Source organism: Tangfeifania sp., assembly GCF_055108615.1.
Window position 1 is genome coordinate 1 of sequence record NZ_JBSQIC010000005.1, and the last position, 94,824, is coordinate 94,824.

Annotated in this window: 85 protein-coding genes and 2 pseudogenes; 50 read left to right on the forward strand and 37 right to left on the reverse strand. The window is 40.1% G+C overall.

The genetic code is table 11. The annotated features are described in order from the left end of the window. Positions 1-1,061, forward strand: a 1,061-nt coding sequence (locus ACTCNA_RS01975; RefSeq protein ID WP_462946219.1) for a hypothetical protein, incomplete at its 5' end; no start/stop codon positions are given. 332 nt (positions 1,062-1,393) lie between these two features. Further along, entirely contained in the window at positions 1,394-2,344 is a 951-nt protein-coding gene (gene rsgA / locus ACTCNA_RS01980) for a ribosome small subunit-dependent GTPase A (protein ID WP_462946220.1), read from the forward strand. Here the strand turns inward: rsgA and mnmA are convergent, their stop codons facing one another. From mnmA to ACTCNA_RS02015, 7 genes are read right to left on the reverse strand one after another with little or no spacing between them, the layout of a single operon-like run. After that, entirely contained in the window at positions 2,345-3,397 is a 1,053-nt protein-coding gene (mnmA, locus tag ACTCNA_RS01985) for a tRNA 2-thiouridine(34) synthase MnmA (RefSeq protein ID WP_462946221.1), read from the reverse strand. Then, positions 3,394-5,220: an excinuclease ABC subunit UvrC gene (gene uvrC / locus ACTCNA_RS01990; protein ID WP_462946222.1), complete on the reverse strand. Its 1,827-nt coding sequence runs from the start codon at positions 5,218-5,220 to the stop codon at positions 3,394-3,396. The genes mnmA and uvrC overlap by 4 nt, the downstream gene beginning before the upstream one ends. Before the next feature lie 5 nt (positions 5,221-5,225). Beyond that, positions 5,226-5,744 carry an adenine phosphoribosyltransferase gene (locus ACTCNA_RS01995; protein WP_462946223.1) on the reverse strand — a complete coding sequence of 173 codons (519 nt, stop codon included), beginning with the start codon at positions 5,742-5,744 and terminating at the stop codon, positions 5,226-5,228. Positions 5,745-5,782: 38 nt separating this feature from the next. Then, complete coding sequence (mnmG, locus tag ACTCNA_RS02000) at positions 5,783-7,663, reverse strand: tRNA uridine-5-carboxymethylaminomethyl(34) synthesis enzyme MnmG (RefSeq protein WP_462946224.1); 1,881 nt, start codon at positions 7,661-7,663, stop codon at positions 5,783-5,785. Next, complete coding sequence (gene ybeY, locus ACTCNA_RS02005) at positions 7,660-8,097, reverse strand: rRNA maturation RNase YbeY (RefSeq protein WP_462946225.1); 438 nt, start codon at positions 8,095-8,097, stop codon at positions 7,660-7,662. Before ybeY ends, mnmG begins: the two co-directional genes overlap by 4 nt. Then, the gene (locus tag ACTCNA_RS02010) at positions 8,094-8,501 is read right to left on the reverse strand and encodes an ATP-binding protein (RefSeq protein ID WP_462946226.1); all 408 of its coding nucleotides are present in this window, start codon (positions 8,499-8,501) and stop codon (positions 8,094-8,096) included. The genes ybeY and ACTCNA_RS02010 overlap by 4 nt, the downstream gene beginning before the upstream one ends. A gap of 2 nt (positions 8,502-8,503) precedes the next feature. Then, positions 8,504-11,521, reverse strand: a complete 3,018-nt coding sequence (locus ACTCNA_RS02015) for a DUF4175 family protein (RefSeq protein WP_462946227.1) — start codon at positions 11,519-11,521, stop codon at positions 8,504-8,506. A gap of 693 nt (positions 11,522-12,214) precedes the next feature. On the opposite strand from ACTCNA_RS02015, the gene ACTCNA_RS02020 reads away from it, so the two are divergent. After that, positions 12,215-12,598 carry a response regulator gene (locus ACTCNA_RS02020; RefSeq protein ID WP_462946228.1) on the forward strand — a complete coding sequence of 128 codons (384 nt, stop codon included), beginning with the start codon at positions 12,215-12,217 and terminating at the stop codon, positions 12,596-12,598. Further along, positions 12,591-13,613, forward strand: coding sequence for a Holliday junction branch migration DNA helicase RuvB (gene ruvB, locus ACTCNA_RS02025; protein ID WP_462946229.1), 1,023 nt, complete (start codon positions 12,591-12,593; stop codon positions 13,611-13,613). The genes ACTCNA_RS02020 and ruvB overlap by 8 nt, the downstream gene beginning before the upstream one ends. Here ruvB and ACTCNA_RS02030 read toward each other — a convergent pair. Next, on the reverse strand, positions 13,605-14,678 hold the full coding sequence (locus ACTCNA_RS02030; RefSeq protein WP_462946230.1) for a glutaminyl-peptide cyclotransferase: 1,074 nt from the start codon (positions 14,676-14,678) through the stop codon (positions 13,605-13,607). The two genes, ruvB and ACTCNA_RS02030, sit on opposite strands and share 9 nt — an antisense overlap. Positions 14,679-14,747: 69 nt before the next feature. Between ACTCNA_RS02030 and ACTCNA_RS02035 the strand changes: the two genes are divergently transcribed. The 3 genes from ACTCNA_RS02035 to ACTCNA_RS02045 all read left to right on the forward strand — a co-directional run bounded on the left by ACTCNA_RS02035 (position 14,748) and on the right by ACTCNA_RS02045 (position 17,281). Next, positions 14,748-16,229, forward strand: a complete 1,482-nt coding sequence (locus tag ACTCNA_RS02035) for a lipopolysaccharide biosynthesis protein (protein ID WP_462946231.1) — start codon at positions 14,748-14,750, stop codon at positions 16,227-16,229. Positions 16,230-16,346: 117 nt separating this feature from the next. After that, on the forward strand, positions 16,347-16,796 hold the full coding sequence (locus tag ACTCNA_RS02040; protein WP_462946232.1) for an RpiB/LacA/LacB family sugar-phosphate isomerase: 450 nt from the start codon (positions 16,347-16,349) through the stop codon (positions 16,794-16,796). Between the two features lie 41 nt (positions 16,797-16,837). After that, complete coding sequence (locus ACTCNA_RS02045) at positions 16,838-17,281, forward strand: RrF2 family transcriptional regulator (RefSeq protein ID WP_073167805.1); 444 nt, start codon at positions 16,838-16,840, stop codon at positions 17,279-17,281. A gap of 21 nt (positions 17,282-17,302) precedes the next feature. Here ACTCNA_RS02045 and ACTCNA_RS02050 read toward each other — a convergent pair whose 3' ends face one another. After that, entirely contained in the window at positions 17,303-17,680 is a 378-nt protein-coding gene (locus ACTCNA_RS02050; RefSeq protein WP_462946233.1) for a VanZ family protein, read from the reverse strand. Positions 17,681-17,721: 41 nt separating this feature from the next. Here ACTCNA_RS02050 and hemW point away from each other — a divergent pair, with 41 nt between their 5' ends. The 4 genes from hemW to lolB1 all read left to right on the forward strand — a co-directional run bounded on the left by hemW (position 17,722) and on the right by lolB1 (position 21,973). Further along, positions 17,722-18,855 carry a radical SAM family heme chaperone HemW gene (gene hemW / locus ACTCNA_RS02055; protein ID WP_462946234.1) on the forward strand — a complete coding sequence of 378 codons (1,134 nt, stop codon included), beginning with the start codon at positions 17,722-17,724 and terminating at the stop codon, positions 18,853-18,855. Positions 18,856-18,964: 109 nt separating this feature from the next. After that, positions 18,965-19,399, forward strand: coding sequence for a dUTP diphosphatase (dut, locus tag ACTCNA_RS02060; RefSeq protein WP_462946235.1), 435 nt, complete (start codon positions 18,965-18,967; stop codon positions 19,397-19,399). Positions 19,400-19,402: 3 nt separating this feature from the next. Continuing rightward, the gene (locus ACTCNA_RS02065; protein ID WP_462946236.1) at positions 19,403-21,169 is read left to right on the forward strand and encodes a tetratricopeptide repeat protein; all 1,767 of its coding nucleotides are present in this window, start codon (positions 19,403-19,405) and stop codon (positions 21,167-21,169) included. Continuing rightward, positions 21,170-21,973, forward strand: coding sequence for a lipoprotein insertase outer membrane protein LolB1 (gene lolB1 / locus ACTCNA_RS02070; RefSeq protein ID WP_462946237.1), 804 nt, complete (start codon positions 21,170-21,172; stop codon positions 21,971-21,973). Between the two features lie 9 nt (positions 21,974-21,982). Here lolB1 and ACTCNA_RS02075 read toward each other — a convergent pair whose 3' ends face one another. Together ACTCNA_RS02075 and ACTCNA_RS02080 are read right to left on the reverse strand one after the other, a co-directional pair. Next, positions 21,983-22,765: a class I SAM-dependent methyltransferase gene (locus ACTCNA_RS02075; protein WP_462946238.1), complete on the reverse strand. Its 783-nt coding sequence runs from the start codon at positions 22,763-22,765 to the stop codon at positions 21,983-21,985. A 6-nt stretch (positions 22,766-22,771) separates the two neighbouring features. Further along, entirely contained in the window at positions 22,772-23,473 is a 702-nt protein-coding gene (locus tag ACTCNA_RS02080; protein ID WP_462946239.1) for a Crp/Fnr family transcriptional regulator, read from the reverse strand. Between the two features lie 155 nt (positions 23,474-23,628). On the opposite strand from ACTCNA_RS02080, the gene ACTCNA_RS02085 reads away from it, so the two are divergent. The 6 genes from ACTCNA_RS02085 (at position 23,629) to ACTCNA_RS02110 (ending at position 27,245) form a co-directional block, all read left to right on the forward strand. Next, on the forward strand, positions 23,629-23,802 hold the full coding sequence (locus tag ACTCNA_RS02085; RefSeq protein WP_462946302.1) for a hypothetical protein: 174 nt from the start codon (positions 23,629-23,631) through the stop codon (positions 23,800-23,802). Then, complete coding sequence (locus tag ACTCNA_RS02090; RefSeq protein WP_462946300.1) at positions 23,768-23,890, forward strand: OsmC family protein; 123 nt, start codon at positions 23,768-23,770, stop codon at positions 23,888-23,890. Before ACTCNA_RS02085 ends, ACTCNA_RS02090 begins: the two co-directional genes overlap by 35 nt. 19 nt (positions 23,891-23,909) lie before the next feature. Beyond that, positions 23,910-24,146 carry a hypothetical protein gene (locus ACTCNA_RS02095; protein ID WP_462946240.1) on the forward strand — a complete coding sequence of 79 codons (237 nt, stop codon included), beginning with the start codon at positions 23,910-23,912 and terminating at the stop codon, positions 24,144-24,146. Continuing rightward, positions 24,134-24,334 carry a hypothetical protein gene (locus tag ACTCNA_RS02100; protein ID WP_462946241.1) on the forward strand — a complete coding sequence of 67 codons (201 nt, stop codon included), beginning with the start codon at positions 24,134-24,136 and terminating at the stop codon, positions 24,332-24,334. The genes ACTCNA_RS02095 and ACTCNA_RS02100 overlap by 13 nt, the downstream gene beginning before the upstream one ends. An 81-nt stretch (positions 24,335-24,415) precedes the next feature. After that, positions 24,416-25,792 carry an NAD-dependent succinate-semialdehyde dehydrogenase gene (locus tag ACTCNA_RS02105; RefSeq protein WP_462946242.1) on the forward strand — a complete coding sequence of 459 codons (1,377 nt, stop codon included), beginning with the start codon at positions 24,416-24,418 and terminating at the stop codon, positions 25,790-25,792. A gap of 157 nt (positions 25,793-25,949) precedes the next feature. Next, complete coding sequence (locus ACTCNA_RS02110) at positions 25,950-27,245, forward strand: class II aldolase/adducin family protein (protein ID WP_462946243.1); 1,296 nt, start codon at positions 25,950-25,952, stop codon at positions 27,243-27,245. Positions 27,246-27,319: 74 nt separating this feature from the next. Here the strand turns inward: ACTCNA_RS02110 and ACTCNA_RS02115 are convergent, their stop codons facing one another. After that, positions 27,320-28,417 (reverse strand): glycoside hydrolase family 26 protein, encoded by a 1,098-nt coding sequence (locus ACTCNA_RS02115; protein ID WP_462946244.1) that lies wholly within the window; start codon positions 28,415-28,417, stop codon positions 27,320-27,322. 73 nt (positions 28,418-28,490) lie between these two features. After that, a complete protein-coding gene (locus ACTCNA_RS02120) occupies positions 28,491-31,256 on the reverse strand; it encodes a glycoside hydrolase family 2 protein (RefSeq protein ID WP_462946245.1) in 2,766 nt (921 codons plus the stop codon). Between the two features lie 159 nt (positions 31,257-31,415). On the opposite strand from ACTCNA_RS02120, the gene ACTCNA_RS02125 reads away from it, so the two are divergent. Further along, positions 31,416-33,557: a tetratricopeptide repeat protein gene (locus tag ACTCNA_RS02125; RefSeq protein WP_462946246.1), complete on the forward strand. Its 2,142-nt coding sequence runs from the start codon at positions 31,416-31,418 to the stop codon at positions 33,555-33,557. 2 nt (positions 33,558-33,559) lie between these two features. Here the strand turns inward: ACTCNA_RS02125 and ACTCNA_RS02130 are convergent, their stop codons facing one another. From ACTCNA_RS02130 to trpS, 11 genes and pseudogenes are all read right to left on the reverse strand, one after another. Then, positions 33,560-35,137, reverse strand: a complete 1,578-nt coding sequence (locus tag ACTCNA_RS02130; protein WP_462946247.1) for a sulfatase — start codon at positions 35,135-35,137, stop codon at positions 33,560-33,562. A gap of 20 nt (positions 35,138-35,157) precedes the next feature. After that, positions 35,158-35,532 (reverse strand): PIN domain-containing protein, encoded by a 375-nt coding sequence (locus ACTCNA_RS02135; RefSeq protein ID WP_462946248.1) that lies wholly within the window; start codon positions 35,530-35,532, stop codon positions 35,158-35,160. Next, complete coding sequence (locus ACTCNA_RS02140) at positions 35,532-35,738, reverse strand: type II toxin-antitoxin system VapB family antitoxin (protein ID WP_462946249.1); 207 nt, start codon at positions 35,736-35,738, stop codon at positions 35,532-35,534. Before ACTCNA_RS02140 ends, ACTCNA_RS02135 begins: the two co-directional genes overlap by 1 nt. A gap of 84 nt (positions 35,739-35,822) precedes the next feature. Then, the gene (locus ACTCNA_RS02145; RefSeq protein WP_462946250.1) at positions 35,823-37,274 is read right to left on the reverse strand and encodes an arylsulfatase; all 1,452 of its coding nucleotides are present in this window, start codon (positions 37,272-37,274) and stop codon (positions 35,823-35,825) included. A gap of 37 nt (positions 37,275-37,311) precedes the next feature. Then, positions 37,312-37,869 (reverse strand): DUF4411 family protein, encoded by a 558-nt coding sequence (locus ACTCNA_RS02150; RefSeq protein ID WP_462946251.1) that lies wholly within the window; start codon positions 37,867-37,869, stop codon positions 37,312-37,314. Next, on the reverse strand, positions 37,866-39,023 hold the full coding sequence (locus ACTCNA_RS02155; RefSeq protein ID WP_462946252.1) for an ImmA/IrrE family metallo-endopeptidase: 1,158 nt from the start codon (positions 39,021-39,023) through the stop codon (positions 37,866-37,868). The genes ACTCNA_RS02150 and ACTCNA_RS02155 overlap by 4 nt, the downstream gene beginning before the upstream one ends. Positions 39,024-39,093: 70 nt before the next feature. After that, a pseudogene (locus ACTCNA_RS02160) lies at positions 39,094-39,297 on the reverse strand (hypothetical protein); the annotation flags it as partial. Between the two features lie 46 nt (positions 39,298-39,343). Further along, on the reverse strand, positions 39,344-40,654 hold the full coding sequence (locus ACTCNA_RS02165; RefSeq protein ID WP_462946253.1) for a sugar-binding domain-containing protein: 1,311 nt from the start codon (positions 40,652-40,654) through the stop codon (positions 39,344-39,346). Positions 40,655-41,112: 458 nt separating this feature from the next. Next, complete coding sequence (locus ACTCNA_RS02170) at positions 41,113-41,466, reverse strand: hypothetical protein (protein ID WP_462946254.1); 354 nt, start codon at positions 41,464-41,466, stop codon at positions 41,113-41,115. Next, positions 41,457-41,648, reverse strand: a complete 192-nt coding sequence (locus ACTCNA_RS02175) for a hypothetical protein (protein ID WP_462946255.1) — start codon at positions 41,646-41,648, stop codon at positions 41,457-41,459. Before ACTCNA_RS02175 ends, ACTCNA_RS02170 begins: the two co-directional genes overlap by 10 nt. Positions 41,649-42,035: 387 nt before the next feature. Next, the gene (gene trpS / locus ACTCNA_RS02180; RefSeq protein ID WP_462946256.1) at positions 42,036-43,040 is read right to left on the reverse strand and encodes a tryptophan--tRNA ligase; all 1,005 of its coding nucleotides are present in this window, start codon (positions 43,038-43,040) and stop codon (positions 42,036-42,038) included. Positions 43,041-43,210: 170 nt separating this feature from the next. Between trpS and queD the strand changes: the two genes are divergently transcribed. From queD to ACTCNA_RS02195, 3 genes are read left to right on the forward strand one after another with little or no spacing between them, the layout of a single operon-like run. Continuing rightward, complete coding sequence (gene queD / locus ACTCNA_RS02185; protein ID WP_462946257.1) at positions 43,211-43,660, forward strand: 6-carboxytetrahydropterin synthase QueD; 450 nt, start codon at positions 43,211-43,213, stop codon at positions 43,658-43,660. Positions 43,661-43,671: 11 nt separating this feature from the next. Next, a complete protein-coding gene (gene polA / locus ACTCNA_RS02190; protein WP_462946258.1) occupies positions 43,672-46,443 on the forward strand; it encodes a DNA polymerase I in 2,772 nt (923 codons plus the stop codon). A gap of 2 nt (positions 46,444-46,445) precedes the next feature. Further along, the gene (locus tag ACTCNA_RS02195; RefSeq protein WP_462946259.1) at positions 46,446-46,613 is read left to right on the forward strand and encodes a hypothetical protein; all 168 of its coding nucleotides are present in this window, start codon (positions 46,446-46,448) and stop codon (positions 46,611-46,613) included. Positions 46,614-46,800: 187 nt separating this feature from the next. Here ACTCNA_RS02195 and ACTCNA_RS02200 read toward each other — a convergent pair whose 3' ends face one another. Continuing rightward, positions 46,801-48,480 (reverse strand): DEAD/DEAH box helicase, encoded by a 1,680-nt coding sequence (locus tag ACTCNA_RS02200; protein WP_462946260.1) that lies wholly within the window; start codon positions 48,478-48,480, stop codon positions 46,801-46,803. 219 nt (positions 48,481-48,699) lie between these two features. Here ACTCNA_RS02200 and ACTCNA_RS02205 point away from each other — a divergent pair, with 219 nt between their 5' ends. From ACTCNA_RS02205 to ACTCNA_RS02220, 4 genes are all read left to right on the forward strand, one after another. Beyond that, positions 48,700-49,533 carry an outer membrane beta-barrel protein gene (locus tag ACTCNA_RS02205; RefSeq protein ID WP_462946261.1) on the forward strand — a complete coding sequence of 278 codons (834 nt, stop codon included), beginning with the start codon at positions 48,700-48,702 and terminating at the stop codon, positions 49,531-49,533. Positions 49,534-49,536: 3 nt separating this feature from the next. Beyond that, complete coding sequence (locus tag ACTCNA_RS02210) at positions 49,537-50,301, forward strand: creatininase family protein (protein ID WP_462946262.1); 765 nt, start codon at positions 49,537-49,539, stop codon at positions 50,299-50,301. A gap of 80 nt (positions 50,302-50,381) precedes the next feature. After that, positions 50,382-51,104, forward strand: coding sequence for a dipeptidase PepE (gene pepE / locus ACTCNA_RS02215; RefSeq protein WP_462946263.1), 723 nt, complete (start codon positions 50,382-50,384; stop codon positions 51,102-51,104). Positions 51,105-51,241: 137 nt separating this feature from the next. Further along, positions 51,242-52,828: an aspartate:alanine exchanger family transporter gene (locus tag ACTCNA_RS02220; protein WP_462946264.1), complete on the forward strand. Its 1,587-nt coding sequence runs from the start codon at positions 51,242-51,244 to the stop codon at positions 52,826-52,828. Positions 52,829-52,839: 11 nt separating this feature from the next. Here ACTCNA_RS02220 and ACTCNA_RS02225 read toward each other — a convergent pair whose 3' ends face one another. The 3 genes from ACTCNA_RS02225 to ACTCNA_RS02235 form a co-directional block, all read right to left on the reverse strand. Beyond that, positions 52,840-54,291, reverse strand: coding sequence for a glycoside hydrolase family 32 protein (locus tag ACTCNA_RS02225; RefSeq protein WP_462946265.1), 1,452 nt, complete (start codon positions 54,289-54,291; stop codon positions 52,840-52,842). A gap of 62 nt (positions 54,292-54,353) precedes the next feature. Further along, entirely contained in the window at positions 54,354-55,001 is a 648-nt protein-coding gene (locus ACTCNA_RS02230; RefSeq protein WP_462946266.1) for a response regulator, read from the reverse strand. A gap of 5 nt (positions 55,002-55,006) precedes the next feature. Beyond that, positions 55,007-56,527 carry a response regulator gene (locus ACTCNA_RS02235; protein WP_462946267.1) on the reverse strand — a complete coding sequence of 507 codons (1,521 nt, stop codon included), beginning with the start codon at positions 56,525-56,527 and terminating at the stop codon, positions 55,007-55,009. Positions 56,528-56,851: 324 nt separating this feature from the next. Between ACTCNA_RS02235 and ACTCNA_RS02240 the strand changes: the two genes are divergently transcribed. The 5 genes from ACTCNA_RS02240 to ACTCNA_RS02260 all read left to right on the forward strand — a co-directional run bounded on the left by ACTCNA_RS02240 (position 56,852) and on the right by ACTCNA_RS02260 (position 64,479). Next, positions 56,852-59,305 (forward strand): T9SS type A sorting domain-containing protein, encoded by a 2,454-nt coding sequence (locus ACTCNA_RS02240; protein WP_462946268.1) that lies wholly within the window; start codon positions 56,852-56,854, stop codon positions 59,303-59,305. Positions 59,306-59,357: 52 nt separating this feature from the next. After that, positions 59,358-59,480, forward strand: coding sequence for a hypothetical protein (locus ACTCNA_RS02245; protein ID WP_462946269.1), 123 nt, complete (start codon positions 59,358-59,360; stop codon positions 59,478-59,480). Between the two features lie 266 nt (positions 59,481-59,746). After that, a complete protein-coding gene (locus tag ACTCNA_RS02250) occupies positions 59,747-62,221 on the forward strand; it encodes a T9SS type A sorting domain-containing protein (protein ID WP_462946270.1) in 2,475 nt (824 codons plus the stop codon). A gap of 267 nt (positions 62,222-62,488) precedes the next feature. Beyond that, positions 62,489-63,391, forward strand: coding sequence for a prephenate dehydrogenase (locus tag ACTCNA_RS02255; RefSeq protein WP_462946271.1), 903 nt, complete (start codon positions 62,489-62,491; stop codon positions 63,389-63,391). Beyond that, positions 63,388-64,479, forward strand: a complete 1,092-nt coding sequence (locus ACTCNA_RS02260; protein WP_462946272.1) for a chorismate mutase — start codon at positions 63,388-63,390, stop codon at positions 64,477-64,479. The genes ACTCNA_RS02255 and ACTCNA_RS02260 overlap by 4 nt, the downstream gene beginning before the upstream one ends. A gap of 53 nt (positions 64,480-64,532) precedes the next feature. On the opposite strand, the gene rnpA is transcribed toward ACTCNA_RS02260, so the two are convergent. From rnpA to ACTCNA_RS02290, 6 genes are all read right to left on the reverse strand, one after another. Further along, a complete protein-coding gene (gene rnpA / locus ACTCNA_RS02265; RefSeq protein ID WP_462946273.1) occupies positions 64,533-64,946 on the reverse strand; it encodes a ribonuclease P protein component in 414 nt (137 codons plus the stop codon). A 63-nt stretch (positions 64,947-65,009) separates the two neighbouring features. Then, a complete protein-coding gene (locus tag ACTCNA_RS02270) occupies positions 65,010-65,759 on the reverse strand; it encodes a uroporphyrinogen-III synthase (protein WP_462946274.1) in 750 nt (249 codons plus the stop codon). A gap of 31 nt (positions 65,760-65,790) precedes the next feature. Further along, on the reverse strand, positions 65,791-66,789 hold the full coding sequence (locus tag ACTCNA_RS02275; protein ID WP_462946275.1) for a DUF4271 domain-containing protein: 999 nt from the start codon (positions 66,787-66,789) through the stop codon (positions 65,791-65,793). 23 nt (positions 66,790-66,812) lie between these two features. Further along, the gene (locus tag ACTCNA_RS02280) at positions 66,813-67,151 is read right to left on the reverse strand and encodes a dihydrodipicolinate synthase family protein (protein WP_462946276.1); all 339 of its coding nucleotides are present in this window, start codon (positions 67,149-67,151) and stop codon (positions 66,813-66,815) included. A 100-nt stretch (positions 67,152-67,251) separates the two neighbouring features. Next, a complete protein-coding gene (locus ACTCNA_RS02285) occupies positions 67,252-67,878 on the reverse strand; it encodes a sialidase family protein (protein WP_462946301.1) in 627 nt (208 codons plus the stop codon). A 1,046-nt stretch (positions 67,879-68,924) separates the two neighbouring features. Continuing rightward, positions 68,925-70,067, reverse strand: coding sequence for a glycoside hydrolase family 130 protein (locus tag ACTCNA_RS02290; protein ID WP_462946277.1), 1,143 nt, complete (start codon positions 70,065-70,067; stop codon positions 68,925-68,927). Between the two features lie 706 nt (positions 70,068-70,773). Between ACTCNA_RS02290 and hypD the strand changes: the two genes are divergently transcribed. The 3 genes from hypD to ACTCNA_RS02305 all read left to right on the forward strand — a co-directional run bounded on the left by hypD (position 70,774) and on the right by ACTCNA_RS02305 (position 75,913). Next, positions 70,774-73,233, forward strand: coding sequence for a trans-4-hydroxy-L-proline dehydratase (gene hypD, locus ACTCNA_RS02295; protein ID WP_462946278.1), 2,460 nt, complete (start codon positions 70,774-70,776; stop codon positions 73,231-73,233). A gap of 211 nt (positions 73,234-73,444) precedes the next feature. Beyond that, positions 73,445-74,377: a glycyl-radical enzyme activating protein gene (locus tag ACTCNA_RS02300; protein WP_462946279.1), complete on the forward strand. Its 933-nt coding sequence runs from the start codon at positions 73,445-73,447 to the stop codon at positions 74,375-74,377. Between the two features lie 69 nt (positions 74,378-74,446). Further along, positions 74,447-75,913 (forward strand): M28 family peptidase, encoded by a 1,467-nt coding sequence (locus ACTCNA_RS02305; protein WP_462946280.1) that lies wholly within the window; start codon positions 74,447-74,449, stop codon positions 75,911-75,913. Here the strand turns inward: ACTCNA_RS02305 and ACTCNA_RS02310 are convergent. Continuing rightward, complete coding sequence (locus ACTCNA_RS02310) at positions 75,905-76,216, reverse strand: 5-methylcytosine restriction system specificity protein McrC (RefSeq protein ID WP_462946281.1); 312 nt, start codon at positions 76,214-76,216, stop codon at positions 75,905-75,907. The genes ACTCNA_RS02305 and ACTCNA_RS02310 overlap by 9 nt on opposite strands. Positions 76,217-76,407: 191 nt before the next feature. Here ACTCNA_RS02310 and ACTCNA_RS02315 point away from each other — a divergent pair, with 191 nt between their 5' ends. The 10 genes from ACTCNA_RS02315 (at position 76,408) to ACTCNA_RS02360 (ending at position 86,310) form a co-directional block, all read left to right on the forward strand. Further along, positions 76,408-77,355 carry a hypothetical protein gene (locus ACTCNA_RS02315; protein WP_462946282.1) on the forward strand — a complete coding sequence of 316 codons (948 nt, stop codon included), beginning with the start codon at positions 76,408-76,410 and terminating at the stop codon, positions 77,353-77,355. Next, positions 77,337-77,939 carry a DNA N-6-adenine-methyltransferase gene (locus ACTCNA_RS02320; RefSeq protein ID WP_462946283.1) on the forward strand — a complete coding sequence of 201 codons (603 nt, stop codon included), beginning with the start codon at positions 77,337-77,339 and terminating at the stop codon, positions 77,937-77,939. The genes ACTCNA_RS02315 and ACTCNA_RS02320 overlap by 19 nt, the downstream gene beginning before the upstream one ends. Before the next feature lie 405 nt (positions 77,940-78,344). Continuing rightward, positions 78,345-79,463, forward strand: coding sequence for an AAA family ATPase (locus ACTCNA_RS02325; protein WP_462946284.1), 1,119 nt, complete (start codon positions 78,345-78,347; stop codon positions 79,461-79,463). Between the two features lie 8 nt (positions 79,464-79,471). Beyond that, on the forward strand, positions 79,472-80,278 hold the full coding sequence (locus ACTCNA_RS02330; RefSeq protein WP_462946285.1) for a DUF2797 domain-containing protein: 807 nt from the start codon (positions 79,472-79,474) through the stop codon (positions 80,276-80,278). Between the two features lie 188 nt (positions 80,279-80,466). After that, positions 80,467-81,483 (forward strand): branched-chain amino acid aminotransferase, encoded by a 1,017-nt coding sequence (locus tag ACTCNA_RS02335; protein WP_462946286.1) that lies wholly within the window; start codon positions 80,467-80,469, stop codon positions 81,481-81,483. A 396-nt stretch (positions 81,484-81,879) separates the two neighbouring features. Then, on the forward strand, positions 81,880-82,365 hold the full coding sequence (locus ACTCNA_RS02340; RefSeq protein WP_462946287.1) for an RNA polymerase sigma factor: 486 nt from the start codon (positions 81,880-81,882) through the stop codon (positions 82,363-82,365). 68 nt (positions 82,366-82,433) lie between these two features. Next, entirely contained in the window at positions 82,434-83,501 is a 1,068-nt protein-coding gene (locus ACTCNA_RS02345; protein ID WP_462946288.1) for a hypothetical protein, read from the forward strand. Positions 83,502-83,770: 269 nt separating this feature from the next. After that, positions 83,771-84,700: an outer membrane beta-barrel protein gene (locus ACTCNA_RS02350; RefSeq protein WP_462946289.1), complete on the forward strand. Its 930-nt coding sequence runs from the start codon at positions 83,771-83,773 to the stop codon at positions 84,698-84,700. Positions 84,701-85,444: 744 nt separating this feature from the next. Further along, a complete protein-coding gene (gene dtd, locus ACTCNA_RS02355; protein WP_462946290.1) occupies positions 85,445-85,900 on the forward strand; it encodes a D-aminoacyl-tRNA deacylase in 456 nt (151 codons plus the stop codon). Between the two features lie 65 nt (positions 85,901-85,965). Then, positions 85,966-86,310 carry a nucleotide pyrophosphohydrolase gene (locus ACTCNA_RS02360; RefSeq protein WP_462946291.1) on the forward strand — a complete coding sequence of 115 codons (345 nt, stop codon included), beginning with the start codon at positions 85,966-85,968 and terminating at the stop codon, positions 86,308-86,310. Between the two features lie 197 nt (positions 86,311-86,507). On the opposite strand, the gene ACTCNA_RS02365 is transcribed toward ACTCNA_RS02360, so the two are convergent. Then, complete coding sequence (locus tag ACTCNA_RS02365) at positions 86,508-87,482, reverse strand: polyprenyl synthetase family protein (protein ID WP_462946292.1); 975 nt, start codon at positions 87,480-87,482, stop codon at positions 86,508-86,510. A gap of 179 nt (positions 87,483-87,661) precedes the next feature. Between ACTCNA_RS02365 and ACTCNA_RS02370 the strand changes: the two genes are divergently transcribed. Continuing rightward, the gene (locus ACTCNA_RS02370; RefSeq protein ID WP_462946293.1) at positions 87,662-87,964 is read left to right on the forward strand and encodes an ArsR/SmtB family transcription factor; all 303 of its coding nucleotides are present in this window, start codon (positions 87,662-87,664) and stop codon (positions 87,962-87,964) included. Positions 87,965-88,018: 54 nt separating this feature from the next. On the opposite strand, the pseudogene ACTCNA_RS02375 reads toward ACTCNA_RS02370, so the two are convergent. Continuing rightward, positions 88,019-88,189, reverse strand: a pseudogene (locus ACTCNA_RS02375) (DNA alkylation repair protein); the annotation flags it as partial. Positions 88,190-88,409: 220 nt separating this feature from the next. Here ACTCNA_RS02375 and ACTCNA_RS02380 point away from each other — a divergent pair. From ACTCNA_RS02380 to ACTCNA_RS02405, 6 genes are all read left to right on the forward strand, one after another. Continuing rightward, positions 88,410-88,607 (forward strand): hypothetical protein, encoded by a 198-nt coding sequence (locus ACTCNA_RS02380; RefSeq protein WP_462946294.1) that lies wholly within the window; start codon positions 88,410-88,412, stop codon positions 88,605-88,607. A 177-nt stretch (positions 88,608-88,784) separates the two neighbouring features. Beyond that, on the forward strand, positions 88,785-90,524 hold the full coding sequence (locus tag ACTCNA_RS02385) for a hypothetical protein (protein WP_462946295.1): 1,740 nt from the start codon (positions 88,785-88,787) through the stop codon (positions 90,522-90,524). Positions 90,525-90,526: 2 nt separating this feature from the next. After that, complete coding sequence (cas7i, locus tag ACTCNA_RS02390) at positions 90,527-91,444, forward strand: type I-B CRISPR-associated protein Cas7/Cst2/DevR (protein WP_462946296.1); 918 nt, start codon at positions 90,527-90,529, stop codon at positions 91,442-91,444. A gap of 3 nt (positions 91,445-91,447) precedes the next feature. Next, complete coding sequence (cas5, locus tag ACTCNA_RS02395) at positions 91,448-92,158, forward strand: CRISPR-associated protein Cas5 (RefSeq protein WP_462946297.1); 711 nt, start codon at positions 91,448-91,450, stop codon at positions 92,156-92,158. Between the two features lie 2 nt (positions 92,159-92,160). Next, positions 92,161-94,395, forward strand: coding sequence for a CRISPR-associated helicase Cas3' (gene cas3 / locus ACTCNA_RS02400; RefSeq protein WP_462946298.1), 2,235 nt, complete (start codon positions 92,161-92,163; stop codon positions 94,393-94,395). 120 nt (positions 94,396-94,515) lie between these two features. Next, entirely contained in the window at positions 94,516-94,812 is a 297-nt protein-coding gene (locus tag ACTCNA_RS02405; RefSeq protein WP_462946299.1) for a hypothetical protein, read from the forward strand. Positions 94,813-94,824: the final 12 nt, after the last annotated feature.

Below are 94,824 nucleotides of genomic sequence, written 5' to 3' on the forward strand. Positions count from 1 at the left end.
TTTCTAAAAATGGAACTATCTATGAACTTGCAAGATTAAAGGGAATTATTGAAAGTAATGAAAGTCATGAAGGAATTAAAGCAACTATTGTTCCATATGAAGTTATTGGGAATGATACTTTGAAACTTTTTTCTAATAGTTCTGATGAACAAGGAAGAAATGTAACTAATAATTATGGAGAATTTGAGATGGAATTTGATAAAAAAGTTTCAGATTTAGAAGATGTTCTTTTGATGGCCCGTCAAGGAACTCCAGAAAATTATGAGGGATGGGTTAGAGTTCAGAATATTCCAAAAGAAAATTTAAAAAATGTTTTAGTTAGGACAGTTCCTTATGAACCTTATGAAAATCGGAAAGATGAATTTAAGAGTTTTGTTTTAGAAACTACTCGTTTTTCAAATCCTTTTCCCTATCTTGGTGTAAGATTTGATTTTGATGGAAGTATTCTTGGAGGATTACCTGAATTTGAAAATTATAAAGGTCTTGAAAGAATAAGGATTTTGGATGAAGATCCATATACAGGCGGAACTTTTACTGAAGAAGAGCAAGAAGTGTTTAAGCAGAAATTATTGGATAAAGAAAATATTGGAGGAATTATTGGACATTATGAAATAAAACCTGAACAAATTGTATTTGGAAATGATACAACTTATGAAGATTATGTTTGGAATGAAATTTTTGAACCTGCCAAGATTCTGCCTTCTAAAGGGATTATTGTTGTTGTGCCTCGAAAAGATCATTATAACACAGGGGATGCAATGTATATTCTTGATAGTCCTCCAATACATTCAAGAGGGATCGTCTATCTTAAAGCAGGAAGATATGGGTGGGGAACATTCCCTCACGAGATGGGGCATTTGTTTATTAGTGCAAATCATCCTGAATCTTTGTATGGAGAGACAATTATGAGTTCTCCAAGACCAGAGATGACTGGACCAGGTCCTGCGGATAAAAAATTGGGAAGTATTGTTTATGAAAATAGTTATTTGGTAAAGCCTGAAAATTTATCATTCAAAAGGCCTGATTATATTAAAAATATTCTTAGAGATGATTTTAAGTGAGGTTTAGAATGAATTATTTTTGATTGATAATCTATACACTTTTTAAGAAGACTATCAAAATCACTTTCCTTTTTCCAGGATTTTTAATGAAATCTTCCGATCCTGCCAAATACAGGCTGGTTTCCCGCTGAACTTCACAAAAAATTATGGAAAATACGAGTCTGCGTAACCATCACAATATCAACAAACTAACGATGCAGCCAAGCAAACAAAAAAAAACGAAATTTTATGCCGGCCTGTTTGTTCCACGTGGAAAATCATATAAACCAACAAGTTAATCTGCGTTGTTTATTTTCAATACAATTAACTATTTTTGCTGAAAATTTATTGTTTTGAAAAAAGGGTTAGTTATAAAATCGACCGGTAGCTGGTTTGCAGTTGAGGATGAAAACGGAGAGGTTTTCGATTGCAAGGTTAAAGGCAATTTTCGGATTAAAGGAATAAAAAGCACCAATCCGGTTGCTGTTGGCGACAAGGTGGATTTTATCATTCAGGATGATCCGGAAAGCCATTTTGATAAAAAACGGGGCTGGATAACTGCAATTGAAGACCGTAAAAATTATATTGTCAGGCGATCACCCAATCTTTCAAAACAATCGCATGTTATTGCTGCAAATATCGACCAGGCAGTGCTGATTGTAACCATTGCCTGGCCGGTTACAACCACCACTTTTATCGACCGGTTTCTTGCCTCAGCCGAAGCTTACCGGATTCCTGTTCTGCTTGTTTTTAATAAAACGGACAGGTACGATGCAGAACAAACTGAAAAAATGAATGAACTGATAGCCATCTATTCCAAAATTGGTTACAAATGCCTGAAAACGTCTGCTGAAAATAGAACAGGATTGGATGATTTGAAAGAAAACCTGAAAAACAAAACGAATGTAATTAACGGACACAGCGGGGTAGGGAAGTCAACCCTTATAAATTTACTGCAGCCCGGCCTCAACCTGAAAACGGCTAAAATTTCGGATACGCACAAAACGGGGAAACATACCACTGCTTTTACGGCCCTTTATAAATTATCGTTTGGAGGATACGTAATCGACACGCCGGGAATTAAAGGTTTCGGGATGCTTCATATGGAAGCCTGGGAAATTTCCCACTATTTCCCTGAGATTTTCAGGATTTCTAAAAATTGCCAGTACAATAACTGCTCCCATACACACGAACCGGGCTGTGCCGTTAAAGAAACTGTAGGAAATGGAGAAGTAGCCCAAAGCCGGTTTATAAGTTATTTGGGGTTGCTCGAGGGAGATGACAAATACCGAAAACCTTATTAATCAAGCCGAACCAGAAATAAACCCGCCGCCAATTACTCGTTTATCTTCGTAAATTACAGCTGTTTGCCCATTGGCTACCATAGCAACAGGCTCTTGCAACTCAACGACAACTTCATCCTGTGGTAAAATGCGAATCCTGCAAGGTGTTTCCTGTAATCGATACCTGATTTTTACTGTATAAATTTTTTCAATATTCAATGCTTCAACATGAACAAAATGAGTGTTTTGCAGGTACAATACAGAACGATACAATTCATCAAAATCGGCTAAAACCACTTCATTGGTTTCGGGTAGAAGTTCCTGGACAAAAACAGGTTTATTCAGATGAATTCCCAATCCTCTTCGTTGTCCAATAGTGTAGTGAAAAATACCTTTGTGTTTTCCCAATACTTCTCCTTTTCTGTTAATGAAATTACCGGGTTCAGATTTTAATCCCAATTCAGTGAGGTATGTTCTATAATCATTCCCTTCAATAAAACAGATGCCCATACTCTCATTTTGACCAGAAAGTAATTTAAAACCTTTATTTTCAGCATATTTGCGAACATCATCTTTAAACATATTCCCCAAAGGAAAAATCAGGCGCTGAATCAAATTTTGTGATAATCCCCACAGGAAAAATGATTGATCCTTCTCATTATCCTTACCGACTGAAATATATTTTCCGCCATTATTCACCACAATATTTACATAATGTCCGGTGGAAATATAATCACACAAGAATTTATCAGCATACTTTTTCAGGTTATGAAACTTTACTTGCGGATTGCAGACTGCACAGGGAAAAGGAGTATTTCCGTACTTATAGCTATTGACAAAATAACTGATAATCAATTCTTTAAACTCATTTCTTAAATCAATTGTATGATGATTGATTTCTAATTTTTGAGCTAAACGCTTCGCTTTTAAGGCACTGGGATGATGGTCAATATCGCTGTTCCCTGAAAATAGAAATGTTATACCAATAACTTCAAATCCTTTCTCCTGAAGGATTATTGCTGCAACAGAACTGTCGATTCCACCGCTCATTCCAAGTAAAACTTTCCTGCTCATTTCTGTTTCTCCGGATGAAAATATTGAAATAAAATAGTTGCTTTTTGATTTCCAACTGACTTAATAAGAGATTCTTGTGTCGCTTCTTTAATATTCTTTACCGATTTAAAATCGCGCAATAATTTCTGTGCTGTCTTTTCTCCAATCCCGGGAATATGCAACAATTCAGAATCAGTCATACTTTTGGATCGCTTTTGCCGGTGAAAAGTAATACCAAATCTGTGCGCTTCGTCCCTAAGTTGTTGAATTACTTTTAATGTTTCGGAGTTTTTATTGATATATAACGGAACAGAATCACCGGGAAAATAAATTTCTTCTAACCGTTTTGCGATTCCAATAATTGAAATAACTCCTTTCAAATTAAGCTTTTCCAACGCTTTAACAGCAGACGACAACTGTCCTTTTCCGCCATCAATAACAATAAGCTGAGGAATCGGCTTGTTTTCATTTATTAAACGTTTGTAACGCCTGTACACAACCTCTTCCATCGATGCATAGTCATTTGGTCCGGAAACAGTTTTAATATTGTAATGGCGATACTCCTTTTTAAGTGGTTTTCCATTTTTAAAAACCACACAAGCAGCTACAGGATTAGATCCTTGTAAGTTACTGTTATCAAAACATTCGATTCTGTGGGGCAATTCTGTTAATTTTAAATCAGATTTTATCGTGTTTAAAACACGTTCTTCCCTTATTTTTGGGTTCTTTTGTACCAGCTGTTTATCCTTTTCAAGCCTGAAATACCTGGCATTCCGGTAGGATAGGTCCAGTAATTTCTTTTTATCACCCCGCTGGGGTACTTTAAACACGACATCTTTCAATTGTTGATGGGGCAAAAACGGTACTAAAATTTCTTTGGCATTACTGAATATTTTCTGCCGGATATCTACAATTCCGGCAAGCAGTAGCTCTTCGGACGCTTCATCCAGGATCTTCTTAATTTCGAGTGTATAGGTTTGAATAATAGCCCCCTTTATAACCTTCAAATAATTAATATACGCAAACATGTCATCCTGATCGATTGTAAAAACGTCAACATCTGAAATAGTTGGAGAAACAACAGTTGATTTACTTTGATAACGTTTAAGGGATTCATATTTTTCTTTAATCTCTTGTGCATCTTCAAAATTCATTTCAGAAGCCATTTCATCCATACGTTGTTCCAAATGCTTAATAACCCCTGAAATATTTCCTTTTAAAATATTGGTAATATCCTCAATTCCCTGGTTATACTTTTCAGCCGAAACAAGCCCTTCACATGGCCCTTCGCAATTACCAATGTGATATTCAAGGCAAATTTTATATTTGCCGGATTGGATATTCTCTTTGGTTAATTGATAATTGCAGGTTCGCAATTTATACTCTGATTTAAACAGATCCAGCAGTGTGCGCACAGTATAAATGGAGGTGTAGGGACCAAAATATTTGGAACCGTCTTTAATCAAATTTCGGGTTTTAAAAACCCGCGGGAATGGTTCATTTTTAATACAAATCCATGGATAACTTTTGTCGTCTTTTAGCCGGATATTATAACGTGGCTGGTATTTTTTTATAAGGTTATTTTCAAGCAGCAGCGCATCCTGTTCGGTTTCAACTACCAGATGTTTTATATCGGCAATATTACGTACCAATAAAGCAGTTTTATGGTTGTCATGCTGTTTTGAAAAATAGCTGGAAACACGTTTTTTGAGGTTTTTAGCTTTCCCTATGTAAATAATTTTACCTGTATTGTCAAAAAACTGGTAGATGCCCGGTTTCCCGGGAAGCACGGAAATCAGGTTCTTTAAATAATCAATATCTCCATTTTTTGACTGGTATTTCACAAAACCTAATATTTAACCAAAATATGTGGATTGAATTTTTGGATTACTTTTTTTTGCGGGGTCTTAATAAATTCAAGATCGCAAACAAAACTGAAATAAACATTCTTCACACCAACTCTTTTCAATATATTATATACCGCGTTGGCTGTGCCACCTGTGGCCAGTAAATCGTCGTGAATTAAAACAACATCTTCTTTTGAAATCGCGTCGCTATGCATTTCAATAGTATCCGTTCCATACTCAAGTTCGTAGGTTTCTGAAATTTTATCGGCGGGTAATTTTCCCTTTTTTCTAACTGGTACAAAACCTGCATCTAATTCGCGGGCCAATGCACCACCAAAAATGAATCCACGTGATTCAATTCCCAAAACTTTTGATATGTGTTTTTCCTTAAATTCTGTTACTATCTCATCAGTAACAAACCGAAAAGCTTGCTTGTCTTTTAAAAGCGTAGTAATATCTTTAAAACTTATTCCTTTGGTTGGAAAATCAGGAATCTCCCTGATTTTACTTTTTAAATCCATGATTGATTTGGTTTTTTGTTCCACGTGAAACATTAAATTTATCTGCCAAGCAAAATTAATAAAACATTTATATCGGATGGAGAAACGCCTGAAATTCGTTTGGCTTGCCCAATGGTTTTGGGGTTAATTTTTTCTAATTTTTGGCGGGCTTCTGTTGACAAAGATTTTAATTCATCATAATTAAACTTATTCTCAATATTAATATTTTCGAATTTATCTAACTTTTCGGCCAGTAATTTTTCACGGTTAATGTACCCTTCGTATTTTATTGAAATTTCAGCTCCCCCAATAATTTCCTTTTTTCGCTCACCCGGAACCCTTTCAATAAACTCCTGAAAAGGGGAGAGGGTTTCTGCCAAGTCAAATATCGAAACCTGAGGGCGTAAAATTATGTCGTGAAGTTTAACGCCTTGCTTTAATTCGGATGTTCCTTTTTCTGTAAGTAACTGATTTACAAACTTTGGCTTAACACTAAACTTTTTAGTAAAGTCAATAATCTGTGCAATAAGTTCAGTTTTTTGCTTCAATAATTTCATGCGTTCTGGAGAAGCAAGACCCAAATTATAGGATTTTTCGGTTAAACGTACATCGGCATTGTCCTGGCGAAGTAGAATTCTAAATTCGGCCCGGCTGGTAAACATACGATAAGGTTCATCAACACCTTTTGTAACCAGATCGTCAATTAAAACCCCAATGTAAGCTTCATCGCGTTTCAGGATAAAATCATTGCCGGAATCATGACACCTCAGGTGCGCATTTATTCCCGCAACGATTCCCTGGGCACCTGCCTCTTCATAACCGGTTGTACCATTAATTTGCCCGGCTAAATATAAATTGCTGATAAGTTTTGTCTCAAGCGTGTGATGAAGCTGAGTGGGTTCAAAATAATCGTACTCGATAGCATAACCCGGCCGGAAAATTTTTGCATTTTCAAGTCCGGGAACTTTTTGCATTGCTTTATACTGCACATCCCAGGGCAGGGAAGAGGAAAACCCATTTAGATAATACTCCACCGTGTTTTCTCCCTCAGGTTCCAGAAATAGCTGGTGCTTCTCTTTTTCAGCAAAAGTTACCAATTTGGATTCTATGCTTGGACAATATCTGGGTCCTGTACTCTGAATAGTTCCATCAAACATAGGTGAAACCTCAAATCCGGTTTCCAGCTCTTTATGAACAATTGGGTTGGTATATGTAATCCAGCAAGAACGTTGTTTTAATTTCGACTGCGTACCAGGCAGATATGAAAATTTAAAATTGTCCTCATCACCTTTCTGTTCAATCAATTCTGAAAAATCAATTGTTCGTCCATCGATACGTACCGGGGTTCCGGTTTTTAACCTGCCGGTTTTAAACCCTACTCCCAATAATTGTTCAGAAATATCATACGAAGCAGCCTCGCCAATTCGTCCACCTTTCATTTGCGATGAACCCACATGTATCAGCCCATTCAGAAATGTACCATTCGTGAGAATTACTGTATTGGCCTGAAATTCAACGCCAATTTTAGTACGAACTCCTGTTACCTTCTTGTCATTTAACAACAATGATGTGACCGCATCCTGCCACAAATCAAGATTCGGAATATTTTCGAGGGTATTTCTCCAAAATTCAGTAAACCTGAAACGGTCGTTTTGTGAGCGCGGGCTCCACATTGCCGGCCCTTTGGATAAATTTAACATGCGAAACTGAATAGTACTTTTATCGGCAATAATACCTGAGTACCCACCAAGTGCATCAATTTCGCGAACAATCTGACCTTTGGCAATGCCACCCATTGCAGGATTACAGGACATTTGAGCGTACTTTGTCATGTCCATGGTAATCAGTAATGTTTTCGACCCCAGGTTGGCGGCTGCCGCTGCTGCTTCGCATCCGGAATGACCTCCCCCAACTACTATAACATCATATTTTAAATTCATTCTTTCAATCTCCTAAAATCTACCTTCGCCAGGTAATAATTTTCTTTTTGGCGCATCACCTTTTGTTCTGCTTCGGTTTTATCATTGTATCCTATCAAATGTAAAACCCCATGAAAAATTACCCGGTACAACTCCTCTAAAAATGCGACTTCAAATTTAGCGGCATTATCTTTAATTCTGTCTGCACTAATAAATAAATCGCCCGATATTAATAAATCCTCAACATAGTTAAAGGTAATTATATCTGTATAATAATCATGTTGAAGGTGTTTTTTGTTCATTTCCAGTAAATAATCATCAGAACAAAAAATTACGGAAATATCTCCCGGCTCTTTCCCTTCTTCAATAATTAACTGTTGTAACTGGTTTTTAATGAAATCCTGATTGGTTTCAAACGATGCAATATCTTCAAAAAAAAACGCTATATCACTCACTTACATTTAATTTTAAACTGAACACAATTTCCACTATCTTTAAACTCGATTTCGTTGCTCAACGATTTAATGATGTGAATTCCTCTTCCTGATTCCTTTTTAATATTATGCCTTTGAGTTGGGTTTTCAAGGTTATTGTAATCAAATCCATCCCCTTCATCACTAATTTGTATGGTAATAAATTCTTTTTTACAATCAGCCTGAATGGAAACCTGTTTATTACAGTCGTTTCCGTTACCGTGCTGAATGGAATTAACCACAGCCTCTGATAAACACAAAAATACACGCTTAAAATATTCATCTGACAAATTATTTTTTCTGAAAAATGAAAGTAAAAAATCCTCTGTCTTTTTTAACTCACTTAAATCAGATTTAATAACCAGTATTTCAGGAGCTTCAGTCAATTTTATTTACTATCAATGTTATTTAAATATTGTTTGTATTTATTATTATAAAAGTTGGTCAGCTTGTGCGAATTCCTGTTTAAATACTCAATTGAAAAGTTTTCATCTTCATTATACTCGAAAAATTCGGCAGGGTTACTGTAAAAATCTTCGGCAGTGCGGCTTTCGCGTTTGTCTTCAAATTCACGTTCGAGTTCAGCTTTTTCAGCTTCAAGTAAACGGGTTGTAATCTTGTTTTGACGGGCAATCATTTCCGCATTCACATTCTTGTTCATCAATTGTTTGCGGTTTTGTTCAAGTATGTCATCAATTTGCTGAAGCGCTTTTCGCGCGCCGCTGCCAACTTCTCCGTTATTCATAATCTCACGCAACATTTGCTGCATCATTTCGTGTTGCATCAGCGACTGGCCCATTTGCTGGTTCATTGGCTGTCCCTGGCCGTTTTTCATCTGATCAATCATTTGCTGCAACTGTTGTTTAATATTTTCCGATTGTTGTTTAAGGAGGTTCATTCCGGGTTTGCCCTGCCCGGGATTTTCACATTGCTGATTGCCCGGTTGCGCATTGGCCATTTGCTCCTCGAGGTTTTGCAACGCCTCGTTTAACATGAGCGCCAGGTTATTGGTAGCTGTAATTACATATTGCTGGCTGGCACGTGCATTCGGGAACTGGGCTTCATCCATCTGTTCCCGTGCTTTATCGAGGTTCATTTCCATTGAAAGCAGCTCGTTATTAACCATGCTGCCGAGAGCAGGAGTTCGTTTGGCCAACGCATACAACGAGTCTTTCACAATCTGACTTTGATCTCTTATTTTCCGTTGTTTCTGGTTCAATTCATTCAACACCGGATCATTTGGACTTATGCTTGTCAGTCCTTCCAAAACCTCTTCCTGAGTAAACGAGAGATAAATCAAATTGCTTAAAATTTGTCGCAGATTTTGAATATTTTCCATGTTTTGCTGCATGGTGTTTGAATTGAGCATTTGCTGCATGGCAAATGCCGTATTTTTCATTTTTTCTGAAGTGTTTTTAATACTTGAACCTGATTTTTTCTTGTTCTTTTTACCAAGCTCTTCCTGGCTTTCCTGCATGTTATTTTTTATGTCATCGAGTTCTTCATGGAAATCATCGAAATTCATTGGTTTTTCGAGTTCCTCGTTCATCTGCAGGGCATCGTTTATTTCCTGCTCAAGGTTATTCAAATCCTCTTCGTGATCACTCACTTTTTCACTAACCTCTTCAAAATTAGAATTTTCAGAAACTTCATCAGCAAGATTTTCTTCCTCACCGGCCATTTGGTTGATATCATCAATTACACTCTGAAGTTTCTGTTCCACTTTCATTTTGCGCAACATCTCAAGGTTGCGGTCAAGTTGTTTTTGCAAATCTTCGTAGCTCAAATCCATTTGATCCGACAACTGGTTGAGCTTTTTACTGTTGAACTCCTCGGCCAGCTTGTTGAATTCTTCCAGTAATTCCTTCAGTTCATCCGTAAAAACATCTTCCAGTAATTCTTCAATCTGCTGTTGTTTTTCCCTAATTTCATCATTTTGCTTATTGAAAGAATTCATGTAATTGTTCAGCTCCTCATTATTTTTTTTAATCTGATCATATAACTGCTCCAGCTTGTTTTGTTTTGATATTACATCGTTTACCATCTGCGATTTTTCCCATTCCGAAATGTTGGAATCCATGTTTTTAACACGCAGGTTTTGTAAATCGTTCTGAATTTCTTTGGCCAACTCCTGGCTTTGCAGCAGTTTATTTTCAATGTCTTCAAACTTCTCTTTTTCGCTGGCTAATAATTCTTCCTTCTCCGGAATTTTAAATACAAAATTATCAGAAGTTGTTGTTTTGTAATTATTTATAACATCGTTGTCGGTAACCGAAAAATAGTAGAAAACAGTGCCTGATTCATCGGAAAGGTTGGCAAAATTATAACTAAAATAAAAATCCTGGTCGTTTAAATTTTTGACAATAGGAATAGAAACGGCCGAATCAGTATTATTAATATTGTAATGAAATTTCAGATCAGAAAACCCGTAATCATCGCCGATAACCCCTTTAAAAAAGAAACGGGTCATTTGCAGCGAATCCTGAATTCGCACAATTTGAATCTCCGGGAACAGGTCCGGCACAACATCAATTCCATAAGAAAGTGCCAGTTCGGGCTCTGTTACATCATTTTTTATATACACATTGTACTTTGATGAATTGAAAAACTGCCTTTCAACCGTGAAACCATTGTCAGTTTTTTGGGCACCAATAGTTGTTGAATCGTTGAGCGCCAAATAAACCGTATCGATGTCAATTCCCTTAAAGTTCCATTCTAATTTTGTTCCGTTAGGCACTTGTAAATCGCCTGTGTTTTGGTGCTCCTGGTTTGGCAGTCCGGTATATTTAGGTGGAAAAACTGAAACATTAAAATTTGTAATTCCCGGTTTTGGCAACAACTCTAACTGGTGCACATCTGATTGATATTTCAAATCGGTAAAATAAAACTGAACCGGGTTAATAACCGACGCTATTTCATATTCGAACACTCCGGCTGAAGTGTTTTTCATCAGGTAATTATTCCCTTCAATATTAATGTAAACTAATTGTGGTAGTTCATTTCCACTGCATTCAACCTTAATTTTATGGGAATTGCCTTTTTGCACTTTCAAATCGGTTGTTAGCAGGTTGAATGAAAAAGGCGCGGGTTTTACAAATTCAGTATTAAAATGTACAAGCCGGTTGGTAGCGGTGGTAAAAATTGACCTGTCAACAATAAAAATGGTTGAAGTTACCAGCAGGCTAAATAAAAAATAGTAAAGGACCAGCCGCAGATTTTTAAACTGAACAGCGTCGTTAAAATTGAAAATACTTAACTCATTAATTTTCTGGTCGATACTGGCCAGCACAATTTCGTTGGAATAATTTGAATCTGAAATACTTGACAACTCAATAATATTCAGCAATTTATCTTTAATATCACCAAAATGTTTCTGGACCAGCTCCGAACTCTTTTTAATGTTCATGGGTTTTAAAACATGCAGTAGCTTTAAAACCGGTACCATTATAAACTGCAATGTGAGTAAACCGCCAAAAATCACAAAACCGTAAAACAGTATTTTTCGTATTTCGGAAGACAGATAAACAAAATATTCAACAAGTGAAAAGGCAGTGTATAAAACCAATAGCAGAAATAAAGTGAGCAAAACACCCTTCACAAGTTTATACAAATAGTATTTAACCCGAAAGGAATTTAGTTTATTAACAAGTATGTTGAAATTTTCAGTCATTTATTCTAATTTATTTACCAACAGCATTTTAAAAAACAGCAACTATTAACAATTGTTTTAACACATGGTGAAAAAACAAAATTAATCTTTTATAATAAAATTTGCATTCGTAAACTTTTTTAACCGATAAAATTATTTTACAATATCAATTCAAAATCTTTTAATTTTTTCGGCCAATTTCTTCACAAATAATAAACCATTAATAACTTAATTTGAATTTGTATGATTAGTATTAACAGGTTGTGGAAAAAATAATTAATTATTTATGGAACAACAAATTATTAGTAAAAAGTATGTTTATAATTTGTTAGATATTACGTGTAATGTATATTTAAAAGTTATTAAAAATAGTAATCAACAGTTATGAACAGACTATAATTATTAGTATTAATCTATTACTTTTGTTTTAATTAATATAATATAGAAACCTTGAAAATACTTTTAGTAGAAGACAACTTATTAAATCAAAAAGTAGTTGGTTTTCATTTAAAGAAAAAAAATTATGAGGTTTTAAATGTAACCAACTGGCGCGATGCCCTGGAAAAAGTAAAAAGTAATTCGTTCGATTTAATTTTAATGGACATTATGCTCCCCGAAAAAAATGGTTTCGAAATTACAGATGAAATCAGGAAATGGGAGGCAGAAAAAGGGATTAATGACGGGGTGCCGATAGTGGCGCTGACTGCCAATACTCTTGATAACGACAAAGAGAAATGTTTGAATGCAGGAATGAACGATTATTTGCCAAAACCATTTTCTCCAGAAGAATTATACACTGTAATTGAACAACTTACAGGTGAAGGGAATGAGTGAAGAAATTGACATCAGAGGTGAAAATTATCCGGAAAGCGACAGGGAACTCGACCGGAAACTCAGGCCGCTGCAGTTTGACGATTTCAGCGGACAATACCAGATTGTTGAAAACCTTAAAATTTTTGTAAAAGCAGCTTCGTTGCGTAATGAAGCTCTCGACCATGTATTACTGCACGGCCCGCCCGGGCTGGGAAAAACCACCTTGTCGCATATTATTGCCAACGAAATGAATGTGGGCATTAAAATTACTTCCGGCCCTGTATTGGATAAACCCGGCGACCTGGCCGGTTTGCTTACCAACCTTGAAGAAAGGGACGTCCTTTTTATCGACGAAATTCACCGGTTGTCGCCCATTGTGGAAGAATATCTTTATTCGGCCATGGAAGATTTCCGGATCGATATAATGATTGACAAGGGGCCCAGTGCACGTTCCGTACAACTGGAACTGCAACCGTTTACCCTGATTGGTGCCACCACCCGTTCGGGCTTATTAACATCGCCGCTGCGGGCTCGCTTTGGCATTAATTCGCACCTCGAATATTACGACAATACCGTTTTAAAAGAAATTGTAAAACGTTCGGCACAAATTCTTGAAGTAGAAATTGATGAAGATGCCGCTGAAGAAATTGCCGGTCGGAGCCGCGGAACACCGCGAATTGTGAACTCGTTGCTGCGCCGTGTGCGCGATTTTGCGCAGGTAAAAGGAACCGGGAAAATTGATATCGATATTACAAAAATGGCATTGAAAGCCATGAATATCGATAAATACGGGCTGGATGAAATGGACAACCGGATTCTGCTTTGCATTATCGATAAATTTAAAGGCGGACCGGTGGGAATTACAACCATTTCAACAGCAGTGGGAGAGGACAGCGGAACCATTGAAGAGGTGTACGAACCATTTCTGATAAAAGAAGGATTTATTAAACGAACACCTCGCGGAAGAGAAGCTACCGAACTGGCATATAAACATTTGGGAAGAGTGAAATATGGCGATAATCCCACACTATTCTGAAGGAACCAACTCAATCTCAAATACGCGCGGCCACCATTTACCGGTTACAAAGAGACGGTCATTTTCAGCATCCCAGGCAATTCCGTTCATGTAATCGATTTTTTCACCCGGTTTCTGATACATGTTCAGAATGCCGTTCATATTTATTTCAGAAAGTACTTTTCCTGTTTCCGGGTCAATTTCAATAATCATTTCGGTGGTATATATATTGGCAAAAAGTTTACCGTCAATATATTCCAGCTCATTTATATTGTTGATTATCCCTTTGTTATTGGCCACCTGAATGCGTTTTATTTCAGAATAATTTTCAGGGTCGAGCCAAATAATTTCGTGCGAACCGTTGCTCATAATCAGGTTTTGTCCGTCGTTAGTCAATCCCCAGCCTTGTTGTGATTTATACTTAAAAGAGTCGATTAATGCAAAATCGCTTAAATTGTAAACGAAACCTTTTTGGGCGCGGTAAGTGAGCTGGTAAATTTTATCGTTCAAGATGGTAATTCCTTCCCCAAAATATTTATCGTCTAAAAGGTATTCATGCAAAATATTTCCCGTTTTCAGGTCAGTTTTAAATAAGCCCGAAGATCCGTTTTCGCCTGTGCCTTCGTATAAAAATCCGTTGTGTATTTCCAGTCCCTGTGTATAAAAATTGGTGTTATGCGGATAGTTGTTCACGGTTTTGTAGGTGAATTGTTGCGGTTCAATATCAGAAACCACATTTACCGAAATAACCCGCGTGTTGCTCACACTGTCGGTTTTCATGGCCACTACCCTGAAGATATTCCGTCCAACATTTTTGAGTACCACATTTTGGGCCCTGAATTCGAGGTCGCTGCTCTCTTTTATCAGTTCGTCTTCATAATAGAGTTTAATGTTGTCAATTTCGCCGTTGCGCAGTTTGGTTTTTACATCAACTGCAACTGAATTTCCGTAAATATAATTTCGGGCACGCGGTTCAATTGTAATGCTGCTTACCGGTTTTCGCGAACGTTTTGGTTTGTTCGAACAGGAAATAAAAGTTACGAACAAAAAAATAATCAGTACTGCCGGGAAAAAAGTTTTATTCATTTTCAACAAAATTTCTTTTCAAAGATAAAATTTATATAAATACTATCTTTGCTTCAAAATACAGCAACTTTGAATCCATTAAAAAAATTAGCAGGAGAAACAGTTATTTACGGCATGAGCAGTATAGTCGGCCGGTTTTTAAACTGGTGGCTGATGCCGCTCTATGTCAACTTGTTTGTGCCCAGTGAATATGGAATAGTAACCAATTTATACGCCTACGTTGCTTTTTTAATGGTGTTTTTAACCTACGGAATGGAAACGGGTTTTTTCAGGTTTGCCTCCAAAAATTCCGAATCCGAAAAAGTTTATTCCACCGCATTGATTTCGCTGTTTTTTTCTTCGTCTCTGTTTTTGGTTTTAATCCTGCTTTTTAAAAACGAGCTGGCGGCGCTCATTCAATATCCTGAACACCCTGAGTATATTTTATGGTTCGGGTTTATACTGGCTATTGATGCTTTTACCGCTATTCCGTTTGCCCGGCTGCGGCTAAACAACCGGCCTGTGAAATTTGCGGTGATTAAATTGATTAACATTGGTTTTAACATTGCGTTTAACCTCTTTTTCCTGCTGCTTTGTCCAAGGTTGATGGAGAACAACCCCGATTCGGTTGTGCAGTTGGTGTATTCCTCCGACATTGGCGTGGGCTATGTTTTTATTTCAAATCTGCTGGCATCCATTGTAACTCTTTTGCTGTTACTGCCCGAAATATTCAAATTTTCATTCTATTTTGACAGGGCACTGCTTCAAAAAATGCTGAGTTATTCTTTTCCCATCCTGGTGGTAGGAATGGCTGGTATTTTAATTCAGCAAATCGATAAAATTCTGATTCCTTTTCTGATTCCGGAAGATCAAAATCCGATGGAACAGTTGGGAATTTACGGGGCGGGAGTAAAAATTGCCGTTTTGATGAACATGTTTATCCAGGCCTTCCGCTATGCTTTTGAACCCTTCTTTTTTTCGCGGGCCGAAAGCAAATACGATAAAAAAATCAATGCCGATATCATGAAGTATTTTGTGGTTTTCGGGTTGCTGATTTTTCTGGGAATGATGCTTTATATCGATATCATAAAACTTATTATTCCGATAGAATATGAAGAGGGTTTTTCAATTGTTCCGGTTATTATGCTGGCCAACCTGTTTTTTGGTATTTATTTCACGCTTTCGTTGTGGTATAAACTCACCGATATGACGCGCTACGGGGCCTATATTTCAATAACCGGGGCAGTAATTACCATCACCCTCAATTTTATTTTGATTCCGTTATATGGCTACAAAGGCTCGGCAGCAACCCTGTTAATCAGTTTTTTTATCATGATGGTGATTTCCTATTTCCTGGGGCAGAAATATTACCCCGTTCCTTACAATTTAAAACGGATAGGAACTTATTTTTTGGTTGCCCTCGTGCTTTTTGGTTGTTCTCACTTTACCAACCATTTGCAACCGGCAGTAAAATATCCGTTTCACACTTTATTTCTGGCCATTTTTGTTTTTACTGTTTATAAAATTGAAAAAAGAGACCTCAAAAATTTATTAAGACGAAATAAGAATTAAAGGTACTTGTATTTTTAATAATCTGAATATCATATATTTAAATTTTTAATTTTTCCAGTTTTAAATTAACAAAAAGAAAAAATGAAATAAATATCAAAAAGTATTAATTTTGCACGAATGAAGAAGTTAGAAGATACTGTAATAGCACTTGCGAGCGACCATGCGGGGTTTGAAAAAAAACAAGTCATTATAAAATATTTTCAGGAGAAAGGAATTCCGTATAAAGATTTTGGGTGCTATTCCCCTGAGAGTTGCGATTATCCTGATTTTGCCCATGCAATAGCCGAGGCCATTGAAAAAGGTGAGTATGAAAAAGGAATAACGTTTTGCGGAAGTGGTCAGGGAATTAGCATAACGGCCAATAAGCATCAGAATATCCGGTCGGCCATTTGTTGGAATGCCGAAATTGGAGCTTTGGCAAAACAACACAACGATGCCAACATTTGTGCTATTCCTGCCAGGTTTGTTACAAACCAGGAAGCTATTGATATTGCAGAGGCTTATTTAAATGCCGAGTTTGAAGGCGGACGCCATGCCCGGAGAATTGCAAAAATTCCACTAAAATAGAATATAAGAAATAAAAGAAGTTAAATTAAAACACAGGAATTATGCTGTCTAATACATGTAAATACGCTTTAAGGGCACTGATTTATCTCGCGAAATTTTCGAAGGAAGATCAAATGATTGGGATTAAAAAAATATCCGAAGATTTGGGTTTGTCTTCTCCTTTTTTGGGTAAAATTTTGCAAAACCTGGTAAAACAAAAACTGCTTGTTTCAACAAAAGGGCCCAACGGAGGATTTGCTTTGGCCAAAAAAACACAGGATATTTCTCTTTGGGATATTGTTACCAAAGTTGATGGCGAAGAGTTTTTTACCAACTGCTTAATCAGGTTAGAACCCTGCCGTACACACGATCCTTCAAAACCATTGTGCCCGGTTCATTCACAATACGATAAACTGCGTTCCGAAATTGCCAAATTTTACAAGGAAACCTCGCTGGAAATAATTGGGAAGGATATCGAAAAATACGATGATCTTATAAAGCTTTGAAACTATAAGTTCAGCATTCTGCTAAAATATTGGTTCCCATTTTTTTCCTGAAACAAAAAAATAGAAAAAGAAGATGGAAGCAACTATTCCGGCGGTATTTGCCATAAAGTCGTATAAATTGCTGCTTCGTGTTGAAGACAGTATGTGTTGTGTAATTTCGAGCAAAGCACCTAAAATAATTGAAACAGCCGGTGCAAAAATGTAAGGGTTAACATTTAATCTGCGAAAAGGCCTGAAGAGCAGGAGGCAAAAAACAAAAAACAATCCAAAATGTACTATTTTGTCGAAATGCGGAATGGTTAAAAATGGTTTGGTGGGCAGATCGCTGGCCGGAATAAACAGTCCATAACAAATGAGAGCCAGCCAGGCTAAAGGCTTTATAAAAAGTTTTATTTTCATTAATTTTCTGAATTAGTAACCAAAGCAAAGTAACAAAAAGTATGGCAGGAATTTATATTCATATCCCCTTTTGCCGCCAAAAATGTTACTATTGCGATTTTTATAAAACTGTAAATCAAAATCTCACATCCGTATTTCTCAATGCTTTGGCCAACGAAATTGTTTCCAGAAAATTTTTTTTACAGAACGAACCTGTTGAAACAATTTATTTTGGTGGAGGTACTCCTTCGGTTTTAACAGAAAATGAGCTGGCAGAAATTCTGAATCTGTTGCACAAAGAGTTTACAGTTACACCAGATGCCGAAATCACTTTCGAAGCCAACCCCGATGATTTAAACCAGGCTTATCTTACTTCACTTTTTCATGCCGGGATAAACCGGCTTAGCATTGGAATTCAGTCGTTTCATGACGAACACCTGAAAAAAATGAACCGCCGGCATACCGCAAAACAGGCGGTAAATTCCGTTGAAAACGCAGTGAAATCAGGTTTCAACAACATTAGTATTGATCTGATTTATGGCTTGCCCGGATTGACTTCCCAACAATGGAAACATAGCCTGAATAGTGCTTTTCAACTTCCGGCAGAACATCTTTCGGCCTACCATTTAACGTACCACGAAGGAACCCCTTTTTATACCTGGCTGAAGAAAGGTACGCTGACTGAACTTTCGGAAAATGAAAGTGTTGAACAGTTTAATATTTTGTTGGACAGTTGTTTAGATGCAGGATTTGAGCAATACGAAATCTCCAATTTTGCGCGGAAGCGGAATAAAAAATACTCGAAACACAACACGGCCTACTGGACGGGCGGAAAATACCTCGGGCTGGGTCCGTCGGCCCATTCGTTTGATGGCGAAACACGCCGCTGGAATGTGGCTCATGTTGAAGCTTACTGCAATGCCATCGAAAATAAATCATCGTATTTTCAGGAAGAACAGTTATCGGAAAAAGACAAGTTCAACGAGTATATTTTAACAAATATTCGCACCAAATGGGGCCTTTCACCGGGAACTATCAGCGAGCGGTTTGGTAAAAACAAGGCGGATTATTTTGCCCGCGAAATTGAAAAATACATTCAGAATAAGAAGGTAACAGAGCACAACGGGATTTTTACACTAACACGTGAAGGTTTATTTGTTTCAGATGACATTATGGCGAACCTGATGATTATTTGATTGTTAACCAAATGGTTGAATCAACAGCCGAATTAATAAATAATGTTAATCGCATGTGCCGTCTCTGTGAAAAACTTTATCTTAGCGGTCTTTTAAAAAACAGGAATATATGCAGGTTAGAATAGTTAATCAATCCAATCATCCGATGCCGGAATACAGCACAGAAATGTCGGCAGGAGTAGATTTGCGCGCTTATTTGAATGAACCGGTTGTGTTGAAACCACTGGAACGGAAATTGATACCCACCGGATTGTTTATTGAATTACCCAAAGGTTATGAGGCGCAGATAAGGCCACGCAGCGGACTGGCAATAAAAAAAGGAATTACGGTTTTAAACACGCCCGGAACCATCGATGCCGATTACAGGGGGGAAATAAGGGTCATTCTTGTTAATCTTTCCAACGAGGAATTTGTGATTGAGAACGGCGAGCGCATTTGCCAGATGGTGATTGCCTCGCACGAACAAGTGGAATGGAATTTGGTGGAAGAACTCAACGAAACACAACGCGGTGCAGGAGGTTTTGGACATACCGGAAATAATTGAAAAATGAAGAATATTACTATAAAATGGCTGACCTTTTTGCTTCTGATCGGAATAATTTTTTCGTGTTCAGGAGTTAAAAAAGTTGCAGAACAGGAAGAAAATCAATCAAATAATGCCGCTCAGGATACAGTTGATTTAGCCGAGGATGATCAGAAAAAGTTTGAATATTTGTTTGTGGAGGCCCTGAAGGAAAAAGCACTGGGCAATCCGCAAAAAGCCATTCAACTCTTTTCGGGTTGTTTGAATATTGATCCCAATTCTTCGGCAGCCATGTACGAGCTGGCCAGTATTCATGCCGCCAATAACGATTTTACCAGTGCATCGCTTTTACTCGAAAAAGCTATTAGACTGAACGCTGGAAACAAGTGGTATAAAATATTGCTGGCACAGATTTACCAGCAAACCCGCCAGTATGGCAAAGCTGCAGAAGTTTATAATGAATTAATCGAAGCTGAACCCGAAAATTTGGATTTTCTCTATCGGAAGGCTCTTTTGTTGTCTAATGCCGGAGAATTTGAACAAGCCATTGAAACGTACAATAAACTGGAAAAACAAGCCGGGATAAACGAACAAATTTCGGTGGCCAAACAACAGTTGTACGAAGAAACAGGGCAGATAGAAAAGGCATTTAACGAAATTGAAAAACTGATTGAGAGCAATCCCGACGAACCCAAATATTACGGGTTGATGGCCGATTTATTCCAGAGCCAGGGCGATTCGGTGAGTGCCATGAAATACTATCAGAAAATTAAAGAAATTGACCCTGAAAACGGATTTGTACATTTTTCGCTCGCCAACTATTACCTGCAAAACGGGCAGCCGGAAAAATCGTTCGAAGAAACAAAAAAAGGATTCAGAAGCGAAGAGGTTGATATTCAGACCAAATTGCAACTTTATATGATGCTTACTTCCAATCCTGAACAATCGAACTTAACACCCGAACAGGAAGATGAGCTCACTGAAATACTGGCCGAAACGCATCCTGACGAACATCTTGTTTACACCATCCGGGCTGAAAAAATGCTTAGAAATAACAAGATTGAAGAAGCCCGTGAAGAGTTACTGAAAGCGCTTGAAATTGAAAAAAACGATTACATGCTTTGGGAGCGGCTGCTTTTTATCGACAACGATTTGCAAGACTGGCCAGCCTTGTATGAACACAGCCGCGAAGCAATAGATTTATTTCCCAATCAGCCGCAAACCTATTTTTTAAATGCCGTGGCATGTGTTCAGCTCGAAAAATTTGAAGAAGCAGTCTCCGTTTCCGAGGAAGGATTAATGTACGTGGTTGAAAATAAACAAATGGAAGGCCGGTTTTTGATGCTGAAAGGCGAAGCGTTATATAAATTGGGCAACCAGCAGGAAGCGTTCGAAATATTTGATGAATCGGTAGAACTGGACCCGGATAACCACATTGCATTGAATAATTATGCCTACTACCTTTCACTGGCCGGAAAGAACCTCGACAAGGCCGAGCGTATGAGCGGAAAAGTTATCGAACGTTTTCCGGATAATCCCACTTACCTCGACACACACGCCTGGGTGCTGTTTAAGAAAGGCGACTATTCGCTGGCCAAATTCTACATGAAATCGGCCCTTGATAACGGAGGAGAAGAAAATCCAACCCTGCTGGAGCATTACGGCGATATTTTGATTAAAATGGAAGAAACCGACGAAGCGCTTAAATACTGGCAAAAAGCAATTGAGTTTGGCGGCGAATCCGAACTGCTGCAGCGAAAAATTGACGAAAAGCAATACCTGGAAGAATAGATGAAAGAAGATGTTTTGAGATGGAGAAGGTTAGTTATTTTTTTGGTACTGATTGCGGCTTTGGGATTATCGTCGTGCCGGACAACCCGCAATTTGACTGATGACTCCATAAAACCACTGAGCACACGAAAACTGGTAAGAAGGGTGGAACAAAATGCCTTCGATTATGATTTTCTTACTATCAGACGGATTAACTGCCGGTTTTCGAGTAATCAGAACAACACCAATTTCCGTGTCAACCTTAAAGCAATAAAGGATGAAAAAATATTGGTTTCCATCAGTAAAATCAATATTCCGGTTGGACGCGTTCTGCTCACTCCCGACAGTGTGAAATACGTGAATTACATCGACCGCAACTATTTTGTTGACGACTATTCCTATTTGAGCCGCTTTTTAAACACGAAACTCAATTTTGAAATCGTTCAGTCCATCATTTCAAATAACGCTTTTTCCTATCATAATTACGAGAAGAGAAGCAATTTAGTGAACTTCAATTCATCGGTTGAAGAGGGACTGTTTCTGCTCGAGTCAGGCGAAAAGCAAAAAATGTATTTCAGTCCCCGCAATTACGCACTTACAAAATTGGTTGTAAACGATGAAATGAATGCCCGGGAACTCGAAATGGTTTTTGATGATTTTGAAAAAGTGAAGAAGAAAGATTACCCCGGAACCATTGAAATGACCATGATTTCACCCGGAGAACGCATTAATTTGAAACTTAGAATGAATGGTTTTTCAACCGATAAAATTGATGGACTCACGCTTCGTATCCCCGATAAATACGAAAAGATCAGGGTGAATTAAAAATGTATTTTACTTTGAAATGACATAGTAAACCGCTGTGGTGAAGAAATTTCGCAACCACGGGATACCTGCAATTATTTTGGATTGCCTGCGGGGTTTCATTCCGAATTTGGTTTCGTAGTTCGGATTAATAAAAAAGAAGGTTCGCTTGTCAGTGCTGTAAAATTCCTTTTTCAGAATCCGTTCAAACCGTTCAATGGAAATGCCGGTTTCTTTAATAAAAAGCAGTTCGTCAACCCTTTTTTTGTTGCTTTCACCAATATTCAGAATTAACCGGTAAAGAAAACGGGGCAGCAGGTGAAAGTAAGGCAATTTCGACAGAATTTTATTTTGGCAAACCTGCTGGTGCCCGCCAAACGGGTTTTGCCAGGGCGGAAAAGCCAGGAAAAATTTCCCTTCCGGGTTCAGGAATTTTTTCACGTAACGCATAAATTTTTCCTGGTTGGGAATGTGTTCAATCACATCGCGCATGATGATAATATCGAAGGTTTTTCCCTTTAAATCAACTTTGTAAATGTCTTCGCAAATCAAGGTTAAGTTGTTCTTTTTGGGATGATGGACATAAAATTCACGTGCCAGCTCAATGCGTCCGCACGAAATATCGATCCCTGTTGCTTTACAGCCCAAATCCAGAAATGGTTTCAGATTGCCGGCCTCGGCACACCCGATTTCCAAAACTTTGGTTTGTGGCCCAATTGTAATCTGGTCTGAAATATAGGGGATTACATATTTCCGGGTAGTGTTTGCCTGTTCAGAAAAGTATCGTTTTTTGTTTTTATGGCGTTCCTGCATCGGGTTTTAAATATTGGCCACACGCCTTAAACTGGGTATATCCAAAAACTTAATCTTTCTTCCCTGCAATTCGATTAACTCATCCTGTTTAAATTCCGAAAGCAAGCGGATAACCGATTCTGTGGCAGTTCCTACCATGTTGGCAAGCTCCTCGCGGGTTAACGAAATTTGCAGGGTATTCTGGTTGTCCACTTCAAAATTTTCTTTTAAAAGAAGCAGCACTTCGGCCAGCCTTTCGCGCACGGTCTTTTGGGCAATATCGGTAATGTAATCGTTGGCTTCACGCAGCTCGCGGCAAACTATCTGCAGCATGTGGTGCGAAAACTGCCAGTTGTTCTTAATAAGGAATAGCAATGTTTGATACGGAACGTGGCACAAAACGGCTTCGTCGATTACTTTTGCGGTTGTGCAGGCCAGTTCCTGGCTTAAAAGCGAGCGGTAGGCAATTATTTCGCCCTTTTTGGCAAAGCGTATAATCTGTTCTTTCCCGTCGATTCCGGTTTTAAATACTTTAACAATACCCCGGGTAACACAAAAGAAACCCGTCAGCCTGCTGCCTTCACGGTAAATAATAGTTCCCTTTTTGTAAAGCGAGCAGGTTTTCTCATAATTCAACCGGTTAAATTCGTTTTCGTCCAGCTTTTTAAACAGCTGAAATCCGCTTAAATCAGTTTCCGCTTCAGTGGGTCTTTTTATAACACTTCTCATTTCCTATTGCTCTGTTTATTCCCTTAAATAACAACTTTATTCAAAAATAGTTAAAGATACAATTTCAATGAATATTTGAAAAACTATTTATATAGATATTTCGATGTTGTATATTTGCACCGAAATGAATTGAAACACAAGTAAAAGAAATGAATATGAAACATGTTGTTGATTTATCGTGGACCGACAAAGTTGCGTTTGAAACGGATATGGATGGCCACAAAGTGGTTATTGATGCCACAAAAGAAGCAGGTGGCAGGTGGCAGCGATTTGGGCCCGCGACCCAAAAAATTAATGCTTACCGCCCTTGCCGGCTGTACAGGCGTTGATGTGATTATGATCCTGAAAAAAATGAAAGTGAAACCCGAGGCTTTTAATGTAATTGTCGAAAATAAAATTACAGATAGAAAAAAGTAGAATGAAAAATTAAAAAGACATGAAAACAACAGGAAAATTATTAGGAACAATTTTATTAAGCATATTTTTTGGGGGTCAGTTATTTGCCGGAAACTATGAGGTGGACAAAAGCAAAAGCACAGTGAAATGGACCGGCAAGAAAGTAAACGGGCAGCATAACTGTATAATCGATTTTAAAAGCGGATCGCTCGAAGTAAATGATAATAAAATAGAGGGTGGTACTTTCAAAATTGATCATTTGTCATGGAAAAATTAATTTATAAGGCTTCCGACAGAGGAATTGCCGACCACGGATGGCTAAAAACAGCCCATTCCTTTAGTTTTGCCAATTACTACAATCCCGAAAAGCTCGATGCCGCCGGTTTCGGGTCAGTCAGCAATCCGCTCAAAATTGCAATGGGCGAAAACTCCAAGCTGCTTGCCATAGAAGTTCCCATGCATTAATTGAAATTTTCAAAAACCTGATTCCATTTTTTTCGTAGTAATTTTTATAATTTCGTTTGTCAAATAAATGACTACCAAAATATGATGAAATCGGTAAATCCCGCCACGGGTGAATCTTTTCAGAACTACGAGATTTTTTCAGAAAAAGGAGTTGAAAAAATAATCAACTCTGTGGATAAAAGCTGGCATAGCTGGCGTAAAACATCATTCTTTCACCGCAGCCAGATGATGCAAAACCTGGCCAGCCTTTTAAAAAGTAAAAAAGAAGAATTGGCCCGCCTGATGGCCCACGAAATGGGTAAGGTTTTGCGCGAAGGAATAGCTGAGATTGAAAAGTGCGCCTGGGTGTGCGAGTATTATGCTGAAAATGCTGAAAGTTTTCTTGAGAATGAAATCATTGATTCCGATTTTTCTTCATCGTATGTGAGTTACCAGCCTATAGGGACTATTCTCGCTGTGATGCCCTGGAATTTTCCGTTCTGGCAGGTTTTCAGGTTTGCGGCACCAACTGTTATGTCGGGCAACACTGCAGTGTTAAAACACGCCAGCAACGTGCCCGGATGCGCCCTGGCCATTGAGGATCTGTTTCGCGAAGCCGGTTTCCCCGAAAATGTGTTCCGCACATTATTGATTGGAAGCAACCGGGTGGAAGCAGTAATTAAACACCATGCCATAAAAGCAGTCAGCCTGACCGGAAGTACGCCGGCCGGAAAAAGTGTGGCTTCGGTGGCCGGAAGCGTAATGAAAAAATGCGTACTCGAACTGGGTGGCAGCGATCCGTACCTTATTCTGGAAGATGCCGATTTGGTTTCGGCTGCAAAAACCTGCGCCGCCGGAAGGCTGATAAATGCCGGGCAGAGTTGTATTGGTGCCAAGCGGTTTATTGTATCCGAAAAGGTTTATCCCGGATTTCTGGAATATTTTACCCAGGAAATGATGAAAGCTGAATTTGGCGATCCGTGCGAACCCGAAATTACAATGGGGCCGTTGGCAAGGATTGATTTGCGCGACGAACTTCACCGGCAGGTTGCCGATTCGGTGAAAATGGGTGCCGAAGTTATTATTGGCGGCGAAAAACCCAACATGAAAGGGGCATTTTATCCGCCAACCATTCTCGAAAATGTGAAACCAGGCATGCCCGCCTACGATGAGGAGCTGTTCGGCCCCGTGGCTTCGGTCATCCGGGTAAAAAATGAAACAGAAGCCATTCGTGTAGCCAACGATTCGGTGTTTGGGCTCGGCGCTGCTGTTTTTACCCGTGACCTGAAAAAAGGAGAAAGAATTGCCGAAACGCAATTACAGGCCGGCTGCTGTTTTGTCAACGATTTTGTGAAATCCGATCCGCGCGTCCCGTTTGGCGGAATTAAAGAGAGCGGTTTTGGCCGCGAACTTTCTTCGCACGGCATTAAAGAATTTATGAATGTGAAAACGGTGGTTGTGAAATTAAACTGTGCCTGACATTTGGATTTGCCTGGCGTAGTTCAAATACATTCCTTTGAATTTCAAACGGGTTTAAAATGATAAAATGACTTTGAGTCATGCTATCAAACAATTTACCTGGAAATTATTTTTTCTTTCGTATTTTTGTTCATATAAACAGTTACAAACAGCGAATATGAAAAAACTCGATACCAAATTGATGCACCCCCGCGACCAAATTATCCTCATCATCGACAAAATTTATAAAAGTGGTTTAACTACAACTTCAGGCGGAAATGTTTCCATTATCGACCAAAGCGGCGATATCTGGGTAACTCCGTCAGCCGTCGATAAAGGCTCGTTGAGACCTTCCGACATTGTGGTAGTGCGGAAAGACGGAACCATCGAGGGACGTCACAAACCGTCGTCGGAATATCCGTTTCACCGTGCCATTTACGAAGCGCGGCCCGATATAAAATCCATTGTGCATGCTCACCCGCCGGCACTGGTTTCGTTCAGTACCGTGCGCCAAATTCCGGATACGAACATTATTCCGCAGGCAAAATATGTTTGCGGGGGAATTGGTTATGCCCCCTACGAATTGCCCGGCAGCGAAGAACTTGGCAATAAAATCGCCGACGAATTTATCAAAGGTTTCAATGCAGTGATTATGGAAAATCATGGAACGGTGGTTGGCGGAAGTGATTTACGCGACGCTTTCCAGCGTTTTGAAACCCTTGAATTTTGCGGGCGAACCATTATCTATGGAAATATAATCGGCACTCCCAATTATTTAACCGATGCTGAAATTGAAGAATTTGAAAATCAGATTCCGCGTTTGCTTCCCGAAATGAGCCGCGTGGAACATCCATCAGATGAACGGGCTATCCGTCAGGAGATTAAAAAAATTGTTCACCGTGCCTGTAAACAGGGATTGATGATTAGTTCCTACGGAACGGTATCGGTCCGCTGGCGTGATAATGATTTCCTGATTACTCCGACAGATGTGGCAAGATGGGATATTCAAAACGATGACATTGTGCAAATTAAGGACGGGAAGCGCGAGCCGGGTAAAACCCCGAGCCGTTCAACCTGGCTGCACCAGGAAATTTACCGCCGCAACCCGGGAATTAATTCCATCATTCTTACACAAACGCCCTATTTGATGGCTTACAGCGTAACCGATGAAAAACTGGATGTACGCACCATTCCCGAAAGCTGGATATTCTTGCAGGATGTACCGAATGTTCCGTTTGGCTCTCACTTTTCCGGCGAAGAAACTATTTTGAATGTGTTATCTGAAAATACGCCGGCTGTTATTATCAACAACGATTCGGTGCTGGTTACAGGTGATAAACTGCTGGGGACATTCGACCGGCTGGAAGTAGCAGAATTCAGCGCCAAATCGCTGACTATGGGCGCTTCGCTGGGCAACCTTGTTCCAATAAATGACAAACAGGTGGAAGCGCTGCGGAAGAAATTTTTGGGATAAGTTTTTTTGCCACTAATTGCACTAATTTTCACGAATAAAATTGGTGTTCATCCGCTCTATTCGTAGCCAATTCTTTATTTGTAAATATTTTTCTTTGTAATCTCTTCTTGGAAGAGTGTTTCCGGATCATTGTAAAACTCAATAAATTTTTCGGAATCGGGGCTTCCTTTGTAGGGTGTAAAAGCTCCGTGGCCAGCTTCCTGCCATGGATTTCGCCAAACCAAAACATAGGACAGGTTGAAAGGTTTTAGTGTTTCCAACAATTGGGTCCACCAGTGAGGATTATTGGTAATTGGCCCACCGGTTTCTGTAACGGCTGCAATTTTCCCCTTTTCTTTTGCGAGGTAGGAAACCAACTCAGCACAATTCAGCAAGGTTTTTCTGTAATCAGGGCCGCGGTCGTATAAGTCGAAACCAAGCATATCCACTAATTCGTCGCCCGGATAACGCTCCAAATATTCATCCAGTGTTTCAAACCGGTCGGTTGAGTAAGTGTAAAGCACATGATGAATGTCTTTTTCCTGTTGCAAATAATCTACCGTAAAATGCCAAAGCGCAACGTATTCTTTTACCGTACAAAGGTTTTTTCCCCACCAAAACCAGCTTCCGGTATGTTCGTGATAAGGGCGGAAAATAACTGGTATGAAAGTTCCGTCGTCGGTTTTCAATCCGTTCAGGAAATCGGCCATTTTATCAAGATACGTTTTGTAAAGTTCATGTTTTTCGCCACCCGGAAGAATGGATTTCACCACTTTTTTGGAGGAAGTGTCCCACGCAGTTCCTCCGGTTAACGGATTGCGAAGGTGCCAGCTAATGGTGTTCACCCCACCTCTTTGATAAACAGTTTTAATCCAGCGTTGAATATCAGCAAAATATACTGAATCGAGACTGTATTCATTTCCCAACTCGAGGTGCCCGAGCTCCCAGCCATAAACAGCCGGATAGTCGCCTACTACATCTTTTACATCCGAGCGGCCTTCTTCTCCGTACCAACCCACTCCATAAGCCAGTGCATCTTCGTGGCCAAACATCATTCCTTTCTGTTGTAATTTCAGCAGGTTTTGATACAAATTGACCGTCTCACGTGTTGCTTCAGGGTCTGAAGGAAGCGGTTGTGCCGCGAGTAGTGTGGAAACGAGAATAAAAAAGAAATTTGTGATAATTTTTTTCATTTTGTATAATTCAAATTTGAATGTGTCAATTGTTATTCATTGCAACTTATGATTAATTTTATTCCGATCTTGTTTATTCAGCGTTTGCTCTGAAATCAAACCACAGTTTTATCGGGTAATTCTGATCGCTTGTATGTCCGCCGTAAACGCCCTTTTGACTTTCAGGCCCGAGTTGTTCCGGTTTTTTAAACTTGGTGCCAATGGCAGGAATTTCATATAAAAATGAAATATCTCCTTCAGGAAAAGGTGGATAGGTTCCACCTGCCACGTGCTGTGGTTTTCCGGGAGTAAATAGCCTGAAAAACAGGTTGGGTGTTTCAGAAATTATCGTAAAATCCGATTCTGAAGTTTCAAGGGTTGCCCAGTACAAATTGCCATGGTAACCCTTAAATTCAGGATATATGAGATTATTAAAACTTTCGCCGGTGATGGTGTTGTTGTATTCTTTTTCCCAGACTCCAATGTTGCTGCCTTTCAACCGGTTTTTCCAGACTCGGTATGGTCCGCGGCCCATCCATTTCACGCCTTCGCATTTCTCCTCCGGATAATTGAACGTAATACCCACAAATTCAACATTATTCATCCTTCTGCTAAGTGGAGAGGCTTCCATTTTTAGCAGCCCGTTTTTTAACAGTTTCCAGGTTATTTTCTCAGGATAACCATCGGATACAATTTTAAAAACGAAATTGCCTTCGTCATCTTTTTTCCACATGGTTTCAGTTACTTTTGAATCTGCACCAACTACTGCCGGCCCGCCATTCAGCGAAATAATTCCATTGCTGTTTTTTACCGCCTGCAATATTCCATTGGTTTTGCTGAAAGTTATTTCAACATCTCCGGCAATGGCTTTTACCAATTGCTCATTTTCACTGATGGTTATTTCGTCATTGTCCTGATTGTCGGCAAGTTCAGCAGCTTTTTCATCCGGCTGAACTACCGGCCAGCTCCAGGTATAGAGTTCTTTCCCGTGCGGGTCGACTGCAGTAAACATAAACAAATCAGCTTCTTGTAATGCTTCGCTGCTGTTGGTTTCCATTAATACTGTTTCTCCAGGTTCGGCATCCGGACTGGTTAGAATTCCGGAACCCACCACCTTTTTTTCTGTGCTTCCAATTTCAGTTTTAACCGCTTTCCAGCTAAATCCGCAATCTTTCAAGTTGGTGTAAATGAATTTATTTTCCAAAAAGAGTTTTCCGTCCCATAATTTATTAACAATTAGAGGTTTTACCTGTACCGGCGACCATATTTCTTTAACGGTGTAAAAGCTACCTTCCTTTTCGCGGTGAGGACCGAGAATCCCATCAGGTGCGTGGTTTCCGTCGCTATCGAAAACAGTTCCGGGTTTGTCAGTGCGCAAAACGGCTTCGTCGGCAAGCATCCACAAAAAGCCACCAGCCAGCAACGGCGTAGATTCATAACTCCGCCAATAGGCTTCCAGTCCTGCCCCGTGGCCTCCATCGTACAAACCATGGAGTAATTCAGTAGGCATAAACGGATCGTTTCCAAAAGTATAGCGGCCGATGCCGTAATCAAATTCCGGGTAGTGGTGCGTATCGGCACCGTTGCGAAGCAGCCATGGATACAAAACCGGCCGTTTCTGGATGTCGTATTTATGAAAATTCTTCTCATTGTAAAAATCCCATCCACCTTCATTTCCATGGTCCCAAATTACAACGCTCGGATGGTTGTGGTCGCGTAAAACGGTTTCTTTCACCAGCTTTGGCCCAACAATGGTATCGTAGCTGTCCTGCCATCCGGTTACCTCGTTCAGCACAAAAAGTCCGAGCGAATCGCATAGTTCAAGGAACCGTTTGTCGGGAACGTAATGTGAGCAACGTACGGCGTTCATGTTCATTTCTTTCATCAGCCGGATGTCAGTGAGGTGGTTTTCCTCACTCAGGCAGCGGCCGGTTTCGGGCCAGAACGAATGGCGGTTCACGCCTTTGAAAACCACTTTTTCGCCGTTGATGTAAAAGCCATCGTGTTTTCGAAGTTCCACCGTTCGGAAACCAATGCGTTCGGTTACTTCGTGCATAACCTCTTCCTCTTTTTTCAGGCTGATTTTTATATTGTACAAGTTGGGCCATTCCGGATTCCAGGGGTTGATGTTTTCAAATTTCCCGGAAATCCAGGTTTCGGTTTCTCCCTTATTTATTTCAGCTTCAATATTTTCTGAAATTTTGGTTCCCTCCAAATCGAAAAGTTCTGCGGTAATTGTGTAATTGTTTTCTGATTCATTTAACACGATAAATGACTTGAAAGTACCGTCGGCTTTGGCATCGATGGCAGTGCGCTTCATATGAATTTCGGGCAAAATTTCCAGAAATACCGGACGGAAAATGCCACCAAAAATCCAGAAATCGGCCTGTCGTTCGGCCTGGTTCACCGATTCGTTTGACGAATGTTTGGCCACATTCACTTCAAGCAGATTTTCCTGGCCATATTTCAGCAGTTTACTGATGTCGTATTTAAACCGGTAAAACGCACCCTGATGAATCTCCCCGGCAGGCTTTCCGTTGATTTTCACTTGTGTGTCGGTCATCGAACCATCGAAAACAATTTTTACGGTTTTGCCCCTCCACTCGCGTGGAATTTCAAATTCGTACCTGTACAGCCCGTGTTCTTTTCCCAGCTTTTTGTTTTCATCACGCCAGTCGTGGCCATAGTTGTAGGTTCCAAAACCCTGCAATTCCCAGTTTGATGGCACGGGAATGGTGGCCCACTCGCCGCTGTTTCGGCCGTCGGTGCAGTAAAATTCCCAGTCCACCGTATTGGCGGCATCTGTGCCGGAGAGGTAAACGATTTCTGTTTTTTGTGCCTGAGTGAGGGTTGAAATCAAAATAGATACGAAAAAAAAAAAGAAATAAGTTACTGAATTTCATTTTATTTTGGTTTTGATATTATTGCATACGAAACTAAATAAAACTTTTAAAACTGCTTAATAGAATTGAAATTTGATGGATTTATTTAATTTTACTCCTTGAAAAATAGTGTATTAATGAATGATAGATTTCAGTTTTGGTTATTCCTGGTCTTTTTTCAATTCCATTTCTTATTACCTGCACAAGTTTATAGTCAGGCCGCCAGTCCACAACAAATTGACAGCTTACGTGACGAGTTAAGTAAAAAAACAGGAGATGAAAAAATTTCAGTGCAACTGGAGTTAGCGCTCCAAATTCATACGAAAGAAAAGGATGAAGCATTAAAACATGCAAAATCTGCTTTGGAATTAGCCCGAAAAGACGGAGCCCGCAATTTGGAAATGCGTGCTTATTATGTTTTGGGAAGGATTTATTTTGCTGATGGGGATCATGATCTTTCAAATACTTATTACAAAAGCGCGTTAGAGCTAACTGATGCGCTTGGTGAAAACTGGTATAAAGGAGAAATTCTATTCCGGAAGGGAGTTATAGAGCATCAAAAGGGTGAAAGTTTACTGGCACTTGAGCATTTTAATGAATCTGTTCAGGCCTGCCGGTTATCCGGGAATTTTAAAACTGCCGGCTCTTCGTATTCCATGATGGGAACTATTTTCAGGCTGAATGGAATGTATGACAGGGCCATCGAGTACATCATTAAATCAAAATTGAATTATGAAAAAGCTGCATTTGCGGAAGGTGATGCCTGGGCAGCCTATTTGCTGGGACGAATTTACGCTGATTTAAAAATTCCGGAGAAAGCAATGGAATATTTCCGGGAAGCTCTTGGAAAATATCAGAAAATGGCTGCCATCGATGGGAAAAATAATGGCGTTGCTATTTGTTACGAACAAATTGGATTATTAAACCTTGAATCAGGGAATCTGGATGAAGCCCGCAGAAATATAAATCTCGTTTTAGAAATTCATAATGAAAGCGGTTCAGACTACGGATTGTCAAATGCCTATAAAAACCTGGGGAGGATTGAATATCATTCAGGAAATTATACAACAGCAGAAAATTACTTAACCCGGGCATTACCGATAAAAATTGAAATTAACGATTTACTCAGTCAACCAACTATTTACGAATATATTGGATTATGCCAGATAGCGAGGGAAAGGAAAGAGGAAGGTTTTACTACTGTTCTGAAAGGCCTGGATTTGGCACTTACGAATGACCAGAAAAAAATTCAGTTAGACATTTATTCAAAACTTTCAGATGCTTATCTGAATTTGAACAACCTGGGGAAGGGCATTTTTTACCTGAAAAAACAAATTGAAACGCAAAATTCAATCCTTTCAGGCGCAGCCAATATTAAAATCGACCAGTTGCAGGCTATTTATGAGATTGACGAAAAAAACAGTCTAATCGCCGATCTTGAAAAACAGAACGAAATAAATACGTTGAGATTAAAACAACAAAGAACCTATCAAACAATGATGATAATAGGGACATTTTTTGTTGTATTAATTTTGGTAATTATACTTTTGTTTTACAGCAAATTACGCTATAAAAACCGTGAGCTGAGTAAGATCAATACAACGAAAAACAGGCTTTTTTCAATAATTGCGCATGATTTAAAAGGGCCGATTGGCTCCTCTCTTGCGTTAAGTAAGATTCTGGCTGAAGAAAATGAAACAAATAAACAATCTGCGGAAAATAATTATTCAGCCCTTTTATATCAAAGTCTGAATAATTCTTACAGCTTGTTAAATAACCTTTTGGAATGGGCACGGTCTCAATTTCAAAAAATAGAGTTTAATCCACAACATTTGCATTTATTTAATGCTGTTGATGAAATTAAAGAGCAAATGTTATCTCAGTTTCAAAACAAAGCTATCAATTTTGAAGTGAAGGTTGAAGATGCTCAAAATGTTTTTGCTGATGAAGTAATGTTAAAAACAATACTTCGCAATCTGTTGTCAAATGCCATTAAGTTTTCCAATCCAAATGGGGAAATAATTATTTCTTCAAACAAAGATGGTGAGTTTATTGAGATATCAGTGCAGGATTTTGGAATTGGAATTGAACCTGAGATTATTCCGCATCTTTTTGAATTTAATTCAAATATAAGCCGGGCGGGAACCTTGGGCGAAACCGGAACAGGTTTAGGGTTAACCCTGGCCAAAGAATTTGTTGAAAAACACGGCGGTAAAATTTGGGTTGAAAGCAAAGCCGGGGTAGGAAGTGTTTTCAAATTCACGATTTCTGTGAATTAACTCTAATCTTTTGTGATTTTGCTTCCCCACCAGTTATTTCCCGGCTCAAAATCTTCAGATAAAAAGCGCATGCGCTGGTTTTTCAAACGCGGCCAGACCTCGTTTACGATTTGTTCCAAATACTTTTGCTCTGCTTCTCTTGTCCATTCCGGGTCTCTTTCAGGATAGCGCGCCCCCATTTCATTCAGCATTTCAAAAAGCTGCCTGCTTAAATCAACCACCAGTTCCGGATTTTTACCGGAAAGGTCTGTTGTTTCCTCCACGTCTGTTTCCAGGTTATACAGTTCTTCCCGCCCATCTTCGTAATAATGAATGAGTTTCCATTTTCCGAGCCGGATGATGGACGACGGTTCGCCGCCTTGGTTGCCGTAGTGCGGATAATGCCAGATGAGCGGGCGTTCCGGGAGTGATCCGCCATTGAGAACGGGGACTAAGCTCATTCCGTCGTTGTGTTCTTCGGGCCGCAAATCGGCTCCTGCAAGTTCCAGCAGGGTGGGGTAAAAGTCGCTTCCCATAACGGGCACTTGCGATTTTTTACCGGCAATATCCAGCCAGGGAACTTTGATGAAATAAGGCTCACGGATGCCGCCTTCAAACTGGTATCCTTTTCCGCCGCGCAGAGGCAGATTGGAAGTGGCAAACGCATCGCCGGCCGAAACGCCGCCATTGTCGGACGTAAAAATCACGACGGTGTTTTCTGCGAGCCCCAGTTCATCGAGGGCATTCAAAACCACGCCCACAGCATCGTCCATGGTTTCTACCAGGCCGGCGTAAACCGGGTGGTCCTGCACCTGCCTGATGGGGAGGAAATGGCCCATTTCGAATCCGGTTTCAGCAATTCCCAGTTCCTCAGCTTTTGCGCGGTATTTGGCCCATTTTGCCTCGGTGGTTTGAATAGGTGCGTGAACAGCGTAAAACGAAAGATAGGCAAAGAAGGTAGTATCTTTATTTTTTTTCATAAAATTTACGGTCTCTTTTGCCAGGCGCATCGAAAGGTTTTGTCCGTCAGGCCCACTTTCGAGGTTAGGATTTTCCCATGGAGCAAAAAATCCACCCCGTGGGCTTCCAACATCCCAGCCGCCTTTATTGATATCGAAACCATGATCTTCGGGCCACGAACCTTTGCTTCCGAGGTGCCACTTACCAGCGAAAAAAGTTTTGTATCCGACTTCTTTCAATGCTTCCGGCAGGGTAACGTATTCATGAGGAAGATTGTGTACGTATTCCGGCGGGAGTAATTGATTGTGTCTTCCCTGTTTGCGCCACTCTTCACCTGTTTTGGCTCCAATCCAGTCGGTTATTCCGTGCCTTGCCGGGAACTTTCCACTCATAATACTTGCCCGCGAAGGACTACACACCTGACAGGCAGCATACCCATCGATAAAAACCATTCCTTCGTTGGCAATCCGGTCGATGTTGGGCGTTTCATAAAAATTGCTTCCCATGCAGCTTAAATCGTGGTAACCCAAATCATCAGCAAGGATGAACAGAATGTTTGGTTTTTGGAGCTCTTCCTCTTTAGTTTGACAAGCATTTAAAATCAGAAAGCAAACAATCGTTAAAAGTATAGGATATTTCATTTTAATTGAGTTTTACGATTTTAAAAAAGATAGCGGTTATCCAGAAAATTTTGAATTTTTTTATCCAATGACCAAAGTCTGGAATCAGAAAAGATGGTTGCTGTAATTATGCATGAATCAATAAGTCCAATTCCTTTACTGATTAATTTCTTTCGCTGGGAAAACTCGCCAGCCAAAATATAAAGATTTTCAATCTCTGCTTTTGGAATCAATCCATAATAGGATTTTAGCATTTCTGCTTCGCGCTTATTGCGAGCGCCCTGCAACAATTCTGCAAAAATTAATTCAATTGTTATAATCTCATTCTTTTCCAATAATTTTTGAATTAAGTCGAGATATTTTTCGTTTCCCTTAAAATACTCGATCCAAACCGATGTATCAATAATAATACTCATTATTGTCTGTTGAGATTTCTTATTTCATCAGCGGTATATTCAAAACGAATCGGATTTTTTTTAACCGATTCATTTAAATCCTTTAACTTTTGCAATCTGATATATTCATTCAGAGCTACTTTTAATGTTTCAGTAATGGTAGATGCTTTGGAGTATTTCATAGCATCCTTTATAACATTTTCATCAATTATTGCAGTTACTTTCATAATCCGATTTTTTATACGATACAATATACGATTAAATATCGTATGACAAAAATGTTGCCTAATCTTTTCAATTACAATATTTTCTTACTGCAAATATCCCTTTGAATCAAAAGTAAAAACTTCCGATTCGGTGCGGGCGTTTTTCATGATATTAGAGAGCTCTTCAACCATTTCCGGATGCTGTTCGGCCACATTGTTTTCTTCCCCCAAATCTGTTGAAAGGTTGTACAACTCGGTGGTTGTTTTTTCAGGATCGAGAACGTTGTACCTCACGAGTTTCCAGTTTCCCTTTCGAACAGCCTGCCGGCCACCACGTTCATGAAATTCCCAGTACATGTATTCATGTTCTTTCTGTTTCTTTTCATTACCCAGAAGAGTTGGCAGAAAAGAAATTCCGTCGATATCTTCAGGAACGCTGGCTCCTGAAATTTCAGCCACGGTTGGAAAAATATCCCAGAAAGCCGAAATGTGATCGGTTTCGCTGCCGGCTACAATTTTTCCATTCCAAACAGCAATCATCGGAACGCGGATTCCACCTTCGTACAAATCGCGTTTATAGCCTTTTAGCGGACCGTTGCTGTCGAAATAATCGGGATCGGCACCGCCTTCCATGTGCGGACCGTTATCGGACGTAAAAATGATGAGGGTATTTTCATAAACACCGAGTTCTTTCAACTTCGCTATAATTTCACCCACCTGCATATCGAGGTAATCAATCATGGCTGCAAAAGCGGCATGTGATTCAGGTTGCGAACCATAAGGACCCTGTCTGAAATTTTCTCCTTCATCCACTCCCTTGTATTTTTTTTCAGGAAGAAATTTGTCCCGGTATTTTTCCATGTATTCTTCGGGTGCAAACAGTTCAGCATGAGGAATGATGGACGGGTAGTACATAAAAAAAGGTTTGTCTTTGTTTTCTTCCAGAAATTTCATGGCGTGTTCATGAATGATTTCCGGTCCGTACACACCGGTTTGCGTGCCTGAATTTCCTTCCAGCATTACTTTTTCCTGATTGTGCCACATGTGGTAAGGGTAGTAATGATGCCCGATTCGCTGGCAGTTGTATCCGTAAAATTCACCAAATCCCTGGTTGTTGGGATCCCCTTCCGAACCCGGATAGCCAAGTCCCCATTTTCCAAAAGCTCCGGTCACATATCCGGCATCCTGCAGTGCTTCGGCCATTGTTACCGCTTCGGCTTTTAGCGGGTACTGACCTTCGGGTTTCCACTCTTTGTTGCCACGAATGAAAGTGTGTCCGGTATGCTTGCCCGTCATCAGCGACGAACGGGAAGGCGCACAAACTGTGGAACCGGAATAGTGCTGGGTAAACTTCATCCCGTTTTCAGCCAGGTTGTCGATGTTGGGCGTTTCAAAATGGGTTTGCCCGTAGCAGCTTAAATCGCCATAACCCAGGTCGTCTGCAAGGATGTAAACGATGTTGGGTTTTGCGGATTTTTCATTTTTTTGTTTTGTCTGATTGGTACATGAAATAAGATACAAGTTAAAAATTAATAAAAAAAGAATAAGGTTTTTCATTTTGAAAACTATTATGGTTTATTGAATTGTGATAACGTTAATTTTTATTGCTAAATACTAAATTTATTTCTTCGTAAGAATCTATTAACTCAGGAAGAGTTAAAACATTTATATCAAGAATTTTGCAAACAGCAGGAAGTTTTTTAAAAGATTTATTATCGTTGCTTGTTTCTGTTTCCTCCGTAACAATATAAAGAACACTCTCAAATAAATTCTTGTTTTTCAGACAAAAGAGAAGAAGTTTTGCGTCTGCTGATTCAAGATAGGCGTTTTTGCGATTTTCAAATTCAACTGCAGTAAGTTTATTTCTTATCGCGCCATTTATGAATTGATTTTCAAGCTGATTAAAGAATTTTGTTGTCGGAAGAAGTTCTTCAGTCTTAACCCTTATTTTTTTGTCATTTAAATAATTGATTGACTTTAACACGAGTCCTTTTGAAGTATATTTACATTCTTCGTAAACCTTATCAAGAATTATTATTTCTCCTGATTTAATTTTTGATTCAATGAGGTTGTATAATATCTCGTTTTTATCAAAGGGCAAGTAATAACGTACCAATGATAATAATGAACTGGTATCTATCACCACTCTCATGAAATATATTTCTCTAGTTTTTCGGGTTTAATGTTAAGTCGTTTACAAACTTCATATTCGTTCAAAACTCCTTCATAAAAAGCAGTTTGAATGGTAGAAATTAAAAGAGGGGATTTTATTGGTTGAGGAGCAGCGCCTCTTTGTTTAATACCTTTATCTTTATCAAGTTCCTGGTTTATTTTTTCTTTTTCGAGTTTCCTTTGATATTTTTCGAACAAATCAGTTTTTATTTTTGAATAGTCATTATTCGAAAGTTTTTTCTCATAAAGTAATCTCGTAAATAATGCAATCTGACTAAGATGGGTGTGTTTTGATATTTTTTCAATTATTTCAAAATGATAGTCATTTGAAGAATCAGCTTTTTGAATCATATATAAGTCATTTGCATAATCTCCCACAAGAAAAAAGTATGCGAAATCATTGCACCATCTTTCTATTTTAGAAAAATCTGTTTTTGATATCTGTTGGTAATCTAAAAAATCAATTTCTTCTTCATTTAAAAGGAAATGCCCTAATTCATGAACCAATGAGAAGATTTCTCTACGAAAAGCCTTTTGCTGGCGTTTAAGAACAATTACATTGGGATTCAGAAAGAAACCGTCTATGTTGGCTTTTTCTTTTTTATTCCAGGTTTCAACAAATTCAAAAACCAGAATATTAAACTCTGCAAATTTTCCAATTAAAGACTTGAGAAATTCTTTTAGATCAGATGAATATCCTGGATGCAATATTTTTCTTAACTCTTGGGCAACAAATTTTGGATTGTCTTTTGTATTGTAAACTTTAAAAACTCTATCTGTTTTTAGATCAGCTAATTTTGAAATTGCAGAGAGAGAGATTTTGAATTCTTCAAACTCGTTCACAATCTTGCGGGCTCCAAAATTCAGTTCAGAATTAAAGCTTTCTTTTCTAAAAAATACACTGGCATCTTTTGATTTTTCTGGTGCTTTTGGATCTAAATAGAAATGAAGTCCTTTATTAAAAAAACTATCAATCCTTTTTAAGTGGTTTAACTTTATTTTTGTTGAAAACAATTCTTTTTGCGTAATAGGATTTTTTAATCCTTTACTAATCTTCTCTGATAATTCTTCAACAGATAAACCATATATGTCGAGAAGATACTTTAGTCTTGATATGTTTTGTTCTATGTACAAGAATTGATTACATTTTTTTCAAAGATACATTATTATAGATTTTTTGCAGCAATCAAATTTAATTTGAAGGTTAATTTTTAGTTTGAATTTTTATTGTTTCCGGTTTCAATCCTTTCCCGTTTATTTTCAACTCAATTTCACCTGCTTCTTCGAGCGACTGAACCGTTACCACCAGTTTTCCACTGAAAGCCTTCATCGTGGGTTTGTGAAACATTTCCAGAGAAGTAGGGTCTCCATTGCAAACCACTTTAAATTTTCCAGCGCCGGAAACATTGAAGTTTAGCTGGTTGTCAGCAGTCGGACAAAGATTTCCGTTTTTATCAACTACCGTTGCCCCACTGGTCGGGCACTTCGTTTCCGGCGCTCCACATTACAATTGAAGGATGATTTCGTGTGGCGCGAACCAAATTGACCACATCTTTTTCCGCCCATTCATCAAACCAGCGGTTGTAACCGTTTTTAACTTTTGGTTTGGCCCACTCATCAAAGCTTTCGGCCAGCATCAGGATTCCCATTTCGTCGCACAATTCCACCTGTTCAATGGAAGGCATGTTGTGGGCCGAACGAATAGCATTGCCTCCCATGTCCTTCAAAATGGTGAGCTGACGTTTGAGCGCCGCCCTGTTTACTGCAGCTCCCAGCGGGCCCAAATCGTGATGCAGGCAAACCCCTTTAAATTTAGTGACTTCGCCGTTCAGCACCAGTCCTTTTCCCCGCTCGTATTCAACAGTCCGGATGCCAAAACGAATGGTTTGTTCGTCTTTCAGTTCATTGCCCTGGTACAACTTCATCGCAGCAAAATAGAGATTGGGTTCCTTCAGGCTCCAGATTTTGGGATGGGGAACGCCAATATTCTGCTCCATCTGGTTTCCGAATAGTTTATCTGTCGATTCGGTGGCAACAACTTTTCCTTCAGTGTCTTTGATTTCGGTTACCAGCATCGTATTTTCCCCGTTAATTTCTGTTTTTATGTTCACTTTGGCTACCTCGTCTGACAAAAAAGGCGTAGTGATAAATGTTCCCCAGTGTTTAAAGTTGACCTCATGCTTAACGATTAACTGTACTTTGCGGTAAATCCCGGTGCCCGGGTACCAGCGCGATGAGAAAGGCAGGTTCTCCAACCGGACAGCCAGCAGGTTTTTGTCGCCTTCTTTTAAATAACCAGTAATATCGAAATAGAAATAGGCATAGCCATAAGGATGATTTCCCACCTTTTTGCCATTCACCCACACATGGGCATCGCTCATGGCACCGTCAAAAGTCAGCAGTACTTTTTTGCCTTCTTTAAACCCGGGAACTTCAAATGTTTTCCGGTACCAGCCCACGCCAATGTGTGGTAAGGCTCCGGTCCGTCCGGTTCTCAGGCGGGCTTCCTCTTCCATATCCTGCTGCACGCGGACTTTTTGTGCATCAATTGTTTTGTCGAAAGGTCCTGTTATCGCCCAGTCGTGGGGCACTGAAACAGTTTCCCAGGTAGAGGTGCTTAACTCCTGGTTTTCAGCTCCTTCTACATCCTGGTTGATGAATTTCCAGTTGTCTTCCAGCGAAATAACTGTGCGGGGCGTGCTGTTTTGGGAGAAACTGATTGTTGCAATCAAAAGGGAAAGAATTGTCAGAAAATTTTTTTTCATGGCAATAGGTTTATGAATAATTTTGGTAATCAAAGAGATATTTATTCTTTATCCCTGCAAACACATACAAAAATAACCGGAATTTTAAAGTGCCTGCTGTCATTGTGTGTTTTTTTGGAATCTTTATTTTTCTCTGTCGTTTTGTAGAACACCTTTCTTGTCATCATTTATCTTTTGAAAAGTTTACGCCAAAGAATAGGTGTTGTTGCCAGGCTTCGAAAAAATCAGGAATCAGTACAATACCTCAGTTTTTAGATAGAAACATATAAGCAATTTGAGAATTAACTTTCAGCTTTTTGCCTGATTTATATTTAACAAAATTAAATAATTTTGTATTGAAAAAGTCGTTAAAAATAAACTGCAAAATGGAAGAGAAGACCTTTTTTTATAAACTTTTGCTTGATGGAAACTTCGAATTTTGCCATGATGATTGTAAAATGAAAGAATTCAGTAAAATGTCACTTTCTGAACTGATTGAAAAGGCAAGGGAAATGAGTTCTGTGGAAATTAGAACCATTATCAGCAGGCATGAAGATTGCCTGAAAAATTACTGGCATAAATTTGCCAGTTAAATCTGCTTTTCCTGTTTCTGTTTTGCGGTTAATGGAGAAGTTGGTCAGCGGGGCAATCATCCCGTTGAACAGGCCGGTGGGTTTCCACCGAACGAAAGTCTGGCCCGGCGCAGGATTCATTTCGGCTCCCAGACGGTAGCGCCACTTTCCTTTTAAATCAATTTCAATATCATCAGCCAGCAGTTCGTAAGGTTTGTCGGGCACAAAGCCACCGCGGCCGCTGTTACTGACTACACGCACAACAATCGTGTTTTATTTACCATGTTTGAAATTACGGCAGTTCCGCGGTTACCGCATCCGATTATTCCCAAGCGGATGGCGGAATTGGCCCGGCTACCGAAAACGGTGGATGGTTTTAAAATGGTGAGTGCGGAAATGGCAGCTGTGGAGGCCACAAAGTTTCTACGGTTGATTGGTTTCATAACAGTACGTTTGATTTATAGACTTAAAGACCAAAGTTAAGAAAGAAAAATAACAAATGACAAAAATCAAATTTCAAATAAGCTCCAAAAACTGAAAAACCAATTATCGAAACAATATAAATTTCAGAATTTTGGAATTTATAGGTTTTGAAAATTGGAATTTATTTGCGATTTGTGATTTGCAATTTGGATATTACTGTCATCAATTCATTATGCCCAAAAAAATTGGGTGAGCGCTCGAAATGACAATTTAAAGTTGACACAGCATTTGTAGAGTTTGCAATTAATCCTTTTAACGTTTCTAAACCGCTTGACGGTTAGCTCCTGAAAACAAAAAAAGCCGGGCAACAGCCCGGCACACATGCTAAAATGGGGTGTGAAACTGTATTAGAACAGTTTTTTAAATCCTACAACGTCTTTTACTTCCTGTAATGTTTTTGCAGCCGACTCACGGGCTTTTTCAGCACCTATCCGGGCCACTTTTGCAAGATAAGCATCATCTTCCAGAATGGCAATAATCCGTTCGCGAATTGGTGTGGTATATTTGATAATATCTTCGGCCAGTTGCTTTTTCATGTCGCCGTAGCGGATTTCGCAGTTGTTGTACTGTTCATTAAAATGCCGCACTGTATCGGGTTCCGAAACAATTTCCATCAGCGTAAACAGGTTTTGCACCGGCTCCGGTTTTTCCTGGTTCATTTCAGTAGGGCCGGCATCAGTAATAGCGCGCATCACTTTTTTGCGAATCGATTTCGGGTCTTCAAACAGGTTGATGGCATTGCCTTCCGATTTTCCCATTTTGCCGCTGCCGTCGAGGCCGGGCACTTTTATCATGTCTTTTCCGTCGAACGTGTAGGGCCGCGGAATAGGGAAGACATCTTTTTTGTACATCCGGTTAAAGCGTTTGGCAAATTTGCGGGCCATTTCCAGGTTTTGTTCCTGGTCTTTACCTACCGGCACAAAGTTGGCTTTGTGAATGATAATATCGGCTGCCATCAAAACCGGGTAGGTGAGGAGCCCGGCGTTTACATTCTCTGGTTGCTGGCGCGCTTTGTCTTTAAACGAAGTGGTGCGTTCCAGTTCGCCGAGGTAAGCGTTCATATTCAGGATGGTATATAATTCGGTCACCTCCGGGACATCGCTCTGGATGTAAATGGTGGCTTTCTCCGGGTCGATGCCGCAGGCCAGGTATTCGGCCAGCACCTGTTTTACGCCCGACTGCAAATCTTTTGGCGTGGGGTGCGTGGTGAGTGAATGGATATCGGCAATAAAAAAGTAGCAGTTGAAATCTTCCTGCATCCGCACAAAATTACGCACCGCCCCAAAATAGTTGCCGAGGTGTAAATATCCGGTGGGCCGTATCCCGCTTAAAACTGTCGGTTTATTTGTCATTTTTCCTGATTGTCAAATTCGGATGCAAAAATAAGCAAACAACCCAAAACTAAAAAGGGAAAAACAGAAGGGGCTGAAAAGCTGAGTTGTCGAAGCTTGAATTATTTCCCTGATACCTTACCTTTCCTGCCGAATTTCTGTAATTTTGCTTTTCTATAACAGTTTAACAGATGGCAAAAATCAGGGTAACCAAACGGTTTCATTTCGAGATGGCGCACACGCTTTACGGGTACGATGGGTTGTGCCGGAATATTCACGGACATTCGTACAACCTGGAAGTGACGCTTGCCGGTGAGCCGCGCAATGAGCCCGGTCATCCGAAAGATGGCATGGTGATGGATTTTGCCGATTTGAAGCACCTCGTAAAATCGGAAATTGTCAACCGGTTCGACCACTCCCTTATGGTGAATAAACTGGTTCCGGAACAACAAATTGAGTTGCTGCGAGAAACTTCCGAACGGATTATCCAGGTCGATTTTCAGCCCACTACCGAAAATATCGTCAGTTACATTGCCGAAATCTTTCAGGAAAAACTGCCACCCGGCGTTTCGCTTTTCAGTATCCGGCTTTTTGAAACGGTGACCGCTTTTGCCGAGTGGTTTGCAGAAGATAATCAGTAAAATAAAATATTATGACAGAAAGCAGCCCGAAAAAACTTTTCCTGCTCGATGCTTACGCGTTGATTTACAGAAGTTATTATGCATTTATCCGTAATCCGCGGTTTAACTCGAAAGGGGTGAATACCTCCGCAATGCTTGGTTTTGTAAACACTCTCACACAACTGCTCGATGCAGAAGATCCACACTATATCGGGGTTGTTTTCGATGTGTCGGCACCCACTTTCCGCCACGAGATGTACAAGGAATACAAAGCCAACCGCGAGGAAATGCCCGAGGATTTGCGCAAATCCATTCCGTACATCCGCAAAATTATCGAAGCGTTCAATATTCCGATTATTGAAAAGGAAGGCTTTGAAGCCGACGATGTAATCGGCACACTGGCACAAAAAGCCAAACCCGAAGGTTTCGATACCTTTATGATGACACCGGATAAAGATTATGCGCAGTTGGTGGAAGATCACGTGCGGATGTACAAACCCGCCAAGCAGGGCGGCGCTGCCGAAATATGGGGACCGGAGGAGGTAAAAAAGAATTTCGGAATAGAAAATACGGAGCAGGTGATTGATATCCTGGGTTTGATGGGCGACAGCTCCGACAATATTCCCGGATGTCCGGGCATCGGGCCCAAAACAGCTGAAAAACTGATTGCCAAATACGGCAGCATCGATGGAATTTACGAAAACATAGACGATTTGAAAGGCAAGCAAAAAGAGAACTTGCTGGAGTTTAAAGACCAGGTGTATTTGTCTCGAAAGTTGGTGACCATCATCCAGGATGTGCCCATTGAATTCGACAAAAAAGGGCTCACCCGTGATGAGGTGGATAAGGAAGCGCTAAAAGCCATTTTCGAAGACCTGGAATTCCGCACTCTCGCCCAGCGGCTGGGACTTGAAGAGGTAAAAACAAGCGTGGCGACACAGCAGTCGCTTTTTGGAGATGTGGAGGCGGCGCAGCCCGTTACCCAAAAGCGCGAAAACCTGGAATCGGTTCCGCATCAGTATTATTTGGTGGAAGATGAAATGCAGCGCGCCAGCTTGCGGGCGGAACTTTCGGTGGCCGAAGCGTTTTGTTTCGACACCGAAACCACCGGGCTCGACACCCATTCTTCCGAAATTGTTTGCCTCTCATTTTCATTCCGCAAGCACGAGGCTTATTGTGTTTTGCTACCCACCAAAAAAGAGGAGGCCCAGAAAGTGCTGGACGAATTCCGCGCTATTTTTGCCGATGAAAACATTTTGAAAATCGCCCAGAACATCAAATATGACATTCTGATGCTGAGTAATTACGGCATCGAGGTGAAAGGCAAACTTTACGACACGATGCTGGCGCACTACCTCATTCAGCCCGAGCAAAAACACAACCTCGACTATTTGTGCGATATTTACCTGAATTACGAAAAAGTACCTACCGAAAATCTGATTGGCAAAAAAGGGAAAAACCAGTTGACCATGCGGTCGGTTGGCAAAGAAAAACTGCGCGATTATGCCTGTGAGGATGCGGATTTAACGTTTCAATTGAAACAGGTGCTCGACCCGAAACTGGATGAGTACGAAATGCGCGAACTGTTCGAAACGATGGAGATGCCGCTGGTGCCGGTGCTGGTGCACATGGAAAATGCAGGGGTGAAAATTAATTCGGAGGTGTTAAAAGAATACGCCAAAAAACTCAGGAAGCAGATTATTGAGATTGAAAAAGAGATACACGAGATGGCAGGGGAGGAGTTCAATGTTTCGTCGCCTAAACAGTTGGGGCCTATTCTTTTTGAAAAACTGAAAATCGATACCAATGCCCGCAAAACAAAAACCAAACAATATTCTACTTCCGAAGAAGTGTTGGTTCGCCTGGCCGACCGGCATCCGATAATAAATAAAATTCTGGAATTCAGGGGGCTGAAAAAGTTGCTTTCTACCTACGTGGAAGCGCTTCCTGAAATTGTCAATAAAAAAACCGGTAAAATTCACTCATCGTTTAACCAGGCCATTACTGCCACCGGGCGGTTGAGTTCCATCAATCCAAACCTGCAAAACATTCCCATCCGCGACGAAGCCGGGCGTGAAATCCGGCGGGCTTTCATTCCGTCCGATGAGGAGCACACTTTTCTTTCTGCCGACTATTCGCAAATTGAGCTGCGCATTATGGCCGCGCTGAGCAAGGATGAGGAGATGCTGAAGGCTTTTAGCGAAGGGAAAGATATTCACGCCATTACAGCCGCCAAAATTTACAAAGTTCCCGAAAATGAAGTGACTTCCGAAATGCGGCGCAAGGCCAAAACCGCCAATTTCGGAATCATTTACGGAATTTCAGCCTACGGACTTTCGCAACGACTGAACATTCCCAGGAAAGAAGCCAAAGAGTTGATCGACGGCTATTTTGAAAATTTCCCGAAAATTAAAGGATTCATGGACAGGCAAATAGAACTGGCCAGAAATAAAGGGTATGTGCAAACAATTAAAGGGCGTAAACGTTATTTAAATGACATTAATTCAGCCAATGGTACCGTCCGCGGCATGGCAGAACGTAACGCCATAAACGCGCCCATACAGGGCTCGGCCGCCGACATAATAAAAATGGCAATGATTAAAATTTTTGAATCGTTTAAAAACGAAAAATTAAAATCAAAAATGATATTACAAGTGCACGATGAGCTGAATTTTGATGTGTTAAAAACGGAACTTGAACAGGTAAAAAAGATTGTTAAAAATGAGATGGAAAATGCTGTTCATTTTGATGTTCCGTTAACTGTTGAAATGAATGCTGCCGACAATTGGCTCGATGCCCATTAATTATGCAACAACGAATAACTGAAATAGAAACAGAAGACGATTACCGGGAGGCCCTCAACCGCTTCATCAAGTTATGCGAAACCCAAAAAACCGATGAAGATCTCAAAGAGTTGCTTCTTCTCTCCGATTTAATGGGAAAATACGAACGTGAAAATTGCGGGGATAGCTGAAAGCTTACCCCCATACAACCGTTGAAAATGGTTCTCCAGATGGTTGCGCATTGCCGACCGGAATTTATCGGGAGAACCATTTTTTAATATATCAACCAGCCGTAATTTCAGCACATTGCTGTTTATCATGCACAAAAAAAGCCGGTAACATAAGTTATCAGCTTTAATATTCGAATTATTTTAAATTCTATTTCCCTTTGGCAATATCAATTCCAATGCGCTGACCTTTGAATTTGGCATTTTTCATCGATTTCACAATTTGCTTCTCGTAACGCTTGTCCACTTCGAAAAATGAAAAATTTTTCATCACCTCGATGTCGCCAATTTCGGCGCTTTTGTTGGGCAGGTGCTCGTTTACAAGGTCGATAATTTTTCGTTTGTTGATGCCGTTTTTCTTGCCCATGTTGAAAAAGAACCTTGCAAAATCGTAATCGCCGCGGCTTTTTTTACTGCGGCCGCCACGGTTGCTTCGTCCACCACGTTCACTACGTCTTCCTCTTCCTTCAGAATAGCGCGATTCATCGTGGCTTGCGCGAGACTCATCCACATTGATATCGGGCGCATTTTCGTAATATTTCAGAAAACGATTAAACTCTACCGAAACAAAGCGTTTGATTAAATCCTCACGCTCGAGCCAGGAAAGTTTTTTGTAGATAACGGGCATAAAAGACTCTATCTCCGTTTCTTTTACTTCCACTTTTTCCACCCCGTCAATCAGGTTAAACAGCTGTTTTTCGCAAATCTCTTTTCCTGACGGAACCTGTTGCTGAATAAATTTCTTATTCACTTTTTTCTCTACCTGCCGCAGTTTGCCTTTTTCGCGAAGGTGAATTAAAGTCACCGAAATTCCGCGTTTGCCGGCCCGGCCTGTTCGTCCGCTGCGGTGAATATAAATTTCAGGATCATCCGGAAGATTATAGTTGATAACGTGCGTGAGATCATTCACATCCAGCCCGCGTGCGGCCACATCGGTAGCCACCAGCATTTGCAGGTGTTTGCTGCGGAACCGCGCCATCACATGGTCGCGCTGGGCCTGCGAGAGGTCACCGTGCAGCGCATCGGCATTGTACCCGTCGTGCATCAGTTTATCGGCCACATCTTTGGTTTCGGCGCGGGTACGGCAAAAAATTATCCCGTAAATATTCGGGTTCAGGTCGGCAATCCGTTTCAGCGCATTGTAGCGGTCTTTTGCATGAATTAAATAGTAATGATGTTCCACATTCTCAGCCCCGGTGTTTTTCTTGCCCACCGAAATTTCGAAAGGATTATTCATGTATTTATTCGCAATGGAAACAATTTCCTTTGGCATGGTTGCCGAAAAAAGCAAAGTTTGCTTTTCGGCGGGCGAGGTTTCCAGTATGGCATCCAAATCGTCCTTAAAACCCATGGAAAGCATCTCGTCGGCCTCATCGAGTACCAGCCAGCTAATTTCGTTTACTTTCAGCTTTTTACGCTTGATTAAATCGAGTGTTCGGCCCGGTGTGCCCACAACAATCTGGGCACCGCGTTCCAGCTGGTTAATTTGCTTTTTAATGTCAGCCCCTCCGTAAACAACGGTTATGTTTATTTTGGAAAGGTGGCTGGCGTACTTCTCCAGATCGCTGGCAATTTGAAGTGCTAATTCCCGGGTGGGACTTAAAATTAAAGTTTGGGTTGCTTTTTTGGTGGTGTCAATTTGCTGCAAAATTGGTAACCCGAATGCGGCAGTTTTGCCGGTTCCGGTTTGTGCCAGGGCTACCAGGTCTTGCTTGTCATTCATTAAAAAAGGAACTACTTTTTCCTGTATTGGTGTGGGCTGCTCAAATCCAATTTCCTCAATTGCCAATTGAATTTCGGTATTGAGGCCCATTTCGTTAAATAATGTCATTTAAAAACGTGTAAAATTTGTGGGCGCAAAGGTAACCTTTTTTAATGAATCTCAGGTATTTAAACAAATTCATTTGCAGTATTAACAAATTCATAATTCATGGTTGATATACAACTGCGTTTCACGGGTCACTTTTGCATTTTAAACTGAAATTGGCCTTTTTTCAACCGAAATAGGTTACTTTTGTTTGATGTAATATTCAATTTTAAGTTGAATTTTATGAACAGAAAATTGCCATTGAAAACAAAATCAACCATTGTGAGGCTATTTTTATGCTTAGCCCTGACTTCCGGTATGGTAACCAATTTGTGGTCGCAGCAATCAGACACCATCGTTCCCGTGCAGAAAGATCCGGAAAAAATCTTGCGGAAAATCGATATCCGTAAAATGAACCAGATGGGTTTCAATTTTTGGAAGGATAATTTTAGCGGGCACTGGGCAGGTCTCGATTTTGGGTTCAATACATTTTTAAACCCCGATTATTCCGGCTACCACACTAATTTCATGGAAAACGATATGCTCCGTTCCAATTCAACGTATATCAATTTAATTGAACAGAATATCGGGCTTCAGCGCAACCGCAACACTATTGGACTGGTTACCGGCCTGGGGCTCCACCTGCAAAGTTACCGGCTCGATAAAAGCACCACCATCCGCCAGAACGAAAACGGGATTATTGAACCCGAAACGCTTTATTTCGATGAAAACCAGAAATCAAAACTTTCCATTGCATCACTGATGGTTCCACTGCTGGCCGAATTTCAAATACCGGTAAACCATTACAAAAACCGGTTTTACATTTCAGCAGGGCTGTTTGGTGAGGTTAGAATTAGCAGCCATACCAAAATTAAGTACCGCGCCGAAGGGAAAAAGGAGAAACTTAAAGTGCCGGGACAATATGCGATTCATAATTTTAGATATGGCGTTATGGCCAGAACCGGTTACCGCTGGTTAAATGTTTTTGCTACCTACGATTTAATCCCGCTGTTTGCTGACGGGAAAGGCCCTGAATTGACACCTTTTACAATTGGTATAACATTAATTAAATTTTAAAACATGAGACCTTATATTTTAGAAGAAACCAACTGGAAACAGATTAAAAATCAGAAATACGAAGTTGCCGTTCTGCCCTGGGGAGCTACCGAGCCGCACAACTACCATTTACCGTATGGAACTGATTCGCTGGAAACAGCCCGCATTGCAGCCGATGCAACTAAAAAAGCCTGGGATAAAGGTTCAAAAATAATGGTACTTCCTGCTATTCCGCTGGGCATTCAAAACATGGGGCAGATTGAACTCCCGTTTTGTTTGCACACCCGTTTGTCCACGCAGCAGATGATTCTGGAAGATATGCTGAGTGCACTTTATAACCAGGGAATCCGGAAATTTGTGTTATTGAATGGCCATGGCGGCAACGACTTTAAACAAATTGTGCGCGACCTTCAGCCCGAATTTCCCGACATGTTAATTTCCATTGTGGAGTGGTTTAAGCTGTTTCCCCTCTCGCAACATTTTGAAGAAGAAGGCGACCATGCCAACGAGATGGAAACCAGCGTGATAATGCACTGTTTCCCGGAACTGGTGCGTCCTTTGGAAGAAGCGGGCGATGGGAAAGCGAAAAAATTCAAACTGAAAAGCCTTCAGGATAAAGTGGCCTGGACACCACGCCACTGGGGAAAAGTTTCGGAAGATACCGGTGTGGGAAACCCGAAAAAAGCTTCGGCCGAAAAAGGGAAAAAGTTTTTGGATGATGTAACCACAAAAATTGGAGATTATTTGGTTGAACTGGCCGAATGTGATTTGGATAATTTGTACGAATAAATCGGTAAAACCCAATAATTATCATTGAAAATTTCATTGATTTTTCGGTACTTGCATTTTAAAATAAAACAGGTACAATCATGAAACTATTATTAATAAGCAACTCAACCATGGCAGGGGAACCCTACCTGGATTATCCGAAATCAGAAATACAAAAATTTTTGGGTGAAAAACCGGTTACAGCGGTTTTTATTCCCTATGCTGCCGTTACATTTTCGTTCGACGAATATTGCGAAAAAGTAGAAGAACGTTTTGCTGAAGTTGGCCACCACATTGTTGGTGTGCACACTTTTAAAGACCAGGCAAAAGCCATTGAAGAAGCAGAAGCCATCGTGGTTGGCGGGGGAAATACCTGGCAACTGGTACGCATGCTTCACGACAAAAAACTGATGAACCCGATTCGTGAAGAGGCATTTAACGGCATTCCATACATTGGCTGGAGCGCCGGTGCAAACATTGCATGCCCCACCCTGCGCACCACCAACGATATGCCCATAATCGATCCGCACGGATTCGACTGTGCCGGCTTGATTCCATTTCAGATAAACCCGCATTACCTCGACGCAAATGCTGAAGGCCATGCCGGTGAAACCCGGGAACAGCGCATTATGGAATTCATAGAAATAAATCCTGAACTGTATGTGGCCGGGCTACGCGAAGGGACTATTCTTAAACTGGAAAACGAAAAACTAAAATTGATTGGTGAGCCCACCTGCCGCATATTTAAAAAAGGAAAAGAACCTGTCGAGTTAGCTCCCGACGATGATTTCAGCTTTTTAATGGAAACCGGGTTCCTGGCCTGAAACAACAATTTTAATTTCAGGCAAAAAATTAACCATAAACCTTTATTAAATTTTCAATCCGTTTTGTTCTTATTTTTTACTGTTTTTAACTGGTAATGAACAATTCACTACCTTTGCAGTGAAAAACAGGAACAATAATGGATCTTCTTTCTAACAGCTATTTTGCACTTTTCCTAATCGTTGCGTTAGGCTTTATTCTTGGCCGGGTGAAACTTTTCGGCCTTACGCTGGATGTTTCCGCAGTAATTTTTGTTGCGCTGGTTTTTGGGCACTTCGGAGTAATTGTCCCTACCGATTTTCAATACCTCGGCCTGGTACTCTTCATTTTTACTATTGGAATTCAGGCCGGTCCGGGTTTTTTCGAGTCGTTTAAAAAGGAAGGCCGGCAACTCGCTTCTTTTGCGACAATACTTATACTGGTTGCCGGATTAATTACTGTGGGAATTGTTTTTGCCTTCAAAATTGATAAAAATATTGCCATTGGTTTATTTACCGGAGCGCTTACCAGCACTCCCGGGCTTGCCGCTGCAATTGATTATACCGGTTCGCCACTGGCATCTATTGGTTATGGTGTCGGCTACCCGTTTGGGGTGATTGGAGTGATTGTATTCATCAGGTTTTTACCCAAATTAATGGGGATTTCATTAAAAAAATCGGAAGAAGAATACCAGTCAAAAATCAAAGAAGAATTCCCCGAAATAGTCCGCCGTAATTTTGTTGTTGATAACGAAAACGTGGTAGGGAAAACCATTGAAGATTTGCGTATCCGGTACATGACAAAAGCTGTGGTGTCGAGGGTTTTACACGACGGAAAGGCCGTGACACCCTCACCTGAAACGATACTCCACAAAGGCGACCTGATAAAAGCCGTAGGAACCGAGGAAGCCCTGAAAAGAGTTGAACTGCTGATTGGAGAGCCCACCGAAGAGGAAATTCCGCTGGATCCCAACTACGATGTACGTTCGGTTTTAGTAACCAATAAAGAAGTGGTGAACAAAACCATCGGACAGATTAACCTGCTGCACACCTACAATGCTACCATTACGCGAATACGCAGGTCGGGGATTAACATTGTTCCTTCACCAAATTCAAAGTTGCAGTTTGGCGATAAACTGATTATTGCCAGTAGCAAAGCCAACATGGAAATGGTGGCCAACATTTTTGGAAATGATCAGAAACGACTGTCGGATACCGATATTTTGCCAGTTGCACTTGGAATTATTTTAGGCGTTTTGGTAGGAAAAATAAATATTGCACTGGGCAATTTCTCTTTCAGCCTGGGGCTTACAGGAGGCGTATTGGTTGTTGCACTGGGACTGAGCCGATTGGGAAAAACCGGCCCCGTAATATGGACTATGAGTGGAGCCGCCAACCAATTGTTGCGCCAGCTCGGGCTCATTTTTTTCCTGGCTGCAGTGGGTACAAGCGCCGGTGCCGAAATAGTTTCAATTTTTGAACAATATGGGTTCAAGCTGTTTTTGCTGGGTGGCGTTATTACCCTTATTCCCATGATTATTGCCGCGATTGCCGGAAAATGGTTTTTCAAAATGAATGTGTTAAGTATGCTCGGTGCGCTTAGCGGTAGTATGACAAGCACTCCCGGCCTGGCTGCAGCTGATTCCATGACTGAAACCAACGCCCACTCAATTGCTTACGCTACAGTTTATCCGGTTGCCATGGTGCTGCTTATAATTATAGTTCAGCTAATTTCTCTGATTGTCTGACGTTGAATTTCTTAATCTGTTTGCCAGGCGGATTCAACCTCGTAAATTGAAAGTTTTTCCACCTCAATTTCTCCTCCGTTATTGAAGAGTATTAAATCGTCAGATTTTTCGGCGGGTGTAAAACAATTGGAAATTACGGTTTGGCCCCCGTTGGCATATACTTCAACAGAAGCCCTGTCAATCAAAATTTCCAGTGTGATTTTATTATCGATTGGAGCCAGCGGTGCGGTTGATCCCAGCACCGACAATGTGCCGCGTTTTACGTTGTATAAAAGCTCGGTTCCCGAGTCATTTCTGCCCGCCCGAATCATAAAGCCAAAATTATTGCAGGTTTTAATATCGAATTCACCATAAATGTGAAGGCAGTCCCCACTTACTCTTCTAACCAGGTTTTTGTCAATGCCCGGAATCAGGTTTTCATTTTCCCACTGATAGTCTTTCCCGTGCAGTAGTTCAATTTCTTTTACAGGTCGGCGGGTAACTTTATAGCCAAAATTAAATTTTGTGAGTTCCAGCTCAGCCGGAAAAGTCATTTGCCCGTTAAACGGCATATCAGGAAATTCGCCACCGCGCATCCATGCGATTTGGATTGTGCGGCCATCTTCTTCCGGAATGTTACTCCAGGTTTGAGTGGCGTAATAATTTTTACCAAAATCTCCCCTCATCTTAGCCGACTCGGGCGAAAATTCTTCGCCATCAAAATTACCAACCATGTAGCTTCCGTCGCCATCAAACAGCACCCATTTGGTTTCTTCAGGCCGGTTCGATACTTTCATGGGCACAAGGTCGGGACATTCGTAATACCCGTAAACATGGCTTTTCCACTCCCAGTCAACCAAATTTTCAGAAACATAAAACGAAACTCCTTTCGACTTTTCATCTTCTGAAGTTTTCCGGTACAGCGCCATTACGTATTTCCCGGAAGGTTCGTGCCAAACCACTTTAGGATCGCGTGCATCGTCGGTTTCGTCGTAAGGAATAATGGGATTTCCTTCGTATTTTTCCCATGTACGGCCACGGTCGGTGCTGTAGGCAATGCGCTGGCCGCAATGCTGGCTGGTGTAAAAGGCAACCAGCGTTTTCACATCATTAGTTTGTTTCCCCAACAGGTTATTTTTATCCACAATTGCTGACCCGGAAAAAGCGGTGCAACGTTCCTTATCTTCTGAGTTTTCATCGGGATATAATGCAATTGGCAGATGTTCCCAATGTACCAAATCGGTACTTATGGCATGCCCCCAGTGCATGTAACCCCACTCTTTGCCTTTCGGGTTGTACTGGTAAAAAAGATGATACTCGCCATCGTAGTAAACCAATCCATTGGGATCGTTGTGCCAGTTTTTTTCAGGAGTGAAATGAAACTGGGGACGATAAAGTTCATCGTAATAGTTTTTATCGGATTTAAATGAAGCAAGTAAAAGCAAAAATAGAAGTATTAATACGCTGTTTCCTGTAGTTTTCATCTTACTGTGTTTAACGTCTGCATTTCTCATTTTTTATGGGGGTAAAATACAAAAATTACTAATCACTGCAACTGAATAAGCCCTTCCTTGATGGCATATTTAACCATATCAGCGTTGCTTTTCAGGTCCAGTTTTTCATAAATATGTTGTTTGTGCGTACCCACAGTTTTCACGCTTATAAACAGTTTTTCAGAAATTTCGCGGGTTGATTTTCCCTCCGCATAAAGTTTGAGGATTTCCAACTCCCGTTCCGAGAGTTCGTCCTGGTTACCTGTGACTTCCTCTGCAGGATCGAGGTAGCCCTGAATGACCATTTCGGTGATATCGTCGCTCAAATATTTTTTGCCTTCAACCACCGACTTTATTGCTTCAATAAGCTGGCGGTAAGTACAATTTTTAAGCAGATAACCATCGGCTCCGGCTTCCAAAACACCTTTTACAAATTGCCTGTCGGAATGCATGGACACAGCTATTATTTTAATTTCCGGCTGTTGTTTTTTTATAATCCGGGTAGCTTCAATTCCGTTCATCTTGGGCATGCCAATATCAATCAAAACCACTTCGGGATTTAAGGTTTTCACTTTCTCGGTAGCCTCTTTGCCATCTTTGGCTTCGCCAATAACTTCAATATCGGGTGCAGAAGAAATCAGATTCATCAGTCCTTCTCTGAACAACTGATGATCGTCTGCTATTAAAACTTTTATTGCCATAATTTTTAATCTTCACTGATTGGAATAACGATTGATGCTTCAGTTCCTTTTCCTTCGTCAGAATTAATTTCCAAATTTCCTTTAATGTTATCGAGTCGCTCGGTAATACTAAGCAACCCGAAACCTCCTTTTAGCGTTGCTTTTGGGTTAAGTTTTGTTTTAAATCCCACCCCATTGTCTTTCACTGTAATATAGTAATATTTTTTGTCTTTTTTCACTTCCAGTTCAATCAAATTTGCATTGGCATGTTTAATTGCATTATTTAACAACTCAGTTACTATACGGTATAAAAATATGTTGAATTCCTTTTGAATGTCAATTTCAGCGTTTTCACCCACCAATTCTGTTTGAATTCCGTGTTTATCCTGGATTTGCTCCAGCTTCCATTTGAATGCCGGGATCAGCCCCAGCTCATATAAAATTGGCGGACTAAGATCGTAAGTAATGGTTCGCGATTCGGCAATTGCCTTGTTCAGCATTTCCGATGTTTCATTAATTACCTTTTTTACATGCGGTGAGAAATCTTCGTGCACAATAGACGACAGTTTAATAAAAGCAAGCGAAAGGGTTTGACCGAGGCTGTCGTGCAGGTTTTCTGCAATTCGCCTTCGTTCCTTTTCCTCGGCCAGGGTTAATTCGGTATTCAGGTTTTTAAGTTTTTTCTGGTAGTTTTTTATTTGCTTCATGCTCTTTTTCAAGGCAATTTCAGCTTGTTTTCGTTTGGTGATATCGTAACAAACTCCCCTGAAACCATAAAACCGGCCTTTTTTATCGAATGCAGAAAAACCGCTCACCGACAGCCATGTTTTATTTTTATCGGGCAACTCAATCTCAATTTCGGAGTCATTAAAGCTCGATTTGTTTAAAAAGCTGGATTCTATTATGCTCTTTTTTGAACTGCTGTTATTAAGCTGAAACAAATCGAGGTAACTTTTTTCACCTACAATTAAGTCAGGCTTAACGCCCAGTATTTTTTCAATTACCGGACTAACATAAGTAAAGACACCTTTCGAATCTACCTCCCAGTAAAACTCCAGGGCATGTTCCGAAATCTGAAGAAAGCGCTCTTCGCTTTGCAAAAATTTGTTGGTTTGGTTTTTTATTAACAGTTCGAGGCTTTCATTTCTTTTCCTCAGCAAATCTTCTACTTTTTTGATGCGGAGCACCACATCAATTTGCGCGCGCAACTCATCCTGGCTGAAAGGTTTTGAAATAAATGCATCGGCACCGGCATTTAACCCTTTGGTACGCTCAATTGGATTTTGCCCCAATGCCGAAATCATAAGAATTGGAATGTGTTGGGTGGAAGTCTGTTTTTTAAGTGTTTTACACACTTCATAACCATTCATTTCAGGCATTAAAATATCCAAAAGAATAATTTCCGGTTTTTGGGTTTCGGCCAGTTCAATGCCTTCTTTTCCCGAGGTAGCTTGCAAAAATTCAAAATCAGTATAATACAGTTTAAAAATCTGATTTAACAAAACTAAATTTATTTCATTGTCGTCAATGGCAAGGATTTTTTTCATAAAAGATTCCTCCCGGCTGATTTAATAATTGGTTTTTGCAGTTTTAAAAACCCCTGAAGATTAACAACTTCAAAGATTACTGCTTTTACAAATGTATCATTTTTTTGTAATGAATTCTTGTTAAGAGTATAAAAAAATTAGGGGAAAATACAATTTTGCTCATACAAAAACTTCAAAAACAGCCATTTTACCCGTTGCTTTATCAGTAAAATGCTGACAAAAAAATCAGCACAACAGGCGTTAATTTCAGCAAATACCTCCTGCATAATAATCTGGCCTTTTCTACTTTAGTCATTGATTTACAAACCTTAATTACAAAATACAATGAAGTGGACGCTTCTGGTGATCTTACTCGGATTTGTTGTCAGCAATTCTGTAGGACAAAAATATTTTGGTGAAGAGCTTTTTGACTATCCCGTAAATATTCCGGTAGATGAAGTCAACAAAACTTTTGTTGCACCTCCTGCCGAATTCAGCCGGTTAAAATCGGCCAGTACCAACCAGGCCTACATTGAAGTAGCCTACATAAATTTTCCTGAAGAGGCAAAGCCGGCTTTTGAATATGCCGTTTCAATCTGGGAAAGTTTGCTTACTACCAATGTTACCATTAACGTGCAGGCCGAGTGGAAACCGCTTGAAGGGAACACAATTGCACTGTCACGCCCATCAATGTTTTATCATAATTTCGACGGGGCACAGCTGCAAAATGTGTATTACCCCGTTGCGCTGGCCGAAAAATTAAGCGGAAGAGATATTAATCCCGGTCAACCGGATATCATCTGCAGTTTCAGCAGTAATTATTCCTGGTATTTCGGAACCGACGGCAACACCCCGGTCACAAAATACGATTTTGTTACATCTGTTTTACATGAACTCACTCATGGCCTCGGGTTTTCAGGCTTCCTGAAAGACAGCGACGGAACAGGTTTTTTTAATAATAATCGCAACATACCAAGTATTTACGATTATTATGTGTTCAATCAGCAAAACCAGCAAATTTCTGACAAATCGCTATTTGAAAGCCCCTCGGCCGAATTGCACGAAGAACTTACTTCCGATCAGTTAAAATTGTATTCTGCCGAAATTGTTTCAGCCGAACAAAAAGCCATTGGCTGGTTGTATGCTCCCCAGGTTTGGGACGAGGGCTCAAGTTTGTATCACCTGAAAAAAACCGACGAATCTGACGAAAACAGCCTGATGAATGCATTTTTTTACAAAGGGGCTGCCTTTCATAACCCCGGAGAAGCCACACTTAATTTATTGTCGGAAATTGGCTGGGCCGCACCATCGTTCTATTTTGAAGAACTTAAAGACCTGGAAAAACCGTGTGCTGCCATTCCGGTAGAATTTGAGATTACCGGGATCAGCGAAGCTGAATCTTTCGATGTAAAAGCTGTTTTCTCAACCGATTACTTTTCATCTGCTGATACAGTTTTTCTCCAGTACAATAGTGCAACCGGAAAATTTTCAGGAGAAATGCCTGTTGATTTTTATTCAGGAAATATTCAGTATTATTTTACCATAAAAGATAACGCCAAAGAAAACTCCTATACACACCCGGGCAATGCACCCGAAAAAAAGTTTACAATGCGCGTTGGTCCCGATTACTTTGCACCTGAAGTCAATCACAACCCGGTAAAAATAATTTCGGAGAATGCCTCATCTGTTAATTTTTCGGCTTTTGCCACCGATAATATGGGAATTGGAGCTGTAAAAGTTGAATACAAATTGAACGGGATTTTACAGGAACCCCTGTATTTATCTGACAATGACGACGATATTTACAAAGGCATGCTTAGTCTGGATAAAAATACAATAAATGAACTCGAATACAGGATTATTGCAAAAGACATTTCATCGAACCAAAACACCAAAACTGTTCCCGGCAGCGGATTTTATTCTGTTCAACTTTTCAACCCATTTGAGCCGGTTGATAACTATGTGAATAATTTCGATAAAAACACAAACGATTTTACGCTGGCCGATTTTACTATTTCAAAAACACCCGGATTCTCAAGCGGAATTTTGCATACGCATAATCCATATCCGGTATCTGAATTGAAAACCGAAAATAACAACCTGATTGCCCAATTGAATTATCCTGTAATTTTACAACCGGGAGGTCAAATACATTTTGATGAAGTTGTGCTTGTTGAGCCGGGTGAAAAAAATCAGAACAGCGCCGATCAGGCTTTATGGGACTTTGTAATTGTTGAAGCCAGTTACGACAACGGGTTAACCTGGCACCCGTTAACCGAAGGGTATAATTCTGGAAAAAACACCGATTGGTTTTCGGCATTTACAAGTAACCTGAAAAGCACTAAATCAGAAGCTTCGGCACAGGAAAATATGCTGGTTACCCGCACCATTAACCTTACCGAAAATACTGACTTTGAAGCAGGCGACACCCTGATTTTCCGCTTCAGGCTGGCTTCCGATTATTCAGTTAACGGCTGGGGATGGGCTATCGACAACCTTTCAATTCAGGAATTTAATACCAGCTCCGATGATATTTTTGCAGAAAGCACTGCTAGTGTTTATCCCAACCCATTTAAAAACAGCTTTTTTGTTGACTGCCCGGACACCCAGGGAAATACACCGATTGAAATTGTAGTTACAGACTTATACGGAAAAACAGTTTACCGGGAAACGGGGATCGACCCCGGCTTTTCGCACAAAACAAAAATTGATTTGTCGGGAAGAAGCGCAGGTATTTACTTAGTTAGCATAAATAATGGCAGGGGAAATGTAAACACAAATAAAATTGTAAAAAACTAACAACAATACATTCAGGGAGATAAAAATAGTTCAAAACACTAAAAAAGAAAAAATGGATACTTTATTGATTGTAATTCTTGTGGCAGCGTTTACTGGTTTTGTAGCATCAATCATTGCTTTGTACAATACCCTGACCTCGCGAAAAAGAAAGAACAACTGGATTAAAGTGCACTAACCGTAAATTAATGAATAATAACAGTTTTCCCCGAAGATTGAAGGTCGCTATTGATTTCCAGACCAATAATTTGTTTGTCTGAAACTTATCCTGATTTGACGGACTTTTTTGTCCCATGCTGCTTTTTTCCAAACCAAAACCGGACATGCTAAATGTATACTGCTCCTTAAAAAATCACTAATCTGAAAAAAAAACTTGTTTGGTCCGTTTTTATTTCAAACATTTAGCGCCTATTTCTTGTATTTACATTGAGTAAAATTTTAAGCATGCAAAAACTGGTAATATTTCTATTGCTACTAACCGCAGCAATAAGTGCAACAGGTCAGAAAAAGTGGCAGAAATTGGGGTTGAAACCTGTTTATCCGGTTTGTTATGCAGCCGATAGAAATGAAAAATCATATATCCCTCCTTCGAAAGAGGTCATGAAATTGCTCAAATCAGCTGAAAAAAAATCAGAATTTATTGTCGATTACAACTACTTCCCGCAGGAAGCAATAGATGCTTTTGATTTTGCCGTTGGCCTTTGGGAAAGAATTATTGAGTCGCCGGTACCAATCCACATTGAAGCCAATTGGTCGAGCCGTGAGCCAAATGTTTTGGGTAGCTGCGGGCCAAGTGATTACGAAATGAATTTTGAAGGAGCACCACGAAAAAATGTGTACTACCCAATTGCATCGGCCGAAAAAATTATCGGTGAAGATCTTACCGGTTCAGAAAGGCCTGATATGAATGCGTATTTCAACAAAGATATACTGTGGTATTTTGGCACCGACGGGCAAACTCCCGATTCGCTCTACGATTTTGTTTCAGTGGTACTGCACGAAATCGGGCATGGCCTGGGTTTTACCGGTTTTTTTTATGTGGATAATAATAAGGGAGCTTACGGCTACTGGGAACAGGGTGATATTACGTCTTTCGATCAGCTTGTGGGGAAAAGCAGCGGCGAACTCCTTACCGATACAACTATTTACGAAAATCCTTCAACTGACCTGAAATCCGCTCTGGTTTCAGGCTCCCTCTATGCCCAAAGCCCGTCGGCATTCATTACTAATTATCCGCGCCTTTATGCTCCCGGCATCTGGGACGATGGTTCCAGTATTTATCACCTAAATGATGCCACTTATTCTTCCAGTAACAGCAATTCGCTCATGACGCATGCTATGGGCAGAGGCGAGGCAACACACGACCCGGGATCGATAACAACAGGGATTTTGGCCGATATTGGCTGGAAAAACCTGAAAATAGATTTCACCCAACTGAAGGATGTGGAGGAAGTTGACACCCTTTTATTCAGTGCCGTAATAGAAAGCGATTACGAAATTGACACCACTTCTCTTTTTGTGGTTTATTCAACCGATTCGTTTAAAAACCAACCCGATACAATCCCGCTGCTGCCAGCAGGAAATAATTTGTACGAAGCACAACTTTTACCGTCAGCAAATGCTGATTATCTCAACTACTACATATCAGCCGGCGATATAAAAAACCGCACATTCAGACAACCGACCGAAGCCCCGAACGAGTTTTTTACCGTTAATTTTGGTGAAGACAATTTGAAACCGGAAATTGAACACGAACCAATTCCTTACTTTTTTACAGCTAACAATAAACTCAACATCAACGCCACGGTAAACGACAACCTTGGAATTGATACCGTGTATGTTGAATACGCCATAAATGGAGTTCCGCAGCCCCCTTTTGGCTTAATTCCCGGGCCGGCATCCAATATTTTTGTGGGAGAATTTGAAATTTCAGAAACCCAACTGGAAGATGGCGATGAGATTACATACAAAATAGTTGCCCGCGATGCTTCGGTTGCCCAAAACACCAGCATGTTACCCGCGAATAATAATTTCAACTTTCGGGTTGAAAAAGTTTACAATCCGATTGGCGGATACATAAATGATTTTAATAATTCCAACCCCGATTTTATTCTGACCGATTTCGATATTTATACCGAAACAAATTTTAAAAACGGGGCGCTGCACAGTCCGCATCCCTACCCAAGCCCGGATCAGGATGACACAGACCTTAATTTTTCTACCATTTTGAAATATCCCGTAATTCTCGATGAAAACGCCAAAATGACTTTCGATGAAATTGTTTTGGTTGAACCTGGAGAGATTGGAACCGTTCACGGTGACTTCGATTTTTGGGATTACGTAATTGTTGAAGGAAGAAAAAAATCGGAAGAAACCTGGCTCCCGCTTGCTGATGGCTACGATGCCCGCGACAATTCAACGTGGGAAGAAAATTTCAATCTGGATTTTAATGACATGAATTCCACTACCATCGGCCAACCAGAGTGGTACGTAAACCGTGAAATAAACATGCTTGAAAACGGCAATTTTTCGGCAGGCGATACCATTTTAATCCGCTTCCGCCTGTTTTCCGATCCTTATGCACACGGCTGGGGCTGGGCTATTGACAACTTAAGGATTCAAACCCCGGTAAGTTTCCGGCAACCAATTCTTTCGCCCGGGAATATTACAGCTTACCCCAATCCTTTTCAAGACGAGTTCAATGTAAGAATTGAACCTAAATCACCGGTTAACAAGCTTCAACTGGATGTTTACAACATGTTCGGGCAAAAAGTAAAATCGGTTGAGCACCAAAACCTGCCGGGCCGGGTTTCAACAAAAATTTCACTTCAAAATCAGGCTGATGGCATTTATCTGCTTTCGGTAAAAGAAAACGGAAAACAAACTCTTACCCAAAAGTTGATTAAAAAATCAGATTGATAACAAGTCAAAAAAAAACAGGCAGGAATGTTAAAAATCTGCTAAAAAGGAATTCAAAAGGCAAATAATCTTTCAATTTTAAAATATATCTCTATCTTTGTTTCTAAATTAACAGAAAAATGATTTCGGCAATTAACAATACCTATTTTTACTTTTATTTTTATTTTGGTTCTGAAGACGGGATCATACAGTAGAGTATTGTTAAAGCTATAAAATATTTTACGAAAGGTCCCGGAAAATCCGGGGCCTTTTTTATTTGATAAAAGTATGAAGATAACAGTTATTGGACTTGGTTTAATAGGCGGATCGCTGGCAAAAGATTTACGGGCTTCAAATTTTGGAAGTGAATTTATTGGTGTGGATGCCAATGAAAAACATGCTGCCGAAGCTCTTGAACTCGGATTGATTGACCGCATTGAACCGCTGGAAGAAGGGATAAAAAATTCTGACCTGGTTATTATTGCCATACCGGTTGATAAAGAGCTGGACGTGCTGCCTGCCGTGCTCGATGGCATTGACAGGAATACAACGGTTGCCGATATGGGGTCAACCAAAAAAATGATAACCGCGCTGGTCGAAAATCATCCGAAAAGAAAACAATTTGTGCCGGCCCACCCCATGTCGGGCACCGAAAATTCAGGTCCGTCGGCCGCAATCGAAGGGCTCTTCAAAAATAAAATTGCCATAATCTGCGACCAGGAAGAATCCGGCCCGCAGCATTTGGCGCTGATAGAAAAAATGTTTCAAAGCCTGGAAATGGACATTGCCTATATGACATCAGACGAGCAGGACCACAGCACGGCTTTCGTTTCACATCTTCCGCATGCTGCTGCTTTTGCGCTGGCAAATGCAGTGCAGGCAAAAGAAGACCGGAAAATAATTTTCGATTTGGCCAGCGGCGGTTTCCGGTCAACGGTAAGGCTGGCCAAAAGTTCCAGTTCCATGTGGAAACCCATTTTTGAACAAAACAACAAATATGTGGTTGATTCGATGGACGTTTACATCAAGCATTTAAAAGAATTTCGCGATTGCATGAAAAACAAAGAATACGAAAAGCTGGACGAGCTGATTTTAAGTGCCAATAAAATACGGACTATTCTGGATGGAGAAAACCCGCATTTTTTTAAAAACGAAGAAAAAATTGTAAAACTTTATACTAAGCAACAATGAAAACAACTTTTGAAATTAATCCGATAAAGGATTGGCTTCCAAATTTAAACAATCCTTTACTTGTTTCAGGGCCGTGTAGCCTGGAAACGGAGCAACAAACGCTCGAAACGGCCCGGTTACTGGCTAAAGATCCGCGGGTTTTTATTTACCGTGGTGGCATTTGGAAACCCCGTACACGTCCCGGTTCTTTCGAAGGCGTTGGTTCAATCGGGCTGAAATGGCTGCAGCTGGTTAAAAAAGAAACCGGGTTGCCCGTGGGTACCGAAGTGGCCAATGCACATCATACCGAAGAAGCGCTAAAAGCTGATATCGATGTTCTGTGGATAGGGGCACGCTCTACTGCAAGTCCTTTTGTAGTGCAGGAAATTGCCGATGTTTTAAAAGGTTCAAACAAACCCGTTTTAATAAAAAACCCGGTAAATCCTGATGTTCAGCTTTGGATGGGAGCTATTGAGCGCGTTTACCTGGCAGGTATAAAAAGCATTGTTGCTATCCACCGCGGGTTCACGCCATTCCGCGAAACCAAATACCGAAACTACCCCAACTGGAAAACGGTTATTGAACTGCGCCGACTTTTGCCCAATCTGCCCATTATTTGCGACCCCAGTCACATTGCAGGCAAGCGCGAATTCCTGTTCGAAATTGCACAAAAATCGTTCGACATGGGCATGGACGGATTAATGCTCGAATCGCACATCGACCCGTCGTGCGCGTTGAGCGATGCCAGCCAGCAGCTCACACCTGCCGATTTGGGCAAATTGCTCGACAGGCTGGTAATCAGACACCCGGATGCCAATAACCCTGATTTTGAAAGCCGTCTCGACATGCTCCGGAGCCGAATTGACACGCTTGATGCTGAATTGCTGGAAATGCTTTCATCGAGGGTGGCCATTGTAAAACAAATTGGCCAATACAAAAAAAACAACAACGTTACTGCTTTGCAAATCAACCGCTGGAGCCAGCTGATGGACAGCCGGGTTAAGCTGGGTAAAAAGCTCGACCTGAACGAATCGCTGGTAAAAACTTTGTTCCAGCTCATCCACGAAGACTCGGTTCGCCTGCAAACCGATATTATGGATACTGAATAAAGATTTTTTGAAAAATATTATCAATCCCGGAGAAGTATATTTCCGGGATTTTTTTATACCTGAATTTTTGTAGCAATTTTATCCAAAGCTGTTTTCATTGCTTTATCAACCCGATGATATTCAACAATTCCTTTGCCTATATAAATAAAAATTACAGCTACTTTTTTCTGGTTAACCCGCGCATAAAATCCTGGTTTGTTCAACCGGTAAGCCTCTCTTACGCGCCTTTTTATCAGGTTACGTTTTACAGCTCTTTTAAACAGTTTTTTGCTCACCGCAAAAGCCGCTTTTACCGGATAAGATCCATCAAATTCTGTTTCAGTGAAAACCACTTTTAGCGGATATACCAAAAATGTATTCCCTTCAGCAAACAACTTGTCGAATTGTTTTTTACTGCACAGCCGTTCCTCTTTTTTCAGCGTAAAACGGGTTTTTATTTGTGATTTTCCAGCAGCTTCGTTTTTCATGAGCGATAAAAAAAGGCCATCCACCAAAGGGCGAACAGCCTTTCAAAGTTATATTTTTTCTGCTTAATCTCCTTTGTTCACCTTTTTAATGTACTGTTCCAAAGCCATTGTCATTGAAGGAGATTTGGCTGTAGGTGCCTGAATATCGAGCCGTAATCCGGCTTCCTTAACAGCCTTTGCTGTTGTCGGGCCAAAACAGGCAATTCGTGTGTTATTCTGTTCAAAATCGGGAAAATTATCGAATAACGAACGTATTCCGGAGGGACTGAAAAATACGAGAATATCGTAGTTTACATCTTTCAGGTCGGATAAATCGCTGCTTACGGTCCTGTAAAGAACAGCTTTTGTGTATTTGTAACCTCCCTTATCGAGCAAATCCGGGATTTGTTCTTTATGAATATCCGAAAGAGGCACCAGAAATTTTTCATCCTTATGCTTTTTCATCACATTTATAAGGTCAGAAAACTTCCCGTTACCATAAAATATTTTTCGCTTGCGGTACACAATGTACTTTTGCAAATAGAAGGCAGTTGCCTCTGAAATACAAAAATATTTCATTGAGTCGGGAACCGTAAGGCGCATTTCCTGCGCAATGCGGAAAAAATGGTCGATAGCAGTACGACTTGTAAAAATAACTGCTGAATGCTCCAGGATATGAATCCGGGTTTGCCGGAAATCTTTTGCCGAAACCCCCTCAACATGAATAAAAGGCCGAAAATCAATTTTAATATTGTTCTTCTCAGCCAGGTCATAGTAAGGAGATTTAGCCGTTTCAGGCTTGGGTTGCGAAACCAGTATACTCTTGATTTTCAAAATACGTATTTCTTTTAATTAAACTTACCCACTATATCAACAATAACTTGTAAACTAAAACCAAGGGTAAAAATTCAAAGGTACAAAAGTATAAAAAGAGATATAATATTGAAAATTGTTTCCTGAATAATATCACAACTCCCCTGAATATAAGTAAAAAATAGATTACTGTAACAATCAAAATTCCAATAATCACCGGAATTTTCAAACTCGAAAAAGGCGAAAATGCCAGTAACGCCACAACCGGTATAAGCACCATTCCTGCTACGCGGTTGGTGTTATCTAAGTTAAACAAAAACTCACTTGTTTCATTTGTATTTTCGAAAAGAAATCCGGTAAATTTATACAACAGTTTTTTTCCCAGAAAATAAACAAAGGTTCCGGCAAGGCAAAAAATATAAAGTGTATAACCGCCGGCAGTGAAATCAAGCCTGAAAAAATTAATTAGCTGAAACAGGAATACTGAAAAAACAAGATAAAAAACTACATCGAGCCTGAAAGCCCCGTGCGAAAAGGAGTAGTTCCGCTCACGAAACATCCTCTCGGCAGTAGAGTAATTTACAATTGACTGAAATAAATTCTGAATATATTTTGACCACCCTGCTTTTACAGTGGCAAAAATTAACAGCCCAAAAAGCAACAAGAACGAAAGCCAGGTTGTATTGTCACTGTTTAAATGCTGAACAGGTAAAATCAAATCTTTATCAACTGCCATATCCGAATCAACCAATTGTACTTCATTTCGACGTTGCATTGTTGGTGAACCGCTCACCATTAAATTCTGCTCAGTCTGCCGCTGTTGCCACCTTCGAATCTGAGCTGCCGTTGGTTGTTGAGCCTCCACTGCAGCAACCGGCTCCTGCTCTGTTGTATCCTGTACACGGAGTGAATCACGGGAAGGAATCGGCTCAATGGGAAGCGGAGCAACACGGTTAATCCTTAATCCACCTGTTTCCTGAACGCCGGGTAAATTTTCCGGAGGAATTTTCACTTTAGTGGTATCTTGCCGGTATGTATAAATTCCATTCATTTTTCAGAATGCAAAGATACCAATTAGTTTAGTGATTTGGCTTCAATCAGTTTATAATACAACGGGGCAGCGTAGTTGAAAGTGCTCCCCACACCGCTTCGGGTTCCCAGCACCAGCGCCGTAAGCAGGTTTTCGTCGCGGCCCCAGAGCATGTCGTATTTGCCATCCATAAAATTAATGCAAGTCTGAAAATCCATAAAATCTTCGTGGGTGTATTTTATTCCGGCCAGGTTGGGAATGGCCGGTGCTGCTTCTTTCAAAAAATTGTAATACTCTGGAATCCGTTCGTAAACTACTTCGTTATTTTCATTCATGGGAGTAAACGGAGCGGCTATCAATCCTTCAAATTTTTGAATTTGCATTATAGTATCATTTTAATTTCCTGTGATTTCGTATTTTAGTGTTTTAGTGACAAAAGATATAAGCTACTAAATCACGAAAACGCAAAAAGCATCTAATTCATTATTTTTCTAAAATATCTTCAACAAAAACTTTTTGAAAGTAGAGCTCTTTCATTCCTTCATAGAGGATTCCGATAGTTCTTTCATCTACCATGGTCATGCAGGAGTAGCCATAACCCTGGTTTTCATTCAATAAAACCTGATGTTCCTCGGGCCAGGTGTGCCCCTGGTCGAAGCTGGCTTTGATGGTCATGTTAATGCGGGCTTCTTTACTGTTGGGATTGGAAAAGAAAAGCACCTGCTGGTTTTGCCCGTTCATTTCGACATCTGCAGCAATGAGGCTGGCCATGCAATTGGGTTCAGGCAATGCCGAGTTGGAAGACGGATGAATTGTCCACGTTTCTCCCAAATCGCTGGTAACCGCCACTGCCCGGCCGTTGGTTTCGTCCCTAATTTTACGGTTGCGGTCATCGCGCATGTTTAGCATGAGGCTGCCATCGGCGAGTTGTACCACTTGCGCTTCGGTGGTGTTGGGTTTGGCTCCGGTGCCAATATGCCAGTTCTGGCCGCCATCTTTACTGTAAACAATGGTCGAATGAGCGGTGAATTGTCCGCCATCCAACGCTTTTTCGCCAATATCGGCTTTAAACTGCGCAGGGAAAACCAGCGTGCCGTCGTCGAGTGTAATTCCGCGGCCGGGTCCCCAATTCCGTTCAAGCGTTCAGGGTTTCCGCCCCATTCGCCCATGTCCATAATCACTTTCATGGGTTCCCAGGTTTGTCCGCCGTCGGTGCTGCGGCTCATGCCCACGTTAATGTCTTCCTGCAAATCTTTGCTGTTGTTGTAGCGGTTGTCGTAAACGGCAATCAGCGTTCCTTCGCCGGTTGTAACCATTCCCGGAATGCGGTAGGTATCGCAATTGTCCTGCCCTGCAGCGCGAACCACATTAGCCGGACGGTAGGCAAATTCAGATTCCGGTTTGAGATTCAACACAGAACCGTCGTCAAATTGAAGCTCCACATTTTCAATGGAAAAACTTTCGGTAAGGATTGCATCGTCTTTTAGCTGAAACCCAAATGAAAGGGTATGATTTCCGGGGCCGATTTCGGCTGTTGCATCAACCTCTGCCTTGTTATTTTCCAGTTGCAAACCATTATCTGTAATGGGCCCGAACTGTTCTTCGCCGTTTTTGGAGTGATTTATTTTAACCGATTCCAAAATAACGGGGCTGCTGTTTTCTGTAAAATAAAATGTTGTAGTGGTGAGCTGGTAAATTTTACCGGTGTCGGGAACCGAAATTTTAACCTGCAGCACATCCGGATTTTCGCGGCTCACAAATAAGGGGACGCGATTCGAAAGGATTGAACTGTCGCTAAAATCAGGTGATTTTTCCTCATGTAAATTTTCTTCATTATTGGTAAGCACATACAGCCTGACAATATTTTTGATGGCCGAAAGATCGGTGGCAATATCTTTAATCAGGAACAATTTATTGTCGGGCCTGGCTTCCTGGTGAATGGAATCCACGATTTGTGAAAGGTTTTTCCAGGCAAAGTAGCCTGAAGTAATTACTGCTGCGGCAATTATTACTGCCAGCAGTGAAATTTGTGATTCAATTTTGAATTTTGCCATTTCTAAAAGCTACTTGGTACCTACTTAATGTTAATAAATTCAATTTGTTTGAGTGTTTTTTTGAGATTCTAAAACTGTTTTAAAAAGGTTGGGTCCGATATTTTACCGATGAACAGCCACTGCAATTTTTGAGTCGGCAGTGCCGTAATACAAAAACCATTTATTCTGAAAGTTAACCAATCCTTCTACAAAACACACTTCGTTTACTTCGCCTACTTTCTCGTAATCTTTGTCGGGATGAATAAAATAGCTTTCAGTGCGGTCGAGCATTTTCCAGGGTTCATTTTTATAAAACAGCGCCTGCCCTGCTGCATACGTGAATTTTTGCAATTCCGGATCGTTAAAATTGGCCGCGTTGCTTCCGTTGTAAATCAGTAAAATGCCTTCGTCTTTTAAAAGCGCATACGGTCCGGGTTCCACCAGCCGGCTGTCGAAATAACCGGGTCGCGGGTGCAACACTTCAATCATTTCGTCGTTTTCGGCATTTTTTGCCACTTCCCAGTGAATCAGGTCGTAGGAGCTGGCCATAAAAAGGTCGGTGTCGCCAAAATACATCCAGTATTTCCCGTCGATTTTGGTGGCAATCATTTTATTTTCCTGCTGCTTCACCACAATGGCACCTGCTTTCGACCAGGCATCTTTGTATTTTTCGGCGCTCATAACCGGTCCGTGTTTGGTCCAGTTTTGCAAGTCATTGGAGGAGGCAAGACAAAGCCGTGCGGTTTTTCCATCGTAGGCTGTGTAAGTCATAATGTATTTTCCGTCTTCACTTTCCACAATCCGTGGGTCTTCCGTGCCGTCGAATAATTTAGATGATGGCTCTTCTGAAAATTCATAATCTGCATCTTTCCGGTAATTCCATTCCAGCGGTTTCATTTCATCGTTGTCCGGGTAAAAAACCGGCTCGGGTTGCTTTTCAAAATGCAGGCCGTCGCTGCTCACCGCCAGCCCGATGCGCGATGTGCCGCTTACATCCTGCGCCCGGTAAAAAAGGTAAACATTGCCGTCTTTGACAATTGCCGCCGGGTTCAGCACATTTCGTTCTTCCCACCTGATGGGCTGGTTGTTAATCGGGCAAATGAAACTTAAATCGGGAGACGGCTTTAGAATCGGGTTCAGGCTGTCCACTTTTTCAAAACCCGGGAAAGCCCAGCTTCCTTTTTGTGATTCACCATCAGATGAAGAAGTTTGATTGCATCCGGCAATTATAAAAAAGCTTAAAAGAAGGATTGAAAGATGTTTCATGGTAACTGGTTTGATTTTTAGTAAAGGTAAGAATTATTGGTTTTTTTGAATCATAGATAAAAAAAATTGAGTGCGTGCCGGGAACCGGGGGGCTATTATAGCTTTTAGGTGCAAATATCGAACCCGTACCGGGTTTTCTTTTGTTTGTTGCTTTATGCTGTTTGACAAAAATTCAACGGTTATCAGTTTTTCAACGCGGTACGCGTTGGATAATGCGCTTTCTATCTCTTCGGGATCGGTGCCCAGGTATAAGGGTATAATCGTCGGAAATATGACACGGTTACAAACCCTGTCCTCCGGAAGACGGGCGCATCATCTAATAAAAAGGCAAATTCGCTAAAAAATAATACATCCCTTTTTGATTGCTGTCAGGAAGGGATTTTTTACTTGTGTCGATTATTACCTGTAGTAATTTTTTTTTCAAAGTGTGCAGGAATCAGGTTAAGTCTGGAGATATTTTTACTGAAACTGATTTTTTGAACTTCCCTGTCAATTGTGTAATTTTACAAGGTTAAAAATCAATAAATCGAATGACATCAAAACCGCATAAAACAAACCTGCCCGGCTCCTACCGCTGCCTGTTCAGTTGCAGGATGTTTTACAGCCCACTCCCTGCCTCCCCCAAAGGGTGAGGAGTAAGAAATGTGCTTCTCAATCTTTCTTATTTGTTATTCCTTATTCAATATTTCAACATTAATTCTGAAAAATGACTGCCGCAATAATTAATCTCACAAAATCCCCGGAACGGCCTGCCGGTGCTGCCAGCAACTTTAGCAGCCAGGAAAATAAAAATACAGGACCGGAAATGAACGACCGCATCCGGAAACTGCGCAAACAAAGCGTGGAAACACAGGAATCGCTTTCCATTGAAAGGGCGCTTATTACCACCCGTTTCTATAAGGAAAACGAAGGAAAATATTCCGCGCCAATGATGCGCGCCCTCAATTTCATGGAAATTTGTAAACACAAAACAATATACATTGGCAAAGAAGAACTAATTGTTGGCGAACGCGGTCCGGTACCCAAATCAGTGCCCACTTTCCCCGAACTGACCTGCCACAGCGTGGAAGATTTCCACGTGTTGAATTCGCGTGAACAGCAACGATATACCATTTCGCAGGAAGACATCGACACTTACGAGCGCGAGGTAATTCCCTACTGGAATGGCCGCACCATGCGCGAAAGGATTTTTAGACACGTTCCGCAGGAGTGGAAAGCGGCTTACGAAGCTGGCGTGTTTACCGAATTTATGGAACAGCGGGCACCCGGCCACACCGCACTCGACGGGAAAATTTATCGTAAAGGAATGCGCGATTTCAAAAAAGAGATTGAAGCACACATTCAGCGCCTCGACTTTTTGAATGACCCGGAGGCCACCGACAAACAGGAAGAGCTGAAAGCAATGGCTGTTTCGTGCGATGCAGTTATTGTTTTTGCTGAACGGCACGCGGATTTGGCCGAAAAAATGGCACAAAACGAAACGAACCCTCAACGACAAAAAGAGTTGAAACAAATTGCCGAAGTGTGCCGTTGGGTGCCGGCAAATGCACCGCGAAATTTGTGGGAAGCCATTCAAATGTACTGGTTTGTTCACCTCGGTACCATCACTGAACTCAATGGCTGGGATGCCATGAACCCCGGGCATTTTGACCAGCACCTGCAGCCTTTTTATGAAAAAGAAATGGCAGAAGGAACACTCACCCGCGACGAGGCCAAAGAACTCCTCAGTTGTTTCTGGATAAAAGTAAACAATCACCCGGCACCGCCCAAAGTGGGTATTACCGCCCGCGAAAGTGGCACCTACAACGATTTTACCAACATCAACATTGGCGGGGTGAAACCGGATGGCTCCGACGGTGTGAGTGAAGTTTCGTATTTGATGTTAGAAATTATCGAAGATCTGCACATTCTACAGCCTGGAAACTCGGTGCACATCAGCGCCAAAACGCCCGACCGCTTTCTGCATGCTGCCTGTAAAGTGATCCGCCAGGGACATGGTTTCCCATCGGTTTTTAATCCGGATGTGTACATTCAGGAATTGTTGCGCCAGGGGAAATCGATCCGGGATGCCCGCGAAGGCGGCTGCAGCGGATGCATCGAAGTGGGGGCGTTCGGAAAAGAAGCTTATTTGTTAACCGGTTATTTGAATGTTCCTAAAATCCTGGAAATTACGCTGAATAACGGTTTGGATCCTCTGACAGGGAAAACGGCAGGAATTGAAACCGGCGATCCGAAAAGTTTTAAGAATTTTGAAGAATTGTACCCTGCTTTTCTAAAGCAGTTGAATTTTGTAATCGACCAGAAAATCAGGGTGAGCAACTACATCGACCAGATGTTTGCCAAATACGCACCGGCCCCGTTTTTGTCAGTAGTTATCGACGATTGCATTGCAAAAGGAAAAGATTACTACAACGGCGGCCCGCGGTACAACACCAACTACATCCAGTGCACCGGTTTGGGAACGGTTACCGACAGTCTTTCGGTGTTGAAAAAGCATGTTTACGAAGACAAAATATTTAGCATGGAAACGCTGCTGAATGCCATCTCCAATAATTACGAAGGCGAAGAAAAGTTGCGGCAGCGCATCATCAATCGGACACCGTTTTTTGGCAACGACGATGAATATACGGATGAGATTGCGGTTCGTGTTTACAACGATTTGCTGACTGCCATTGATGGAAAACCCAACGTGAAAGGCGGGCAGTATCATCTGAACATGCTCTCCACCACGTGCCATGTTTATTTTGGAAAAGTGCTGGGAGCTACGCCAAACGGACGTTTGGCAGGAAAAGCCATCTCCGACGGAACTTCGCCATCGCATGGCTGCGATACCCACGGGCCAACCAATGTTGTGCGTTCGCTGGGAAAACTCGACCAGGTAAAATCGGGCGGAACGCTGCTTAACCTGCGATTTGTACCAAGCCTGCTGAAACGCGAAAAAGATGTGGAAAAACTGGGACACCTCATCCGCAGCTATTTTTCATTGGGAGGCCATCACATTCAGTTTAACATTGTGGACACCGCCACGCTGCTTGCCGCGCAGGCCTGCCCTGAAGATTACAAGGATTTAATGGTGCGAATGGCTGGTTACAGCGACTATTTCAACGATATGAATGCCGACCTGCAGCAGGAAATTATTGATAGGACAGAGAATGAAATTTTATAAATTTTGTGCCTAATTATATTATATATGGTCAAGAAATTCCAAATTTTAATAATCAAATTCCAAATAATATTTAAAAACCAATGAGCCAAAGTACCAAACGTTGCCGGTCATCACAAATTTGGAAGTTGAAATCTGAATATTGGAATTTATTTGTTTTTTGGACCTTGTTTTTTGGAATTTCTTTTCAAAACCAGCATCTCACTATATAAATATGATTCCACTGATTTTCGATATTCGCCGTTACTCCATCAACGATGGCCCGGGCATCCGGATTACCATTTTTATGAAAGGTTGTCCGCTGCGCTGTACATGGTGTCACAACCCCGAGAGCCAGTCGCCCAAGGTGCAGAAACTGTACACCGCCTCCAAATGCATTGGCGCACAGGATTGCATTGAAATTTGCCCTGAAAATGCGCTCACTTTAACACCCGATGGAATTGTTACCGATGTTGAGGTTTGCACGCTATGCGGGAAATGCGCCGATGCCTGTCCTTCCAAAGCCATTGAAATGTCGGGGAAATTGTATTCAACAGAAAAACTTTTGACGATCATTGAAAAAGAGCGCGTTCACATTGATCAGTCGGGCGGTGGCGTTACATTTTCGGGCGGCGAACCGTTGATGCATCCTGATTTTCTAATTGAAATGCTGGATGCCTGTGGCGAAAAAGACCTTCACCGGGCGGTGGACACCTGTGGCTTTGTACCCTCAAAAACCCTGCTTGAAGTGGCCAGGCGCACCGATCTTTTTTTGTTCGATTTAAAGCTAATCGACCCGGTTCAGCATAAAAAATGGACAGGAGTTGACAACCAATTAATTCTGAAAAATCTGAAATTGCTGGCTGAAAACGGAGCAAACATCAACATCCGGATTCCGCTCATTAAAAATGTGAATACAGATGAAAAAGAGATACGGGAAATGGCTGAATACATTGCCGGATTGTTAAGTAAAAACCGCGAATCGGAATTCGCGGCACCTAATCGAATGGTTAACTTATTGCCTTACCACAACATTGCCTCCGGGAAATACCAAAAGCTGGGAATTCCTTACTATGAAGGTGATATGGATGAACCTTCTGAGGCAGAAATCCAAAAAGCAATTGAGGTTTTTAACTCTTTTGGAATTGAAACAGAGGTTGGCGGTTAGAATTTTATCTTTCTCATCAATCCGCGTTGCTGATTTTGTATTTTTGGCTTCAAAATATTTATAACAGAAATGAGATTTACATTCATCACACTTTTTGTCCTGCTATTTGGAAGTTCAGTTTATTCGCAGGAAAACACCGAAAAAATACTCGAAACATTTCATTCCATTTCGAGCCACGAAATCCTGGATTTTGCCAAAGAACTGAGTGCTCAAAAATACAAGGGCCGTTTGTCCGGCTCACCCGAATATTTGCAGGCAGCCGAATGGTGCGCCGCAAAATTTGAAGAGTGGGGCGTGCAACCTGCCAACAATGGCAGTTATTTTCAATATTTTCCCAACGAATATTCCAAAGTATTTTCAGAAGGCAGCGTATCGTATTTTCCTGAACCAGGTGAAAAAATCAAACTGCATTTCCCGGAAGATTATTACCCTGGTTCCAATTCAGCTTCTGGAACGGTTTCGGGCAACCTGGTTTACGTAGGCTACGGAATTACTGCACCGGAACTGGGTTACGACGACTATGAAAATGTAGATGTGGAAGGGAAAATCATTCTCATGGAATCGGGGATTCCATACCGTAAAAACGACACCACTTTGGCAAAATGGACACCCTATGCCTATCATCGCTACAAATTCAGAAATGCGGTAAAACACGGCGCTGCCGGCTTGTTGTACATCGGTAAAATTGCCAATCCGAATACCGTCCATCTCGATGGATTTGTTTATGCACATATCAGCCAAGAGGTGGCTGAACGTATTTTTTCGGATGCCGGAAAAGATTATAAAACAATTAGAAAAGAACTTTCAGAACAAAAAATTCCATCATTTGCATTTCCTGAAAAACAAACGGCAACTATAACTGCCGAAACGCAATATTTCCCCAATGCAAAATCGTGCAATGTAGTCGGTCTCATCGAAGGTTCTGACCCGGATTTAAGAAACGAAGTGATTATTGTGGGCGGCCACCTTGACGGGCAGGGTTATTTGGGAGAAGTATTTCCGTCGGCCCTCGATAATGCTTCGGGAGTGGCTGATATTTTGGGGGCTGCGAAAGCATTCGCTACTTCAGAAATTAAGCCAAAACGCTCCATCCTTTTTATTTTGCTGGGTGGTGAAGAATGTGGTTTATACGGCAGTAAATTTTATGTTGAAAATCAGTTGTTTCCCACAGATAAAACCGTGATGATGATTAACCTCGACATGGTGGGTAACGGCACCGGATTTTTTGTGTCGAACGGGAAAAGCTACCCGGAACTTTTTCAGCATTTTGAAACGGTCAACGATAATTTTTTGCATCGTGAAATGGCAGCTTCGGAGAAGCAGAAAAATTACGGCCGTCCGCGTTCCGATGCCTCGATGTTTGAAAATGCCGGCATTCCTGCCTTTTCATTGTGGACCCGGCATTCCGTGCATACGGTGTATTACCACGATCCGCGCGACACACCCGAAGTGTTGACTCCCGAAATTATGGAAGATGCCGCCAAGCTGCTTTACCTCGGAATTTTAGGGGTTGCAAATGATGAGAGTTTAAATTAAATCATTCAAAAACAACATACATGCAGCTTCATTTTCAAAATCATAAGGTATGATACCGATGGGCAAATCTTCTTCATATTTAAAATTCATGGGAGTGTAAAAACTTTCGGAATGCGGATAAATCAATGCTAATTGAACATTTCCATTATCCGATTGGTATTTTTTACCATAAGCATAAAGCTGATACATGTCAGCTTGCGATATGTTGTAATTTTTAGTTGAAAGATGCTGGTTGATCATTTTCCATTTGGTATCTGCAACAATCGTTTTGCAATCGGTATGAATTACCAGATCAGATCTCAAGCAGAATTATGATAGAATTCAAAGATATTCCGATTCTTATCGGGCAGTAAATGATGAGAGGTTAGTGTAAAAGTTGGAGTAAATTTTATTTTCCAGTTGAGTTCAATTCTTTAAGATTTGAAGATAACTTACAAACAAAAGTTAGATAAATTTATTAAAATCGGTATTTTTGAAATTTTAAAGAATAATATATGGCTTACGAATCTGTAGATAAATTGCAAAATGCACTTGGTGAACAAGTATTTCACTACACGCAAGATAAAAAAAAGGCTGCAGGGCGTGCATTAGGAACACTAGTTGAAATTATAACTTATTACCTTTTAAAAACATGGGGTTTTAATAATTCAACTTCAATTGAACGCGGTTTAGTAGAATACGGGAATGAAGATATTTCTCACAATGTTGAATATTCACTTCATCCTATTATTAATGTTTTTCAAGTTAAGCTTCCAAATAACGGAAAATCTCTTACCTCAACCAAAATTTTAAATGAATTAGAAAACCAAATTGATATTTCATTTTTTAAGAAGAAAAACAACAACCTGCTTGATAAGCATAATATTTTACGCAATGCTTGTACGATTGCTGAATCCGAAAATACTTTTTTATTAACCAGTATAAAATCAATCAGATCGGATGAATTTGAATTGTTGGTATTCGAGCAAATGTATAAACCATATGTAGTATTAATGGAAGAAATAATTTATTCAAATGATTTTGAGTTGTTGAAAAAATTCATTCTTACAGTTGGGGTTGTAAGTAATCATGGCAATTGGTTCACATCAGAAAATCAAAATAAGGAATTAAAGGTTTTAGCCCATTCTTATGATTGGCTTATTTTTTTATCAGATAATGGCTTATCCCAATTTATTGATGAATTAATTTTCAATCCATCATCTGATTACAAATGTGTGCAGGAAGCTTTTAAGAATAGCTATACTGCAAATAAAAAGAGAAATGTTTTCACAAAAGTCAAAATGGATATTAAAGCAGATGAAGCTTTGTTAAAGTATTTTTCAGATAATATCCATGATATTGAATCATGGTTTAATGTAATAACGCCTGTGAATAAATCAATTGGAGATTTAAGAAGTGAAATTGCTGCATTAAGAACAAAAAATTGGAGGGAAATATTATGAGTGCAGGAAGAAGTGTGAATTCTCAAAGTCAAAGTTGGGGAACTCCACCTAAATACGTGAAAGCAATAAAAATTTTTTTTGGAGGTAAAATATCTCTTGACCCATGTTCAAATAAATATTCTATTGTGAATGCTGAAACTGAATTTATGCTTCCTGAAACTGATGGGTTAAAACAAGAGTGGGATTATCCAACAATATATATAAATCCGCCCTATGGAGCTGACAGAAAAAGGGGTACAACAATTAAGAACTGGTTGGCTAAATGCGCTTTATCTCATAATAAATATCACTCCGAAATACTCGCATTAGTTCCAGTAGCAACAAACACAGGGCACTGGAAGCAAAGTATTTTTGGACAAGCAAGAGCAATATGTTTTTTGTATGACACTAGGTTGAAATTTCTGGTAAACGGTTTAGATGTTGGAAAAGGAGCACCAATGGCTTGCGCTATGGTTTATTGGGGTAGGGATTATGAAAAATTTTATAAGATATTTATTGAATTTGGCGCTGTGGTAGATATTGAAAATTTGAAGAAGAAAAAAATTGGAGAAAAAAGGAAAATGATGACATTTGAATTTGAATGAATGTAATTTTAACTTTTCCTGATTATTTATTTTCAAACCATTTCAAAAATGCCTCGATTATTTGATCCAGATTATTAATCATTTTTGGGGTGTTTTGATTTAAAGGATAAATATAAAACGATTTCTTCGCAAAATCCAGCGGATTTGAATGTTTATAGAAATGGGGGAAATAGCGAAATACGATTTATACTTTAGTGGTATCCCTGGTAAACGAAACGATTCTAACCAGAATTTTTCCAGTGTTCATTATTATCTTGTATAATACAAAAAATGTATTATACAAACATTGTATTGATTGTATCTATTCATTTTCAGAAGAATATATAAAATATCACCTAAAATTTTCAAATACAAATTTTGTATCATACATATATTGTACTATATTTGTTGTATAAAAAAAACACAATGGCAAAACTTCAGGTTGGTAATCCTGTAACAGGTAAAAATTTTATAGGCAGAGAAGAAGAAATAAAGTACATTATTCAACTTCTGCAGCTGGGGCAAAACATTGTATTAATTGCTCCCCGGCGTTACGGAAAAACATCCCTGGTACTCGAAATATTATCAAAAATTCGCGCTCAAAAGCAATACACGGCGTTTATTGATTTCTTCTCGGTTCCTTCGTTGAAAATACTCTCATCGCAGATAACTGAATCCGTTCTAAAAAATCGTAAGCTCGATAAGATTTTTGCCAAAACAAAAAACAGTGCCCTGGCAATGATTCAAAACTTAAAAATGAAAACTGCGATAGAAGATTTCGAATTCATTATTGAATTTTCAAATCAAAAAGAAAATGATTGGGAATTGTTGGAAAAAAGTATCGATTTTATTGATCATTTCCCGGGGAAATATGGTATGAACATGGTTTGTGTTTTTGATGAATTTGGTGACATAAAAAAACTTGACGGGAACAAAATTGTGAAGCTTTTTCGTTCCAGGCTTCAGCGACATAAAAATTCTACCTATATTTTTTCAGGAAGTTATGAATCTGTCATGTCGGGGTTGTTTATTGAGCAAAAAGCGCCATTTTACAGGTTTGCCAGAATCATACATCTGGGAAAAATTGAAAAGAATAAATTTTTTGAGTTTTATAAGAGCCAATTAGATACCCAGAAAATAAATTATGATGAAAAATTACTGACCAAAATTCTTGATTTTACCGATGGGCATCCTTACTATTCACAACTGGCTCTTCAGGAAATTATTATTTATTATGCCCTGAATAACAAAAATCCTGACTTTAAAGAAATAATTGATTCAATGCTTAATGCAGAAAAAAATTATCTTGAAAAATCATGGGAGGAACTCTCGAAAAGAAAAGAGTTACTTAAAACGGCATTGTCTGTCGCTGAGGATAACAAAAGTATTTATTCCAGCTTGAAAAACAGTGGAATAAATATTTCAAGATCACTAAAATCGTTGACTATGAATGGCATGCTTATAAAAACGCCAACAAAATATGAGTTTAGTGATCCCCTTTTCAAACACTGGATAGAAATAAACGTTTTAAGAAAATACAATTGAAAAATACTATGGCACAATTCCAAGGGAACATCCTGAAAATGCGCACCGAGCTGGCCAACCCGGTTAACTATTTTTTGCCGGTGGGCAGCGATGAAATTGAAATGAACCCGTTAATAGGCAAAGAAATTTCGATGCACTTTACCGGGCAAATCAACTGCATTTCGTGCGGGAAGGTTACCAAACGCTCGTTCAACCAGGGATTTTGTTACAACTGCCTGCAAACTGCTCCAGAAGCAAGTGAATCAGTAGTCCGGCCGGAGTTGTCGAAATCGCAGTTTGGCATTGCCCGCGACATGGAATGGGCCAAAAAACACGACCTCATCGAGCATGTGGTTTACTTTGCCGTGGCCAGCGAACTGAAAATCGGGGTGACCCGCAACCACCAGGTTCCCACTCGTTGGATTGACCAGGGTGCCAGCTTTGCCATCGAAATCGCACGCACACCCAACCGGCACATTGCCGGTGTGATGGAAGTTTTCCTGAAAAAACATTTCACTGACCGCACCAATTGGCAGGCCATGCTTAAAAATGAAGTGGCTGAAAACATTGATCTTGCAGAAGAAAAAGGAAAATTGCGCCAACTGCTTCCTTTGGAACTTCAAAAATACCTGACTGAAACAAACGAAGTAACCTCAATTGAATACCCCGTTTCGGAATATCCGCAAAAAGTTAAAAGCCTGAGTTTTGATAAAACTCGCGATATATTGGGAGTTCTGAAAGGAATAAAAGGGCAGTACCTGATTTTTGCGGACAATACAGTTTTAAATATCCGAAAACATAACGGGTATTTTTTGGAAATTGAAAGCCCCTCTTAATCTCCCCAAAAAGGAACCACCAAAAGGAAAGAAATTGGATTTAAACAGAAACAGAAAAATAATTAAAGTCAATTATTTCCTGTTTAACCTGACAATTCTCGTACTTCAATACGGTAAATTTTCCTTAATTTGTTCCCGCAAGCAGCTTTTAGGCTGAATTTATAAAAACCAACATAATTTTTATCGAAATGGAAAACTTAGACTGGAAAAACATAGGATTTGGATACCGCGATACCGATTACAATATCCGTTGCTACTACCGCAACGGAAAGTGGGGCGAGCTGGAAATCAGCTCATCCAAGCGGATAGATATTCACATGTCGGCTACTTCGCTGCATTACGGGCAGGAAGCTTTCGAAGGCCTGAAGGCTTTCAGGGGTAAAGATGGTAAAATCCGCATATTCAGAATGGATGAAAATGCCAAACGGATGCAAAGTTCGTGCGACGGTATTTTGATGCCCAAACTTCCTGTGGAGAAATTCAAGGAAGCGGTGCGGCGTGCTGTAAAAATGAACGAGCGTTTTGTTCCCCCTTATGAAAGCGGTGCCGCGTTGTACATCCGTCCGTTGCTGATTGGCACAGATCCGCAAATTGGCGTTAAACCTGCCGATGAATATTTGTTTATGGTGTTTGTGATGCCGGTGGGCCCCTATTTCCCTGAAGGATTTAAACCAACAAATCTGGTAATTATGCGCGAATACGACCGTGCCGCGCCACAGGGAACCGGAAAATACAAAGTGGGCGGAAACTACGCCGCCAGCATGTACGAAGGGAAATTGGCCAAAGAACAAGGTTTTTCGGCAGTGCTTTACTTAGATGCGCGCGAGAAAAAATACATCGACGAATGCGGGCCGGCTAACTTTTTTGGCATTAAAAACGATACCTACATCACTCCAAAATCAGATTCAATCCTGCCTTCAATTACCAACAAAAGCTTGATGGTTCTGGCCGAAGAAATGGGTTTGAAAGTGGAACAGCGTAAAGTGCCCTACGAAGAACTGGCAGAATTCGAAGAAGTAGGCGCCTGCGGAACTGCCGCAGTTATTTCGCCAATAAAAGGTGTTTACGACTCCGATAACGACAAATGGTTTAAATACGGAAACCAGAAAGAAGCCGGTGAATGGTCGACAAAACTGTACAATAAACTGCGTGCCATCCAGTACGGCGAAGAAGAAGACAAACACGGTTGGGTGGAAATAGTATAGAAGCCCCTCTCCTGTCTGCCGACAGGCAGGTAATCTCCCCAAAGGGGAGAGACAGGGAAAAGATATTTGAAGCTCCGGAAATTTTCCGGGGCTTTTTTGTTACACAAATTTTCAAATAAGGTTAATTATTAGGGTTAATTTACCGGCTACTAAGGTTTGTTTTTGGAAATAAGGTTTTGCAAAACGCAGAAACAATTTATTCAACTTTAATTGTTGAAAGATGGTAACACCTGATTAAAAAAAACTTATTTTTTCATTCTTCAACCTTAGTAGAAATGTTGAGCCCCCACGTTCCAACCTTATTTACCTTATGAAATTCAGGAAATAATATTTTTTTATCTGTAACATCCGGGATAGTTGTCCGTCTTATGCATTGAACAGTGCACTGAAAAGCAAATGACAGTAAACGAATACAACGAGGCAGTTGACGAGTACTCCGACCGGTTGTTCCGGTTTGTGGTGAAAAGCATAAAAGACACGCACAAAGCGGAGGATATTGTGCAGGACAGCTACGAAAAACTCTGGAAAAACGTGGAGAACGTTGACGGTGCCAAAGTAAAATCGTACCTGTTTACTACTGCTTACCACACCATGATTGACCGTATTCGCAAAGAAAAAAGATCAGCCTATTCAGAAGACCTGTCGCTGCCCGAAGAAAGCCATGAAAACAATTATTCCGATTTAAGCGAAATACTGAAAGAAGCAGTGAACAAGCTGCCGGAAGTGCAGCGGATGGTGTTGTTGCTGCGCGATTACGAAGGCTACTCGTACAAAGAAATTGGCGAAATGGCCAGTTTGAGCGAAGCGCAGGTGAAAGTTTACATTTACCGGGCGCGGGTATTTTTGAAAAAGTACATTGGCAAGTTGGAAGTGGTGATTTAGAAAGGCCTCCTCCAAAGGTGGAGGAATAAGAGAGAGAGAAAAAAATTGCAATGCAAAAGAAGAGAGAAATGAAAATTACAAGAGATAATTACGAATCCTACTTTCTCGATTACCTGGAAGGTAACCTGGATGAAAATCTTGTGGACGAATTCCTGGAATTTTTGCAGCAAAATCCTGATTTAAAAGAGGAACTTTCATTTATGAATACTGCTCCACTTGAGCCCGATGCTACTTTTTTCAACAATAAAGAAAAACTTTATAAAGAAAAATTCGATTCGGAAAAGGAATTCAACCGGGCTGCAATTGCACTGGTTGAAGGTGATTTATCAGATACAGAAAAAGAAGAATTTGATGCGTATCTTTTAAAACACCCAGAAAAACAAGAAGAAGTTCAACTGTTTCAGCAAACCAAATTGCAACCCGATAAAACAGTGGTATTTGCGTATAAAAATAAATTGTACCGCCGCACTCCGGGAAGAACAATTTTTATGTGGTCATCGCGTGTGGCAGCGGTTTTAGTTGTTGCGCTCGCCATTTTTGCTCTTTTCAACCAAACCGATTTTAACATTCCTGAAAAACGGGTAGCCGTGGTTGAAAATCCTGAGGGCAGTGAGGTTCCGGCCAAAAAAGGAAGTAATTCTTCTGGCGCTGAAATAGACGATATTCAACCTATTGAGGAGATAAAAGCAATTCCTGCGGGGCTGAAGAACGAAGTAAAACGCAAAGCCACCCCAACTTTGCACGAGCCCGTTCAAGACAACACAGACTATGAAAACATTGCAGAAATCAGGACTCCTGTTGAAATTCCATCAAAACTCAATAGCCGGGATGCTGCGTTGCAAGCCCGGCAACAACCAGAAGTCACGCTGGCAGCTATGACAATTACCCTGCCTGACAATTACCAGGTTATTGAGGAGGAACGTTTCCTTGCCGATGTGGTAAAAGAAAAAACAGGGCTGGATAATTTTTCACTCAACAAAATTAAACTGGTTGGCCTGAACCTGATTTCCAGCATTTCGAAAGACAATTTTGACTACAAAACCAACGAAGAAGGGAAAGTGACAGAACTCAATTACGATTCGCGGTTGCTGGCGTTTTCCATTCCCATCAACAATGAGGCGTTTGTTGGAGAATAAAGTGCGAAAATTACAAATGCTCAAAAAACAAATATCTTCATAGGAGTCCTTCGGACAAACAAGGGCCAATTTTAAAAAGAATCAAATTCCAAAATGGTATAATGATTTGAAAGATTGATTATTGGGATTTGAGATTTATTTGTTATTTGAAAATTGGTTATTGGAATTTAATTTCATTCCTCTTCACCCAAAATGAATAATTTTCACTTCTGATGTAACTTTTCCTCTACCATCGCCGTCAGAGCAACAAAACTTTTAAAACAGAAAAAATGAAACGATTAACAACCTTTATTTTATTCATCGTTTTTGCGCTGAACCTAACTGCACAAACCGATACGACAAAAGTGGGAACCAAAAATAAAAATGTGGTAACTGTTATCGAAGATGGCGAAAAAGTGCAGGTAAAAGTAGGCAACGATAAAGGTATTGAAGTAATAACCGATGAATGGGGTGATACCACGCACATTCGTATAGGTCGCCGCACATTCGATGTTGTGGAAGACTGGGAAGGAACTCATATCAGCGTAAATAAAGAGCCACGAGACAGAAGGTGGACCGGCAGTTTCAATCCGCACTGGGCCGGCCTTGAATTTGGAATGAACTATTATCATCAAACCGACTATTCGCTTTACAACACCATCAATACAGTTGTTCCCCCTGATTTTATGGAGTTGCACAACGCCAAATCAATTACTGTGAACCTGAATTTCGCCGAATGGGCGTTTAAAAATGAAGCCAACAATTTTGGCCTGGTAACCGGCCTGGGATTAAGTTTTATGGATTTTACTTTCGACCAGCCGCTGACTATTGAAAAAGCGGGTGGCAGCGGAATCATTATGCCGGTGGATCTGGATCCGGACGGGTTGAAAAAAACAAAGCTGAATGTGAGTTACGTGACAGCCCCGCTAATGCTCGAAATAAAAACACCGCTGCGCATGGGGCATAAGCGGCTTTCCTTTGCAGGTGGTGTAATTGGCGGGGTTAACATCGGTTCGCACACCAAATTCAAATACAAAAACGACAAGGAAAAAAACAAAAGCAGTTTCAACATCAGCAAGTTTAAGTACGACCTCACAGGCCGTATCGGGTTCGGCGATTTCTGCGTATTTGTAAATTACAGCATGGTCCCGTTGTTTGAAACCGACCGCGGGCCGGAGCTTTATCCGGTAACTTTTGGTTTTTCATTCCCGAATATCTGACAGTTATTGTCCCTGAAATGTTTGTAAACTGCCCCGAGCGAATAATTCCACTGCTCGTTAACAGGAATCCGGCCCAATATAAACTGCTGTTGTTCGTCAGGGTCTTCAATTCCCGGGTTAAGGTCGAAAACATCGATGGTGGTCGGGGTGGTGAGATCGGTAAAAAGTTTTCCGTTTTCTCCTGTCGGGTGGCAGCTTCCAGTATGAAGTTAGATTTTGGGGTGGCCGTCGTTATCGCATCCGGTACTTCAGTTTCCGGTGAAGGAATATAAAGTCCGTCGGGTGCCTGTATGCCTCTTTTGTGTGCCCAGTAAGGCAGCGTGGCAGGGCACCGCGCTTCGCCGGGCTCATCTTTCCAGCGGCCAGGTTCAATCTCGCCATGTCCGTATTGACCTTTGGCCACATATTGTGTAACATAAAGCGTTTCAATGTAGTTGCCTTCTAAATCTTCGATCCATACAGCAAACGAAGGATGATTGAATGCCTCGCCTTTTATGAACTCAATTTCAACAGAGCGATACGCATTTTTTGGTGATGTTTGGATAGAAATGCTGTCGGTATCGAGCCCCCGTTGCGAAGCACAACCCATAACTATGAATGCTAAAAGGCCAAATGCAATATTTTTTTCATGGTCGGTTAATTTACGAATTTTGTTTAATTTTTAGTACAAATCAATAAACAAAATTGATTAATAAAAGTTGATAATTTACTCAATATTTTTAAATTCGTATAAAAAAATATTTGATGAGAGTTGTAATTCAAAAAGTTTCGAAAGCATCGGTAACAGTTGAAAATGAAGTAATCTCTTCTATTGGAAAAGGATTAGTTGTTCTGCTGGGCATTGAAGATGCCGACACGAATGAGGATATTGACTGGCTGGTAAAAAAAATAACGCAACTTCGTATTTTTAACGATGAAAACGGGGTGATGAATCGCTCGGTGAAAGATGTGGAGGGCGAAGTCATTGTTGTGAGCCAGTTTACGCTGCACGCCAATACCAAAAAGGGAAACCGGCCGTCGTACATCCGGGCATCGAAACCCGATTTTGCCGTGCCGATGTATGAAAAGTTCATCCAGAAAATGGAAGCCACAATGGGCAAAAAAGCGGGTACCGGAAAGTTTGGTGCTATGATGGATGTGGAGCTTGTTAACGATGGCCCCGTTACCATTATTATCGATTCGAAACAGAAGGATTTTTAAGAGCCCCTCTAAACTCCCCAAAGGGAAAAAAAAAACTGAAAAAGATTAAAATAATATCAGATTGAATGAAACCGAATAAAATTACTATTGAAGATGCCCAAAAGCTGGTTGACGACTGGATTAAAAAATATGGGGTCCGCTATTTCAGCGAGCTTACCAATATGGCCGTATTAACCGAAGAGGTGGGTGAACTGGCCCGCATTATGGCGCGTAAATATGGCGATCAGTCCTTTAAAAAATCGGATGAAAAATATGACCTGGCCGATGAAATGGCCGATGTGTTGTGGGTGTTGGTTTGCCTGGCCAACCAAACCGGTGTGGATTTAAACGAAGCTTTTCGGGAAAACCTGGAAAAGAAAACCAACCGCGACAAAGACCGTCATCAAAACAATCAGAAATTAAAAGATTGAGGGTAGTGTCAAGTCAACTTTGAGATGTCATTTCGACCTTTGGGAGAAATCTGCTAAAATGGTAAGATTTCTCATCTTCGTGCCTCAGATTCGAAATGACAGCTTCCTACATTTAGCGATTGACACGACAGTAGAAAGTCTCCGATTTTGCAGGGTCAGGCATTCCCTCCTTTTTGATGAGGGTCAGGCAGGAATTCTTACTTTTTACGTGTGGTGACGTAGTTCATTAGTTCTATCAACGATGTGCGGGCCTCGCTGTCAGGGAATTCTTCAAGACCTTTTACCGCCTTATCTTTAAACTCAATCATTTTTTCAGTGGCAAACTCCAGCCCCCCTTTTTCGTTAACCAGTTGTATAAGTTCCTCAACAACAGCAGTATTTTTGTTTTTACGCTTAATGAGCCGCAAAATTCGTTTGCGTTCCCCGGGTTCGGAAGTGTTGAGCAGATGCAGCAGCGGCAGGGTAATCTTTTTTTCTTTGATGTCGTTCCCTGTTGGTTTGCCAATGATTCCTTTTTTTTGATAGTCGAAAATATCGTCTTTTATCTGGAATGCTATGCCGGCATCCTGACCAATGCGGTACATTTTCTCGGGAATGGTTTCATCATCGGTTACCGAAGCCGCGCCAATGGCCATACTGGTGGCAATCAGCGATGCTGTTTTTTTCCTGATAATTTCAAAATAGGTTTCTTCGTCGATATCGAGTTTGCGGCTTTTTTTCACCTGCAGGATTTCCCCTTCGCTCATGTCCTGAACAGCCTTTGAAATCAAGTGCAGAAAGTTGTATTTTTTGTGCTCTATCTGAAGGAGCAGGCCTTTGGCCAGGATGTAATCGCCTACCAAAACAGCCATTTTATTCCGCCAAAGTGCATTTATCGAGAAAGTACCGCGCCGCTCGTACGACTCGTCCACCACATCGTCGTGTACCAGCGTGGCCGAGTGAAGCAGCTCAACCGAGCAGGCCGCCAGCTGCGAAAACTCATTGGATTCGCCGTGTAATTTTGCCGACAAAAACACGAACATCGGGCGGATTTGCTTGCCTTTGGTGCGGTATAAATAGTTGAGTACGGTGCCTAAAAGGGGAACATCGCTTTGCAATGATTTTTTGAAGTATGGTTCAAAATTTTTTAGTTCCTGCTCGATGGGTAATCTAATTTTCTTTAAAGTTTTCATTCAGCCTAAACCCCTTTATTTTGCAATTAAATAACGAACATAGAATAATTTGGTTGAATATTTGCCGGGAAAATGAAAAAAAATTTCGGCCCTTTATTAAAAATGAAGTTAAATAACAAAACCGCATAGTATTATCCTTAAATATTTATATATTTGTATTGTTGAAATTTTAATTAAAAATGGTAGAAATCAGTGAGTTAGACATAAATCGACTGGAAACGGCAGCAAACATGCTCAAAGCCATTGCGCACCCAATGCGCATTGCCATTTTAAAACGTCTTGAAGGAGGTAAAAAACTGACCGTTACCCAGATACACGAGCTGCTCGGAATTGAACAGTCAACCACCTCTCATCATCTCGGCATTCTCAGGGATAAAGGTGTTTTGTGTTCAAAACGGGAAGGTAAAAACACCTACTACTATCTGAAATTTGAAATTTTAAGCCAGATTGTCGATTGCCTGGAAAGCTGTACCTGTGAATAATCAGTTGACAGTTACAGTTGGCAGTCGCAGTAAATCAGCTCTCGATTTTCCGAATCATTTTTTTTCTTTACCATTTTTTCTTCCCGTTTTTAATTTGGTGTAAACTTCGCGCCGTACCCTGCCAGCAAGGTTTTCATTATGTTCCTGCATAAATTTTCCAACAGCTTTTTTATCGTGTTTCGACAATTCGCGCAACGCCCACGAAAGCGCTTTTACAATCACATCTTCGCGGTTATGATTTTACACATTTAATCTTTCTAAAATTTGTTTATTTTATTTTTCAATTTAACTTTGTTTTAAATTCATAAAAAGAAGAATTGAAACGAAAGGTTAAAGGTGTAAAGGAAAAATTTGATCCAATATAATAAGGATTGTATAAAAAACCAGGGTGCCAATTCCACTCGATACCCTGGTTAATTTAATGTGTCATTTAAATGTTAATTAAATGTATGACAAAGGTATTGAATTTTGGGCAAAAGAAGAAAGGTTTTACGTAGAGAAAAGTGATTGTTTGAAGGAAACATCCCCTTTTGAATTTTACTTTGGAGAATTACAAAATGGGGAAAGAAAATGTATCTGCACAAATCAAGACTTAGTTGATTTTAATAACTTTTGTGAAATCTGTAATGGGATAAAGTACTGAACAATAAAAGTTTTTAGTATATTGCAACTTACAAAAATATAAGTCATGCTAAATACACTACTAAAAATCGGCGAATGGCAAAGTGAGGGGAAAAGTAGATGATTATCTAGAGATTATTTATTTGTAAGGAATAAAATATGCAGTTCCGCAGATCAAACATTTTAAGGTGATAAAACTATGATAACCGAAATTGAATTTAATAGAACTGGACATACACTTTTAAACAATGGGATAATAGGGGTTTATAAATATCTCATGAATGCACAAAATGAAAATTTTTTCGATTTTCCATTTGATTTTGAACTTACAGAGAATAAATTGACGATCACATCTGATAAACTTCCACAGTTATTAGATGATATTTACTACTGGATGGGAAAAGAAGTGTATGATACTTATACAATTAAACAGCAGGAAAATGCTGAAAAATTTAAGGAATGTAATATCTATTTTAATCGTATAGAAAATAAATTTTTTCCATTTCCTAAAATGAATACATATGGATTAACTCATTTGTTAACCAACAATGCTCAAGGTGTAACAAGGCATGAAAAAGGATGGACAAATGCTAAAAAGTTGGAAAAAACCAATCCAGAAGAACTTGAAAGATTTGTAAAATTTTTTGAGAGTTCTGGATTAAAAATGCTGAGTAAATTTTATTATGAACCTTATACAAAGATTACAAGGATTCCAAAATTAAAGGAAATTTTTTTAAAAGAAGGTAATAAAAAATGTTACCTTACAGGAGAGTCTTATAATGAACTTGTAGATGTCACAAATATCTCTCCTTTTTTTTCCGGTTTGTTTAATTTCAACTCCTATTTGTCAGCGGGCGATAAAAAAATAAGTTGGAAAGCCAGATACCTTAGTATGTTTTCCCCGGTAAATGCTTACTATCATTACTCCAATAAACTGCGTGAAACAATACATATCTATTTAGTTTCTTCCGACAACCTAAAAAATCTTAATGAATTAATCAATAAACTAGAAATTAATGAATCAACACCTGTATTAAGGAAAAAGGAATTTGTATCGAACATTAAATTCGCTGAAGAAATTGAGAAAGATTCATATACAGAGCAATTTGAAGTTGCATTTGCACTAATATTTTCCATGTATAAGAAAGCGATATTAAAATATGGGAATATTTCTGAAAATCAATTTGCAGACGATGAATTATTTGGTGAAGTAATAACAAAAATTCCACCACTTGCGATAGAATCTTTTAAAGCGGAAAGCTTTGCTTCTACGATGAGACCAAATACTTACGAAAATCTTAACAGGCTCACACCTCTGTTTAAATTATTTCATGATGCCGAAAAAAACGGAATTGTTTTCGGTCGCTTTTTACCAAGTCTGAAGCTCTTAAAACCAAGTGAGAGAGCGGCAAATAATAAATTTCGACTTGAACGGATTTTACGCAATCAAATAAACAGGGAAATTCTGGAACTTAAAAGTATTCTACCATCAATTGAAGACTTGTTTTTCAGATGTTATAATTACCTCTGCATTAATGAACCAATAGGATTTAAAGACTTTAAACAACTTTTTCTTTTTACTCAATTATATGAATTAAAAATTAAAACTATGGAAGAATCACTTCAGAACGCGGCCATCACGCTTGGTAAGCAAATCGGTGTTAAAATGCGACATCAGGATGCTTCTCAAAGTGAAGCGGCAAATGCAAAAAGAGGACGTGGGGATTTGATTACCCTGCGCAAAGCCAGAACTCAAAAACAGTTTTTGGATGAACTAATTCGTATTGATTTTAAATATGGCCTGTCTGTTAACGAAGAATTAGCCAGTAAAATCAATGAACAAAATTATTATAGCATAAAACAATTCCTAATAATAGGAGCATTAAATATTTTAAATCCGGCCATTCAGCCAATTAAAAAAAACGAAAAAACAGTATAATCATGGAATTAAAACCAAACAGTATTACAATTACTTACTTAAGTAAGGTATCTTTTGCTTCTTTGAATGGAGCAGATAAGGAAGTGGATAACATCAATCCCATTAAAAAAGTGACTTTAGCCAATGAAGAACAACTTCCTTATGTTTCTTCTCAGGCAATAAGAAGAGCAATTCGTAACCAACTTGAATCTTTGGGATGGAGTATTTCCAATATTCAGGAGGCAAGTGCAAAAAAAGGAGCCCCAAAAACGATGATGAATCCTGTTGAATTCATTGATGATGATTTATTTGGTTATATGGATGCTTCGCCAGGGAAAGATGGTGAGAAAGGAAAATCCACCATCCGAATTTCTCCGGTTCGGGTTGAAAGTTTGCTGGGACTTTCTTCATATAAAGGCGATTTAGATTATGCCACGAACTTTATGGGAAAGGGACATCAAACAGCTTCCGGTGTAGATATTCAACCTAATATTTTTGAAACTGAAATTCATTCCGGTTTTTATAAAGGAACCATTTTAATTGAATTAGACCGAATTGGCAGCGGACAGGGATTTGAAGAAGATGGCGAACTCTCTTCACAAGAAAAAAAGAAAAGAGTTTTAGGATTTTTAGATGCATTTCAAAATTTGTGGTCTAGTGGAAGACAAACACGATTTTTGGCAGATATTTCTCCAAAATTTGTGGCTGCAGCTTACATGAAAGCGAAAAATCCGATTTTTCTTGAAGCAGTACAAGTGGTTGACGATAATAAAATTAATATAGCAGAACTTAATCAGGTGGCATCGGACTACGATCGATTTGTAGTAGATTATGTTTTAGCCGGACAATCTGCTATTTTCCAAAATAGCGATGAAATGCGCTCATTAAGGGAAGGATTTGATAGATTAAGAAATTGGGTAGATGAACATTACAAAGATTAAAAGATGCAATGTTTAATAATTGAATTAGCATGTCAAAGTTGTTCTTTTCGCAATCCGGAATTTCAAAATTTCCATAAAACTTATGAGCTGCCTCCGCCAACTACATTAATTGGTTTGGCTGGAGCAGCTTTAGGTTTGAGTCCAAAAGAAAGTCAGGATTTTTTTGAATCGGAATTCGAATTTGGAATAAGCGGTTATACTCGAGGCAAAACAAATGATTTGTGGAAATATCAAAAATTAAAAGGTAAAGCATTTATTTCTGATATATTAACCCGTGAAATACTTTTTAATGGTTTTTTCGTTCTGGCTTTTGTCTCTGAAAATCAGTATAAAATTGAAAAGTTACATCAGGCTTTTAAAAAACCGGTTTTCGCCTTAACATTAGGTAATTCAGATTCATTGGTGAAAGTGATACAAGTTTCTGTTATCACAGATTTCATAGAATGTAATGAACTAAAAAACTGCCTGGTAGAAGGGAATGTGATGAACGAAGTATTGGACCAACCCAATGGATTGGAATTTTCATTAAAAGATGGAGTAGATCCATTAAGCTATGAAATTCCTGTAGCTTTTGAATACGATTCAGATTACGGAGTGCGAAAAGTTGTCAGGCGGAAAGAATTTTCATTTATCGGTTCCGGAGTACATATTAAAGGATTATCAAAGCGAGGAGTGATATACAAAGAAATACAAATTCCATTATTCTCACTTTAATCATGCTCGATAATATTTTGGCAAAATACAAAAAGGATAAAAACTCCGGTAAAGTTGAATCTGAAACACTTGTTGAACATACTGAAAATGTTTTGCAGGCTTTATTCCAACTGCAGGAGCGATATCCAGAACTTCCTGATACTTTTTGGGAGGCATCTTATTTCATGTGTTTATTTCATGATTCTGGGAAAATTTCTGATAATTTTCAGCGGATGCTTAGTGGACATAAAGATGAGAATGTGAGGCATGAATTATTATCAGGGGCTTTTTGCCTCTATTTTCAAAAGTCTTTTCTGCAGCAAAATTCGCATTTTGCTGCAGCTATTTATTCCCATCATAAACCTTTAAACAATGAACTTTTTGACAACCATCAATTTAAAAAGCTTGAGTTGAAATATGAGCTTATTAAAGAATGGTTTGAATATGTAATGTTCAGGCTAAAAGAAAAGGATACCTTACAAATACAAATTAAAGAAGATACATTAAAAAAACTTTCAGTTTATAATCCAGATGATTATAAATCGAGAGTCTTTCAGCCTTTTTATGATTTAAATAAGCAAATATGGGATGAAAAATCTCGCCTCGAATACATCAATGCAAAAGCAGTACTAAATATCTCAGATTGGTCAGCATCAGGTCATTTCAATTTATCAGAATCGTTTCTTTTTAATGAAACTACTCTCCTTAATGCTTTGCAAGAGAAATTAAAAAACGAAGGGAAAAAGATTGAAAAACTCTCGTTTAGAAAATTTCAGCTTGAAAGCAAAAAAGATACAAACGTTTTAGCTATAGCACCAACGGGAAGTGGGAAGACTGAAGCAAGTTTGATTTGGGTATCGCAAAAGAATGAATATGATAAAATTATTTATTGCCTTCCAACTCGGGTTACCTCTAATGCAATTTATAATCGGTTAGTAGGCTATTTTGGAAATCAAAATTGTTCTGTGGTTCATTCTTCTGCTCTTTTATACCAAAAGGAAATTGACAGTAATTACGATTCAAGAATTTATCTTAGAGATAGAACATTTTTCAGTAATATTACTGTGTGTACTATTGATCAGTTGCTGACACAAGGTTTTAATTTAGGCTTTTGGGAGGTTAAAAGCTTCCATTGCAAAAATGCCAGAATAATTATTGATGAGATACATTTGTATTCGCCTTATACGCTGGCATTAATTCTTCAAACCATAAAATTCTTGAGTGAAAAACTAAATGCCCGTTTTTTCATCATGTCGGCAACAATGCCGTCGAAGTTAAGGAATTTGTTGGACGAAGCACTTGGCGGGGAAAGCAATTATTCTTTGATTCAGGATGCTGAGTTATTGCAATCAAGTCGAAACCTTTTTGAGATACGTAAAATTACCATTCAGGAAAATATTCATGAAATTAAAAGTGTGTTAAATAGTTATTCAAAAATATTGATTGTAGTAAACACGGTGGATCAGGCTATTGAACTTTATCAACAACTGAAGCCAATAGCAGAGAAAATAAATAAGAATTGTATTTGCTTTCATTCGAGATTTATTCAGAAAGACCGTCAGAATATTGAAAATCAAATTTCATATATAGAAGATAAGGGAGAATCAGTTTTATTAATAGCGACACAAGTCGTTGAAGTTTCTTTGGATATTGATTTTGATATTCTTTTTACAGAAAATGCCCCTATTGATGCAATTGTTCAAAGAGCAGGAAGAATCAACCGAAAAAGAAATGCTAAAAAAGATAGCAAAGTTGTTGTGCATCAGCACTCTAAGGTCTCAGAAGAATATGTTTATACAGAGACAGATATTTTGGATAAAACATTTGAAGTTTTATTAAATTATCATAATTCGAAAATAATTGAAGGTGAATTTCTAACCCTTGTGGATAAAGTTTACGAAGATATCGATGTCACCCAAAAATTATCATTTAAGGATGGCTGGAAGGCTTATTACAACGTTCAATCCACTTATCATTTTTTAGGTGACTGCCCCTCAAATAGTGAGGAAGCGATGACAAGAGATGGATTAGATACAGTTAGTGTAATTCCATCTCAGTTTTATGAAGAAATTCAAACAGAAAAATTACAAAAGCATGAAAAGGTAAAATTTGAATTGTCGATTAACAGAAAACGTTATATGGCAGCTAAAGCGTCTTCCGATTCTGATGGATTTAGGTATGTTAACTATACATATTTTGATGATGTTGGGTTAGTATTTAATAATCAGAATGGTAATAATTCTACAATGGTTATATAAATGAATATTTCATCGATGATTATTATAACACCACCACCGGCTTCCTCCGCACCCTGCAAAAAGACGAGGCGGTGTTTATGTTATAATATTTTGGAAAACCCGGATGAGAAAATGAAAGAGATGCAATTAAAAAGAGGAATTATTATTTCAGCCTTTCAGGCTGATTACCGGATGATGGTCGGTAATGTAAGGGGATCGGTGCCGGGCGGGGAGTTTCGGGCTTTCAGCCCGGTTATGGTATGGGCGCTGCCCATAGTTCTGCTGTCAAAGGCTTTCAGCCTTTTGGGTTACAGTGCGGTGTATCTGGTCCGGGCGCTGTTAATCTCCCCTCAGGCTGAAAGCCTGCCATATCACAACTTGGGGCACCGTCCCAAGCCAAACATCAGGCGTGAGCCTGACAAAAACAAACTGCTATGATGAATATTACGC

Excerpts from the sequence above, each read along its gene's own strand:
- ACTCNA_RS02230 (WP_462946266.1), bottom strand. The coding sequence starts at position 55,001 with ATGGCAATAAAAGTTTTAATAGCAGACGATCATCAGTTGTTCAGAGAA.
- ACTCNA_RS02140 (WP_462946249.1), bottom strand. The coding sequence starts at position 35,738 with ATGAAAGTAACTGCAATAATTGATGAAAATGTTATAAAGGATGCTATG.
- ACTCNA_RS02200 (WP_462946260.1), bottom strand. The coding sequence starts at position 48,480 with ATGACATTATTTAACGAAATGGGCCTCAATACCGAAATTCAATTGGCA.
- ACTCNA_RS02305 (WP_462946280.1), top strand. The coding sequence starts at position 74,447 with ATGAGATTTACATTCATCACACTTTTTGTCCTGCTATTTGGAAGTTCA.
- ACTCNA_RS02370 (WP_462946293.1), top strand. The coding sequence starts at position 87,662 with ATGGTAGAAATCAGTGAGTTAGACATAAATCGACTGGAAACGGCAGCA.
- ACTCNA_RS02090 (WP_462946300.1), top strand. The coding sequence starts at position 23,768 with ATGCTTACCGCCCTTGCCGGCTGTACAGGCGTTGATGTGATTATGATC.
- ACTCNA_RS02210 (WP_462946262.1), top strand. The coding sequence starts at position 49,537 with ATGAGACCTTATATTTTAGAAGAAACCAACTGGAAACAGATTAAAAAT.
- ACTCNA_RS02360 (WP_462946291.1), top strand. The coding sequence starts at position 85,966 with ATGAAACCGAATAAAATTACTATTGAAGATGCCCAAAAGCTGGTTGAC.
- ACTCNA_RS02405 (WP_462946299.1), top strand. The coding sequence starts at position 94,516 with ATGCAATTAAAAAGAGGAATTATTATTTCAGCCTTTCAGGCTGATTAC.
- ACTCNA_RS02105 (WP_462946242.1), top strand. The coding sequence starts at position 24,416 with ATGATGAAATCGGTAAATCCCGCCACGGGTGAATCTTTTCAGAACTAC.
- trpS (WP_462946256.1), bottom strand. The coding sequence starts at position 43,040 with ATGACAAATAAACCGACAGTTTTAAGCGGGATACGGCCCACCGGATAT.
- ACTCNA_RS02175 (WP_462946255.1), bottom strand. The coding sequence starts at position 41,648 with ATGAAACCAATCAACCGTAGAAACTTTGTGGCCTCCACAGCTGCCATT.
- ACTCNA_RS02150 (WP_462946251.1), bottom strand. The coding sequence starts at position 37,869 with ATGAGAGTGGTGATAGATACCAGTTCATTATTATCATTGGTACGTTAT.
- ACTCNA_RS02110 (WP_462946243.1), top strand. The coding sequence starts at position 25,950 with ATGAAAAAACTCGATACCAAATTGATGCACCCCCGCGACCAAATTATC.
- ACTCNA_RS02040 (WP_462946232.1), top strand. The coding sequence starts at position 16,347 with ATGAAGAAGTTAGAAGATACTGTAATAGCACTTGCGAGCGACCATGCG.
- ACTCNA_RS02260 (WP_462946272.1), top strand. The coding sequence starts at position 63,388 with ATGAAAACAACTTTTGAAATTAATCCGATAAAGGATTGGCTTCCAAAT.
- ACTCNA_RS02240 (WP_462946268.1), top strand. The coding sequence starts at position 56,852 with ATGAAGTGGACGCTTCTGGTGATCTTACTCGGATTTGTTGTCAGCAAT.
- ACTCNA_RS02075 (WP_462946238.1), bottom strand. The coding sequence starts at position 22,765 with ATGCAGGAACGCCATAAAAACAAAAAACGATACTTTTCTGAACAGGCA.
- cas7i (WP_462946296.1), top strand. The coding sequence starts at position 90,527 with ATGGAATTAAAACCAAACAGTATTACAATTACTTACTTAAGTAAGGTA.
- ACTCNA_RS02275 (WP_462946275.1), bottom strand. The coding sequence starts at position 66,789 with ATGAATGGAATTTATACATACCGGCAAGATACCACTAAAGTGAAAATT.
- ACTCNA_RS02220 (WP_462946264.1), top strand. The coding sequence starts at position 51,242 with ATGGATCTTCTTTCTAACAGCTATTTTGCACTTTTCCTAATCGTTGCG.
- mnmG (WP_462946224.1), bottom strand. The coding sequence starts at position 7,663 with ATGAATTTAAAATATGATGTTATAGTAGTTGGGGGAGGTCATTCCGGA.
- pepE (WP_462946263.1), top strand. The coding sequence starts at position 50,382 with ATGAAACTATTATTAATAAGCAACTCAACCATGGCAGGGGAACCCTAC.
- dut (WP_462946235.1), top strand. The coding sequence starts at position 18,965 with ATGCAGGTTAGAATAGTTAATCAATCCAATCATCCGATGCCGGAATAC.
- ACTCNA_RS02085 (WP_462946302.1), top strand. The coding sequence starts at position 23,629 with ATGAAACATGTTGTTGATTTATCGTGGACCGACAAAGTTGCGTTTGAA.
- ruvB (WP_462946229.1), top strand. The coding sequence starts at position 12,591 with ATGAGTGAAGAAATTGACATCAGAGGTGAAAATTATCCGGAAAGCGAC.
- lolB1 (WP_462946237.1), top strand. The coding sequence starts at position 21,170 with ATGAAAGAAGATGTTTTGAGATGGAGAAGGTTAGTTATTTTTTTGGTA.
- ACTCNA_RS02385 (WP_462946295.1), top strand. The coding sequence starts at position 88,785 with ATGATAACCGAAATTGAATTTAATAGAACTGGACATACACTTTTAAAC.
- ACTCNA_RS02125 (WP_462946246.1), top strand. The coding sequence starts at position 31,416 with ATGAATGATAGATTTCAGTTTTGGTTATTCCTGGTCTTTTTTCAATTC.
- ACTCNA_RS02095 (WP_462946240.1), top strand. The coding sequence starts at position 23,910 with ATGAAAACAACAGGAAAATTATTAGGAACAATTTTATTAAGCATATTT.
- polA (WP_462946258.1), top strand. The coding sequence starts at position 43,672 with ATGACAGAAAGCAGCCCGAAAAAACTTTTCCTGCTCGATGCTTACGCG.
- ACTCNA_RS02235 (WP_462946267.1), bottom strand. The coding sequence starts at position 56,527 with ATGAAAAAAATCCTTGCCATTGACGACAATGAAATAAATTTAGTTTTG.
- ACTCNA_RS02280 (WP_462946276.1), bottom strand. The coding sequence starts at position 67,151 with ATGCAAATTCAAAAATTTGAAGGATTGATAGCCGCTCCGTTTACTCCC.
- dtd (WP_462946290.1), top strand. The coding sequence starts at position 85,445 with ATGAGAGTTGTAATTCAAAAAGTTTCGAAAGCATCGGTAACAGTTGAA.
- ACTCNA_RS02365 (WP_462946292.1), bottom strand. The coding sequence starts at position 87,482 with ATGAAAACTTTAAAGAAAATTAGATTACCCATCGAGCAGGAACTAAAA.
- ACTCNA_RS02165 (WP_462946253.1), bottom strand. The coding sequence starts at position 40,654 with ATGAAAAAAAATTTTCTGACAATTCTTTCCCTTTTGATTGCAACAATC.
- rnpA (WP_462946273.1), bottom strand. The coding sequence starts at position 64,946 with ATGAAAAACGAAGCTGCTGGAAAATCACAAATAAAAACCCGTTTTACG.
- mnmA (WP_462946221.1), bottom strand. The coding sequence starts at position 3,397 with ATGAGCAGGAAAGTTTTACTTGGAATGAGCGGTGGAATCGACAGTTCT.
- ACTCNA_RS02315 (WP_462946282.1), top strand. The coding sequence starts at position 76,408 with ATGGCTTACGAATCTGTAGATAAATTGCAAAATGCACTTGGTGAACAA.
- ACTCNA_RS02045 (WP_073167805.1), top strand. The coding sequence starts at position 16,838 with ATGCTGTCTAATACATGTAAATACGCTTTAAGGGCACTGATTTATCTC.
- hypD (WP_462946278.1), top strand. The coding sequence starts at position 70,774 with ATGACTGCCGCAATAATTAATCTCACAAAATCCCCGGAACGGCCTGCC.
- cas5 (WP_462946297.1), top strand. The coding sequence starts at position 91,448 with ATGCAATGTTTAATAATTGAATTAGCATGTCAAAGTTGTTCTTTTCGC.
- hemW (WP_462946234.1), top strand. The coding sequence starts at position 17,722 with ATGGCAGGAATTTATATTCATATCCCCTTTTGCCGCCAAAAATGTTAC.
- ACTCNA_RS02100 (WP_462946241.1), top strand. The coding sequence starts at position 24,134 with ATGGAAAAATTAATTTATAAGGCTTCCGACAGAGGAATTGCCGACCAC.
- ACTCNA_RS02130 (WP_462946247.1), bottom strand. The coding sequence starts at position 35,137 with ATGAAATATCCTATACTTTTAACGATTGTTTGCTTTCTGATTTTAAAT.
- ACTCNA_RS02330 (WP_462946285.1), top strand. The coding sequence starts at position 79,472 with ATGGCACAATTCCAAGGGAACATCCTGAAAATGCGCACCGAGCTGGCC.
- ACTCNA_RS02015 (WP_462946227.1), bottom strand. The coding sequence starts at position 11,521 with ATGAACATTAAAAAGAGTTCGGAGCTGGTCCAGAAACATTTTGGTGAT.
- ACTCNA_RS02290 (WP_462946277.1), bottom strand. The coding sequence starts at position 70,067 with ATGAAACATCTTTCAATCCTTCTTTTAAGCTTTTTTATAATTGCCGGA.
- ACTCNA_RS02205 (WP_462946261.1), top strand. The coding sequence starts at position 48,700 with ATGAACAGAAAATTGCCATTGAAAACAAAATCAACCATTGTGAGGCTA.
- queD (WP_462946257.1), top strand. The coding sequence starts at position 43,211 with ATGGCAAAAATCAGGGTAACCAAACGGTTTCATTTCGAGATGGCGCAC.
- ACTCNA_RS02115 (WP_462946244.1), bottom strand. The coding sequence starts at position 28,417 with ATGAAAAAAATTATCACAAATTTCTTTTTTATTCTCGTTTCCACACTA.
- ACTCNA_RS02300 (WP_462946279.1), top strand. The coding sequence starts at position 73,445 with ATGATTCCACTGATTTTCGATATTCGCCGTTACTCCATCAACGATGGC.
- ACTCNA_RS02245 (WP_462946269.1), top strand. The coding sequence starts at position 59,358 with ATGGATACTTTATTGATTGTAATTCTTGTGGCAGCGTTTACTGGTTTT.
- ACTCNA_RS02335 (WP_462946286.1), top strand. The coding sequence starts at position 80,467 with ATGGAAAACTTAGACTGGAAAAACATAGGATTTGGATACCGCGATACC.
- ACTCNA_RS02080 (WP_462946239.1), bottom strand. The coding sequence starts at position 23,473 with ATGAGAAGTGTTATAAAAAGACCCACTGAAGCGGAAACTGATTTAAGC.
- ACTCNA_RS02255 (WP_462946271.1), top strand. The coding sequence starts at position 62,489 with ATGAAGATAACAGTTATTGGACTTGGTTTAATAGGCGGATCGCTGGCA.
- cas3 (WP_462946298.1), top strand. The coding sequence starts at position 92,161 with ATGCTCGATAATATTTTGGCAAAATACAAAAAGGATAAAAACTCCGGT.
- ACTCNA_RS02030 (WP_462946230.1), bottom strand. The coding sequence starts at position 14,678 with ATGAATAAAACTTTTTTCCCGGCAGTACTGATTATTTTTTTGTTCGTA.
- ACTCNA_RS02380 (WP_462946294.1), top strand. The coding sequence starts at position 88,410 with ATGTATGACAAAGGTATTGAATTTTGGGCAAAAGAAGAAAGGTTTTAC.
- ACTCNA_RS02195 (WP_462946259.1), top strand. The coding sequence starts at position 46,446 with ATGCAACAACGAATAACTGAAATAGAAACAGAAGACGATTACCGGGAG.
- ACTCNA_RS02065 (WP_462946236.1), top strand. The coding sequence starts at position 19,403 with ATGAAGAATATTACTATAAAATGGCTGACCTTTTTGCTTCTGATCGGA.
- ACTCNA_RS01995 (WP_462946223.1), bottom strand. The coding sequence starts at position 5,744 with ATGGATTTAAAAAGTAAAATCAGGGAGATTCCTGATTTTCCAACCAAA.
- ACTCNA_RS02225 (WP_462946265.1), bottom strand. The coding sequence starts at position 54,291 with ATGAAAACTACAGGAAACAGCGTATTAATACTTCTATTTTTGCTTTTA.
- ACTCNA_RS02135 (WP_462946248.1), bottom strand. The coding sequence starts at position 35,532 with ATGAGTATTATTATTGATACATCGGTTTGGATCGAGTATTTTAAGGGA.
- ACTCNA_RS02145 (WP_462946250.1), bottom strand. The coding sequence starts at position 37,274 with ATGAAAAACCTTATTCTTTTTTTATTAATTTTTAACTTGTATCTTATT.
- ACTCNA_RS02325 (WP_462946284.1), top strand. The coding sequence starts at position 78,345 with ATGGCAAAACTTCAGGTTGGTAATCCTGTAACAGGTAAAAATTTTATA.
- ACTCNA_RS02345 (WP_462946288.1), top strand. The coding sequence starts at position 82,434 with ATGAAAATTACAAGAGATAATTACGAATCCTACTTTCTCGATTACCTG.
- ACTCNA_RS02350 (WP_462946289.1), top strand. The coding sequence starts at position 83,771 with ATGAAACGATTAACAACCTTTATTTTATTCATCGTTTTTGCGCTGAAC.
- ACTCNA_RS02340 (WP_462946287.1), top strand. The coding sequence starts at position 81,880 with ATGACAGTAAACGAATACAACGAGGCAGTTGACGAGTACTCCGACCGG.
- ACTCNA_RS02250 (WP_462946270.1), top strand. The coding sequence starts at position 59,747 with ATGCAAAAACTGGTAATATTTCTATTGCTACTAACCGCAGCAATAAGT.
- ACTCNA_RS02050 (WP_462946233.1), bottom strand. The coding sequence starts at position 17,680 with ATGAAAATAAAACTTTTTATAAAGCCTTTAGCCTGGCTGGCTCTCATT.